Here is a 115,343-nt window from a genome sequence, read left to right on the forward strand (position 1 = left end):
CATCCTCCGAACCGACCGGCAGGTACGACACCAGCACGTCGGCCTTGGCCTCGCGCAGCGCCGCCGCCATGTCGACCGGCTGCTCGTCGGACTCGTCGATGGTCTCGCGGTAGAACCGGCCGAGCCCGTCGTAGGTGTGCCCGCGCTGCACCGTGACACCGAGCGGCGGCACGTCGGCGATCTTGATCGTGTTGTTCTCACTCGCGACGATGGCTTCCGAGAGGTCGCGGCCGACCTTCTTGGCGTCCACGTCGAACGCGGCGACGAACTCGATGTCCCGGACGTGGTACTCACCGAACTGCACGTGCATCAGTCCGGGCACGCGCGCCGTGGGGTCGGCGTCTTGGTAGTACTGGACGCCCTGCACCAGCGACGCCGCGCAGTTGCCAACGCCCACGATGGCCACCCGCACCTTGCGGCGGTTCTCGCCCATGCCGGTTCTCCTTTAACTCGTGTTCTGTGTTGTAGGTCTTTCCGAGCCGTCCGGTCAGGTCTGCTGCCCGCGTTGCTCGGCCTGTTCATGCGCGATCAGCTCGTTGAGCCAACGCACCTCCCGCTCACTGGTCTCCAGCCCGAGCCGGTGCAGTTCACGGGTGTAGCGGTCGATCTTCTCCTCGGCCCTGGCCATGGCGGCGCGCAAACCTTCACGACGTTCCTCGACGCGTCGGCGCCTGCCCTCCAAAATCCGCATCCTGACATCGGCCGGCGTCCGCGAGAAAAACGTCAGATGGACACCGAAACCCTCGTCGTCCCAGGTCTGCGGCCCAGCGTCGCCGAGCAGTTCGGCGAACCGCTCCTTGCCTTCCGCCGTGAGCTTGTAGACCCGCTTGGCGCGGCGGCCCCAGCCACTTCGGTTCTGCTGTCGGCCAGCCGCCCTTGCCTGACCTGGTGTCGCCGGCGCGGCTGCCGCGGGCTCCGCGGCCCCAGCCGTACCGACCTCGGCCGGTTCTTCCACGATCCATCCGGCTCGCTGGAGCCGACGCAGGGTCGGATACAGCGAACCGTAGGAGAACGTGCGGAACGGTCCGAGCGTTTCGTGTAGCCGTTTGCGCAGCACATAGCCGTGCATGGGCGCCTCGTGGAGCAGACCCAATACGGCGAACTCCAGCACAGCGCACCCCCTTTCGGGAACAAACGGCGCCACCAGCGGATTGAGGTAGTACCCGGCGATGACGTACTGAAACCTACCGCGCAACTATATCGCACCGATACATCGAAGTGGTGTAGCTAACGACCTTGATCCACGATCGGATCAGGCGATGTTTACCGGAAAGTTATCCGGAGTTGGGCGTGTCGGCGCGGTCGCGCACGTCACTCCGCGGATCGGCTCATGGCGTTCACACCGGCAGCACGTACTCTGATGTGGTGCGAAACCAGCGGCAGGTCGTCGACTACGCGTTACAGCGCAGAGCGCTGCTCGCGGAGGTCTACTCCGGTCGAGTCGGCACCATGGACGTGTGTGATGCCAGCCCGTATCTGCTTCGGGCGGCGAAGTTCCACGGCCAGTCCACCGACTCGAGTTGCCCTGTCTGCCGCCGGGAGGCACTGGCACAGGTCAGCTGGGTGTACGGAGACGAACTCAAGCACGTCGCCGGATCGGCACGGGCGCCTGACGAACTGGACCGGATGGCCGGCCTGTTCGGCGAGTTCACTGTCTATGTGGTCGAGGTGTGCCGGTCGTGCAGCTGGAACCATCTGGTGCAGTCATACGTCCTGGGAACCGGAGAGACACAACCTCGCTCGCGGAGGACCGCGGGGCAGTGACGATCCTGACCATGCTGGACACCACAGCTCATGAACACAGGACGGCGACCAAGTCCGCGCCGGTCTGGGAGGCTCATCCGTGAACGACGACCACAACCGCCGCTGGCCGGAGCAGGAACCGGGCCGTGGCAGGCACGAACAGTGGCCGGCAAACGAGGGCGGCGCACCACAGTGGCCGTCCGGTGACGAGCCACCCCCCGCGCCCCGGGCACAGCGTCCGGTGCCGCCGAGGCGCCCGGCACAACCGCCACAGGGTCCGCCGCCGCAACCGCCCCGGCAGCCACCCCAGCAGCCGCGGTGGCCAGGCGCGGAGGATGCCGCCCCCCGGTGGCCAGGCGGCGGCGACCCCGAAGCCGCTGGTCGCGCGGTCCCGCCCCGTCGGCCCGGCCCACAGCATCAGGGCCCGCCGCAGGGGCGGCAGCACCCACCGACGCCACCCGGTGGCGTGCCCGGCAGGCACCAGGCCCCGCCGCCCGGCGCCCGCCCACCCGGCGGGCCCGGCCCGAATGGTCCCGGTGGTCCCCCGCGGGGCGGTCAGCGCCCGCCCGGCGCGGTGCCCACGCCGCCACCACCGCCGCCGCGCCGTCCCCAGGTGGAGCAGCCGACCGGCATGGTCGGCCAGCGCATCGGTCCCGAGGACCGGGAGCCGGAGCTGCTGACCCACCACACCCACAACGGCACGGGCGTCGACGACGACGGCTATGACGCCCACTGGTCGAACGACGAGGAACACAGCCTGCACGAGTCGGGCTACGACGACGACTACTACGACGAGGACCAGGACGGGCAGGAGTACGACGAGAACGGCAAGCCGATCCTGACTCCCGAGCAGCGCAAGAAGCGCCGGTGGCGCCGGGTCCGGCGCACGCTCTACGTGATGACCGGGCTGTTCATCGTGCTGCCCGCGCTGGCGTTCACCATCGCCTACTTCCTGGTGGACGTGCCGACCCCGGAGGAGGTCGCGGCGGGTCAGGACAAGGTGGTCACCTACTACTTCAACAACGGTGATGTGCTGGGCAAGGACATCCCGGCGGGCGGCAATCGGCAGTTGCTCAAGCCGGAGGACATTCCCGACGTCGTCAAGCACGCCGTCTACGCCGCCGAGGACGCGACCTTCGAGACCAACCCCGGGTTCGACGTCACCGGCATCATGCGCGCGGTGTGGAACCAGCTGAACGATCGCGCGGGCGGTGGTTCCACGATCAGTCAGCAGTACATCAAGAAGGCGACCGAGAACGAGGACCAGACCTACACCAGGAAGTTCTTCGAACTCGTCAAGTCGTTCAAGATGAACAACGAGCAGGACAAACGCGACATCATCACCGCGTATCTGAACACGATCTACTTCGGCCGGGGTGCCTACGGGATCTCCACGGCCTCGCAGGCCTACTTCGGCAAGACTGTCGACAAGCTGACGCCACCGGAAGCAGCCGTGCTGGCGGGGGTCATCCAGACGCCGGGCCGATCGGACGAGCCGGGTTATGTCGAGAAGCGGTGGAACTACGTGATGGACCAGATGGTGGCCAACAACTGGCTGCCCCAGGCCGATCGGGACGCCGCAAAGATCCCGGAGATGATCCCGGAGGACGAGGGCAAGCCCGAACGGATCACCGGACCCAACCGGCACATCCAGGCACGGGTGGAGCAGGAGCTGGCGGCCAGGGGCTATCCCGAGGAGAAGGTCAGGGCCGGCGGCTTCAAGATCTACACCACCATCGACCCGGACGCGCAGGCCAAGGCCGTCGCCGCCGTGAACGAGGTGATGGAGGGCGAGCCTGCCGAGCTGCGCAAGGCGCTCGTCGCGGTGGACCCGAAGACCGGCGCAGTGCTGGCCTACTACGGCGGGCCCGCGGATCCCGAACTGGACGCCGTGGACTGGGCCAACACCCAACGAAACCCGGGGTCGGCGTTCAAGGCGTTCGACCTGGTGGCACTACTGCAACGGGGCAAGGGACTCGGCGAGACCTATGACGGCCGCTCCGGCCGGATGTTCCCCGGCAGGCAGGCTCCGGTGAACAACGCGGGCCCTGGCAGCAGTTGCGGGCCAAACTGCACCGTGGCCGAGGCGATGGAACGTTCGGCGAACACCGTGTTCTACGACCTGGTGCTCAACGACACCGGGGTGCAGGGTGTGAAGGACGCGGCACTGGCGGCCGGCATCCCGGAGAAGCACGGGGACAAGGAGACCATGCCGAAGCCCGACGGCAACATCGCCATCGGCGGTGGCGATGTCATGGTCACTCCCGAGGACATGGCCTCCGCCTACGGCACCTTCGCCGCCGACGGCGTGCACCGGGAATCGCATCTCGTCACCCGCGTCGAAGAGTCGGACGGTTCGGTGGTGTTCGACACTCCGGTCGAGGAGAAGGTGGCGTTCGCGGACGACCCGGGCAAGAGCAAGCAGATCGCGGGCAATGTGACGAAGTCCCTCGAGCCCGTGCTGCCGTTCTCCGACCTGACCTGCGCCGACGGTCGCGAGTGCGCGGGCAAGACCGGAACGCACCAGTATGTGGCCGAAGGTGGTGCGCCCACCGACGAGAACGCGCAGGCCTGGATGGTCGGCTACACGCCACAGATCTCCACCGCGACCTGGGTCGGAACCGGCGTGAACGAGCCGATCCAGACCTCGACCGGCAAGAAGATCTACGGCAGTGGGCTGCCCGGGGAGATCTGGCAGAAGTTCATGAACTCCTACCTCGAGGGCAAACCCAAGCTCGAGTTCCCCGAGGTCGATCTGATCGGCAAGCAGATCCAGAAGGAGCCACCGCCCCCACCGGAAACCAGGACTCAGGTGCGCACGACCGAGTCGAGCAAGACCACCGAATCGTCGAAGACCAAGGAGAAGCCGAGCAAGACCAGCGAGTCGGACGAGTCGTCCGACTCCACGAGCAGTCCCCAGGACAGCACGGGCAACCCGGAGGACACTGACGACGGCGGTCTCTTCCCGCCACGACGTCCAGGCGGCGACGAATAGCGGGACGTCACCGGTCGCGGTCAGCAATACCGCCGCTAGGTGGGGCAGATCCTTCCCGGCACGCGGTAAGGGTGGGGGCGGAAATCGCGACGCCGACCTGGACGTGCTAGTCATACCGCGATGAATCACGTCTCGTTCTGCGCGCCACCGGGAGCCGGCCGTATCGGGCCGACTCTCGGTATCGCAGCTGAACTCGTGCGACGTGGGCACCGGGTGAGCTACGCGGCCACCCGGAAGGCCGCCACCCCGGCAGCCAACGCGGGCGCGACGCTGATCGAGTACGACACCAGCCTGGACGAGGACGACGACAGTGTGCCCAGGTTCAGTGCGTTGTTGCGCGAGGCCAGACTCGTGCTGCCCGCGCTGACCCAGCGCTACGCGGCCTACGTGCCGGATCTCGTGGTGTACGACGCTTCGATGGCCTGGTGGGGCCGGCTGCTGGCCGCCCGATGGGGCGTGCCCGCGGTACCGGTGTGGCCCGGCTTCGTACCGCGCGACCACGCCGCGATCCACGCGGGGCCGCTGGCACGCAGGCGGGGTATCGCGAAACTGGCGGCGGAGTTGCGGCTGACCCCTGACGAAGTGCTGCTGGGCAGCGGCACTCCCGCGCAGCTGGTGCTGCTGCCGAAGGACTTCCAGGAGGGGGCCGAGTCCTTCGACAACACCTATCAGTTCGTCGGACACGTCCCGCCGCTGTCGGCCCGCAACCCAGCGGCGCGAACGCCGGCCTCGGGCATGCCCTCCACCGGGCTTCCACTGGTGATCGCATCGACGGGACTGCAGCGACGGTGTACCGAAGCCTTCGCCGACCGGAAGTCGCACGCGGTGGCGCCGGTCGGGAACCGGGCTTCGCAGGAGGCGCTGCAGGCGGCCGTCGCGCTCGTGAGCGACGGCGACCTGGGTCCCGTTCTCTCGGCCCTGCGAGCCGGCGTGCCGCTCGTGGTCGTTCCGCGCAGCCCGGAGCAGCAACACGTGGCCGCTCGCGTCGTCGACCTTGGTCTCGGCACCCGGCTGGACGCGCGCGAGGCCACCGGCGACCGGCTCCGCGAGACGGTGGTCGGTGTGTGCGCCGACGAGGACATAGCGGCCAACGTGCGTGGCATGCGACACCGGATCGAGCGCTCCGGCGGGGTCACGGCAGCGGCCACCGTGCTCGAAGGAGTGCTCGCGACGCACCGTGGTTTGCCCGTCAACCGCCTCGGTTCAACAGGCAGGCGCGGCTGACCGCGGACCGCGCGGTGTCACGGCAGCGGTTTGCCGCTGCCGTCGTATGACCTTCTGGCTTGGGTGACGTCGACGAGGTGCCGGTTGGACCAGGTGACAAGGGCCGCGAAGACGGGTGCGAGGCTGCGGCCGAGGTCGGTGATTTCGTATTCGACGCGCGGCGGTATCTCGGCGTGCATGGTGCGGGAAACAAGGCCGTCGCGTTCCAGTTGCCGCAGCCGCTGGGTCAGCACTTTCGCGGTGATGCCATCGACGAGGTCGCGAAGATCGTTGAAACGCTGCCGCCCGTGGGCGTTGAGCTGCCAGAGGATAGGTGTGGTCCATCTGCTGAAGACGATGTCCACCACCGGCGCGATGGGACACCCTGTGCGGATCAGGTCGACGTCCGATGACGTGATGTGGGTCATGCTCTCCTCAGTTTCTTCTAGGTACCTACGATAAAGAGGTAACTAGCGTCGCCTTCGTCCTGGTTCCACAATCACGCAGGAGACGGCACGTGTCACAAGTCGATCCGCCGGTGTCCGTCGGCGCATCCCCACCGCGAGAACAGACCGCGCAAGGGCGTCCCGGCATCGCCCCGGGGGTACAGCGCACCGGGCTGGTGCTGACGTTCTTGTGTGTTGCCCAGTTCATGGTGTTCCTCGACGTCAGCATCGTGAACGTCGCCTTGCCCTCGATCGAAAAGGGCCTGGGAATCCGGGAGGAGAACCTGCCGTACGTCGTCACGCTGTACGGCACCGCCCTGGGCGGGTTCCTGCTGTTCGGATCGCGCTTGGCCGACACGTTCGGGCGACGGCTGGTCCTGCGAATCGGCCTAACGCTGTTCGGTTTGGCCTCCCTTGCCGGAGGTCTCGCGCAGGACCAGCTCTTGTTGTTCGCCGCACGCGGGGGTCAGGGCCTTGGCGCGGCTCTGATCGCCCCGGCCGCGCTGTCGATCGTCACCACCACATTCGTCGGTGCCGCCGAGCGCGCGAAGGCGTTGGGCATCTGGGGCGCGCTGACGGGAATCGCATCGGTGGCAGGCGTGATCCTTGGCGGAGTTCTCTCCGACGGTCCGGGGTGGCGTTGGATCTTCTTCATCAACGTCCCGATCGCGGTGATCGCGGTCGCCACCGCCACGCGGGTCCTGCCCGAGAGCCGCGGCCCCCGACGACCGTTCGACATCGCCGGCGCCGTACTGCTGACCGCGGGGCTGCTCGCGCTGATCTACGGACTGGACGAGGCGATCAGCCACGGCTGGACCAGCGCTCTGGTGATCACGAGCCTCACCGGCGCGGTGCTGCTGTTGGGCGCGTTCGCCATCGTCGAACGAAAAGCGGAAGCACCGCTGGTGCCGTTCGACGTGTTCGGGTCCAGGACCCTGCGCTATGCCAACATCGCCACGCTGTTCCTCCTTGGCTCCGTCGTCACGACCTTCTTCTTCGCCAGCCTGTTTCTGCAGCAGGTTCTCGACTACAGCCCGATGAACACCGGGTTGGCCTACGTGCCGCTGGCCGTGGTGGTCGCCGTCGGAGCCGGTATCGCGTCCAACGCGGTCGCCAAAGCCCCCGCCAAGGCGATCCTGGCGTTCGGTCTCGTACTGGTGGGCGGTGGTCTGGCGCTTATGGCGCGGATGCCCTCGGACGCCAGCTATCCGACCCAGATCCTGCCGGTGTTCGTGATGATCGGTCTGGGTATGGGGTTGTCGTTCGTTCCATTGCAGATCGCCGCACAGGCCGACGTCATCGAGGAGCGCGCCGGCCTGGCAGCTGGACTGATCAACACCAGCCAGGAAGTCGGTGGCGCACTCGGCATCGCGACCGCAGCGACATTCGCGTTCGGCCAGGTCGCCCAACTGACCGCCGAAGCCGGCGGCGACCCGCGCCTGATCGAGGCTGCCCGCACCACGGTGTTCCACGACGGCTTCGCCGCAGGCGCCGTCTTTGCGGTGATCGCCCTACTGATCGCCGTCGTTCTCCTGCCCCGCATTCGGAAGGACCGACCCCAACTGGCCGCCTGAACCTGCCTGCCCCAGCGAATGACCTTCGAAAGAGAGCTATGACCGACAACACCACTGTGCTCGCGCAAGCCATCGACCAAACGAATTCGCTCGTCAGGGCCGTACCGGACGACAACAAGCACGCGGCGACACCGTGCACCGACTTCAACGTCGCCCAGCTCGTCGAACACCTGGCGGTGATCGCCGATCGAGTGGGCACCGCGATCGCGCCGGAATCCACACCGACCGGTTCGACCTGGGACGACGCGTTCACTCGGCTCCGGCCGTTGCTGGGCGGCGTCGATCCGGACCGAGTCGTCGACCTGCCGTTCGGGCGGCTGCCGTTGGGTGCGGCGCTCGGCGTGTTCGTCGGTGAGTTCGTGACGCACGGGTGGGATCTCGCGGTCGCCATCGGCCGCACTGATCTCCTGGACGACGGGCTCGGCCAGCACGCCCTGGCATTGGTCACCGCCCGTATCCCGCGAGACCCGCGAACGCACACGCCGTTCGGCGAGGTCGTGTCCGTTCCGGCCGACGCACCCGTCTACGACCGGCTGGCCGGGTGGATGGGCCGCGATCCGGTATGGCGATCCGAGTAGCCAGCGAGGCGGGCCGTTTCTAACGATCATTCACACATGGAACGCGAACACCATCCGTCTCCGGTTAGGCTGCCGCCCGTGTCCAGCTCGCCCGACGACGAAGCATCGCCCACGGTGCCGGAGACCGTGTCCCTCACGGCCGATGAGCGCGTTCTCCCCACGAGAAGCGAACCGTTGGCCGCCGCGGCGAGCAGACCCGTCGGCGGGCCGATCGGTGAGCACGCCGCGGTCGGCAGGCACTGGTTCTGGTCGCCGCTGCGTGTCGGACTGCTGCTCGCTGTGCTGGCACTGACGCTGAGCTGGTTCGGCAAGGCCGCGTGTATCCAGCAGTTCATTAACGACAACGGCGATGCCGAGCTCGACTGGCGATCCGGCAGGCCGTACGTCGCGATGTGCTACTCCGACATCGTCCCGCTCTACGGCGCCGAGCGGCTGAACGATCCGAACACGTTCCCGTACGCGACCCAGTGGATCGAGAACCAGGGCCAGCCGGAGGAGCAGGCCCGCTACATGGAGTACCCGGTGCTCACCGGGCTGTTCCAGTGGGTCAACGCCAAGCTCACCCACGCCTGGACCGAAGTCGCGGCGACCGGCTGGTTACCCGGTGCGCTACCGGTGGTCATCTACTTCGACATCACCGCGTTGTTCCTCGCACTGGCCTGGCTCACCACGGTGTGGGCCGTGGCCAGATCGGCGCGCGGCAGACCGTGGGACGCGGTGCTCGTCGCGATCTCCCCACTCGTGCTGGTGCACGCCTTCACCAACTTCGACACGCTCTCCACCATGCTGGCCGCTACCGGCCTGCTGGCCTGGTCCCGGCGCAGACCCGCCGTCGCGGGGTTGCTGCTCGGCCTGGGTGCGGCCGTGAAGATGTACCCCCTCTTCCTGCTCGGCCCCCTGCTGATGCTGTGCCTGCGCGCGGGCAAAATGCGCACGTGGACCGTCGCGGCCGTGACGACCGCGGGCACGTGGGCAGTGGTCAACCTGCCGTTCATGCTGTACATGCGCGAGGGCTGGGAGGAGTTCTTCCGGCTCAACACCGAGCGGGGGATGGACCCGGACTCGCTCTACAACGTGGTCTCCTACTTCACCGGCTGGAGCGGGTTCGACGGCGAACTGATCCGGGGCGAGGCACCGACCCTGCTGAACACCGTGAGCGGCGCCCTGTTCCTCGCCTGCTGTGCGGGGATCGCCTACATCGGGCTGGCCGCGCCGGTCCGGCCGCGAGTCGCGCAGCTCTGCTTCCTCGTGGTGGCGGCGTTCCTGCTGACGAACAAGGTGTGGAGCCCGCAGTACTCCCTGTGGCTGGTACCGCTCGCGGTACTGGCGCTACCGCGCTGGCGGTTGCTGCTCGGCTGGATGCTGATCGACGCCCTCGTCTGGGCGCCACGGATGTTCTACTACCTCGGCGTCGACAACCGGGGGCTGCCCGAGGGCTGGTTCCTCGGCACCGTGGTGGTTCGCGATCTCGCCGTCATCGCCCTCTGCGTGGTCATCGTCAGGGAGATCTACCGACCGGCAACCGACATCGTCCGCGGTGCGGGCGTGGACGACCCGCTCGGCGGGGTGCTGGACCGGGCGCGAGACGTGCGGAAGCTGCCAGGGCGTTCCGCGCGTGCCCGAAAGACTCCACGGCACGCGCGGAACGCCCTGCCGGAACAATCCCCCGCTCATTCGAACCGGTAGTCGCCCTCCGAGACACGGAGTACCGGAACGCCGCTGGTACACGGCAACACGTCGGCGTCGAACCCGCCGTACGCCCAGCTCCAGCCGATCTCGTCGCGGTGCCTCCCGTGGTCGCGGACGGTGAGACCGACCCGCTTGCCGACGAGGTCGAGGCTCGGCATCCCCGGTACTTCGGCCCGTTCGATCACCCCGGTGAGAATGGCGAGCCTGCCGTCCACCGCGAGACAGTCCACCTTGGCCTCGAAGTCGGCGAAAGCGGTGCCGTCCGGCAGCCGATGATTCACGTGGAACCGGCCGCTCGCGCCGGTGGCGGTGCCGTGCGCGTCGATGTCGAACCGCACCGGATGTCCCTCCCAGCCGGGGAACCGCAGCTCACCGCCCGCCGAGCCACGCACCGACTCCGTTTCCTGGCGTGGCGGTGTGCCGCGGTCGGCCGCACTCGCCGACGTGCCCCACGCGGCCACTGCTGCCGCCGCCGACACCGCGGCCCCGAATGCCACCCAACGCCTGACGATCCCTTTGTTCATCGCTGTCCTCCCCACACACCGGACGCGGGTCGTCCGGTCTGCGGAAAGCCTCGCGTGCCGCGACCCCGTCGCGACTCCCCTGTGGGAGGGAGCGGACTCCCTCCCACAGGCGAGTTCAGCCCAGTCGCAGCCGGTCGGGGCCGGGGGAGTGCAGCGTCAGCATGGCGCCGAAGTCGGGTGAGCCGAAGTCGGCGATCGAGACCCGCACCCAGTCGGGCCCGGTCTCGCGAATCTGACACGCGAACCAGTCCTCGTCCTCCGGCAGGTAGACGGACCAGCGATCGGCGAGACAGGCGAGCCCGCGGGCCTCGAGTTCGGCGCGCGAGTCCGCCTCATCAGCGGGGTCCGCCAGCGGGTAGCCGAACACCGTCAACGGCTGCCAACCCTCGCCTGCCGGGCGAAGGTAGCCCAGCAGTTCGCCGTCCTCGTCGCGGTACACCGACCGCGCGCCCTCGATCATCGTCCTCTCCTGCCTGCTCCTTGTCGGACCTCGACAGGATGGGCCCTCACCCCACCTCGGAGACAACCGGTTTTCGTCGCTCACGCGGTCGGCAGCGGCGCGAAGCGCCTCCGTCTGGGTGGTGGCGGGAGACGGGCGGGCAGCGAGGTATCGGAGTTGAGGAACGCGACGAAGAGCCCGGCCAGCAGGGCTGCCCTGCCCCAGACCCCGATCATCACGGCCTGTGCCGCGAAACCCTGGTAGATCGCACCACCGTCACCGATTTCGCCGTACCAGCGGAAGATTCCGATGCCCATCGCCAGGTCCGCCACGAAATAGGCGAGGATCCAGCCCCACCGCACGCGCAGCAGCACGAACATCGGCAGCAGCCAGAGCGTGTACTGCGGGGAGTGCACCTTGTGCAGCAGCAGAAACCCGCACAACATCGCGGCCGACACCGCGAGCATCGGGTATGTGCCCGTCAACCGGTAACGCCGCCAGCCGTACCAGGCCGCCACCGCGAACGAGGCCAGCACCAGCACCGGGGACAGCACGCCGACCAGCGACTGGAAGGCTTCGGTGTCCGACTCCGGCCGGAATCCCCAGTACCAGATCGAGTTCGTGGTGGCGTCGACGTTGCGGTCCGCCTGGAAGAGGTACGAGGCGAGCCAGCCGTCCCAGCCGGCCACCATGAACGGCAGGTTCACCGCGAGCGCCGTGCCGATCGCGGCCCCGCACACCCGGAGAGCTCCCCACGGATCGCGCCGGTGTCTGCCGTCCGCGCCGCCGGTGAGGACGTAGAGGGCAAGCGGGAGCACGAACATCGCCGGATAGATCTTCAGCGCGAACCCGAGGCCGAGCAGCACGGCTGCCCATTGCGCCCTGCGGCGCAACGTCCCCTTGCCGAGGTGGACCACCGCGAACGCGGCAACGGTGGCGGCCACGACGGGGAGTTCCCAGTTGTGGAACCCATAGAGCACCAGCGGCGGTCCGAGTGCCCAGAGCAGCGCCCGCCACCCCGCCATCCGACCCAGCAACCAGGCTGTGAGCAGGCCGAACGGCGTCAGCAGCAGGGCCGAACCGAGCAGGAAGCCAGCATCCGTTTCGGCGAAGTAGGCACCGGCCCACACGAGCACGCCGGTGAGCACCGGGTACTCCAGCGCACCTCCGACCAGCCGGTCCTCCTCGAGATCACCGTGCACATAGGGAAACGTGTGCTGATCGATGTCCCTGCCGAGCCAGAGGAACTGGATGTCGGAGTAGCAGGCGTCGGAGTAATTGCGTTCGGCGTACCCGGGAGTGCTGCGCCCCTGCTCGTCGAACTCGGGGCCGGTGCAGCGGTACTTGTTCGCGAAACCGAGCACGAGGGTCAGCCCGCACAACAGCACCAGCCCGGCCAGCGCCGCACTACCCAGCTGCTTCTTCGATACTCGGTCGATGCACGGTCGCAGGTTCGACCACCGTCCGCGTCTCACCTGCATGCGTCCGCCCCGAGCCGACCTCCGGCCGGCCCCCGTCGTCCGCATCGTGCATGAATGCTCACCGCGCGGTTGCCTCCCGGAGAAACGCGATGTCGTCGGCCTGGCCCTCGGCCGCGGTCTCCACGACGACGGGTGCCCCCGCCTGTGCGGCCACCTCGGCGAGCAGGTCGGGGTCAATGGTTCCGCCGCCGTGTACGACGTTGGCATGCCGGTCCCGTGCCGAACCGAACTCGTCACGCGAGTTGTTGAGGTGCAGCAGATCGATCCGGCCGGTGATCGCCTTGACCTTGTCCACGACGCTGTCCAGTTCCCAGCCGGCCGCGAAGGCGTGGCAGGTGTCGAGACAGAATCCGGCGCCGAACTCGCCGACCTCGTCCCACAGCCGGGCGATCGTGTCCAGTTCCCTGGCCATCGCGTTGTCCCCGCCCGCGGTGTTCTCGATCAACACCGGGACCTCGAACCCGCCCTCGGCCGCCTTGCGCTCGAACATCTTGCGCCAGTTGGCCAGACCCTCGGCCATGTCCTCACCCTGGCGGACATGGCCGCCGTGCACCACGACACCCTTCGCGCCGAGCGCGGCCGCGCCGGTGACCTGCTGCGCGACGGCCTTACGCGACGGGATGCGGACCCGGTTGTTCAGCGAGGCGACGTTGATCATGTACGGCGAGTGCACGAACAACTCGAGATCGGATTCCCGCAGTTCGTCGGCCCACGTGTACGGGGGAGGAACCTTCCAGCTCTGCGGATCACCGAGGAAGATCTGCACCACCTCGGAGCCGGTTTCGCGGGCAGCCGCGAGCGGGTTTTCGTGACGGACGTGGGCGCCGATCAGCATTCGGCGAGGGTACCCGCGACCAGTGACGATCATCGAGTACGGTGACCACGTTCCGTGCACTTAACTGGGGTCACACAGGGCAGTCATGCAGGACAAAGGGGAGTTCATGGGAACGGCACCGCGACACCGCACCCGACGGCCCGGTATTCGCCGCGCGGGTACTGCCGGATTCGTGCTCGCACTGTCGGCCGCGCTCGTCTTCCCCGGGATGGCCACCGCCGCACCAGGTCCCGACCCGCTGATCGTGAACGACTGCGACGCCACCGTGAAGGGCGAGCCCGGCAAGCCGGCCACCCTGGACGTCGGCGCGATCCTCGAGGCGCCCGGCATTCTCACCATCGGCCTCGGCAACGAATCCGAGGGCACCAACGGCAACGAGCAGCCACTGGTCGTGCTCCCGGTGAAGGAGGGGGTCGACACCCTCGGCCTCAGCGGCGCACCGGTGGTTCGCGACGTCACCGGAGAGACCTGCGGAGTCGTCAAGGACGCGGGCAACGCCACGGCAGCGGTGGTCCAGGAGATCAACCCGGTCGACGACCTGGTCACCGGCCCCGATGAGCAGGAGCCGGAAGAGCCCGGTCCTGCGCCCGAGCCCACGCCGCCCGCACCGGGCATTCCCGGTAATCCGGAGGACCCCGCACCTGGTGAGGGAGGAAACGCCCCCGGCCTGACCGACCCCGGTTCGATCGGCGCAGGACTCGGCGCCACGAACGACCCGTTCGTCCCGGCGGGCCGGTTCCAGGCCCTCGGGCCGATCACGGTGCCGCCGCTGGCCGGTCTCCCGCCGGTGCAGGCACCGCCGCAGGCTCCCGACCTGAACGCGCCCAACGCAGAGCAGCAGCCCGACGCGCTCGCCGAGAACTCCGGGACCGCGGAGGCCATTCCGGAGTCGGATCCGCCCGAGCGGCTGCCGTTGCTGCTCGCCGTACTTGCCGTGGTGATCGTCGCCGCACTGCTGGCCCGCACCTGGATCAGGGCACGCAAGACAGCCTGACCCGGTTTAAGAAGCACTCTCCGTCACCACGAAACCACCCGATCGCGAGAGCATTCGGGCGAGCGAAGCGTCACCGTCCTCCGTTAGCGTCGTTGTTCCCGGTGAGTAACCCGGAGCACAACCGCTGGAGGGCGAGTGATGCAAGGGCGAACACAGCGGGCGGCAGCCGTCGGCGCCGCGGCCTTCGTACTGGCCGGTTCGGCGGCACTGGCACTACCCGGCACCGCCACCGCCGAGACCAAGAGCGTGCCGTGCGGCGGCTCGGTCACCGCCAAGCCGGGCGACAAGATCCTCGGCACCACCCCGCTGCTCGGTATCCCACTCGACCTCGGCATCGTCACCGAGGGCACCAAGGTCCTCACCGGCACGATCAACGCCGTGCTCGGCACCGTCTGCAAGGTCACGGTCACCGTGGTCGACACCGTGGTCGCACCGGTGCCGGTGGTGGGCGAGCCTGCGGCGGGAGCCATCAACAACGGAGTCGCGGGCACCACCAACGCGCTGAGCGACGCGGCCGGCGGTACGGCGAACGCGCTCACCGGCGGAGGCAGCGAGCCCGCACCGCAGAACCCACCCGAACAGGGCAAACCCGCTCCGCAGGGCCCGTCCGCTTCCGACGGCAAACCCGGCCGGAGCAGCGGGCCTGCCGCACGGGGCGTGCCCGCGCCGAACAGTCCCGTGCTCGGTGGAGCAGGCGGTCTTCCCGGCTACGCCGGACTGCCGATCAGCTATGGCACCGGCTACGCGGCGATGCGTGACTACAGCGGTATCCCGATGGCCACCGCAGGCCTGTTCGCCCCTTCCCCCGGTGTGCGGTACGGCGGACAGATCCCCGGATACTCGCCGGAGTTCGGCATTCTGGGCGAGAGCGAACCACCGGCCCCGGACGACGGCGTGCGCAACGCGGGTCAGGCGCAGGCACTCCCCGGCTCGCAAGGCGACGACAACGGCGCCACCCTGCCGCTGCTGCTCGCCGTGCTCGCACTCTCCGGTGTCTCGGCCGCACTGGTCCGCACCTGGGTACTGCGCAAGGCCGTTGGCTGAGGCGTGCACCGGAAGGAACTCGGCAAAGCCGAAACGTGAAAGGTCGCGTATCTTTCGCATAGGCGGCTCGTTGTTTGTGCGAGGCTCCCTTCCCCTGTCAGCGAATTGCGGAGGAACACCCCCGTGCGGATTCACCGGACTGCCCTCGCCAGAACATCACGCAAGGTGCTCACCGCGACGGCGATCGCCGCGGCGGTGACCGGATTCTCCTTCGCCGGTGCCGGAACCGCGAGCGCGACGACGCTTGCCGCACAGAGCTGTACCTCCAGCGTGACCGGGCAGATCGGCGATCAGGTCGCGGTCACCGGCCCCTCGATGAAGGGCCTGGTGAAGACCGCGGCGCGGGAGGCGGTCACGATGTGGAACTTCCTTACCGTGCACCCGGACAGCATCGCGCGGGAAGTGGAGAAGAAGGCGACGATCAACGTCGGCAAGATCCCCGACGCGTCAAGCGGCAAGATCGCGGGCGAGGCGGTCGGCACGGCCGTGGCACAGGCGCTGAAGGACTCGCCGGGGCTCGGCTTGCTCGACTCCACCAAGCAGCAGACCCTCGACCACATCAAGAAGAAGGTCTCCGGTTCGTGTGGCCTGACGGTCTTCGCCGCGAACCACCAGAAGCCGACCTCGCAGCAGCCCGCCCCGCGTGGCAGCCAGGCACCCACGACCGGCAACGCCGAGAACAACACCGGCGGTACGGGCGGCAACGGCGCCAACAGCGGCACGGGCTCCCTGCCGTACACCGGCACCGGCGACGCCCGCGCACCCCAGCGCGACTACAGCGGCATCCCCACCGCGACCGCGGGCATCGCCGTCCCGCCCGACCTGCGCTACCCGCCGTCGAACGGGGTTCCCGGACAGACCTCGCCGGAGTTCGGCATCCTCGGCGCGGAAGGCTCCGAAGGCCTCGGGGAGACCGGGCAGCCCGACGTCCGCAACGCCGGTAACGCCGACGCGCTCGCGGCTCCCGCGACACCGGACAACGTCCAGCTGCCGATGCTGCTGGCCGTGGTCGCGCTCGCCGGAGTCACCGCCGCACTGGTCCGCACCTGGGTGCTGCGCAGGGCCTAGAACCTCCCTGGTTACACTGACTCGTTGACAACCCTCCTGCCACGGACAGACCGTGGCCGCGAGCCCATAGGAGGTGAGTGGTTGTGTCACGCCATTACGAGGTAATGATCATCCTCGACCCCACCCTCGACGAGCGTACGGTCGCCCCGACGCTGGACACGTTCCTCAACGTGATCCGCACGTCCGGTGGCAGTGTCGAGAAGGTCGACGTGTGGGGCCGCAGGCGGCTCTCGTACGAGATCAGGAAGAACTCCGAGGGCATCTACGCCCTGCTGGACCTGAACTCCACGCCCGAAGCGGTGAAGGAGCTCGACCGCCAGCTGTCGCTGCAGGAGACCGTGCTGCGGACCAAGGTCGTGCGTCGCGAGGCGCCGCGTCCGGGTTCCCGCGTGGCCCGCACCTCCAAGCCGTCCGCGAAAGCCTGAGGCCGAAGCGATGGCTGGAGACACCATCATCACGGTGGTCGGCAACCTCACCGCGGACCCCGAGTTGCGTTTCACCCCGTCCGGTGCCGCTGTCGCGAACTTCACGGTCGCGTCGACCCCGCGGATGTTCGACAAGCAGTCCGGGGAGTGGAAGGACGGCGAGGCGCTGTTCCTCCGCTGCAACGTCTGGCGTCAGGCCGCGGAGAACGTCGCCGAGTCGCTGACCAGGGGCGCCCGCGTCGTCGTGCAGGGCCGTCTGAAGCAGCGTTCTTTCGAGACCAAAGAGGGCGAGAAGCGCACCGTCGTCGAGCTCGAGGTGGACGAGATCGGTCCTTCCCTGCGCTACGCGACCGCCAAGGTGAACAAGGTGAGCCGTGGCAGTGGCGGCGGAGGCGGCGGCTTCGGTGGCGGCGGTGGCGGTAGCGCCCCCGCCGACGACCCGTGGGGTTCGGCCCCGCCCGCAGGCAGCAATGCCGGCGGTGGCGGCGGTTTCTCGGACGAGCCTCCCTTCTGATCTTTTAGCAACCACACGAATTTCCCCAGGAGTACACAGTGGCCAAGCCACCCATTCGTAAGCCCAAGAAGAAGGTCTGCGTGTTCTGCAAGGACGCGAAGAAGGGCCGCGCGGAAGTCATCGATTACAAGGACACCAACCTGCTGCGGAAGTACATCTCCGACCGCGGCAAGATCCGTGCCCGCCGGGTGACCGGAAACTGCAGCCAGCACCAGCGCGACGTCGCCATCGCGGTCAAGAACTCCCGCGAGATGGCGCTGCTGCCCTACACCTCGACAGCGCGCTAGGAGAACCAGGTCATGGCGAAGATCATTCTCACCACCGACGTGGCGAACCTCGGCGCACCTGGCGACATCGTCGAGGTCAAGGACGGTTACGCGCGCAACTACCTGCTGCCGCGGGGCTACGCGATCCCTTCCAGCAAGGGCGCCGAGAAGAACGTGCGGACCATCCGTCGTGCCCAGGAGTCCCGGCGCATCCGGGACCTGGACCACGCCAAGGAGGTCAAGACCGCACTTGAGGGTCTTGGCGCGGTCACACTGCAGGGCAAGGCCGCAGAGGGCTCGAAGAAGCTGTTCGGCTCGGTCACCACGGGCGACATCGTGGACGCCATCAAGGCGGCCGGTGGCCCGCTGCTCGACAAGCGGACCATCCAGCTGAACGACCACATCAAGACGGTCGGCAAGCACCAGGTCACCGCACGCCTGCACCCGGACGTGCGCGCCGAGGTGCGCCTCGAGGTCGTTCCGAAGTAAGTACACAGCACTGACGGCGGGGCCGTTCCTGATCCGGTTTTCCGGCAGGGACGGCCCTTCGTCATGTTTCGCACTTTCCCGGGAAAGTGCGAAACCCGGCGCGCGCAACTACCGCACTCTTACGGGAAAGTGCGAGCTTGAAGGTGTGGGAACCGTGATCGGCGACCGCACGTCGGAGTGGTTGACTACGGCTCTCGAGCGGCGGGAAGATCTGTTCACCGAGCGTGGCGGCGCCGCTCGGCGACCTGGGGATTTCGGAGGGGACTGGCGAGCATGGTCGAGGCATCGATGGCGGGCGGCGGCAAGCGCATGGTCAGCATGCGGGCGCCGGTGGCCAAGGGCACCGGCGCACCCATGCCGGCAGAAGGCGGCGGCTACAAGTTCGATCCCGAGCAGCTCGACGAGGTCATCCGCAAGTGGAAGGCGCTGCGTGACGATCTGAAGAACGATGCCACCGATGCCGAGTTGATGGCCAGCGTGCAGGCACCCGGCAGGGAATTCGCCAGTGGCGACTTCGAGAAGACCGCCAACCCATCAGGGCAGGCTTTCCTCGAACAGAACCTCCGCATGCAGCAGTACGTTCAGGACTACATCGAGGCGCTCGAGAACGCCAAGAAGGGCACCGAGAACACCGAGGACGACATGCGGGAACAAATCAACAAGGCAGGGGCGGACCAGGCATGAGGATTTCCCGCATCGGTGTCGCCGCCATCGCCTCGCTCGGGCTCCTGCTGGGCGCCTGCTCCAGCGTCGAGCCCGGCTCCGCCGGCTCCATCCCGAGCAAGTCGGTTCCCGCCGGCGACAGCCGCGCGCCTACCGGCTCCACGAACTCCGATGTTCCGGCCAACGGGTCCGCGCCGCCGGTGCACGACCCGGTGGACGCCTCGGCGGCCACCGCCGACGCCTGCGGCGTACTCACCCCGGCCCAGCTCGACGCCCTCGGTCTCACGGAGGGGACGCCACGGCAGTCCGCGGCGGGTCCGAGCTGCTACTGGGATTTTGCTGCCGAGGACGCCAACCGGATCGACTTCGCGATCGTGGAAGGGAACTCGAACGGGCTGAGCGACATCTACGACCAGCGCGCCGAGTACGCCTACTTCGAGGAGACCGAGGTCGGCGGGCATCCAGCGGTCTACGCGTCCGAGGCGGATCACCGGGACAGTGGCGTCTGCTGGATGTATGTCGGCCTGAATGACAGTGTCGCGATGGCGGTCGGCAGCCAGTTCCTCGCCGGTCCCGACCAGAGCGACCCGTGCCCCGTCGTCGCCAGGGCCGCCGAATCGATGATCGAGACGTTGAAGGGCTGAGCACATGCCATTCTTCCTCATTCCCATCGTCGCCGGCGCCGCCGCGTACGGCGCGGCCACCCAGGACGAAGCGGGACAGTACGCGGCGGGTGACGGCGAGCGACGGATCGACGCGTACCAGATCTGGGAGCAGATCACCACGGGTCCCGGCGTCGGTTCGATCAGTGACGGCCAGGGGGCCGCGGGCCGGTTGAAGGGGACCTACGAGCAACGGGTCAGCACCATCGAGGACCTGTCCAAGGACATGGACGCCGCCTGGCAGGGAAAGGCCGGTGACGCGGCGAAGTCGGGCGCACATCCACTGAAGGTCTGGATGGAGGACTCCCGCGACAAGCTGCGGGACAGCGATACGTACCTCGGCGAGCAGCGCAACGCCTTCACCACCGTCCATTCCAGGGTGGAGCCGATCCCACAGCAGCCACCGGAGAGTGGCTTCCTGAACGACATCAAGCCGTGGGAGACCGACACCGACAGGGCGATCCAGGACTACAACAACAAGGCGCAGGCCAACGTCGACGCGTTCAACACGTACTTCGAGGCGAGCAACGAGAACGCCAGCGGCATACCCACCTACAGCAAGGTGGACGGCCAGTTCGGCGACATCGAGGTCGACGGCGACGGCAGTGGTGGCGACAAGGACGGTACCGACCGGGACGGCAGCGACAACGGCCGTGACGGTGGTGGTGGTTACACCCCTGGTCAGATCCCCGGTGGCGGTGGGGGCGGCTACCAACCGGGGAACATTCCCGGGGGCGGCGGCGGGGGTTACACCCCAGGACAGATCCCCGGCGGGGGAGGCTATGGCGACCTGCCCGGCGGCGGTGGCTACAAACCGGGTGACAACACGCCCGGTGGTGGTGGCGGCGGGGGCGGCTATACCCCCGGACAGATCCCCGGCTGGGACGACAGCACAAAGACGTCCGGCTACCAGCCCGGCAGCGTCCCTGCGGCCGATCTGTCCCGCGGTGGTGGCGGTGGCGGTGGCTTCACGCCCGGCTCCGCTGGCGGTATCGGCGGCGGTGGAGCGGGCGGCTTCGGGCCGGGCGGTGCGGGCAGCATCGGCGGCGTCGGTGGTTTCGGCCCCGGCGGCGCGGGCGGCTCGGCCGGCTACGGGTCCGGCACCGGATCCGTCGCACCGGGTTCCGGATCCGGCGCGGGCGGTCCTGGCGGCGGTGCCCGCGGCGGCGCCATCGGCGGTGGCGCCGGTGGTCGCGGCATGGGCATGGGGGGAATGGGCGGCATGATGGGCGGCGGCCGCGGCGGCAAGGGGGCCGAGGACGAAGAGCACCAGACGAAGTTCCTCGTCGAGGAGGACCCGAACTCCTTGTTCGGCAGCGACGAGCTCACCGCGCCGCCGGTGATCGGCGAGTAGCCGACATCAACAGCCCTCCGGGCAGCCATCTCTTCACGAACTGGAAACGGGGACCACACGGTGTTGCACAAGCAGGTGACCTTGACGACGGGCACACTGCTCACACTTCTCCGCCGGCGCGAGGTCGAGCCACACACGGTGCTCGCCAGTACGCCGACCTGGCTCGGCAACCAGGCACGCAGGGCGGAGGACGCACGAGCCGATGCCGAGCTGTCGAAGTACGGCCTGGCCGGTTCCCGCGGGATCGATCCGGGTCTGCAGGCCACGGTCGACGCCATCGCCCGGCCCGCGCTGGAGTACTACGCGTGGATCCAGGGTGGTCACGACGGACAGGCGGTGAACTACACGCTCCTGGCAGGCAGCGCGGGCGGGGAGGCCTTCGTGCTGGCCCGCAACACCGACCATGAGGGAATCGTGCTGGTGAGCGTGCGCCCGGACGAAATGCTGGACAATTTCCTGGCACAGATCCCGAAGCTCGCCCCTGGGAAGGGCCAGCCGTTGCTGGTGCCGAAGAGTGAGGCCACCGGCACCCGACGTGCGAACGTGGATCCGGACGGGGAGTTCGCGGTGATGCGCGATGCCCGGCCCGACCCGAACAGCCGCGCGGCCGAGGAACTGCGGCGTGTACTCGGCCTGCGCAGACTCGGTGGCGGCAGTCTGTACGTCGCGGCGCGAAGCCGGATGGGGACCCGGCAGCGCATCGAGCGTCCGGTGAACTACATCGACACGGTCGAGGGCAGGTGGCTGACCGAGGAACGACCGGGCAGTGGGGAGCCATTCATCAGCTTCACCCCTGGCACTCCGCAACTGCTCGCCGAACGACTACGCAGCGCACAGTCGACGCTGGCCGCCTGACCTCCGCCAGCAGCCCTTTCAGCCTAACGAGTCCGCTCTCTACGCTCCGTAGCATCTATCCACAGGCGCTGGGGATCGGGTTGCGCGGCGAGTCTCGCGACACGCCGATCAGTTCAGTTCGAGCGACACGCCGCGAGTGGCAAAACAAACTTACCCACAGCTTCCACATGCGCCTTGACCAGGTGTTTTTCGGGAATGCTCGAAGTTTGTCCACAGGTAATCAACAGGGGTCCACAGGCCTGTGACTCGTTCTGGCGTTTCATCCACAGGTTGTCCACATGATGGTCCCCAGGCAGAATTGCGCTACTCCTTCTGGGCGCTCTAGCGTGCCAGCCAGGCCGATACTCACTGTCGGCCCCGCAGGGCCGATCGGAGTCGTCGACATCACGGCCGGAGCAGTGAAACGCCGGGCGGAAATGACCTCGATGCGAGCCGGAATCCGGTATAGTCGAACTGTTGTTCGATACGTGCTGTCGGTCCCTGTTGACGCTGGTCGTCGGCCTGGCCTGGTGGGCTTGAGGACGCCGATCGGTTACGCCGTTCGATCATGGAGGTGCCAGCAGCGGTGGCGATCACCGACGACCGAGGTCCCGCTTTCGCTTCCGGGCAGAGCGAGCCACGGCAGGGCGAGTTCGACCGCCAGCCGCCTCAGGACCTCGCAGCCGAACAGTCGGTCCTCGGCGGCATGCTGCTGTCGAAGGACGCCATCGCGGACGTGGTCGAGGTGCTACGTGCCGGAGACTTCTACCGTCCCGCACACGAAGCGGTGTACGACTGCATCCTTGATCTCTACGGCCGAGGTGAACCCGCGGACCCGATCACCGTCTCCGCCGAACTGGAACGGCGTGGAGAACTGGGCCGGGTCGGCGGCGCGCCCTATCTGCACACGCTGATCGCCACGGTCCCCACCGCGGCGAACGCCGGTTACTACGCGGAGATCGTCGCCGAGAAAGCCATTTTGCGCAGGCTGGTCGAGGCGGGCACCCGGATCGTGCAGTACGGGTACGGCGCGAACTCGAACGGCGGCGACGGCAGCAACGTCTCCGAGGTGGTCGACCGGGCGCAGGCCGCCATCTACGAGGTGACCGAGCGGCGCACCAGTGAGGACTACGTCGCGCTGGAGGAACTGCTTCAGCCGACGATGGACGAGATCGACGCGATCGCCTCCCGCGGTGGTTCGGCGCAGGGTATTCCGACCGGCTTCATCGACCTGGACGAGGTGACCAACGGCCTGCACCCGGGTCAGATGGTCATCGTCGCCGCACGGCCCGGCGTCGGGAAGTCGACCCTGGGACTGGATTTCGCCAGGTCCTGCTCGATCCGGCACGGCATGAGCAGCGTCATCTTCTCGCTGGAGATGAGCCGCACGGAGATCGTGATGCGCATGCTCTCGGCGGAAGCACGGATCCGGCTGCAGGACATGCGTGGTGGCCGCATGTCCGACGACGACTGGACCCGGCTTGCCCGGCGGATGAGCGAAATCAGCGAGGCACCGCTGTTCATCGACGACTCGCCGAACATGACGATGATGGAGATCCGCGCGAAGGCCAGGAGGCTGAAGCAGCGCAACGACCTGAAGCTGGTGGTCGTCGACTACATGCAGCTGATGACCTCGGGCAAGCGGGTCGAGTCCCGGCAGCAGGAAGTCTCGGAGTTCTCCCGGCAGCTCAAACTGCTGGCCAAGGAGATCGAGGTTCCCGTGGTCGCGATCAGCCAGCTGAACCGTGGTCCGGAGCAGCGGACGGACAAGCGGCCGATGCTGTCGGACCTCCGTGAGTCCGGTTCGCTGGAGCAGGACGCGGACATCGTGCTGCTGATCAACCGGCCGGACGCCTGGGAACGCGACGACCCCCGCGCGGGCGAGGCGGACCTGATCCTGGCGAAGCACCGTGCCGGCCCGACGAGCACCGTGGTCGTCGCGCACCAGTTGCACTACAGCCGATTCGCCGACCTCGCCCAGGAGTAGCGGTCAGTGGCCGCGCCGCTTGGGAACGCGTCCACGCCGGTGAGTCCGGCCGAGAGTTCCCACAGGCGCGCCGCCGCGACGGGGTCGGTTGCCCAGGGCTTCACCCCGCCGACGAGCATGTCGTCGGTGCGCGCGGGTTCGGCGAGGTCGCAGTCCTGGCAGTAAGCCCCGCCGTGGCCGTCGAGCAGTGGTGAGGTCGCTGCCCAGACCGCGGTCGCGGCGCCCTGCCGCGGGGTCTTGAAGCCCTCCGCCGGCTGGCCTTCCGGAGTCACCCAGCCGTGCGCGAGCCACTCCTCGCGCGGTACGTGCCGCTGCAACGGCGTGAGGATGCTGCCGGGGTGAACGGCGAAGGAATGCAGCTCGAGACCGGACTCCGCGGCGAGCCGGTCGAGTTGCAGGGCGAAGAGGGCGTTCGCCGTCTTGGACTGGGCGTAGGCGAGCCAACGGTCGTACCCCGTCCGGAAGTGGAGGTCGTCCCAGCGGATATCGGACAGGAAGTGCCCGGAGGATGCCACGGTCACCACCCTGGCGCCGGGGCGGAGGGCCGGGCGAAGGCGGTTGACGAGCGCGAAGTGACCGAGGTGGTTGATCGCGAAGTGCGCTTCCCAGCCGGGACCGACCCGGGTTTCCGGGCAGGCCATCACACCCGCGCCGTTGATCATGACGGTGAGTGTGCGTCCGGTGGCCAGGAAGCCGTCGGCAAAGGTGCGGACGCTCGTCAGGTCGGCCAGGTCGAGTGGGTGGATCTCGGTACCAGGGATGTCTCGCAGGGCAACCTCGGCGACGGCGGGCTGCCTGGCCGGAACAACGACGTGCGCTCCCGCGTGGACCAGCGCACGTGTGGTTTCCAGGCCGAGACCCGAATATCCGCCGGTGACCAGGGCGGTCACACCCGTCAGGTCGATTCCGGCCAGAACGTCGTCGGTGGTGCTGTGCGCACCGAAGCCGGTGCCGATCTTTCGCTGTGTCATGTCCGGACGTTAGAAGCTAGAGTGAACGCTAGGTCAAGGTAGTGTTTTCGCCATGGGTGCGGACGTGCGGGGACTGTCCATCGGCGAGGTCGCCGAGGCGACCGGGCTGAGCGTCCATGCGCTGCGGTTCTTCGAGCGCGAGGGATTGTTCCTCCGGGAGATCCCGCGTTCCGCGGGCGGACAGCGGATCTATGCACAGGCGGACGTGGACTGGCTCGAACTGTGCGGCCGCCTGCGCGCCTCCGGCATGCCGATCGCCACCGTCCGTAAGTTCGCCGAACTCGTTCGCTCCGGTCCGGGAAACGAGCCCGAGCGGCTCGCACTGCTGCAGGAGCACGAGCGCAGCGTGCGAGCCAGGATCGATGAACTCAACGTCAGCCTCGACGTCATCCACGCCAAGGTCGTCACCTACGAACGGCACGTTCGAGAGGGAACTGCCGTCGGCCTGTGGTCACCCGGTTCCGCTACCGCGAGCCGCTCCGGCTGATCGCCTGCAGTGCGGCCAGCGCCGCCCGGATCCGGGGCAGGTCGGCCGCCACGGTGGTGTCCAGCCCGGTGCGGGCGGCGATCTTGCGCAGCCGGTAGTCGACGGTGTTCGGGTGCAGGTGCAGTTGTTTCGCGGCCCGGCGCCTGCTCAGTCCACTATGGAAATAGGTGCGCAGGGTCGTCAGCAGTTCCGGGGTCTCACCCAACGGATCCAGCAGGGCGGCCAGCTTGGCCCGCGCCGGGCCGGGCTGGGAGAGCTGGAACTCGAGTGCGACGTCGTCCAGCCGGTACAACCCTGGCTGACGACCCGAGGCGACCGCCACTTCGAGCACCTCGCGCGCCGTCTGGGCCGCGGCGGCCACCTCGCCCGGAGCCGCGAAGACGACACCAGCCGTGATCTCCGCGCCCGCCGCCCGCTCCGCCGATCCGGTCAACGCGCGCAGTCTGTGCCAGTCCTGTTCGGTTGGCTCGTCGATGGAGCAGGCAAAGGGAACGAGCGCGATTCCACCGCCGGGATGCAGCGCCGAGAGCACCGGATCGGCGATGTTGCGTTCCAGTTCGCCGCGCAGCCTGCGCAGCTTCCGCCTGGCCGCCACCGTGGGATTCACCGTGCGGCGGCATTCGTCGGCATGTCGACCTATCTCCATCCCGAGCACCGCGTACGCGGGTGCGAGCCGGATGCCGGCGCGAGCCGCGGCTTCGGTCGCCTGCTCCCCGCCGAGGAGCGCCGAGAGCAGTGCCTGCCTTGTGGCGTGCTCCTCACCGAACACCGCCTGCCGCTCCCGGAAGTACGCTCCCGCCACGGCAGCCGTGACATCGCGCAGGTAGCGGAGCTGGACCCCGGTTGATCTCGATCACGCTGGCGAGGTCTTCCGGCTCGGCGAATCCGGCCAGGTAGTCGAGACTCACCTGCACGCCGAGATGGTGCGCGTTCAGCACGGCCTCGATCGGCACACCTTCCTCCGCTCGCTGCACCACCGCCTCGCTCAACGTCGCCAGCGCTTCCGGCGCGGCGGGACCACCGGTGCGCACCATCTCCGCGAACACACGGAGATTTCGTTCGATGATGCGGGAGATGTCGCCGCCGAGTTCCTCGCGGGGCAACTGCGCGTACGCGGGAAGATCCTCGACGAGTCGGTCGAGTACCGCGGCGACGAGCTCGGGAACCGCATCGGCGAGCCGCTGATGCAGCGGCACTCCGCCGAGCGAGGCATTGTGCTCGATCACAACGATCACCCCTCAACTCTGAGAAGGATCCCAGGTCGTCCCGCCCGCAGTGAGCGCCATCATGTTACGCGGGGGAGCGTACCGGTCGGTAACTGGCGAAAGGGAAATCCATGCTCACCAAAAGCCGAGCAGCGGCCCTCCTGGCCACCCTCGCACTCACCGGTGCCGCGGTGTCCCCTGCACAGGCCGCCCCGGAAGCCGCGGCAACCCAGGAGGTGCTGTTCGTCGGCAACAACTGGGAGGGCACCGTCGATGTGCTCTCGCCGGACGAAGGTCTCGACAAGCTGGGGCGTATCAACGTCATCCCGGACATCCGCGAACGGATGTGGGAGATCCGCCTGAACCCCGTCCGGCTGCTCTACTTCCTCGGCGTGCGAGCCCTCATCGGCGAGGGCCACGACCAGTTCGTCGACGACATGTACAGCAGTCCGGACGCGGACACGCTCGTGGTCTCCCGCCCGAGTCTCGCCGACGTGGTGGGCATCGACATGCGCACCGGCGAGCTCACGTGGCGCTTCCGCGTCGACGGTCAGCGCTCCGACCACATGGCCGTCTCACCCGACGGCAGCCAGGTGGCGGTGTCCGCCTCGACCGCCAACGTGGTGCACATACTCGACATCGAGACCGGCGCGGAAGTGGGCCGGTTCGACTCCGGCGACTCCCCGCACGAGAACGTCTACTCCCGCGACGGCGAACTCATCTTCCACGCGAGCATCGGCACCGTGTACACCCCGCTCGATCGACCCTGGCTGGACACCACCAAGGGAAAGCGGTACTTCCAGGTCGTCGACCGCGACACGAACGAGGTCCTCCGCCGCATCGACATGGGCAAGAAGCTCGAGGAAGCGGGCCACCCCGGCATGAGCTCCGCGGTCCGGCCGATGACGTTCTCCTCGGACGAGCGCTTCGTCTACTTCCAGGTCTCGTTCTTCCACGGCTTCGTCGAGTACGACCTCGAAGAGGACCGTGTCACCCGGGTGGCCGAGCTGCCGATCGCCGACCACGTCAAGGACCTGCCGCGTGAGCAGTACCTGCTGGACTCCGCACATCACGGTATCGCGATGAACCCACAGGGCACGGCACTGTGCGTGGCGGGGACGATGTCGGACTACGCGACGATCGTGTCCCCGCGGACGTTCCAGCACAAGGAACTGGTCACCGCCGGAACGAAGCCGTACTGGGCGACGCCGAGCACTGATGGCCGGCACTGCTTCGTCTCATGGAGCGGCGACGACAAGGTCTCGGCGATCTCGTATACCACCGGCGAGGAGGTCGGCAGCGCCGCGGTGGGCGATCACCCGCAGCGGATGCGCCTCGGCAGCGTCCCGGCAGGTTGGACCGGATAGGCCGAACGCCGCCGGGAATATCGGCCCGCCCGGCGGCGTCCTATACTTCTGTAGTTGAAGTTTCAACTCAACACGGGAGTTGCCATGCCAGTCGTCGCCACGCGGATGCCTGTGCTCTACCTCAGCCACGGCGCACCGCCACTGGCCGATGATCCGCTGTGGACCAAACAGCTCGCGGGCTGGTCGGCCGGACTCGACCGGCCAACCGCGATTCTCGTGGTCTCCGCACACTGGGAAGAGGCGCCGTTGACGATCGGTGCCACCACCACGGTCCCTCTGGTCTACGACTTCTGGGGCTTTCCCGAGCGCTATTACCAGGTCACTTATCCCGCGCCGGGCGCTCCGGAACTCGCTGAGCGCGTGCGTGCGCTGCTCCGCGGCGACCAGCACCCCGTGCGCGATGCGCCGGATCGGGGGCTCGATCACGGCGCCTACGTGCCGTTGGTGGAGATGTTCCCCGAGGCCGACATTCCGGTCCTGCAGATCTCCATGCCCTCACTCGATCCACGGCAACTGTTCGAGATCGGCCGCAAACTCGCCCCGCTACGCGACGAGGGCGTGCTGATCACGGGCAGCGGCTTCTTCACGCACAACCTGCGCGAACTGAACATGGGCCGGCCGAGCGACTCGGCGCCACCGTCCTGGTCCGCCGAGTTCGACCTGTGGGGCGAGGAAGCCCTGAACTCCGGGGACATCGACGCGGTCCTCGATTTCCAGCACAAGGCGCCCGCGGCCAGGCTGGCGCATCCGCGTATCGAGCACTTCGCGCCGCTGTTCATCGCACTCGGCGCGGCTCAGGACGAACGCCCGAGATCAGTGATCGACGGGTACTGGTACGGGCTCGCGAAGCGCTCGTTGCAACTGGGCTGACCCGCACCCACGAAAAGCCGGGCCTGGGAGCGATCGCTCCCAGGCCCGGCCTGTTTCATTCGGGGATCACATCAGCGGCCTCAGCCCTGGATGTTCACGCCGTTGTTGCGGGACAGTCCACCGAGCAGCTTCTGGACCATGTTCAGCGGGCCGCTGTCCAGCTGTGCCATCGCGGGCACGTCGGCCTTCGGGGCCAGCCCGGCCGGGTCGACCGACGGCAGGCTGCCGAGGTCGGCCTGCGGAACGAGGTTCGCGGGCAGCAGCTCGACCGGCAGCGTGTTCACCTCGGGCAGGCTCGGCACGTCGGAACGAGCGGCCGACCCACCGAGGGGCAGGCTGTCCACGGAGGGCAGGCTGCGCAGGCTCGGCAGGGTCGGCAGCGAGTCGGCCGGCAGCTCAGCACCGTCGATCGGCAGGTTGATCTGCGGCTCCTGACCTGCGACCGAGATGTCGGTCAGGTTGGTGGCCTCGGCGGTCGCGGCACCCAGCAGGGCGAACGGCACGTCGTAGATCTGCACCAGTGCGCCGATGGGCAGCTGGCCGTCGATGCCCGAAACGGCGGGCAGGTCCTCCGGCCCCGTGGTGGTCTCGCCACCAACGGTGCCCATGGTGACGTTGTGGCCCTCGGCGTCCGCGACACCGAGCACGGCGACGGCGTTGCCGAAGACCTGGGCGACAGCCGCGGCCGGCACGTCGAGGATGTTGCCGGAGAAGCCGCCCTCGACACCCGAGGTCTCGATGTCGCCACCGGAGGTGATGTCGGTCGTGTTGGTGGCCTCGCCGGACGCCTTCGCCATCAGGGCAGCGGCGTCGCCGAAGACCTGGGCGATGGGCAGCGCCTGGGCGCTGATCACGTTGCCGGCCAGTCCGCCACCGTCACCGTTGGTCTCGGTGTCGCCACCGGCCACGGCCACGATGTCGTTGGTGCTCTCGCCACCGACGAGCCCGATCCAGCTGGCTGCCGAACCGAAGACGTTGGCCGCACCCGCGACCGGGGCCTGGATGACGTTGCCGGAAACCGCGCCTTCCTGGCCGTCGGTGCTGGCGTCGCCGCCCGCGATCGAGTCGGTCAGGTTGGTGCTGGTGCCGTGCCCGGTCCCGATGAAGGAACCGCCGAGGCCGTGCAGCTGCGCTGGCAGGGCCACGGGGACCGTGGCGATGTTGCCGGAGGCGCCTGCCTCCTTGCCGCTGGCGTTCAGGTCGCCGCCGGCCTCGGTGATGGTGTCGGACGAGGCCACACCCACACCACGACCGATGTGCGAGGCACCGATGCCGAAGAGCTGGACCGGCACCGACAGCGGCGTCGCGACCAGGTTAGAGCTACCCAGCGCGTCGTCGTCGACGGTGTTGCCCGGGCCGCCTGCCTTGATCCGCTTGGTCTCGGACGCGATGCCCTTGCCCTGGCCGATGTAGGAGCCGCCGATGCCGAAGACCTCGACGGGGATGGCCGCCGGGACCTGGACCAGGTTGCCACCGATGGTGGAGTCGTTGCCCCTGGTGCCGTTGTAGCCACCAGTGGTGACCGTCTTCTCCTCGCTCGCGGTGCCCGAGGCGTTACCGATGTGCGAGCCGCCGATGCCGAAGACCTCGGGAGCCAGCGACAGCGGCGCGTGGACGCTGTTGCCACCCAGGCCGGATCCGTCACCGTTGGTGTAGGTGCCGTCGCCAGCGGTCGCGTCGGTCACGACATCGTGCGCGGCGTGCGAGTTACCGATGTAGGTGCCACCGACGCCGAAGACCTCGGCGGGCAGACCGATCGGGGCGTCGACGATGTTGCCTGAAGCGCCGGAGTGCTGGCCGGAGGTGCTGGAGAACCCACCGGCCTCGACCTCGCTGGAGGAGGTCCCGGCAGCGCCGTCACCCAGCGCGTTGCCCGTGGTGGCGTTGCCGATCCACGAAGCGGCGTTGCCCGCGACGTTGGCGACCAGCGCGCCCTGCGGCTGCGCGATGTTCCCGCTGAGGAACGACTTGTCACCGTCGGTCTGGATGTAGCTCGGGATGCCGTTGATGCCCGGCGTGCCCTCGTTGCTGGCTTCGGCTTCGGCCGAGGAGCTGGACACCGAGTCGGCGTCCGAGCCCCATGCGCCCGCGGCGTTGCCGTTGAGCTTCACCGGCAGCGCGATCGGCGCGCCGACGACGTTGCCGCTGGCGGAGCCCCCCTCACCGTCGGTCTTGATCCAGCCGCCGGAGTCCGCCTCGGTCTCGGCGTCGTAGTCGCTGTAGGCGTTGGCCAGGATCCAGGACGCGGCGTTGCCGGTGACCTGGACCGGGGTGGCGAACTGCCCTGCGACCACGTTGCCGGACGCGCCGGAGCCGGTGCCGTCGGTGGTGATGTTGCCGGTCTCGGAGACGTCCTGGCTGGCGGTGCCGGAGGCGTATCCGCTGCCACCCGCGAGGCCACCCGCGTTACCCGCGATCTGGACGGGCAGTGCCCAGTCCAGCACGACGGCGTTTCCGGCGAGGCCGGAGTGCGCACCGTCGGTCGTGGTGTCCTCGTGGTTCTCGTAGGACTGGACACAGTCCGCGTCCTCGACAGAGGCGTCACCGATGACGCCGATCGCGTTGCCGCAGATCTGGATCGGGACCGTGAGGTCACCGTCGATCTTGTTGCCCTTGAAAGCATCCTCGGACTGCTCGAACGAGCCGCCCGAAACCCCACCCTGTGTGGTGCGCGGCTCGGAAACCGGAGCGACCTTGGCCACCTCGCCTGCGACGGAGGTCGACCTCGCGGCCTCCTTCAGCGGCTTCGTGACGGGGTCGGTGCTGATCTCACCCTCGAACCCAGGGGTGTTGATCTGCCCCAGGGGAGTTCCGACCGCGTTCTTGTCAATCTGGACCGGAACGTTGACGTTCAGGTCCAGCGGGCCAGCAGGGCTGTCCGGGTTGACGTTCTCATCGGCAGATGCGATGCCCGTACCGAGCATCAACAAACCACCCGTGACCAGCGCGGTCTGAATTCCGCGCTTCGCCCAGGTCTGCATGTGCAGGTTCTCCTTTTCCTTGGTTTCCCTTGCGGGATTGATGGGGCGCTCCGGCAGAGGTGCCGAGCACCCGGGGCGGGGAGGAGCGGACGTGTTGAACACGCGGCCGCTGGGGGAGATGGCGGGGAGCCGAAGGACGCACGAACCGGGAAGAAGTGCCGGCAGAGGTGCGTCAGCTACCCCGCGTGAGGTGAATCAGTCAGGCGTGACGCCGGGCTGTGCGCCCGGGCTGACCTGCAGATGACGGACACCGGAACGGATTTCACCGATCACGATGTCGTCGAAAGCGGCGAACGCGCCGGCAGGAACGCCGAACGTCGTGCCGTCGAGGTGGCCAGCACCATGCGTGCCACCGGGAACGGTGGGCGCAGTTATCGGTGCCAGCGGAATACGCACCGGTTGAACCGGTGTCTTGCCCTCACGGTCGTCCCCGGCACCCCGCGCGTCGTCAGCGGAGCCATCGATGGAGAGCCGGACGTCAACGGCCGAGCCGATGGCGTCCAATGCGGCCGAGGGAACTTCGACCGTGAAGATTTCGGGGGTGCCGGTTCCGGAGGAGGCCTGCGCTGGAGCAGGCTGGTCCGGTGTCGGCAGCGCGGGCTGGCCGAGGCCATCGCCCGAAAGCGTGGGGAGCTCTGGAAGCTGCCCGATCAGGTCGGTGCCCGCCCTGGGGTCGAGCAGATTCAGCACGGTCCTGCCGAGTTCCCGGACTTCGGGCGACCCGGAGATGGCGCGCTCGACAACCTGACGGGTGTTCCGCGGATCGCGGACGACCTGCTCGAATCCGCTGAACACGCGGTGGGCGGGTCGTGTTGCGGCGCGCTCGGCGATGTCGCAGATCGCGGCGTTCACGTCGGCGCTACCGCTGACGGTGCGCACCGCACGGCGCTCGTTCACGGCGTCGCGGGCCTCGCGGGGGACGATCGGACCGTGCAGGGCTTCGACGGCCGCACCAGCTCCGGCGCCGGCCATATCCGTGACACCGGTGGTGAGCTCGTTGACGCCGTCGACAGCGGCGTCGCTCACCGGGCTGACGGAAACAGCCGCATCGCTCTCGGCGTCCTTGGCGTTCTCAGTGTTTCCGGCCGCCTTCTCGACAGCCTCTTCGGTGTGGCTGCGAACCTCGGCCGCGATGGTGGTGATCGGGTCGGCTAAGCCGTTTCCGGACTCGTCCACCGCGGCCGCGCCTGCGGTGGACACTGCCCACGCGGCGGCGGTACTCGCGACAACACCGGCGAGCACCACGAAGAAACGGGAGCACCAACGGCCGGCGCGTGCTGCGCGCCACCCCTCGGTCGCTGCCACCGTCTCCACTGTGCTCCTGCCCACGCATGCGTGATCGTTTCGACCATCGCTGAGAGTTCTTGTTGGCGCGCTGTCTGTCCGCGCAACACAGACACTGGCAAATCGCAGGTCCTCCCCGCACGCTGGACACGACTTGACTGCACGATCGTGTGAAGAACACAGAGTGTGCGCACAACTAACTAAATGTGATCATGGCTGCGTGCTGCTGGTTACTCCGGAGTCGGCAGCGCCCATGAACTTCCGGCGCTGTCAAGCCGCTCTTTGGGCTATTCCGGCGCGGCTGACCGCAAAGTCGAGGACGGCCCACCCCTGAGACCGATACGGTAGGTAGGTGAGCGACCGCGATAACGCTGCCGACGGTGCCGGGTCACCGAAACGCCCCCGAATCCCCGTTATTTCCGAAGACCCCGACGTAACCGGCATGGTTCCGCGGGGGCTACGGGTGGGCGCCGCCCTCTCCTGGCGCTTCCTGATGGTGATCGCGGCGTTGTACGTGATCATCTGGATCGTCGGCTACCTCGCGGTGCTCGCCATCCCGCTGTCGATCGCGCTGCTGCTCTCCGCCCTGCTCGCACCCGCGGTCCAGCGGTTGGTGCGGGCGAGAGTGCCCCGAGGCCTTTCCACCGGCATCGTGCTGATCGGCGGCCTCGGTGTGCTGGGTGGCCTGCTCACATTCGTCATCGTGCAGTTCTCCGCGGGCCTGCCCGCGCTGACCACGCAGTTGAACGAGAGCCTCACGCAGATCCAGGACTGGTTGATCAACGGCCCGTTGCACCTGCGTCAGGAGCAGATTCAGGACGCCATCAACCAAACCATCGGTTTCCTCCAGGACAACCAGTCCGCACTCACCGACACCGCGATCACCACCGCAAGCACCATCGGCGAGGTGCTCACCGGCTTCGTGCTGACCCTGTTCATCCTGATTTTCTTCCTGTCCGGCGGAAACCAGATCTGGACGTTCCTCGTGCGCGGTGTCCCCACAGGCGTGCGCGCCAGGGTCGACGTCGCGGGACGACGGGGTTTCGCCTCGCTGGTCAGCTACGTCAGGGCCACCGCCGCTGTCGCCGTCGTCGACGCCGTCGGCATCGGTATCGGGCTCTGGATCGTCGGCGTGCCCCTCGTCGTTCCGTTGTCCACCCTGGTCTTCCTCGCCGCGTTCGTGCCGATCATCGGTGCGGTGGTCGCCGGTGCCGTGGCAGTGCTCGTCGCACTGGTGACCAACGGCTTCATCACGTCACTGGTGGTACTGGCCATCGTGATCGGCGTGATGCAGCTGGAGAGCCACGTGCTGCAGCCCGTACTGCTCGGCAGGGCCGTGAAGCTGCATCCGCTCGCGGTCGTGCTGGCGATCACCGCGGGTCTCGTCGTCGCCGGAATCGCGGGTGCACTGCTGTCCGTGCCGCTGCTGGCCGTGCTCAATGCCGGTATCCGGTCACTGCTCCACGAGCGTGATCCCGATCCGGCCGAGGTGAACGTCCTCGTACCGGAGGGGGCCAAGCCGGACACCACCGCGGCCAATGCCGAGAAGACCGGCGAGGAAGCGCCCGACTCGGACGGCGAGCCTGCCGTCGGCTCATGAGCAGGGCCGAGGTGGCGGCGCGCGATCCCGCGACACCGCTGTGGTGGGGGACGATCGCCCTCCGGATCGTCACCCTGGTCTTCGCCGTCGGCACCGTGCTGGCGCACAGCGACGACTACCAGCGGCCGTGGCTCGCCTGGGCGGTGTGCGCCGCGATGACCGGCTGGACGGCCGTGACCACCGTGGTCTACACCCGCGAACGCCTGCGCAGGCACTGGATCGTGGTCGTCGACGTCGGCCTGACAGCCGGGCTGATGCTCACCTCGCCGCTCGTGCTCTCGGACGTGCAGTACGAGAACCTGCATCCGCTGATCACCACGGTCTGGGCCGCCGTGCCGCCGATCGCGGCCGGAGCGCGCTTCGGCGCCACCGGCGGGGTGCTCGCGGGGGTGCTGATGGCCGTCGCCACCGGTTTCGCTCGCCTCGAGATCAACCTCGACGTCGCTCGCGACGGCGTGCTGCTGACCGCGAGCGGGTTGCTGATCGGCATGGCGGCCACCACCGCGCGCAGGTCACAGGCCGCACTGGCGCAGGCCATGCGCACGGAGGCGGCGACGGCCGAACGCGAGCGGCTGGCGCGGTCGATCCACGACAGCGTCCTGCAGGTGCTGGCGAGGGTGCGGCGAAGGGGAGCGGAGTTCGGCGGGGAGGCCGCGGAGCTGGCCACGCTCGCCGGTGAGCAGGAGATCGCCCTGCGTTCGCTGGTGAGCACCAAGCCGATTTCCGGGAGCGACGGTGGCAGCGCCGACCTGCGGGCCGCCCTCCAGGTTCAGGCGACACCGCGATTCCAGGTGTCCGCTCCCGCTGGGGAAGTTCGGCTGCCCGCGGCCGTCGTGGCCGAGCTTGCCGCCGTGGTCAAGGAGGCACTGATCAACGTCGACCGGCACGCGGGCCCGCAGGCCCGTGCCTGGGTACTGCTGGAGGACCTGTCCGGGGAGATTGTCATCACGGTCAGGGACGACGGCCCTGGCATTGCCGAAGGCAGGCTCGAAGTCGCGGCGGAGCAGGGCCACCTGGGTGTCGCCGAGTCGATCAAGGGACGGGTGGCGGCACTGGATGGCACCATTTCCCTGGAGACCGGACCGGGCGCGGGGACCGAATGGGAGATCCGGGTTCCGAAGCCGGCGGAGGCTGTGCGGCGACGGCAGCAGCGGCGGCAGCGGACAGGGAGGACGCAGCGATGACCACGACGGCTGACTCGATCTCGGTGATGGTCGTCGACGACCACCCGATGTGGCGGGACGGCGTTGCCCGCGACCTCACGGAAAACGGCTTCGACGTGCGGGCCACCGCGCCCGACGGGGATGCGGCCGTGCGCATCGCCCGTGCCGTGCGGCCCGCGGTGGTGCTGATGGACCTGAACCTCGGTGACACATCGGGGGTGGACGCGACCAGGTCGATCACCGGCTCCCTGCCGGGCACCCGGGTACTGGTGCTTTCCGCGAGCGGCGAGCACAACGACGTCCTGGAGGCCGTGAAGGCGGGGGCCTCCGGCTACCTGGTCAAATCGGCTTCGGCCAGCGAACTGGTCGACGCCGTGCGCCGGACCGCGGCAGGCGATCCGGTGTTCACGGCCGGGCTCGCGGGACTCGTGCTCGGCGAGTACCGGCGGATGGCGGACGCACCCGTGGGCGGCGAGCCACCCCCGCAGCTCACCGAGCGGGAGACGGACGTGCTCCGGCTGGTCGCGAAGGGGCTGACCGCGCGTCAGATCGCCGACCGGCTGGTGATCTCGCACCGCACGGTCGAGAACCACGTGCAGTCCACGCTGCGCAAGCTGCAACTGCACAACCGGGTCGAGCTGGCTCGGTACGCGATCGAACACGGGCTGGACCGCGAGGAGGACTGAGCCGGCGGCGGCAGCCCGCCCTCTCAGGGCTCGCTCAGGGGAATTCCCGGATCCGGTTGCCGCGGGACGGTCCTAGGCTTTACCTGTGGCCGAGGAACAGAGCGAAGAGCAGTCGCCGGAGACCGTGACAGCGCCGGACCCGGTGGACGACGAGCGGCAGCGGCAGCGCAACCTGCGCGTGTCCGACAGCGAGCGGGAACACGTGGTCGGCCTGCTCCAGCGGGCGATCGGCAGGGGGATGCTGGATCTTGACGAGTTCACCGAGCGGACCGACGTGGCGCTGGCCGCGCGCACCAGGGGTGAGCTGAACGCCGTGCTGGTCGACCTTCCCGGCCTGGTGCATCGCGACGCCGTGCCGGTCACGGCCGCCCCCGGCACGCCACACAACGCCGGGGCCGGGGGCGGGGCCCGCGCCCCGGAATTCCCCGGCTACCGCGGTGATCGGCTGGAACTGAAGGCACACGGATCGACCCTCAAGCGCAACGGCCGCTGGCACGTGCCCGCAGAGGTGTATGTCCGGAACAAGTACGGCGAGACAAAGCTGGACTTCACCGAGGCGGAGGTGCCGCACCCCGTCGTGCACGTGGACCTGGACACCAAGTGGGGCTCGGTCACCATGGTCATTCCGGAAACGGCTTCGGTGGACATCAACAACATCACCGAGGTGAAGTGGGGCTCGCTCGAGGACAAGACGAACTCCAACGGCAAACTCGGAACCCCCCGCTACGTGCTCACCGGCCGCGTGCACGGTGGCTCACTGACGATCAAGAATCCGCACCGGGGCCTGTTCCGCTGAGTTCGCGGTTCCTGTGGGGCAAACGACCGGCACTCTCGGCGATCACGCCGGGCTAGCGTGCTCCTCGTAAGAGCTTCTTCGAGGAAAGGTCCACCATGTCCGACACCCTTCGCGCCCGCGCGCTGACGGCTTTGTTCGCGGCCGTCGCCGTGGTCGCGACGACGTTCGTGATCTCCGTCGCGTCCGCGCCCGCCGCGAACGCCGCGAGCTGTTACAGCACCTACCTGAGCTACGGCAGCCGTGGCACATGCGTAAAGGTGCTGCAGCGGAAACTGGGTGCGCTCAGTGTGGACGGCGTCTACGGTTCGGGCACGCGCAGCCGCGTCCGGGCGTTCCAGGCTGACGCCGGCATCGGCGTGGACGGCAAGGCCGGACCCCAGACCTGGCGGAAGCTGCGGACCTACGGCAAGGCGGTGGCATGGAAGTCCGGGGTCACCGTGTACCTGTGCGAGGAGAGTTCGACGCGGTTCCGCTACGCCGTGTGGAACAACTCGGGCAAACGAGCCGCCTGGGAGCTCCGGGTGGAGGGCGGTCACGTCTTCGAGAAGTTCGTGGGGGATGACCGGATCGCCATCCAGGGCCGGATGCACGCCGGCACGTACGACAGCAAGAAGCTCACGGTCTGGCTCGGCAACTTCGACAACTACAAGATCACCACCAAGGTCCGCGATTTCTCGCGCCGCACCCTGCCCAACTGCGCCTAGGGCTCAGAGGTCGTCCACGTCAACCAGTCCGTCCTGGATGGCGCGGGCGACCAGGCTGGCCTTGGTCCGTGCGGGGCGGCCGACGTTCGCGTACTTGATCCGTACCCGGTCCAGATACGAGTTGACGGTCCGCACGGAGATGCCGAGACGCTGCCCGACCAACTCCTTCGACTCCGACTGGAACCACTCGATGAGTACGTTCTCCTCGCGCACCGAGAGTTGGGGCCGGTCGGCGCGGGCGTTCGTGCCCAGCGCGCCGGCCAGTGCGGGCGGCATGTAGGGGCGGTCGTCGGCTGCTGCCAGTGTCGCCTCGACCAGGTGGTCCTGGCCCTCGTTCTTGGTCAGAAAGGTCGCGGCCCCCAGGTCCAGGCAGTTGAGAGCGGTCTTCTCGTCGTCCCGCATCGTGTAGACGACCACCTGCCGCCCAGCGTCGACAAGTCTCCGGAGACTGCCGAAGGCGGAACCACCCTCGCCCAGTTGCAGATCCAGGATGACGACGTCGGCCGCGCTGCCCGGCTCGGTCCAGGCTTCCCGGACGGAGCCGCCTGCCGCGATCACGGTGACGGGCCGCCGCGATGCGGCGTACCAGGCCTGTACGCCCGAGAGGATGGCGGGATGATCGTCAATGATGACCACGCTGACGGGTGCGTTGCTGCTCATGTCAGGCAACTCCCGGATGCCGCCGGCTTGCTCCAGTTGGCCTCCACCCACACACTTCCGCCGCGCGTCGTTCTGACCACCGACACCATCCCGTCCGTGGCACGGCCGTGCGGGGCAGCTTCACCCGTGGCGCGGCCGTCGGCGCAGTCCACGCCGACCACGCTCACCCGTACCGCGCGGGACGTCCACACGACGGTCACCCGCGCCGTCGAGCGGGTGTGGCCCAGCGTCACCGCCACCGGGTCGATCAGCTCCCTGCGTACCCCCACGGGCACCGCACTTGGCTGGCCGCGCACAGCCAGGCTCACCGTCACCCCCTGGTGTTCGGCCACCTCGGCACAGGCCCGCAACTCGTTCAGCAGCGGGTCGGCTACGGCGTCGCTCTCCGCGAACAGGCGGCGCATCCGGGCGGCCTCCACGCCGCACCGCAGCCTGACCTCCTCGTCGTGCGGACTCAGCACACCGTGCCCAAGGCCCATGAGCAGCGGCACTGTCGTCGCCGTCAGCGCCCGGTAGCGCTCCTTGTGGTCACGCTGCATGTCCTCGCGGATACGTTCCCGCGTGCGCAGTTCCTCCTCCAACGCGGCCTCGATTCCCGCGGCGGGCGCCGTGCTGTGCAGCAGGCGCGTCAGCAGTACACCGACCGAGAGCTGTAACCCGCAGTTGGTGATCGCGGCGATCCCCATGACGGCCGACTCCGCGGCGGTCGGGGCCCCCGACAGAAACACCGCGATCGCGTTGAGCCCCAGGTGCGCACCGAGAAACCCGGCGAACACCCTGACCGGCTGGTCCGCCAGCAGGAACAGCACGTACCAACCGACCAGGCCGAACGCCCAGTCCGCCGGGCCGGCCAACCGCTCCGGGGAAAGCGTGAACGCGCACACCGCCGAAACGGTCAGCACCGAGCCGAGGCTCCATGCCCGCACCCTCGGCGGGATCTGCCCGCCACGCAGCAGACAGCCGCCTCCGATCAGCGCGACGGCGGCGAGGCAGACGAAGGCCGCGGTCTGTGCCCACGCGGGCTGGTACACGCTCTGGTGGGCGGTGATCTGCTGCAGCGAGAAGACGAACTGGGACAGCAGACAGATCAGGAGCGCGGCCAGCTGTGCGCCGTGCAGCAGCTGCCTGCGGACGAGGCGGACGACGGCGATGTGGGCACGGGCGCGGGCCGACTGCGGCACATCCGCCGCCTGAGCTTCGTGCCCGGTACTCGGCGGCGAGGCCTTGGCGTGCCAGCGCCACCGCACCCGGGTCCCGGTGCCCGGCCGGGAAATGACCGTGGCGGAGCCACCGACCGCGTGCATCCTCCCGATGACGGAACCGGAGACGCCCCGGCGCCGCGCCGGAACGGACTCCGGGTGGAAACCACATCCCGCGTCGGACAGTTCGACGACGACGCCGTCCCCTTCCGGCCATGCCCTGAGCTCCGCTTCGCGCACCCCGGCGTGGCGGGACACATTGGTGACGGCCTCGCGGACCCCGTTGAAAATCGCGAGTCCGGGGCCGGACGGAATGGCGAGCGGACCGTCGATGTGCGTCTTGAGCTGTACCGCGTCCTGTCCCTCACCCCATGGGCCGACGGGCACGCAGCGGAGAAGTTCCGCGAGGTCGACGCGCCCCATCTCGAATCCGGGCACGGCGGACAGCGCCTGCAGATCCTGTCTGGCGCGCTGCGGCAGCCACGACCAGTCCCTGGCATCGCCCTGGGAAACCATCAGCAGCGTCGCGCTCGCCGTATCGTGCAGGGTCGCCAGGTACTCACGCTCGGTCGCCCTCCGTGCGGCGGCGACCTCGGCCTCCCGGCGCGCCGCGGCCCTGAGCGCGGCCGAGCGGTCGGCGGCCCTGGCCCGCGCCCGGACGACGAGGTAGGCAGCCCTTGACAGGCCGGCCAGGACAAGTATGCGCACCAGGTCCGCCAACTCCGGGCTGTGCACTGGCGAGGAAAGGATGTCGCCCAGCGCACAGGCGGCAGTGCCCGTCACGGCCAGCGCGGCCCCGGCCACCGGACGGGTAGCCCACTCGTGCTGGAAGGTGATGACACAGTTGCCGATGATCGCCGCGACCATCACGTCCGCGCCGTGCCCGCCGAGCACCGGCTGAGACAGCCCGGTCAGCACCAGCACGGCCGCGTCCAGCGTCCACAGGATCCACAGCGTCGTCTGCGGGGTGAGCGGGAGCGGGCAGCGCAGCGCGTACAGGTGCACACCGCAGGCGAGGAACGCGGGCACCAGCAACGCCAGCGCCGACGGAATGTTCGCACCGTCCGCCGAGGCGACGACGCCCAGCGCCCCACACGAGCAGACCACGGTGGACCTGAGCCAGACTCCGTACCGCTCGAGAGTCGACGCCACCAGTCGCTCACTGGCCCCAGGACCGTCCGAGGACTCAGCAACGCCGCGAATGTTCGCCGCATACCCCCCAGGCCGCATGGCGCAAAGAGTAGCGCCGCCCGCGCGCATTTCGTTGTGTGACGCTGGTTCGGCTGAACTCAGGGGTGCACGCCGCCCGCGGCCACCCTGGCGGCCTGAGGTGTCGGCGCCGCCAACGCGGCCCGCGCGGCCGTCCTGCACTCGTCCAGTGTCGCCCCGGCAAGACTCGCCCCGACGGCCCGGACCGCGGCGGCGTTCATCGAGAGGCTGGACACGCCGAGCCCGGCCAGCACCCGTGCGAGCAGCGGGTCCGCCGCTGCCTCACCGCACACTCCGGCAGGCTTGCCGGTCTCGATGGCGGCCTCGCCGACGAACGAGATCAGTCGCAGCAGCGCGGGCTGCCACGGGTCGTTCAGCTCCGCGACGGCGCCGAGTTGCCGGTCGGCGCCGAACGCGTACTGGGCGAGGTCGTTGGTCCCGACCGAGACGAACTCCACGACGTCGAGGATCTCCCGCGCCGCGAGTGCCGCGGCCGGTATCTCGATCATCACGCCCGCTCTGGCGATACCCGCGGCGTGCACTCGCTCGGCGAACCACGCGGCCTCCGCGGCCGTGGCCACCATCGGCGCCATCACCGAAACCTCGGCCCCCGAGTCGGCCGCGGCAGCCGCGATCGCTTCGAGCTGGCGGTCGAGCAGGTCAGGCCGATCGAAGGCCACCCGGAGTCCTCGCACGCCGAGTGCCGGATTCGGTTCCTCCTCCTGCGCGAGGAACGCCAGCGGCTTGTCCGCTCCGGCATCCAGGGTGCGGACGACCACCGGCTTCCCGCGAAACGGTTCGAGCACGGCGGTGTAGGCACCGCGCTGCTGCTCCACCGTCGGCTCGCTGGCGGCGTCGAGGTAGCAGAACTCGGTGCGGAAGAGGCCGACACCTTCGGCGCCCGCCGCGACCGCTGCCTCAGCGTCGGCCTGCGAGCCGACGTTGCCCAGCACCTTCACCCGCTGGCCGTCCGCGGTCTCCCCGGTGCCGTTCCATTCCGCGGGGCCGCCATGTTCCGCGGCGAACACGGACTCGGCCGCGCCTGCCACCTCCACCGTTCCCGTGTCGCCGTCCACCAGCAGCGCCGCCGCGTCCAGATCCAGTACCCCGCGCACCGCGACGACGGCGGGTATGCCGAGTGAACGGGCAAGAATCGCCGTATGGCTGGTGGGACCGCCCTCGGCGGTGACGAGCGCCAGCACCTTCGCCGGGTCCAGCCCCGCCGTGTCGGCGGGCGCGAGGTCGCGCGCGACGAGAACGCTCGGCACGCCGAGATCGGGTACGCCGGGCGGGGTGAGGCCAAGCAGCTCCGCGACAATGCGGTCCCGCACGTCCTCGACGTCGCGTACGCGCTCGGCGAGGTAGCCACCTGCGGCCGCGAGCTGCTCGGCGAAACCGCCTGCCGCCACGTGCACCGCCCTGGCTGCGGGCAGCCGCTCGGCCGTGACCAGCTGCTCGGCGTTGCCGACAAGCGCGGGGTCTCCCGCCATCGCCGCCGTGGTCAGCAGAATCGTCGCCGCCTCGCCGGTGGCGGTCTCGGCCATGGCCTCAAGTCTCGCGACGACTGCCTGCGCGGCAGGAGCGATCCGCTTCGCCTCGGCCTGCGGGTCCTCGGGGGCTGGTCCCGCGGGCGGTGCGCCCGGAGCCTCGGCGACCCGGACGACGGGTCCCCGCGCACGACCAGGGCTGACGGCGACTCCCACCAACTGAATCTCAGACATGGTCTAGACCATATCCTGTTATGTGCCGCATCCAGGCCCCTGTCCTGCCATCGACGTGGTCTCGACTTCGAGGGTATCGGCGGGACACCACTCCGGCATTCGACGCCCGCGATCCACACTGCTGGTGGTGTTTCCGATCCGCTCCGTATGCGTATGTGAAGAACTTTGTAACTTTACCGGCCCGCGATGCGACAATCAGCGGAGTGCTCACCACGTGTCACTCGATCGTGGCGGATCCAAAACGGAAACGTCACGTCGAAGGGACAGGCGGGCTCTCCTGTCACACCGGCGCGTTCGCGTGCCGGTGTTGTTCGGCCCAAGGGTCCACCTGGACCCGTCGGGCCGGGCATCGGGTCGCCGGCATCGGTCACGTAGCCCCCCGAGTGATCGGTGCCGGCGGCGCCCGGCCTTTCGTGTCGCCCGCACCCAGGGGTTCTCCCTGGTTCGATTTCCGGGTTCAGCCCGGATCCGGAGAGTGCCGCACGGTCTTAACGTCCTGCCGCATGACGCATCACCGCTCAGTTCGACAGGCCGACCGAATACTTCCGCTGACCGGGGCCGACTGGCGACGTTCTGTGCTGGGACTGACCGCGCCGGTGCGCGCGGTCACCGGCCTGGCACGCGGCAGCGCCCGAGTGGGCGCGCTGCCCGTCGCCGTCGCGATGTTCCTGCTGTCGGCGATGATCTGGTACCTGGTGGGCCGTATCGCGACGTACGGCTTCTTCAGCGGTGACCTGCACAGTTCGTGGGGCGGGCCCACCCTCGCCGGGGCCTGGCTCGTGCACGCGCTCATCGCGCTGGGAATCGTGATCGTCTCGATGTGGGCGCTCGCGCCGTTACACCGGGTGTACCGTCGACTGACCTCATAGACTGCCGGCATTCGAGGCGAACACGGCAGTTCGGACGGGGATGGTCATGACCAAGCCCATACGCAGCGCGAACGGTGACGGCGAGCAGCCGGGTACCGGGCCGGACGAGGTGCGACAACCGCCCCGGCGAACGCGCCGGGAGGGCAGGAGCCGGGAACGTGCGGCCACCGACCACGACATCAAACGGACGGCACGCAAGCTGCTGATGGAACGCGGGCCCGACGCGGTGACGCTGCGGGCTATCGCCAGGGAGCTGGGCATCACCGCACCGGCCCTCTACCGCTACTACGGTTCCCGCGACGACCTCATCGAACACCTGCGGCTCGACGTGATATCCGATCTCGCGGGGGAACTCTCCGCCGAGGTCGCCGAACTGCAGGAGGACGGCGCGCTGCAGCTGTTCGCGATCTGCAAGGGTTTCCGCCGCTGGGCGCTCACCCACACCCGCGAGTTCACGCTGGTCTTCGCCTCGCCGACGGGCGGGGTCGGTTCGGCGGCAGGCAGCGTGGCGACCCTCAACCGGGTGGCCGAACCGTTCGGCCGAATCTTCCTGAGCGCAGCGGGCGAGGTGCTCGCGAAGCACGACCTCGCGATCCCCTCAGCCGACCTGGTTCCCCCCGAGCTGCGGGACGACCTGGCCACGTACCGGGGCGAGCTGCTGGCGGTGATCAACGAGTCCGGGCTGAACATCTCCGCCGACAAGCTGGAACTCGGCACGACCTATCTGATGATCCAGTTCTGGGCCCGCCTCTACGGCCACGTGACCCTCGAGGTGTTCGGCAACTACCCGATCCAGGTGTCCAACCCGGACGCCCTGTTCGACGCGATGCTGGCCGATCTCGCCAGGGAGATCGGCCTCGCCCTCACCTGACCAGGCTCAGCGCACGACGTTGACCAGCCGACCGGGCACCACGATGACCTTGCGGGGCTCGGCGCCAACGAGCAGGGCGGTGACCTTCTCGTCCGCCAGCGCCGCGGCCTTCACCGTGTCGTTGTCCGCATCGGCGGCCACGGTGATCCGCGAGCGGACCTTGCCGTTGACCTGGATCGGATACTCGACGGTCTCCTCGACCAGGTAGCGCTCGTCGACCGCGGGGAACGGGCCGTGGACCAACGAGTCGGGATGACCAAGGCGGTGCCACAGTTCCTCGGCGACGTGCGGACACAGCGGAGCCAGCATCAGCACCATCGGCTCGGCCAGCGCCCTCGGCGTCGCGGGCGCCGAGCCGTAGGCCTTGGTCAGGTAGTTGTTCAGCTCGATCAGCTTCGCGCCCGCGGTGTTGAACCGCATCTCCGTGTAGTCCTCACGGACACCGGCGATCGTTTTGTGCAGCTGCTTCAGGTCTTCCTCCGTCGGCTCCGCGCCGGAGTCGGTCACCCGGATCTCGCCGGTTTCCTCATCGACGATCAGTCGCCACAGGCGCTGCAGGAACCGCTGGGCACCGACGACGTCCTTGGTGGCCCACGGCCGGGACACGTCCAGCGGACCCATGGACATCTCGTAGAACCGGAAGGTGTCGGCGCCGTAGTTCTCGGACATGAAGTCGGGGGTGACGACGTTCTTCAGGCTCTTGCCCATCTTGCCGTACTCCTGCTTCACCTCCTCGTCGCCGATGAAGAACTTCCCGTCCCGCTCCTCGACGTCGTCCGCCGGGACGTAGGTGCCGCGCGAATCCTTGTAGGCGAAGGCCTGGATGTAGCCCTGGTTGTACAGCTTGCGGTAGGGCTCCTTGGACGACACGTGGCCCAGGTCGTACAACACCTTGTGCCAGAACCGCGCGTACAGCAGGTGCAGCACCGCGTGCTCGACACCGCCGACGTACAGGTCCGTGCCGCCGGGGTCGTTGACACCGTGTTCGGCGGGGCGGGGCCCGACCCAGTACTTCTCGTTCTCCGGGTCGACGAAGGCCTTGTCGTTGGTGGGGTCGATGTAGCGCAGCTGGTACCAGCAGGAACCGGCCCACTGCGGCATCACGTTGGTGTCGCGGCGGTACTTCTTCGGGCCGTCCCCCAGATCCAGGGTCACCTCGACCCAGTCGGTGGCCTTCGACAGTGGGGGCGATGGTTCCGAGTCGGCGTCCTCCGGGTCGAACGTCCGCGGCGAGTAGTCCTCCACCTCGGGCAGTTCCACCGGCAGCTGGCTGTCCGGCAGCGCGATCGGCAGACCGTCGGAGTCGTAGACGATGGGGAAGGGCTCGCCCCAGTAGCGCTGCCTCGCGAACAGCCAGTCGCGCAGCTTGTACTGCACGGTCCCGGCGCCGTGGGAGTGCTTCTCCAGCCAGGAGATCATCGCCTTCTTGGCGTCCTCGACGCCCATGCCGTTGAGGATCAGGTCCTCGTTGGCCGAGTTGATCGCGGGTCCGTCGCCGGTGAAGGCCTGGCCGCCGGACTCCTCGAAGCCCGCGCTCGGCTCGACGGTGCGGATGATCTCCAGGCCGAACTCGGTCGCGAAGTCCCAGTCGCGCTGGTCCTGCGCGGGCACCGCCATGATCGCGCCGGTGCCGTAACCCATCAGCACGTAGTCGGCGAGGAAAACCGGGATGTCGGTGCCGGTGGCCGGGTTGACCGCGTAGGAGCCGGTGAAGACGCCCGTCTTGTCCTTGTTCTCCTGCCGGTCCAGGTCCGACTTGCGGGAAGCCGCCCTGCGGTAGGCCTTGACCGCCTCGGCGGGCGTCGCGGCGCCGCCGGTCCAGCGCTCGTCGACGCCCTCGGGCCACTCGGCCGCGGTCAGCTTCTCCACCAAAGGATGTTCCGGAGCCAGCACCATGTACGTCGCGCCGAACAGCGTGTCGGGCCGGGTGGTGAAGACCTCGATGGCGTGCTCGCCGGACTTGAAGGTGACCTCCGCGCCGTGCGAGCGGCCGATCCAGTTCCGCTGCATGGCCTTGACCTTCTCGGGCCAGTCCAGCAGGTCCAGATCGTCGACCAGGCGGTCGGCGTAGGCGGTGATCCGCATCATCCACTGGCTCAGGTTCTTCCGGAAGACCGGGAAGTTGCCCCTGTCGCTGCGGCCGTCGGCGGTGACCTCCTCGTTGGCCACCACCGTGCCCAGGCCGGGGGCCCAGTTCACCGGCGCGTCGGAGATGTACACCAGCCGGTGGGAGTCGATGATCTTCCGCTGCTCGACGCGGGTCAGCTCACACCAGTTGCGCCCGTCCGGGGTGCGCCGCTTGTCCTGCGCGTACTCCTTCTCCAGCTCCACGATCGGCCGGGCCAAGCCCCGCTTCTCGTCGTAGTAGGAGTTAAAGATCTGCAGGAAGATCCACTGGGTCCAGCGGTAGTACTCGGGGTCGGTCGTGGCGATGGACCGCCGCTCGTCGTGGCCCAGCCCCAGCCTGCGCAGCTGCCTGCGCATGTTGGCGATGTTGGCCTCGGTGGTCGTGCGGGGATGGGTGCCGGTCTGCACGGCGTACTGCTCGGCGGGCAGTCCGAAGGCGTCGTAGCCCAGCGCGTGCAGGACGTTGCGCCCGATCATCCGGTTGTACCGGGCGTAGACGTCGGTGCCGATGTACCCCAGCGGGTGACCGACGTGCAGCCCCGACCCGGAGGGATAGGGGAACATGTCCTGCACGAACAGCTTGTCCGAGGGGACCTGACCTTCGGCGGCGGCAGTGCCCTTGCTCGAGAGCGGCCCTGTCGGGTTCGGTGCGTGGTAGGTGCCATGGTCGGCCCAGTAGTCCTGCCAGCGCAGCTCGATCTGCCCCGCCAGCTCAGCCGTGTAGCGGTGCTGTGGCTGATCTGGCTGCTCCGCCGCGGCCGGGGTCTCCGAGGGCTTCACTGCCGCGTCTTCGGTCGTCTTGCTCATCGCCGATCCTCCGTAGAAATGAAGCGACCCCCCAGCCGTGAGGCGTGAGGGGTCGCCGCGCTGAGCCGGTCGGGCCGGTCAGCGCGGCCAGGTAAGCAGACTGGCCGACTTCATGGAACTCATGGTAACCACCCCGACCACCGAGTTTCCGGCCAGCCCAGCTACCGCAGCGCGAGCGCGACGAACTGGGTGACCTGGCTCGGGGAGAAGTTGTCGTCGCTGACCAACAGCAGCGTCCGCTCGCCGGTGGGCAGCCGAGGCCCCCAGGTCATCCCCTCGACGTTGTCGACCGTGGTGAGTCCGAGGTCCGCGAGATCGAGCAGCAAACGTTTGCGGACCGGGCGTAGGCGGTCCACGTCGCCGAGGGAATCAGCGTGCCGGACGTTGGTTCCACCGCTGGTGTCGATCCGGTAGATCCGGATCCGGTTGCCGACTCCTTCGACGAAGGATCGCTCCATCACCAGGTACCGCGTCGGGTCCAGGGCGTTCTCGGCCAGGATCGAGGAGACGCCGGTGGTCGCGAACCCGTCAGCGGGCACCGGCTCGGCGAACACCGGCTCCATCGGGTAGGCGTACTGCGCGAGCACCGGCCCTCGGCGGCCCTGCACGGTGATCCGCGAGAGCGCGCCACGGGTCGTGTCGGCCTCCGGGCCGTCCTGCAGCAGCGGCCCCTCCATCGCACTGGTGACCAGCGCGCCGGACGCGGCGAAGGTCAGGCCCTCCGGCCCGAGGTTGCGGCGGGGTCCGGCGTCCTCGGTCATCCGCGAGTTGTCCGGGATGGGCAGGTCGCGGACGTACCGGCCGTCGCGCCGTGCCTCCCGCACCGAGGGGTCGAGCAGGACGTCCGTGGTCCGTTCGCCCTCCTGTGACCAGTAGTACCGCCCGCTGAACGGGTCCACCCGCAGTTCTTCCGGGTCCACCGACCCTGCCGGGTAGGCGGCTCCGTCCGCGCCCGTGAAGGTGTGGGTGCCGGTCAGCCGGACTTCGCCGAGTTCGTGCGTGCCCACGTCGAGGCGTGCGGTGTAGAAGCGGGCGGACTGCAGCTGCGACCGGTCATCGCTGATCAGCACGTACTCGCCGGTGCGGGGGTCGTAGTCGATGCTGGACAGCCCGCCGACCGTCGTGCCCTGAAAGTCGAGGCGGTGGGGGAGGGTTTGCTCGCCGATCAACCGGACGGATCGGAGCGCACCCGCTTCCGCTGCGCCTGCGGTGCCGTGACCGGGAGAGTGGACGAGGCCGAGCACGAAGGCGCAGGCAAGGACTGCGGCAAATGAGCGTCGTGACATGACGTGCAGCACAGCGCATCAGGGTAGCGACAGGGTTGCCTCCACATGACGCTCTACGCTGAAGGCGTGTTCTTCATCGCGCTGCTTCCGGTCCTGCTCGGCGTCCTGGTCGGCTGGGGCGGCTACCTCGGCTGGCGGGAGAAGCTGCCCCGGGACCGCGGCGCCGGAGTCCGCACCGCCGCCACGCTGCGCAGTGACGAGGCGTTTCGCGTCGCGAACAAGGTCGCCGGGATGCCGACGATGGTGGCCGGAGCAGTCGGCGTCATCGGCGGTGGCGCCGGGCTGCTGATGCCGACTACCGGAGGACTCATCGCCGCATCGGTGATCGGGCTGCTCGGGATGTTCGCCCTGCTCGCGGGTGGCGGCGTCCTCGGGCACCGAGCCGCTACGGCGGTGCCCGCGCCGCCCGCGCCGACCGGCTGCGGCGGCTGCGCCTGCGGCGGGGGCGGCTGTGGTTCCGCTCTCGCGGCGGACGCAGCTCAGTAGGGAGCGCCGCGCACCCATCGCTGTGGCCCTTTGGCGCGTCTGCAAGTACCACCATGCAAGATCCAGTTCGCCCTTTTCCGCTACCGAGCTGACGGTGACTTGGTAGCGGTTGACGATGTTGTCGATCTTGCTTGGTGGTACTTGCAGGCACACCTTCTGCTTAGTTGCGTTGGAGGTCGCCGGGGTGGGTGGCCAGGAGGGCGGTGGGCACGCCCTGCCGGCGCAGCACCTGGCCCCACAGGTCGTGCTTGGGGGTGGCCAGGACGTCGCTGGGCAGTGCGGCCACGATCAGCCAGTCCCCGCGGTCGATCTCCCCGGCCAGTTGCCCCGCGTCCCAGCCCGCGTATCCGGCGAACACCCGTAGGCCGCGCACCTTCGACATGAGCAGGTCCGGGTCGGCGTCGAGGTCGACCAGCGCCACGGGACCGCGGACCGCGATCACCCCGGGGACGCTCGCGGCCGTCTCACCGGTACGCAGCGCCGCGAGACACAGTGCGGTCTTCTTCTCCACCGGGCCGCCGACGAACACCGACTGCGGCTCGACCACATGGGTGCCCCAGTTCGGCAGCACGTCGTCGACCGGCACCTCACTCGGCCGGTTCAGCACCACGCCGAGCGTGCCTTCCTCGCGGTGGTCGATGACGAACACCACGGTTCGCCGGAAGTTCGGGTCGAACATCGTTGGGGCAGCGACCAGGAGTGTTCCCGGCTCAACCTCGGCGTCCGCTCGCACGCGTACATGATCCCATCCGTCGGGGAACACCAGTGCGCCGTGGGCCGTTAACCAGGTGGCCGGCGCACTCCGTGTCCCCCGGGCCCACTTGAGAAGGGCCGTTGTGGAATACCGTTCGGCAGGAGCCACACCGCGCCATGCCGCCGTGAGGCGACCAGGTGCGCCGGCCCACCACTTCCCGGCTCCGCGGCGAGCCGACCTCCGCTCCTGAGCCCCGTAGGCTGGACCATCGTGACCACCAGCGCGCCCTTCGACCAGGAAACCGCGGTCGCCGACGGCGCGGCCGAGCGGATCTCGCCACGCGCGCTCTTCCGGATGGCGGAGTTCCGGCACCTGCTCTGGACCCGCTTCCCAGCGCAGTGGGGTGACGGCGTCTTCCAGGCGGGGCTGGCCGGAGCCGTGTTGTTCAACCCGCAACGGGCGGCCGACGCACTGACCATCGCGGGCGGATTCGCCGTGCTGTTGCTGCCGTACTCGCTGATCGCGCCGTTCGCCGGCGCGCTGCTCGACCGATGGGACCGCAGGCGGGTACTGATCGTCGCCAACGCCCTGCGCGCGATCGCCATCCTGTGCTGCGCGGGCGGAGTGGCGCTAGGCGTGAACGGCATCGGCTTGTTCACCCTCGCGCTGCTGGTGATGGCCATCTCCAGGTTCGCCGGCGCCGGACTGTCCGCGGCACTGCCGCACGTGGTGCCCGAGCGCTCGATCGTCACGGCGAACGCACTGGCCACGACTCTCGGCGCGGTGATCGCGGTGTTCGGCGGCGGTTGCGCCATCGGGCTGCGCACCCTGCTCGGCGCCGGAGACACCGGCTCGGGAGCGACGACCGCCATCGCCGCCGTGGGCTCCGTGACTGCCGCGCTGGTCGCGCTGCGGATCCCGCGCGGTCTGCTCGGACCGACCCGCGTCGACGAACCCGCCGACGCGGTAACCGCCGTCGCGAGGGGTCTCTTCGACGGGGCACGGGCGGCGCTGCGCTGTCCCGGCGTTCGCGCGGGCTTCGTCGCGCTGCTCGCGCACCGGGCGGCCTTCGGGATCGCACTGCTGCTCACGGTGCTGCTCATGCGCTTCTCGTTCACCGACGAGGGACCGTTCAAGGCGGGCCTGGCCGGGCTCGGCCAAGTGGCGGTGCTCGGTGGCGCGGGCATCGTGCTCGCCGGTTACCTCACTCCCCGGCTGGTCGAGCGGTTCGGCAGGCGGCGCGCGATCGTCGGCTCGCTGCTGCTGGCCGCGGTCGCGCAGGCCGGCCTCGGCCTGCCGTTCCTGCTGCCGACCGTGCTGATCGCCTCGTTCGCGGTGACCTCGGCGGGCCAGGTGATCAAGTTGTGCGTGGACGCCTCCGTGCAGCGCGATATCGGGGACGAGTCCCGTGGCCGAGTGTTCGCGCTCTACGACACGCTGTTCAACGTCACCCAGGTCCTCGCGGTCACGGTGGCGGCACTGCTCGCGCCACCGGACGGGCACGCGCCCGCGTTGCTCGTCGGCGCGATCGTGCTCTACCTGCTCGGAGCCGTTGGCTTCGTCCGCGCAAGCCGACGCGCTGGCCCAGCCGGGTGACGGCCGGTGTTTCGCCGGGTACGTCACCTACTAAGTTTGATTCACGTCAAGTTCGATGGGGACTTGTGAGGGTTGTTCACAATCGGTGTGGACGGGGCCGCCCGGCGGGTGGTCGCGGACGCCCCGATGCGGGCGAGAGACCTGCACCAGGTGACGTACGGGCGTGAACAAACCTTGCCGGATTCACGCACTGCGAGGGGGAGCGGACTTTGCGTTACCGAGTCGAAGTGGCCGACCGTCCTGACGGGCTCTACGCCGTGTGGAACGACCAGGTCTACCGAGCGCAGCGATCGACCGCGGATTCGACGGTGTTGCTGGTCGCGCGGTCCGACAAGGACGCAGAGGACGCGCCGGAGGGATTCGACACGCGGTGGCGGGACCTGCCCGCCAAGGTGGTGCCCGAGACCGAGGTCGCAGCCACGTTCACCGTGCACACCCACTGCCTCTACGACGACGAGATCTACCGCATCGCGCCAGAGTCCGGCGACGCCGAACTGACCCTGCGCTGGACCGGGCAGGACGAGGCCATCGCAGGCCAGTTGGGGCTGACCGACCTCACCACGACCACGTCGGATCCCGAGAGCGTCATGGCGCTCTGGCAGGAACGGCACGACTTCACCGCCGCCGGCACCCGGCCCGAACCGGGTGCGGGCGAGCACACCGCACTGCTACGGGCGATCGGGCGGACGATGGTCCGCACGCTGCCGGACGGCTGGCAACGGGTCGCCGCGCAGTTCCGGCAGGTCGGGGACTACTCCGAACTCGAGGTACGGGCCGTGGCCGAGGACGTGGTGGTGTCGCTGTCCTCGCCACCGGAACTCGGCCACCTCTTCGCCAGGCTGCGCTCGGCGATGTACGAGCCGGGCGTGGGCACCTGGCTGCAGGGGACGTTCACGCTCGACTCCGCATCGAACTTCGACTTCGACTTCGACAAGGAGACCGAGCCGAACTGGCGCCTCGCCCCCGGCGCACGGGGCCGCACCTCCGCCCGCTCCTACGAGGCCGAGCTCGAGTACCACCCCCGTGAACGCAAGCAGGTGCCGCAGTGGCTGGCCGCCCGTGCGGGCCTGCCCCTGGACGTCGAGTTCCGGCGGGCGCTGGTGGTGGACGCGCACAACGAGGGCGAGCCGCCGGTGGTCAACCGGCAGCCGGTGGCGCAGGACGAGGCTCGGGCGGTGCTCGGCTACCTGTACCGCGCACCGGTCGCGCTGCACAAACCCGGCCTGCTGCCGGACATCTTCGCCCCGCACAACCCGCCGGACGTGCCGGACGCCTTCCACACGGACGGAACCTGGATCTGGCCCGCGTCCGTACCGCACTACCTGCGCAAATACGGGCTGCCGCCGGAACCCGACCTGCTCGCGCACATCCGCGCCGCCGGGCACCGCCCGCCGTACGTCGGAGAGCGCGTGCGGGCGACCGCCGAGGCGGACATCCTCGGCGCCCCTCGCCCCAAGCAGACCGCTGCCGACCTCGGCGACGTGGCAGCGGACGCCGAGCGCGCCCTCGAAGCGGCAATCGAGCGAGGCGCGGAACCGGATCGGGAGCTGTACGGCTCCGAGGTGCTCGCCACGCTACGGCGACGACTGGCCGAGCAGGGCATCGGCGAGGACGTCTACCGGATCGGTGAGTCCGCCGACGGCGCGTGGTGCCTGCTGCGCACCGGCGAAGGTTGGCAGGTCGCCCGGTTCGCCGACGGCGGGCCCGTGGAGCCGATGCACTTCCCGCGCATCGAACAGGCCGCGCGTGCGCTGCTCGGGTCCCTGCTGCTGTACCCGGGACGCTGCGCCCTTCCTGCCGACGTCGAGGCACGCGAACCTGCCGCGCACGCCACGGACTGGCCCGTGCTGCCCGCGCGCGGCGAACCGCCGCTGACGTTCTACCGCGGCAAGCGGATGGTGGTGCTGCCGGAGGGCACCACCATCACCCGGTACGGCACCGAAGCGGGCAATCTCGCGCATCCCGAGGGAACGCCGTTCCCCGAGACCTCGCTGACCTTCGAGCGCGAACACGACCGGCACAGCTACGTGCTGCGGCGCAGGCTGCGGGTGCTCGCCGGCGTGGCCGTGCCGTGGAACGGCCTGCCCGGCGGTGCGATCACCTATCTGCTGCCCCGCCCGGTGGCCCACCACCTGGAGACGGCCGCGCTCGAACGCCTCGGTTGAGAAGTCACTCAGAACGGAACCCAGAGGGTGACCCTGGTCCCCGCACCGGGAGCCGATTCGACCCGGGCGCTGCCACCGACCTCGGCAAGCCTGGCCTTGATCGACTCGCTGATGCCGAAGCCGGGCGGCCTGCTCTCCTGGCTGAACCCCGCGCCGTGGTCGCGGACGATCGTCGTGAGCCCGCCGTCGCGCTCCTCGACCCGGACGACCACCTTGTCCGTGTGCGCGTGTTTCCTGGTGTTGCGCAGCGCCTCCCTGACGGCATCGCGCACGGCGAGCTGCCGGACCTCGGACAACGCCTCGTCGTCGAGTTCGGCGACCACCACCTGAGCACGCAGGCCCTCCCTGGCCACCTCGGCCGCCAGCGCTCCCAGCTTCTCCCCGAGTGGTCTTCCGCTCCCGCCCTCCGCGGACTCCAGCAGTGTGCGCAACTCACCGGCCTGGGCACCGGCCATCCGCCGCAACTGTTCGGGATCGTCCTGCAACGCCATCGCCTCGAGGGTCTGCAGCACCGTGTCGTGCAGCCTGCGGTGCTGCACCGCCCGTTCCGCCTGCCGACCGGCGCGGATGCCGTGTGCCAGCGCCAGGCGGGTGCCCATCCCGAGCAGGATCAGCGCTCCGGTCGCGGTGAGCAGCACCCCGGCAAGCTGGCCGAGGCCGCCGAGGGCGGCCTCCGGGTCGAACCGGCCCACGTTCAGCCAGGCGCCCGCGAGCTGCAGTGGGAAAGCCGTGAGCGCGAGAGCTCCACCCCAGAGCACCCCGAGCAGCAGGGTGAACAGCGCGACACCGCCGAGCAGGTGCTTGCCGGGCACGGCAAATGCGGCTTCGAACGCGGCGGGCGGGACGGTCGCCGCGACGAACAGGTGCGCCGCGACGGTGAACAGCACGTCGAGACCCAGCAGCCGGGCCGCCCTGCGCTCGTTGAACACGGTCGACCTGAGCAGCCAGACCACACCGAACACGTTGAGCCCGACCGAGCACACCGCCACCAGCAGCACCGGGAGCAGGCCTTGCTCTCCGCCCGCCACGAACGCGGCGAACGCGCCGGGCACCGCGAGTACCCGGTAGAGCAGTGGCACGAGGGCGATGTAGCGGGCGGCCCGCAGCAACAGCCCGTCCCGCTCGACCCGGCCCCCGCGCCGGTTCAGGTGGCGGAACCGCGCCAGCCCCTGCGCCGCTGCGGGATCGGTCGGCTCGTCGGCGAGGTCGATCGGCGCGGTGGCCAGCATGGGAGCGCCGCGACGCAGGAGCGCCGCGAGGAAGTTGCCGCGATGGTTCCCGTCTTGGTCGGGCATCCAGGAATTATCCGTTACCCGGCAAGCCGCTCCCGGCGCGGCGCAATTCCGCTCCGGCCTTTCCGGCGGAATATTGCTCGCACCGAGTAACGGGAGGTAACCGCTGGTGGCAGGAGTTCGGCGTGGAGTCGCGCGGGGCTACGTCTCGCTGGAGGCTGCGACCTCCAGGCCTCCACCCTGTGCCACTACGAACTCGGCCACATGCCTGGACGGTTCCTTCCACGTGCTGGGTTTCGCCGAGAAGGACGAGCCGGCCACCGCCTGGTCGCACTTCCTGCCGATGGGCTTGGAAGCAGGGCGGACCCAGACGGCAAAGTCGCGTGCGCCGACGGCACCCACGTGCGCACAGTTGGCACACAGGTGTGCAGGGAAGGCAAACACGCCTGATTTGGCCCTGGGGTGATCTAGCGCGCCGCGCCGTCAGTCGCTTTCCGGCTGCTCGATGCCCTGATCGGCGGCCCACTTCCGCAGTTCGGCGACCGCGTCGTCGTACTCCAGCGGGCCACGGTCGAGCCGCACGTCCTTCAGGTGCTTCCAGGCCTTGCCGACGAGCGGGCCCGGCGGCAGGCCGAGCAGCTTCATGATCTCGTTGCCGTCCAGGTCCGGCCGCACCCTGGCCAGGTCCTCCTCCTCGGCGATCCTGGCGATCCGCTCCTCGAGGTCGTCGTAGGTGCGCTGCAACTGGGCGGCCTTGCGCTTGTTCCGCGTGGTGCAGTCCGCGCGGACCAGCTTGTGCAGCCGGGGCAGCAGGTCGCCCGCGTCGGTCACGTATCGGCGCACCGCCGAGTCCGTCCACTCGCCCTTGCCGTAGCCGTGGAACCGCAGGTGCAGGAACACCAGCTGGGACACGTCGGCGATGACGTCCTTGGGATAACGCAGCGCTCGCAAACGCTTGCGGGCCATCTTGGCCCCGACGACCTCGTGATGGTGGAAGCTCACCCCGCCACCCGACTCGAACTTGCGGGTCGCCGGTTTGCCGATGTCGTGCAACAGCGCGGCAAGGCGCAGCACCAGATCCGGTCCCGAGGTGGGCTCGTGCGTGGTCTCCAGGTCGATCGCCTGGTCGAGCACGGTCAGCGAGTGCTCGTAGACGTCCTTGTGCTGGTGGTGCTCGTCGATCGCCAGGCGCATTCCGGGCACCTCGGGCAGCACGTGATCGGCGAGACCGGTGCGCACCATCAGTTCGATCCCGGCCCTCGGCGAAGCGCCCGTCATCAGCTTGGACAGCTCCGTCTGCACCCGCTCCGCGGTGATCCGGCCGATCTCGGCCGACATCGCGGTCATCGCGTCGACCACCCGTTTCGCGGGCTCGAACCCGAGCTGCGCGACGAACCGGGCCGCACGCAACATCCGGAGCGGATCGTCGGCGAACGACTCCTCCGGGGTGGCCGGAGTGTCCAGGACCTTGCCGGTGACCGCCTCCAGCCCGCCGTGCGGGTCGACGAACGTCCTGGTCGACAGATCGATCGCCATCGCGTTGGCGGTGAAGTCCCTGCGCAGCAGATCGCTCTCGATCGAGTCGCCGAAGGCCACCTCGGGATTGCGGCTCACCCGGTCGTAGGAATCCGCGCGGAAGGTGGTGATCTCCAGCGTGACGCCCTGTTTCGTGGCACCGATCGTGCCGAACGCGATGCCCGTGTCCCACAGACCGTCGGCCCAGCCGCCGAGGATCTGCTGCACCCGATCGGGTCGGGCGTCGGTGGTGAAGTCCAGGTCCGTGGACAATCTGCCCAACAGGGCGTCGCGCACGCTGCCGCCGACCAGGTACAGCGAGTGACCCGCCTTGGTGAACCGGGCGGCGAGTTGGTCGGCGACCGGCGACAACCGCAGCAGTTCGGTCACCGCATTGCGCTTCGCGAGGAGTTCGTTCACTCAGATCCCACCAGGACTCTTATTCACTAGTCGGGCGACCGTCGAGAGGCACGGCACAGCCGCGCTTACTACACGGACAGATCAACACGGACACGAGAAGCCAGCGTACCGGCGCGAGCATTTGCTCTAGCATCGCAGCATGTCTGGATCGGCCGGTCGCTCCGGTGGTGGCAAACCGGGACGCCGGTCGCGGCGCCGCCGCGGCAGGAGGCTGACCACGGTCGACGAGACCTCCGCAGGTGGTCTCGTCGTCGATCGGGACCGCACGGAGGCGGTGCTGATCGGCAGGCTCGACCGGCAGGGCAGACTGCTCTGGTCGCTGCCGAAGGGGCACATCGAGGACGGCGAAACCACCGAAGAGACCGCGATGCGCGAGGTGAAGGAGGAGACCGGCATCTCCGCGCAGGTACTGCGGCCGCTCGGCACGATCGACTACTGGTTCGTGGCCGAGCGCAGGCGGGTGCACAAGACCGTGCATCATTTCCTGCTCGAGGCCACCGGTGGCGAACTGTCCGACGAGGACGTCGAGGTCACCGAGGTGGCCTGGGTGCCGGTGGGCGAACTCGAGGGCAAGCTCGCCTATGCCGACGAGCGCAAACTGGTACGCAAGGCCCGCCAACTGTTCGCCGCTGGTGAGATGAATGCCGAGACCGGTGCCGGAACCGATTGCGAAGGGTGAGTCGTGAGCGCGCACAGGGCGAAATCGCCCCTCGCCGTCGCACTGGTGCTGCTGTTCCTCGCGGCGTCGGGCCTGGTCGGTGGCACCGCAACGGCGCAACCGCTGCCGGACACGCCGAATCGGCTGCGGCTGGACATCAACCAGTTCTCGCCACGAGTGCTCGACACCGACTCGGAGACACTGACCGTGTCGGGCACCGTCACCAACGTCGGTGACCGGCGCATCAGCGACCTGACCGCCCGCCTGCAGCTGGGTGCGCGCCAGGACGCCGAGCGGGAGATCGCGGACTCGTTGAGTGAGCCGCCCCCCACTGACGCCTCGATGACGAGCTTCGTCGACGTCGCCGATGTCCTCGAACCGGGACAGTCGGCACCGCTGCGGCTCACCGCACCGCTGAACGCGGGCCCGGACTCGCTGACGATCGAGCAGATCGGGGTCTACCCCCTGCTGGTCAACGTCAACGGCACACCGGAGTACGGCGGTGCCGCCCGGCTGGCCTCGATGAACATGCTGGTCCCGGTGCTCGGGGTGCCCGGCGGCGCCGCCCCGGAGCCGCCGGGGACCACGACCGACGTCACCATGCTGTGGCCCATCGCGGACACCAGGCCACGGATCGTCGCCGCGCCCTACAACGGGCAGGTGGTGCTCTCCGACGACGAGCTGGCCACTGCCCTCGCCCCAGGCGGACGGCTCAACGGCCTGGTCTCGGCTGCCGAGGCCGCGCGAGACGACGGGCAGGTGTTCGACTCGCTCTGCTTCGGGCTCGATCCCGACCTGTTGGAGACGGTCGAGGCGATGGCCCGCGGCTACCAGGTCCGCACCTCGTCGGGAACGGTGGCGGGTAGCGGCACCGAGACGGCGAAACGCTGGCTGGAGTCACTGCGGAACCTGGTGCGCGGCAAGTGCATCGTGCAGCTGCCCTTCGCCGACGCCGATCTCAGCACGCTCTCCCGGGTCCGCAGGGACGGTTCGGCCGACCGGGAGCTGAGCGCCGCCGCCGTCAACGGCGCTCCCACGATCCAGCGCCTGCTCGGCATGCGGCCGCTCGGCGGCGTGCTCTGGCCGTCCGGCCCGCTCGACCGCACCGCGGCCTCGTGGCTCGGGCAGGCCGGGATCAGCGCGGTGCTGACTCCGTCCGGCGAGTTGGAGCCCACGCGGCCGGGCGACTCGGGCGTCCGGCTGACGGACACCTCGCTGCGGGCGCAACCGTTCGACTCACTCGTCGCCCGTTCGCTGTCGGGTACGCCCGCGGCAGGCGGAGCGCTGACCCCGGCAGACGAGCCCGACGTGGCTGTCCAGAACGGGCTCGCGGCCCTGGCGTTCCGCACCGGCCTCGGGGACGAGCGGAGCGGCGGCCCGCTGCTGGTGGCTCCCCCGCACGGGTGGACGGCCCCCGAAGGCGAACTGCGGACGATGCTGGACACCGTCGGCGCGCTGATGACGGCGGGGTACGCGGCTCCGGCTTCCCTGCAGCAACTGCTCGGCGAGGAGCCGTCGGGCGAGGCGACGATCGGCTACGCGGCCTCCGAGGTGTCCGTCGAGGTGTCCGCGGACGTCACGGACGCCATGTCGGAAATCGACACGACGATCGGTGACCTCGTCGACGCCATGTCGGTGGACGCCACCCTGCAGATCGAACCGGAGGAACTGACCCGGCCCCTGCGCAACGGTCTGCTGCGGGCCTCGTCCACCGCCTGGCCAGACCTCTTGAGCAGGCGCAACGCCGTGGCGGACGCCGACGCGCAGGTCGAAGCCATGCGCAAGCGGGTGACCGTGGAAACCCCGGGCCAGCCGCTGACCCTCGCCTCGGGGTCGTCCCCGCTGCCCCTCTATCTGACCAACGACCTGCCCGTGGTGATGACCGTGCGAGTCGAGCTGGCCAACGCCTCCGGCCTGCGCCCCGCACCGGTCGGGGACCTCACCATTCCGGCGGGGGCCAAGGTCACCCAGCGGATCCCCACCGAGGCGCTGCGCGCGGGCCGGTTCAGCGTCGTGGTCTCGCTCACCACTCCCGGGGGTACCGAACTGGGCACTCCCGCCCGATTCGAACTGAATTCGAACGAGTACGGCGTCATCACGCTGGTCCTCACCGCGGGCGCGGCCGGAGCGCTGCTGCTGCTCTCGGGGCGCCGGATCTACCGGCGGATCAAGGAGCGGAAGGCGGCCGCCCAGTGATCGGGATCAGGCTCACGGCGAGACTCCGCCGCACTTCTCGCGTGCGGAGATTACGCTGGGTCGACGAGATGACCGCCGACGATGGGGCACGTGTTGGACAGAGGACCCGCTTCGCGACCTGAGCGCGAGGCGCACCCTGCACGGCCTGAGCATGTGGTGCCCCCTCCGGAAGCACAGCAACCGCCCCCTTCGGCGCAGCCACCCGAGCGCAGACCGCGGCACCCGGTGGACGGTGGTGCGCCTGTACCACCGGTCGACGGCAGGCCGCCGCCCCGCAACCCCCGGCAGCAACCGCCACCGGGGCAGCAGGGCCGTCCTCCGCGACGTCAGCCCCCACCCGGAGGGCCACCGCCGCAGGGAGGGCCACCGCCGCAGGGCGGACAGCCGCCCCCACGCAGGCAGCCGCCGAGGCAACAGCCCCCACGGCAACCGCCGACACCGCCCCGCCGACAGCCACCGGTTCCGCCACCACCGGCGCGGCGCCCACCGCCGCCGGTGCGGCCGTGGCAGCAGGAGGACGCGAAGGGCCCGGAAGCCACGCAGTACATCCCGCGGGATCGTGGCGTTCCGCCCGGTGTCCGCTGGCCCGCGGCCGACCCCGACGTGCTCCGGCCGTACGACGAGCTGGCCACGCGGATGCTGCCGCGCATCCTCGACGGTCCGCGGCACTCCGAGCCGATCGGCGACCGGCTGCCTGCCGTGGGCTACGCCCCGGAGCGCAAGGTCAAGCCCGAGGCGGACGGCGACGCGAAGAAGCCCGCTTCACTGGCCAAGGCCAGCGGCCGGATGGCGATCGCCACGCTGACCAGCCGGATCACCGGCTTCGCGTGGAAGGTGATGCTGGCGTGGGTCGCCGCGATCGGCGTGGTCTACGACTCGTTCACCGTCGCCAACACACTGCCGCTGATCATCAACGAACTACTCCTCGGCGGGGTGCTGACCAGTGTGGTCGTCCCGCTGCTCGTCCGTTCACAGGACGACGAGGACGGCGGCGAGGCCTACACCCAGCGGCTGATCACGATGGCGGTGACGGTGCTGCTGGTCGGCACCGTGGTGTCGACCGTCTGCGCGCCGCTGCTCACGTCGGTGCTGATGGAGGACTCGGGCGGCGCCAACATCGAGCTGGCCACGGCGTTCGCCTATCTGCTGCTGCCCGGTCTGCTGTTCTACGGCTTGTTCGCGGTGCTCTCGGCCGTGCTCAACGCCAAGCAGATCTTCGGCCCCGCACAGTGGGCGCCGGTGGTGAACAACCTGGTCATCTTCGTGACCATCGGGCTCTACGCGCTCGTGCCAGGAGACCCGACGCTGAACGTCGAGTACATGAGCGAACCGAAGGTGCTCGTGCTCGGTCTCGGCGTGCTCACCGCGATGGTCGCGCAGGCACTGTTCCTGTTCCCCGCGTTGCGCCGGTCCGGATTCCAGTTCAAGTGGCGCTGGGGGATCGACGAGCGGCTCAAGGAGTTCGGTGGCCTGGCCGTCTGGATCCTCGGCTACGTCGTGGTGAGCCAGATCGGGATGGTCGTCAACACCCGGGTGCTCAGCGGCGGCGACGAGGGCGGCATCACCACCTACTCCAACGCCTGGCTCCTCTTCCAGCTCCCATATGGCGTCATCGGGGTGTCGCTGCTCACCGCGATCATGCCGCGAATGAGCCGCGCCGCCGCCGACGGCGACACCAAACGCCTGATCGGCGACCTCTCCTACGGTTCCCGGCTGACCACCCTGACCCTGCTGCCGATCTCGGCGGTGATGGCCGTCGCGGGCACGTCGATCGGCATCGCCCTGTTCAGCTTCGGCAAGGGGGACATCGCCGATGCGGAGCGCCTCGGTCAGACACTGGCCATCTCCGCGTTCGGCCTGCTGCCCTATGCGCTGGTCATGCTGCAGATGCGGGTCTTCTACTCGATGAAGGACTCGCGCACCCCGACCCTGATCATGGTCGTGATGACAGCGGTGAAGATCCCGCTGCTCTACCTGGCCGCGGCGACGCTCGACCCGGAGAACGTCGTGCTGGGCGTGATGATGGTCAACTCCGCCGTCTTCGTCGTCGGAGCACTCCTCGGGCAGGTGTGGTTGTGGGTTCAGCTCGGCAACCTGCGCAGCAAGCGGGTGCTGGGCGTGATTCTGTTCACCGTTGTCGCGAGCGGCCTCGGGGTGCTCGCCGCGGTGCTGGTCGGCTGGCTCGTGCCGGACTCGCTCAATCCCGTGCTGGCTGCCTGGATCAAGTTGTTCCTGCAGGGCATCGTGGGTATCGCCGTCTCGTTCGGGGTGCTCATCGCCCTGAAGGTGGACGAGCTGGCGCCGCTGACCAACAGGATCACCCGATTGGTCAAGCGGAGCTGACCCCGCGCACAGTTCGGACACCTCGAATGGACACGAGTTCACGTACCCTCGTCCTACGAGATGTGGACGCAGCGCAGGTGAACAACGAAAGGGAGCGAGCAGGTGGAGGGTCGGCCCCGTTCAGGTGTCCGCACCCGTGGTGGGTCACTTGCACCCGGGGGCGTGGTCGGTGATGGCCGCTATCGTCTGCTCGCGCAGTTCGGCATCGACGAGCGAGCAGGCGCTCACCTGTGGCGGGCCCGCGACGGCCAGCTGCGCCGGGACGTCGCGCTGACCATGCTGGTCGGCGATCCGGCCGATGCGGAGGCGGCCCGGCAGGCGCGCCGCACGCTCGACCGTGCCGCCCATGCGGCCAAGTTCACCCACGGCGGCGTCGCCAGGGTCCTCGACGTGCTCAGTCTCGGCAACGGCATCACCTCCAGCGAGGGCCTGCTCGGGATCGTGGTCGCCGAGTGGACAAAGGGCAGTGACCTGGTGGACCTGGTCACGACGAAACCGGCACCTCCCGCCATCGCGGCCCGAATGGTCCAGGCGCTGGCCGAGGCCGTGGAGACCGCCCACCAGTCGGGCCTCGTGCTGGGCATCGACCATCCCCAGCGGCTGCGACTCACCCCGGACGGCAAGCTCCGGCTCGCGTTTCCCGGCCCGCTGCCGGACGCGACCCTGCGCGATGACGTCAAGGCACTCGGCGCGGTCCTCTACCTGCTGCTCACCGGACGCTGGGCGCTCCCCGGCGGACCGCCGGCCATTCCCGCGGCGCCCCGCTCGCCGAGTGGTGCGGTGGTGCCCGCCCGCTCGCTGGAACCCCGCGTGCCCGCCGAACTCTCCGCACTGGCCGGCCGAACCATCGAGGACGGCGGCCACGGCGGTATCCGTACGGCATCGGCCATTCTGCGGGTACTGGACCAGGTCGCGGAGGCCGAGGAACGGACCCAGTTGATCCAGCAGGTCGGGTCGGAGGAACCGGACGACCGGGTCGACTCCGACGGTGGAATCTGGACCACGAAGAAGCCGGTCAAGGATGCGGCGCGGCGGCGCAAGCTCGCGCTGGGCGTCACCGTGCTCGTCGTGGCCGCCGTCGGCATCCTCGCCTGGCTGGGCATGATGGCCATCAGCTTCTTCCAGGACGATCCGGAATCCGGCGGTCCCCCGGTCAACGTCGCCGAGTCCACCACGTCCGCACCTCCCGCCGATACCTCCGAGCCCGAGCCCCAACCGCCGCCGGAGGGTGCGGTCGGTGATCCGGTCACCCCGGCGAGCGTCGAGGTCTACAACCCCGAGGGTGTCGGCGACAACGAGGGCCGGGCGGGCAACGCCGTGGACGGCGATCCCACGACCATCTGGCGAACCGACCAGTACCAGCAGCAACTGCCCGCGCTCAAGCCCGGCGTCGGCCTGATCGCCGGTTTCGAAGAGTCCATCAACCTGTCCAAGGTGCGGATCGAGGCCGACAGTCCCGGTACCAAGGTGGAGATCCTGGTCGCCGACAGCCCCGACGCCGCGCTCGACGACACCCGGAAGGTGGGCGAGGCCGAGCTGAAGGGTGGTCAGGAGGAGATCAGCCTCGAGCAGCCGGTGCAGTCGCAGTACGTGATCGTCTGGATCACCAAGCTCTCCGGACCGGAGGGGAAGTTCGTCTCGGAGTTCGGTGAGCTGGCCTTTCTGCCCGCGAAGTAAAGCCGGATCACCCCACCTCGGCCTGGGGGATCGTGACCGTCCCGGGTTAGTAGTCTCTTCCGAGTGACCGCAGCCGCACCCACGGACGCCGACCTCATCGCGGCACATGCCGCAGGCGATCCGCACGCATTCAGCGAACTGGTCCGCAGACACCGCGACCGGATGTGGGCCGTTGCCCTCCGTACGGTGCGGGATCCGGAGGAGGCCGCGGACGCACTGCAGGACGCCTTCATCTCCGCCTACCGCGCCGCGGGGAAGTTCCGTGCCGAGTCCCAGGTCACCACCTGGCTGCACCGGATCGTGGTGAACGCCTGCCTCGACCGCATCCGCAGGCGCCAGGCGCGGCCCACCGTGCCGTTGCCCGAGACCGGGCACAACGAACCCGCCGTGGTGCGCGACTCCATGGCCGAACGGGAGACGACCCTGGTGGTCCGCGCGGCACTGGACCAGCTCCCCGAGGACCAGCGTGCTCCGATCGTGCTGGTGGACGTCGAGGGATACTCGGTGGCCGAGACGGCGAAGTTGCTGGACATCGCCGAGGGAACGGTGAAGAGCCGCTGTGCACGGGGGCGCGCCAAACTCGCGAAGGTTCTCGGCCATCTGCGGAACCCGGACACCGACGGCGACGTCCCAACTCACGAAAGCAAACGGAGCGGGGAGGGACGATGACGGACGAGAGCCGGGGGATCGGTGGCACCGTCGGCCCGCCATGGTCTGTCGACCTGCTCGCCGACCTGCACGGGGGAGTGCTGGACGACGCGGAGGCGAACCGGCTGTGGCCACAGGTGAACGCCGACCCGGAGGCAAGAGCGGTACTCGACGCGCTCGACTCCACGGTCGCCGATCTCGGTGCGCTCCCGATGGAGCCGGTGGCCCCGATGCCTCCCGAGGTGGCGGCCAGGATCGACGCGGCACTGACGGCTGAGGTCTCCCGGACAGGTCAGTCGGCACAGCCGGGTGAGTCCGGCGTCGCACCGGTGGTGAGCCTCGACGCGGCTCGGCGCAAGCGCAACCGGATGCTCGGCTGGGGCGGGGGTCTGCTGACCGCTGCCGCGGCAGCCGTCGCAGCGGTCGCGATCATCGTGCCGAACGGGAGCCAGCCGGACGGCGGGCAGCCGGCCGCCGCGCCTCCTACGGACGGTGCGTCGAGTACCCCGCCGTTGTCCCTGCGCAGCGAAGGCGGCCTCGGTCCGGCCCTCGGCGAGATCAGCGGCGTCCGGGACTTCGGGCCACTGGGCGACCAGCAGCGACTCGATGTGTGCCTCGAAGCCGCTGGCATCGATCCCGACGTCAAACCCGCGGGCGTGCGACCGGTCACCCTCGACGGCCGGGAAGCGGTGCTGGTGCTCTACCCGACGGGCGAACTCGCCCAGTTCCGGATGGTCGCCTTCGCCCCGGACTGCGGGCCGGGCAACCCGGAGCTGCTGCTCGACAAGACCGTCGGCAAGGGCGCGGGCGGCTGACGGGGCAGCCGAGAAGACCAACACGAAAGGCCATCCGCGAACCCGTTTGCCGAAGGCACGCTATCTCGGCGGCATGGCGCCCATCGACATCAACGTCAACCGCTCTGGGAAAAGAGTGCTCTGGCGACGTGATCGCGTCACGGGTTCTCAAAAAGACACTGGCGGCTGACGGGGCAACTCGTCCTGCATAGTCGGGCGTTCCCCCGGTCACCCCGGGAACACAACGACCTGCGATCGTGTTGACGGTGGTAGTCACGACGAGCGGAGGTCACGGGTGGCTGCAGAGGAAGTTCGGAACCTGATCATCGTGGGGTCCGGTCCCGCCGGATACACGGCGGCCGTGTACGCCGCACGCGCACAACTCGAGCCGTTGGTGTTCGAGGGCTCGCAGTTCGGCGGCGCGCTGATGACGACGACCGAGGTGGAGAACTACCCCGGTTTCCGGGAAGGGATCCAGGGTCCCGACCTGATGGAGGAGATGCGGGCCCAGGCCAAGAACTTCGGCGCCGAGCTGCGCGCCGAGGACGTCGAGGAGCTCGACCTCACCGGCGACATCAAGTACGTGTCCGTGAACGGGCAGCGCTACATGGCCCGCGCGGTCATCCTGGCCATGGGGGCTGCCGCCCGCTATCTGAACGTGCCTGGTGAGCAGGAACACCTCGGCCGCGGTGTCTCGTCCTGCGCGACCTGCGACGGCTTCTTCTTCCGCGACCACGACATCGCGGTCGCGGGTGGCGGGGACTCCGCGATGGAGGAGGCCACCTTCCTGACCAAGTTCGCCCGCAGTGTCACCATCGTGCACCGCAGGGACGAGTTCCGGGCCTCGAAGATCATGCTGGAGCGGGCGCGGGCGAACGAGAAGATTCGCTGGCGGACGAACGCGCAGATCACCGAGGTGCGCGGCGACGGGACCGTCAAGGGCCTGACGTTGCGCGACACGAAGACCGGCGACGAGTCCACGCTCGACATCACCGGGTTCTTCGTGGCGATCGGGCACGATCCGCGCAGCCAGCTCGTGCGCGGGCAGGTGGACCTCGACGACTCGGGCTACGTGCTGACCAGGGACCGCAGCACCTACACGAACCTGGACGGCGTGTTCGCCGCGGGCGATCTGGTGGACCACACCTACCGGCAGGCCATCACGGCGGCCGGCTCCGGCTGCGCCGCCGCGATCGACGCCGAGCGCTGGCTCGCCGAGAACGCTGTGACCGAGCAGGCGCACGAGGCGCCCGAGCTGGTCGGCGGCGGATACGCCGCCAGTCCGGCGAGCTGACCCGCCTGCCCGACCAACTTCCACAGATGAGGAGACAGACAATGACCGCACCCGTGAAGGTGACCGACGCCAGCTTCGCCGATGACGTCCTGACCAGCGAAAAGCCGGTTCTGGTCGACTTCTGGGCGACCTGGTGCGGCCCCTGCAAGATGGTCGCGCCGGTCCTCGAGGAGATCGCGTCCGAGCACGGCGAGAAGCTGACCATCGCGAAGCTCGACATCGACGAGAACCCGAACACCGCCCGTGACTACCAGGTGATGTCCATCCCGACACTGATCCTGTTCCAGGGTGGCAAGCCGGTGAAGCAGATCGTCGGCGCCAAGCCGAAGGCGGCGCTGCTCTCGGATCTCTCCGACGTCATCGGCTGATTTCGCCCGGCAGGACAACCGAAACCCGGGGGCGTGCGTCTATATACGCGGCTCCCGGGTTTCGCTCGTTCGGCGTGCAGCGCCGAACCTTCGTCACCCAGCGCGTCCCAGCAGGTCACGTCCTGTGCACGGACTACCCGCCGGTGACGTGGGGTGCTGCACAGACCGGCCCTGCGCGCTCACCGAGAGTTCGCAGGGCACAATAGAACCCCGGGTTCGCCCCGGGACCAGACAGCCGCATCGCATCGAGTACGCCATCGGTGCCCAAGGAAGAGCGAGGAGTGCATGCGGGTACTCCGCCGCGGTGACGCCGGACCGGACGTCTCCGAGATCAGGTCCATGCTCGCCGCACTGGATCTGCTCCCGCCCGCGAATGGGGCCAATGGTTACGGGTCCTTCGATTCCGCCGTGGAACACGCCGTGCGCGCGTTCCAGCAGCGTCGAGGCCTGATCACCGACGGCATCGTGGGTCCGGCGACCTACCGCGCCCTGCGGGGCGCCAACTACCACCTCGGCAGCCGCCCGCTGGCGTACCTCATCTCGGCGCCGGTCAACGGTGACGACGTCTTCGCCTTGCAGGACCGGCTCACCGAACTGGGCTACGACGCGGGCCGTCCGGACGGTGTGTTCGGTCCGCAGACCGAGCACGGACTGCGGAACTTCCAGCGGGACTACGGCCTCGTGGTGGACGGGATCTGTGGCGCGGCCGTCGTCCGCGCGCTCAGCCAGCTCTCCCCGAGGGCCAGGGGTGGCAGGCCGGTCTTCCTCCGGGAACAGGAGCAGGTGCGCAGGGCAGGTCCGCGGCTGCGCGGCAAGCGCATCGTCATCGACCCCGGACACGGGGGCTCCGACGCCGGTATCGAGGTCCACGGCCTGCGTGAGGCCGACATCGTCTGGGACCTGGCGCGCAGGCTCGAAGGCAGGATGAAGGCCACCGGTATGGAGGCACTGATCTCCCGAGGGCCGTCGCACGGTCCCGCGGAAGCTGATCGAGCAGCGTTCGCCAACGAGGCCGGAGCCGACCTCTTCCTTTCCCTGCACAACGACCAGAACTCCTCGCCGGACGCGCAGGGCGTCGCGAGCTTCCACTTCGGCAATGGTTACGGCACGACGTCCACCGTCGGCGAGTTGCTGGCCGGCTTCATCCAGCGGGAACTGGCCGCCCGCACCGGCCTGCTGGACTGCCGCACACATCCGAAGACGTGGGAGATCCTGCGACTCACCCGCTGTCCGGCAGTGCGGATCGAGATCGGCTACCTGACCAACCCCGGCGACCGGCGCAGGCTGGCCGACCCGGCGTTCCGGGACGTCGTGGCCGAGGGCATCCTCATCGCGGTGAAGCGGCTGTACCTGCTCGGTGAGGGAGACCAGCCGACCGGGACGTTCACCTTCGCTGACGTGCTCGCCCACGAACTCGCCAGGGCGGAGTAGGGCCGCGGGCCCTGGTGGGAGTCCGCTCAACGCCCTCGCACACCTGACTCGCCAGCCGAGAGCTGCCTGGTCTGCTGGCGCAGCACCTCGATGGTGCGCAGCACGTAGTCCTCGATGACCCGCACTCGTCGTAGCGCCCCATCACCGCGTTCATCGCCGTGCCGAGTTCCGCGAACGCATCGGCGACCTGGCCCGTCCCGCCCGGGATCGCGGTGATCAGCACGCGCCTGCGGTCAGCGGGATCGGGTTCCCTGCGCACCAGCCGGGCCCGTTCGAGGCGGTCGACCATGCCGGTCACCGCGCCGGGGGTCAACCCGATCTCCCTGGCGACGGCGCCCGCCGCTGTTGGCCCCTCCCGCGCGATGAACGCCAGCGCCCGCTGGTCGACCGCGCTCACCCCCAGGTGTGTGCCCACAGCCTCGTGGAAGGCCACCACGCGTCCATGAAGACGTCGTGGTCCGCCGAGGGGCGCCTGGCGCTCACCGCGCCCCGCTGGGCCTTTCGGTGTTACTGGCGCCACCTTCCGCTGATCGGTGGCCTGTCACTGCTGCCCCGTCGGCGGGCTGTTGCCGGAGTCGGCGCGGCAGGGCTACCTCGCCGCACTGTTGTTCGTGAAGAACCCGACGATCATCGCGTTCACGTTCGTCTGGATGGTCGGCGTACTCAGGCAGCTGCTGCTTTCCGGCGCACGGGATCGGGCAGGGGCTTAGGCGCGGGTGATGCTCGGCTCCGCCGTGGTGACCGCCACCTGCCCCAGCAGCTTCTCCAGTGCCGCCTCGACGTCTTCCTTCCAGGAGATCGCCGAACGGAGCTCTAACCGCAGCCTCGGCCAGCGCGGGTGCGGACGCACGGTCTTGAACCCGACGCTCTGCAGGAACTGGGCGGGCAGCACGCACCTGTGCCCCTCGCCACCGTCGTCCCCGTCCGCGGTGTCGGCAGCGCTCGCGGTGCCGGCGTCGTCGGTGCTGGATTCGATCGGGGCGCCCCTCGTGTCACCGAAGGCCTCGATCGCTCGCACGCCACGCTTGGTGAGGTCCTTGGCCACCGCCTGCACGAGCACTCGGCCGATACCGCCGCCGCGGAACTCCGGCAGCACGTTGAACGAGGTCAGCAGGACCGCGTCCGGGCTGGGCGGGGACGTCGGAAATGCGCTCGCCCTCGGTACGGCGGTCGGCGGCGCGTAGAGGACGAAACCGACCGGCAGGTTGTCGCTGAAGATCATCCGGCCGCACGAGCCCCACTCGAGCAGCACCGCGGAGACCCAGGCCTCCTTCTCCACCTCGGTCTCGCCGAACTCCTCGGCCTGCGCCCGCAGATGGGGCGCGAGCTCCCAGTACACGCAGCGCCGGCAGTGCCGGGGCAACTGCTCCAGGTTGTCCAGTGTGACGCCCACGATGCGTCGCGACACCCCTGACCTCCCTGGCTGCTGTGATCCTCGCAAGCGCCGCGAGGGCGCAGGACGAGGATATGCCGATGTGACGAGCGTCGAAAGGCCGGGAGTCCTACAACACCCTCCGGTTACACTCGTCGGAACTACCTTCCGGTAGCCATCCGCCACCTGACCAGCTTGCGATGTGTCGATGACTGACTCCTCAGAGCTCGAGCCCGGGACGGCCGGCGCTGCGCCGGCCCAGTCCGGGCACCACAACCTCGATCCGCACCTCAACCGCTACGCCGCGCGTACCGCGGGGATGACGGCGTCGGAGATCCGAGCGTTGTTCGCGGTGGCGAGCAGGCCGGAGGTCGTCTCACTCGCCGGCGGCATGCCGAATCTCGCAGCCCTGCCGCTGGACACGCTGTCCACGCAGATGGCCGAACTCATCGCCGAGGACGGGCTCGTCGCCCTGCAGTACGGCTCCGCGCACGGCGTGCCCGCGCTGCGCGAGCAGATCTGCGAGGTCATGGCGATGGAGGGCATCTCGGCCCACCCCGACGACGTCGTGGTTACCGTGGGCTCGCAGATGGGCCTGGACATGGTCACCCGGCTGTTCTGCGACCCGGGCGACGTGGTCATCGCCGAGGGTCCGTCCTACGTCGGCGCGCTCGGCTCCTTCGCGGCGTACCAGGCCCAGGTCGTGCACGTCGCGATGGACGAGAACGGCCTCGACCCCGCTGGGCTGACCGAGGCGCTCACCCAGGCCGGCAGGCAGGGCAAACGGGTCAAGTTCCTCTACACGATCCCGAACTTCCACAACCCCGCCGGCGTCACGCTCGCGGTGAACCGTCGCGCCGAGATCCTGGAGATCTGCGCCCGGCACGGCGTGCTGGTGGTGGAGGACAACCCCTACGGTCTGCTCGGCTTCGACGGGCAGACCTACCCGGCGTTGCGCGCCAGCGACCCGGACAACGTGGTGTACCTCGGCTCGTTCTCCAAGACGTTCGCCTCCGGCCTGCGCGTCGGCTGGGTACTGGCACCGCACGCCGTCAAGGAGAAGTTGGTGCTCGCGGCCGAGTCGGCCACACTGTGCCCGCCGACGCTGAACCAGCTTGTCGTGTCGCGCTACCTCGCCACGCACGACTGGAAGGGACAGATCAAGACCTTCCGCGAGAACTACCGGGAGCGCAGGGACGCGATCATCGGCGCGCTGGAGCAGCACATGCCAGCCGGCTGCAGCTGGACGAAGCCGGACGGCGGCTTCTACGTCTGGGTCACGGTTCCCGAAGGTGTCGACACCAAGGCCATGTTGCCGCGAGCGGTGACCGCCCGGGTCGCGTACGCCTCGGGCACGGGCTTCTACGCCGACGGTTTCGGCAGCAGGCAGATGCGGTTGTCGTACTGCTACCCGACACCGGAGCGCATCCGGGAGGGGGTCCGGCGACTGGCCAGCGTCCTGGAGTCCGAAATGGACCTCATGCGCACGTTCGGTAACGTAACCACCCGTGCGGTGTCGGGACCACAGTCGCCGTCACCGGACACGGCGTGATTCACCTGCAGGAACCGCGAAAGCGGAGATCAGCTCTGTCCTGATCGGACAGTACGCAGCAAGATCGAAGGAGACCCACCTGTGGCCGACCGTACCGTTGCCGTACTCGCAGGCGGCCTCTCCCATGAACGTGATGTCTCGCTGCGGTCGGGCCGCAGGCTCTCCGCCGCGCTCCGTGGCGAGGGGCTGACGGTCGAGGAGTGGGACACCGACGCCGGGCTCCTGGACCGACTGCGTGACCACCGTCCCGACGCCGCCGTCGTCGCGCTGCACGGGGGAGAGGGCGAGAACGGCTCGGTTCAGACCGTGCTGGAGATGCTGCGGGTGCCGTATGTGGGCACGAGCTCACAGGGCTGCAGGCGGGCGTGGGACAAGCCGACCGCGAAGGCACTGATCGCCGAGGCCGACTTCAACACCCCGGAGTGGGTGGTGCTGCCACACAGCACGTTCCGGGAACTGGGAGCACAGGCAGTCCTCAACGCGATGGTGGATCGTCTGGGTATCCCGCTGATCCTGAAGCCGGACCAAGGGGGCTCCGCGCTCGGCACCCAGGTGGTGCGCGACGCCGCCGAGTTGCCGGCCGCCATGGTCGGCTGCTTCGCCTACGGCGACACCGTGCTCGCCGAGCGGCTCGTGGAGGGCGTTGAGGTGGCCGTGACGGTCATCGAAGGCGCCGATGGGCCTGCGGCCCTGCCCGCGGTCGAGATCGTGCCGGAGAACGGCGTCTACGACTACACGGCTCGCTACACGGCGGGCCTCACCGACTTCTTCGCCCCCGCACGCGTGTCCGACGACGCCGCGAAGGCAGTGGCCGAACTCGCCATCGCTGCCCACCGAGTGCTCGGCCTGCGCGACATCTCCCGCACCGACGCCATCATCACCACCGACGGGACCGTGCAGTTCCTCGAGGTGAACCCTTCGCCGGGACTGACCGAGACCTCCACGGTGCCCATGGCCGTCGAGGCGTCCGGCGCCTCGCTGGGCAGCGTCTTCACGGAGCTTGTGTCGCGCGCGGTGGCCAGGGCGAGCTGATGTCAGTCCCGCACTTTCCCGGGAAAGTGCCGAGCCTCGACGAGGAAGCGGGTGCTGTGTGCGACGAAGGGGCCGACCCGCTGGATGCGTTCGTGTAGTGCTTCGAGCTGCGGCCGGTACTTCTCGACGGTGAAACCGGGAACCATCCAGATCACCTTCCGCAGGAAGTAGATGACCGCGCCGATGTCGTAGAACTCGGTCCGCAGCGATTCGAACCGTAGATCGACCACCTCGAGCCCGGCCGCCTCGGCCGCGGCTTTGGCATCGTCCGGATGACGTCTACGCCTCACTTCGAGCGGCTGCGGGCCGAGAAAGTACTCGACCAACTCGAAGACACTGGCGGGGCCGACGTGTTGCGCGAAGTAGGTGCCCCCGGGACAGAGAACCCTGGCGATCTCCGTCCACCAGGTGGTGACGGGATGACGACTCACGACGAGATCGAATGCGCCGTCCGCGAAGGGGAGTGGCGGCTCGTCCTCGTCAACGACGACCGCGACGCCACGAGGGTGCAGCAGTTCGGTTGCTCGCGCGATGTTCGGCGGCCAGGACTCGGTCGCCGCGGTGAGAGTGGGCAGGGTAGCGACTCCGGCAAGGACCTCGCCGCCGCCGGTCTGGATATCGAGCGCCGCGGTCGCGTCGGCCATCCGCCTACCCATCGCCTCGGCGTAGCGCCAGGAAGGACGCTCCTCGGTCGCGCGCCCGTCCAGCCAGGAGAAGTCCCAGCCCTCGACCGGAGCGGCGACAGCCTCCGCCACCAGATCGTCGAATCCGCGCACCTGCTACTCCAGTTGCTTAAAGTGATCGAGGCTTACCGCTGCGCAATCATCACCGTGACGAAAGGCCCCTGGGTGATCACTCCTCGATATTCTCCGCCTGATTTGTCCGATTCGGGTCCATGATCGCGACAATGCGTTCGAGGTCGTCCACGGAGCCGAACTCGACCACGATTCGACCTTTGCGGCGACCGAGATCAACCTTGACCCGAGTGTCGAATGTGTCGGACAGTCGCTCGGCCAAATCCTGGAGCCCCGGCGCCTGCATCGGCTTCCTGGCGGGCGCCTTCGGCTTGGCCTTGTTCTCGCTCTTGCTGAGCGTCACCGCCTCCTCGGTGGCCCGGACCGACAGTCCCTCCGCGACGATGCGCGCAGCCAGTTCTTCCTGGCTTCCCGCATCCTCAAGGGAGAGCAGGGCCCTGGCGTGTCCGGCCGACAGCACCCCGGCCGCAACCCGCCGTTGGACGGGGAGAGGGAGCCGGAGCAGGCGGATCGTGTTGGTGATGACCGGTCGGCTACGGCCGATCCGGCCGGCCAGTTCCTCGTGAGTAACCTCGAACTCCTCAAGGAGCTGCTGATACGCGGCAGCCTCCTCGAGCGGGTTCAGCTGCACCCGGTGGATGTTCTCCAGGAGGGCATCGCGGAGCATCGCCTCGTCCGCGGTCTGCCGGACGATGGCCGGAATGACCTCGAGTTCGGCCTGCTGCGAGGCACGCAGTCGCCGCTCACCCATGACGAGCTCGTACTCGTCACCCGGAAGCTGGCGCACCACGATCGGCTGCATGAGGCCGAACTCGCGAATCGAATGCTCGAGTTCCGCCAGCGCCTCCTCGTCGAAGACCTGCCGGGGCTGCTTCGGGTTCGGCTTGATCGCGCTGACCGGCACCTCGCGGTACACCGCCCCCGCGACCTCACCGGACGCCGAGTCCATCTCACCGTTCGCCGCGAACCAGTCCTTGTCTCCTGGCCGCGACGGAGTGTCGCCGGTCCGCACCTCCGCCGTGGCGGTCCCCTCGGTGCTCACCGGCCCGGTCGGAATCAGCGCTGCCAATCCCCGACCGAGGCCACCCCTGCGTTCGTTCATGCCGTTCCCTCCTGCGCACCACGCTCCGCGACTTCACGCGCGGCATCCAGATAGCTCATCGCACCTCGAGAACCGGGGTCGTAGGCAAGAACGGTCTGTCCGTACCCCGGCGCCTCGGACACCTTCACACTGCGCGGAATCACAGTCTTCAGCACGACATCGCCGAAGTGACTGCGGACCTCCTGGGTCACCTGATCGGCCAGCTTGGTCCTGCCGTCGTACATGGTGAGCAGGATGGTGGAGACCGCCAGCTCCGGGTTCAGGTGCCGCTGCACCAGCTCGATGTTGCTCAGCAACTGGCCCAACCCCTCCAGCGCGTAGTACTCGCACTGAATGGGAATCAGGACCTCCTGTGCGGCCACCATCGCGTTCACCGTGAGCAGCCCCAGCGATGGGGGACAGTCGATGAAGATGTAGTCCACGCCCAACTGGTCCAGCGCCTCGTCGGTGAGCGCCTCCTTCAGCCGTGCTTCACGTGAAGCCATCGACACGAGCTCGATCTCGGCGCCGGCGAGATCTATGGTCGCCGGAACACAGAGCAGATTGGGAGACTGCTCGCTGACCGCGGCCGCGTCCGCCAGGGACACCTCGCCAAGCAGCGCCTCGTAGACCGAGGGCGTGCCGGACCGGTGATCCACGTTGAGCGCAGTACTCGCGTTGCCCTGTGGATCGAGGTCGATCACGAGCGTCTTGAGTCCGTGCAGTGCGAGTCCGGCGGCGAGGTTCACGGCGCTGGTCGTCTTACCGACGCCGCCCTTCTGGTTGGCCACCGTCAGCACGCGACGCCGATTCGGCCGGGGGAGTTGGTGCTCCTCGGGGTGCAGCACGCGAGCCGCACGTACTGCTTCTTCCGCGATTGGCGTCCAGGCCAATTCATGGCCGGCACCCGGAGCGTCCTGGGGGGTTCGGGGATTCACCGGGCGCTACGCCTCCTTCGTCATCAAGACGGTCGGTTCTACTGGGTTGACGGGCGCGTGGGTCGCGCACCGTTTCACGTGGAACATCACGCGTGGCCTCTGGTCGTCGTGCACGGACAATCCTTTCACCCGCAGACTCATTCGCTCAGCCGCGGAGTTGACTCCTCGGGCGTCCCCTGCCTCGCCGGTCCTTGCCTGCGGGCGGACGTGCTCGCCGGATCACGACCACGGTGCTCGCAGTCTCCAGCAAGCCGGCGCCGCACAGTCGTACCTCCGGATCGACGCCGCCGGCTTTGGCCACCTCCAGGCGGTCGCGTTCGATCTCGTCATTCGCACTGACTCCCTTGAGCGCGAGCAGTAGTCCGTCCGGCCGGACCAATGGCAGGCACCAGGCCGCCAGTCGAGCCAGGGGAGCGACGGCACGGGCCGTCACCACGTCCGCCTCGGACAACTGCCGGCGAATCTCGCGCTCCTCCGCGCGTCCTCGCACGATAGTCAGATGGAGATCCAGGCGATCGGCCACTTCATGCAACCAGTCCACCCGGCGTGCCATCGGCTCAAGTAGCACGATATCGAGGTCCGGTCGCGCGATCGCGAGCGGCACGCCCGGGAGCCCCGCGCCCGACCCAACGTCGATCACTCGCGCACCACCGGGGATGCACTCGCCGAGGACGGCGGAGTTGAGCACGTGGCGGTCCCAGAGGCGATCCACCTCACGGGGACCGATCAACCCTCGCTCTACTCCGTGCTGTTCGAGCAGGCTGACGTACGCGCTCGCGATCTCCACTCGATCACCGAAGACCCGCCCGGCGGCTTCCGGCACCGGCGTCCCCGTGTTCTCGACACTCACTGATCACTCCCTGTCGCTCGCCGTTTCACGTGAAACGGCTTCCTCGATTGTCCCCGAACCAGGCCGCCGATCGACGCGACAGTCCGCGTACGAAGACATGAGAAACCGAACAGCACCCGCACTGCTCGCGTTTCACGTGAAACTGGCAAGTCTGGAACAAAAAAAGCGGCCCGCCGAATCCGGCGGGCCGCTTGGTCAACTCTGTCCGAGAACTACGAAGCGGGGAACACCACCACGCGACGCTTCGGGTCCTCGCCCTCACTCTCGCTCTGCACGCCGTCCACCGCCGCTACCGCGTCGTGGACCACCTTGCGCTCGAACGGGCTCATCGGCTGCAGCCGCACCCGCTCGCCACTGGCGAGTACCGACTCCGCAGTGGACCGGCCGAGCTCACGGAGTTCCTCCCTGCGGTCCGCACGCCACCCGGCGATATCCAACATCAACCGGCTACGAGAACCGGTCTCCTGCTGCACCGCCAGCCGAGTCAACTCCTGCAGTGCCTCGAGGACGTTGCCGCGCGCACCTACGAGCTTCTCCAGATCCTCGCCCCCGTCGATACTCACGATGGCGCGCCCGGCTTCCACGTCCAGGTCGATGTCGCCGTCGTAGTCCAGAAGGTCGAGCAGCCGCTCCAGGTAGTCACCCGCGATGTCGCCCTCTTGGACGAGAACATCGTCATCCACACCCGAGGAGCGTGCCTCCCGCGTCCCCTTCGTGGTTTCCCGTGAAACCGCGTCGTCCTTCTCCGTGTCGATCGCCTCGACCGTCTCCGCCATGTCTGTCTCCTCTCCCGACCCCGGTCGCGTCACCGACGCTTCCGACCCGGTGCCTTCTTGCCTTGGTTGGCCGGGCGTTGCTGGGCGCCGCCGTTCTTCGCCCAGGCACCACCCTTGGCGCCGCTCCCGCCCTTTGCCTTGGACCCGTTCTTCGGGGTGCCGCCGTTCGGCTTGCCATTCGCGCCGTTGTCGTTCTTGGCTGCGCCGTCCTTCGCCGAACCATCCTTGGGTGTGCCGTTCTTCGACGTGCTGTCGGAGTCGGCGGTCGTCTGCTTCTTCTGGCCCGGCTTCTGTCCGGTTTTCGGCTTCTGCCCAACCTGCGGCTTCTGGCCCGCCTGCGGCTTCGCACCGGGCTTGGGTGCCAGCGAGGTCCGCTTCTCCAGCGCCTCGGTCTTCTTGACTTCCTCTTCCTTGTCGATCTTCGTGTAGACCAACCGCTGCTGCATCAAGGTCCAGCCGTTGTTGGCCAGCCAGTAGAGCAGCAGACCGATGGGGAAGAAGGCACCGAAGATGAGCACGCCACCGGGGAAGATCCACAGCGTCAGCTTGTTCATCATCGCTGTCTGCTGCGTGGCCGATGCCGGGTTCTGCCGAGCCACCGAGTGTCGCGCGGTGAAGTGGGTCGCGATGCTGGCGACGATCATCAGCGGAACCGCGACCGGTGCGACACTCCAGTCCCAGCCGCCACCACCCGCGGCGCTACCGCCCATCATCGAAACGTGGTTGATCGCGTCACCGAGGTTGACGCCGAAGAAGTCCGCCTTGACGTAGGACTCGACACCGCCGGCATCGAAGAAGTAGTTCTCCGACTTCCCCGGCGCGAACATCCGCAGGACGTGGTTCAGACCGATGAAGACCGGGATCTGCAGCAGCATCGGCAGGCAACTGCCGAGCGGGTTCACCCCATGCTCGCGCTGGAGCTTCTGCATCTCCTGCGCCTGGCGCTGTTTGTCGTTCGCGTACTTCTTCTGGACCTTTTTGATCTCGGGTGCGAAGTCCTGCATCTTCTTCATGGACCGCACCTGCTTCACGAACGGCTTGAACATGATGCCGCGAACCGTGAAGGTCAGGAAGATGATCGCCAGCACCCACGAGACGGCGGTGGCTTCATCGAAGATGTATCCGAAGACCTTGTGCCAACACCAGAGGATGAACGACACGGGGTAGTAGATGAAGTCGAGCACTGAGCTACTCCTCGGTAGATGTATCAGGTCTCTGGGGGCGATGCCGGAAGGAGAAGGTCTCCGGAACCGGGTCGCGGCCGGGTGGTGTCCACGGGCCGCAGCGCAGCAACCTGCGCAACGCGAGGTAGGAGCCGCGCGCCGCGCCGTGCCGGGTCAGAGATTCCGCCGCATAAGCACTGCAACTCGGGTAGAAGCGGCAACTGGGCGGAAGGAAGGGGGAGATGGCCTTGCGATAGAACCGAACAGGGAGCAGCAGTACCCACGCGGCCGGGCTCGGCCGGGGCGCTTCGGGCGCCTCCCGGCTCTCGGCCATGTCCCGGCCGTCCACCTGTGGTTCGTTCACATCGCTGGTCCGTTCTCTTCGCCGGCGAAGCCGCCGACGCTTGGCGCCGTACCCACGTCGGTCACGGTGCCGCTCGCGTGGTCTTGTCGCCACCGTCGGCGTTCCGCCGGGACTCACCAGGACCGCCGGCCTGTTTGGCCGGTAGAAGACCGAGCCTGCGCAGTGCCGCGTCCAGGTCCGCGCCGAGTTCGGCACTGCTCGCCTCGGCGGCGGCGGGAAGTGCCCGCACTACCAACGCGCTGTCCCGGTTCAAGGTTCCGAGACGGGATGCCACCAGGTGCCGCAATCGGCGAGCCACCCGATGCCGCACCACCGAGTTGCCAACGGCCTTGCTCACCACAAAGCCGACCTTCGACTCGTCGGCATCAATCGCATGCAGCACAAGGCGGCGACGCCCAGCTCGGGCGCCGCCGCGCATGACTGTGCGGAACTCGTCACTGCGCCGCACGCGAGCGCGGGCAGGAAGCACGTCGTCCCGCCGAGCGGATCAGGCGGAAAGCCGCTCGCGACCCCTGCGGCGACGAGCGGCCACAATGGCGCGACCGGCGCGAGTCCGCATGCGCAGCCGGAACCCGTGGGTGCGCGCGCGGCGGCGGTTGTTCGGCTGGAAGGTGCGCTTGCCCTTGCTCACGGCTAAGTTCTCCTGGTCTCGACTTCGGCACCCGCGGACGGGCGTGTCGTGCGGACAGCACGTCTGTCTGTGGTGTCTCCTACCAACATCGCGGTCCGAACTTGTCGGGCTCGCTGACACAGGCACGCAAAAACGGCCCGCTGTCGGCGGCAGACCCTACGAGGGTACGCACCCGGTCCGGTGACTCGGAAACCGGCCCCTCGGTCGCACAGGGCAACCGGCTACGTTCATGATCGAGGACCACGCAACAGCACCGAGTGGCAACACGCCGTATACCGTGTAACCCTTGCTCCTGCGGGCGTCTTGTGGCAGGGCGCGCAGCTTGTTAGCGTGCCCCTTCTCAGGTCGCCCGGGAGGTGCCTGCACCGCCGTCGGAAGGTGGGAGACTCCGTCTGGCGTACTTTGACCTCGGGTCGAGTAACGGTGCCGACAGCCGGGCGCCGTGTATTAGTGCACAGCTGTGGACAACTATGTGGATACCTGCTGCGCGGGTGACCATGACCGCCTGCTATGACGCTCGATCGCGTGGTCAGCGTATCTGCGGGGTGACGTGCGTGAGCGTTCGAGGGGAGGGGAGCAGAGCAGGTGTCCGAGCACCAGGTCAATCTTGGGGTCGTCTGGGAGCAGGTCGTCAGGGAGCTCTCCGACGGCACCTTGTCGCCGCAACAGCGCGCGTGGATGCGGGTTACCCGCCCGATCGGGCTGCTCGACGGCACCGCACTGCTCGCGGCCCCGAGTGACTTCGCCAAAGAGGCGATCGAGCGCGCCCTGCGAGACCCCATCACCGAGGCGCTGTCACGCAGGCTGGGCCGGGACGTGTCGCTCGCCGTGAAAGTGGACACCGCGGACGCCGCGACTCACTCGATCGGCGCACCGAACCCGGCGAACGTGAACCGGTACTCCGCGTCCCCCAGTCGGGTGGACAATGGCAACAACGTCCGTCCGCAGGCGCCGTCGGCGCCGCAGCGGCATCCGGGACATCCGGATCACCGGAGTCAGCCAGGGTCCGCGGGCAGTCAGAACTCCGTCGGACACGCCGAACCTTCGGCGCCGATGAACCCGCAGCAGGCCCCGCCGATGCCTCCGGCCGAGGGTGGCCGGGTTCCCGCCGCCAGGCACGGCAACAGAACAGAGTCGCCCGACCTGTCGAGGGCGCAGTCGAACCAGCATTCCGTCGCCCCACGGCACATGGGCACCGACCCCATCGACGGTGGCGAGGAAGAAGTCGACGAAGAGGGCGAGGCCCTCGCCGCGGTGCACGAGATCTGGCCGACGTTCTCCGGCAGGCCGCATGCCGGTCAGCCCTACACGGCACCGGCACAACCACAGACGTCGAAGACCAGGCTCAACGAGAAGTACACCTTCGACACCTTCGTCATCGGTGCTTCGAACCGGTTCGCCCACGCGGCGGCGGTCGCGGTCGCGGAAGCCCCGTCCCGTGCCTACAACCCGCTTTTCATCTGGGGTGAGTCCGGCCTCGGCAAAACCCACCTGCTGCACGCCGTGGGGCACTACGCCCAACGACTGTTCCCCGGCATGCGGGTGCGGTACGTGTCGACCGAGGAATTCACCAACGACTTCATCAACTCGCTGCGTGACGACCGCAAGGTGGCGTTCCAGCGTCGGTATCGAGATATCGACATCCTGCTGGTCGACGACATCCAGTTCCTGGAAGGCAAGGAAGGAACTCAGGAGGAGTTCTTCCACACCTTCAACACCCTGCACAACGCGAACAAGCAGATCGTCGTCTCCTCGGACCGGCCACCGAAGCGGCTGGAGACTCTCGAGGACCGGCTGCGCACCCGGTTCGAGTGGGGTCTGATCACCGACATCCAGCCGCCCGAACTGGAGACCCGCATCGCGATCCTGCGGAAGAAGGCCGCGCAGGACCGGCTCGCGGTTCCCGGGGACGTGCTTGAGTTCATCGCCGCCCGGATCGAGGCCAACATCCGGGAACTCGAAGGCGCGCTCATTCGTGTCACCGCTTTCGCGTCACTGAACCAGCAGCCGGTGGACGTCGGTCTCGCGGAGATCGTGCTGCGCGACCTGATCCCGGACTCACAGGCACCGGAGATCAGTGCTCCGACGATCATGGGCGTGACCGCCGAGTTCTTCGATGTCACGCTGGACGACCTGTGCGGCCCCGGCAAGACCAAGGCGCTGGCCACCGCACGACAGATCGCGATGTACCTCTGCCGAGAGCTGACGGACATGTCGTTGCCGCGCATCGGCCAGACGTTCGGCGGCCGCGACCACACGACGGTGATGCACGCGGACAAGAAGATCCGCAAGGAGATGGCCGAGCGCCGCAGGATCTATGACCAGGTGCAGGAGCTGACTTCGCGGATCAAGCAGCGGGCACGACAGTAATTACGTGACGCGCGGACGTCACGTAACGGTCGTGCCCGATGCACGCAACACGGAGCTTGCGGAGTGTTGCCGATTGAACACCGGGCCAGACAGTAAGAACGCAACCGCCCGGACTCGAGGTGAGGGTCTGGCCCGATGCACGCAACACGCAGCTTGCGGAGTGTTGCCGATTGAACACAGCGCGAATGGTGACCTCCGCACAAAAACCAACCCCACCCCGCGCCCTCACTCCACCCCCGCAACCTCTCCCAACACCCGCAGCCCCGCCGCGACCGCCGGCTGCTCCGCGCTACCCCGCCGCACGCACGCCACGATCCGCCGGGCCGGAATCGGACTGCCACGCAACGGAACCCGCATCACCGGATACCGCTCCGGGATCGGCACCAGCCGTGGCAGCAGGCATACCCCGAGTCCTTCGGCGACGAGCGCTGACACCGCGAACCACTCCTTCGCCGAGTGCGCGACGTCCGGGGTGAATCCCGCGGCGGCGCACGCGGCGAGCAACAGGGGAAAGGTGTCGTTGTGCCGTTGCTTGACGATCCACCTTTCGCCCGCCGCATCGGCGAGTTCCACACCGTCCTCCCGTGCCAGCCGATGCCCTCGCGGCACCAGTAGATCCTGTGGATCTTCGAGCAGTGACCGATGCTCGAACCTGGGATCGGTCATCGGCGGGGTGTCCGGAGTCGGCAGGATCACCGCGATGTCGCTCTCTTCGGTGAGCAGCAGCTGAAAACAGTCCGCGCTCTCCTCCTCACTGATGAACACGCGCAGTTCTGGATATACCGCCCGCAGCCGGGTGACCGCAGGAGCGAGCAGCGCGGCGATCGCGGAGGAAACCGCGCACATCCCCAGCCGTCCTCGGGGCACGCCTTCGGAGACGGCAATCTCCGCGCGCACCTGCTCCCACTGTTCGTACAGACGGTCCGTGTGCTCCAACAGGACTCGCGCGGCCGGGCTCAGTTGCACCCGTCTGCCGTCCGGCCGCAGTAGCTCGACCCCGAGCTCACGCGAGAGCTGGCGTAGTTGCTGCGAGACCGCGGACGGCGTCAGGTGCAGTGCCTCCGCGGTCGCCGTGACCGTTCCCCGCTCGGCCAGCACCCGGAGGACCCGCAATCGGCGCAGATCCATCATGTAGTTCAAGCTAAAGCATTTTGTGGCGAAACGTTTGATGGACCTGAACAGTTCCGCCTGCCCAGACTCGAGGCATGACCGCCATCGGCAGCAAGCTCTCCGCTCCCGCGCCGGTGCTCGTGCTGGGCAGCGTGGTGAGCGTCCAGTTCGGACAGGCATTCGGCAAGCAGCTGTTCGACCAGCTGAGCCCGTCCGGCGTGGTGAGCCTGAGACTCGGTTTCGCCGCCCTCGTCCTGCTCGCGATCCACCGTCCCGGGGCACCGTGGTCCCGGGAGCGGTTGTTGCTCGCCTGCTCGTTCGGGACCGCGATCGCCGGCATGAATCTGATCTATCCGGCGCTGCGTCATCTCCCGCTCGGGGTCGCCACCACACTGCAGTTACTGGGACCGCTTGTGCTCGCACTCGTGAGTTCGCGCCGTCCGGTCGACGTGGGGTTCGCCGCGATCGCGGCGGCAGGGGTGTGGTTGTTCCACGCGCAGGACGCGGCCGGGCTGCCAGTGGAAGGTGCGCTGCTCGCACTCGGCTCCGGCGCGGCCATGGCCGGTTACCTCTTGTTGAGCACGCACGCGGGGAAGCACTCCGCCGACGGAAGCCTGCTCGCGATCGCCGTGGCGTGGGCAGCGGTACTGACGATTCCGTTCGGTGTCGCGGAAAACGGTGCCACCCTCCTGAATCCGCCGGTGCTCGCGGCGGGCGCGGGCGTCGCGGTTCTTTCCGCCGTACTGCCGTACTCGCTCGATCTCGCCGCCCTGCGCCGGCTGCCGCCACGAGTGGTCGGAGTGCTCGAAAGCCTGGAACCCGCGGTGGCCGGACTGGCCGGACTGTTACTGCTGCAGGAGTTTCTGGGTCCGCGTCAGTGGATCGGCGTCACCTGCGTGGTGCTCGCCGCAGGCGGGACGTCCTGGCGCGCGACCAGACCACGGGGAACGTGAGCGAGCTTTTGCCGCTGTGCCAACGGATTTCGCCGGTCCGGAACGAGATCCACGACACATCAGAGGCTGTGGAGGAACTTCCTTTCACTCGCCTGAGGGGTTCGTGTTGTGGGCAAGCCGGTGCACTGCCTGGGTACAGGTCGACCCACACCTGGGGATGGTTGTGTGGACAACTGTGGATGAATGTGGACGGTTTGCCCGCCGCGCGAAACTGTCCACCGACGGCCGAATCTGTCCACCGGATGACCACCCCCTGCTCCACAGGCCGCCGCGCCTACGGAGCAGGGAAAGAAGCGGCTGTCCACACAATCCACAGCCCTTATTACTGTCACTGAAAAAACTCCTCTCTAGAAGAACTAAAGAAAAACAGGCGGCGACGAAGTTGGGGACAGTTCGCGATCGGTGTCGATGTGTCGACAAAATTCAGGCCGGGCCCAGATGACGGCCACTGCCGTCACGCTCTACCGTGGAAGTCCACACCAGGGCCGCCAGACGCCGGTGCCGTCGCAAGCTGGGCTTCAACCGCCCCGGATGTCCACCGGCCGTCCCCGCCATCGGGGCGTCCTCGGCGGTGTATGTCGATCTTTCGAGCCGAACCGGCTCGGCTGTCGAAAGGATGGGCGCATGAAGATCCGCGTCGAGCGGGACGGGCTGGCAGACGCCGTGGCCTGGGTGGCACGCAGCCTGCCGTCCCGGCCACCGGTGCCCGTCCTGGGCGGAGTACTGCTCGATGCCGGCTCCGACCCGGACTCCGCAGGTGGTGACGCACTGACCGTGTCGGGTTTCGACTACGAGGTCTCCGCCACGGTCGGCGTGCCGGCGACGATCGCGGACGGGGGACGAACCCTCGTCTCGGGCCGGTTGCTCGCCGACATCACGAAGGCGCTGCCTGCCCAACCCGTCGAGATCTCGGTCGACGGCTCACGCGCCTCCATCACCTGCGGCAGCGCTCGCTTCAGCCTGCCGACGATGCCGGTCGAGGACTATCCCCAGTTGCCTGCGCAGCCCGCACTCGCGGGTGAACTGGCAGGCGAGGCGTTCGGTCAGGCGGTCACCCAGGTCGCCGTCGCCGCGGGCAAGGACGACACGCTGCCGATGCTCACCGGTATGCGTCTGGAGATCGCGGGGGACACCCTCACCCTGGTCGCGACCGACCGGTTCCGGCTCGCCATGCGCGAGGTCACCTGGCAACCAGCCGAAGGACTTGCCGACGCCGCGGTGCTGGTGCCTGCGCGGACACTCGCCGAGGCCGCCAAGTCACTGGGTGCGAGCGGAGCCACCGTCAAGCTCGCGCTCGCCAGCGGTGAAGGACTGCTCGGCCTGTCCGGCTCCGGCCGGTACGCCACCACCCGCCTGCTCGACGCGGAGTTCCCGCCCTACCGCCAGCTGCTCCCCGCACAGCACACGTCGAGGGCCGTGCTCGAGGTCTCGGCACTCGCCGAATCGATCAAACGTGTTTCGCTGGTGGCCGAGCGTGGTACCCAGGTTCGGCTCGAGTTCGCCGAAGGATCGCTGCGGTTGTCCGCGGGCGGTGACGACGAGGGCAGCGCCGAGGAGGAGTTGCCGGTCGAATACGAGGGCGAGCCGGTGACCATCGCCTTCAACCCCGGCTACCTCGTCGACGGACTCGGTGCCCTGCACACCGATCGCGCGGAACTGACGTTCACGACTCCGAACCGTCCCGCGCTGATCAAGCCCGCGGATGAGCAGGGACAGGTGGTTCCCGGTTACCTCTACCTGTTGATGCCCGTTCGCCTGCCCGGCTGAGCAAGGCCCGCGGGCGTTTCGAGACACACACCTTCGCCAACAGAGGGGATCTTCATGGTTCAGCTCGGACTCGTCGGCCTCGGCAAGATGGGGTTCAACATGCGCGAGCGGCTCCGAGCCGCCGGGCACGAGGTCGTCGGTTACGACCGCAACCCCGAGGTGACCGACACCGGATCGCTCGAGGAGCTGGTGTCCGCTTTGGACGCTCCGCGGATCGTCTGGGTCATGGTGCCTTCCGGTGAGCCGACGCGGCAGATCGTCGCCGAGTTCAGCAACCTGCTCAGCGAGGGCGACCTGCTGATCGACGGCGGCAACTCCCGGTTCACCGACGACAAGATCAACGCGGAGTTGCTGGCGAGCAAGGGGGTCGGCTACCTCGACGTCGGGGTGTCCGGTGGCGTCTGGGGCAAGGACAACGGTTACGGCCTGATGGCCGGGGGGTCGGACGCCGACATCGCCAAGGCGATGCCGATCTTCGACGCGTTGCGCCCGGAGGGCCCGAGGGAAGAGGGTTTCTCCCACGCTGGGCCGGTCGGGGCAGGCCACTACGCGAAGATGGTCCACAACGGCATCGAGTACGGCCTGATGCAGGCCTACGCCGAAGGCTTCGAACTGCTCGAGGCATCGGACATCGTGGCCAACGTGCCTGAGGTGATCAAGGGCTGGCAGCGTGGGACCGTCGTGCGTTCCTGGCTGCTGGAACTTCTGGTCCACGCGTTGGACGAGGACCCGGAACTGGACGACCTCGAGGGTTACGTCGAGGACTCCGGCGAGGGCAGGTGGACGCTGGAGGAAGCGATCAACAACGCGGTGCCCGCACCGGTCATCTCCGCCGCGCTGTTCGCCAGGTTCGCCTCCCGTCAGCAGCAGTCCTCGGCCATGCGGGCCGTTGCCGCGCTGCGGCACCAGTTCGGTGGACACGCCGTGAAGAAGGCCGGGGAGTAGCCGGCGCGGCCGAAGGCACCGCCATGTACCTCCGTCATCTACAGGTCACCGACTTCCGCTCCTGGGAGTTGCTCGATCTGCCACTCGAACCTGGCGCCACCGTGCTGGTCGGACCCAACGGTCGTGGGAAGACCAACCTTCTCGAAGCCATCGGGTACACCGCGACACTCAGTTCGCACCGCGTCGCCACCGACACACCGCTGGTGCGGCACGGATGTGAACGCGCGCTCGTGCGTACCGCCGTGGTCAACGAGGGGCGCGAACTGACGATCGAGCTCGAGATCACCCCGGGCAAGGCCAACCGCGCACGGGTGAACCGGGGAGCGGTCGGGCGTCCGCGGGACGTGCTCGGCATCCTGCGCACGGTGTTGTTCTCACCGGAGGATCTCGCGCTGGTGCGTGGCGATCCTGGCGAGCGGCGCCGGTTCCTGGACGAGCTACTGGTGCTGCGCGCCCCGCGCTATGCGGGTGTGCGCAGCGACTACGAGAAGGTGTTGCGACAGCGCAACGCACTCCTCAAAACCGCGGGCAAGCGCCGCGGTGGCAAGGAGGATCCGTACGCGCTGTCCACCCTGGACGTCTGGGACAACCATCTTGCCGCAGCGGGCGCACAGCTTCTGGCTGGACGACTCGACCTGGTGGCCGCACTCGCCCCGTACACCTCCGCCGCCTATGCGGGGGTCGCACCGGATTCGCGGCCTGCGGAGATCGGCTACCGGTCGAGTCTCGGCGACGCGCTTCCCGAGGGGTACGGCGTCGCGGGCGGTTCCGCCGCGAGTGTGCAGGAGTTGACCGAGGTGCTCCTGCACGCGCTCGGCGAGTCCCGCTCGGCGGAGCTGGAACGGGGGGTGAGCCTGGTCGGTCCGCACCGTGACGAACTCGACCTGATTCTCGGCGAGGCTCCGGCCAAGGGATACGCGAGTCACGGCGAGTCGTGGTCGTACGCGCTCGCACTCCGGCTCGGCTCGTACGAACTGCTGCGGGGAGAGGCGGGCGAGCCGGTGCTGCTGCTCGACGACGTCTTCGCCGAACTGGACCGCAAGCGCAGGGCCCGCCTGGCTGAGGTCGCCGCGAGCGCCGAACAGGTGTTGGTGACGGCAGCGGTGGACGAGGATGTGCCCACGGAACTGGACGGGATCCGGTTCGCGGTGTCGGAAAGTGGGGTGGCCCGTGCCTGACAGGACCGCTGGGAACGGCAGCGCGCGTGGTCAGGGTGATCCGTGGAACTCGGGCGACGAAGTCCCGTTGTCGAGGCGGCAGGGCGTCAACCGGCAGAGCCGCAAGGGCCCTGGGAGTCAGAGCCCTGGCGACTCGACAGCGGACCCGAGTTTCCAGACACGCACTGACAGGACCGCTGGGAACGGCGGATCGCGTGGTCGTGGCCCCCGAACCGGGACACGCGGGGTGACCGGCGACACATTTGATTCACCCCTATCTGGGGACAAACCTGTGGATAGTGTGGATAACACCGTGAACGGGTTATCGCCCGGAGTAACTAAACGGCCGAACGGGGGGTCCACTCCTCCGTCCGAGCAGGATCGACCGGGAGAGGGCCCGCGGTCGGCCACGAAGAGTGAGAGCGCCGCTGGGCCGATCGAGGGTAGTGGCCGGGATCTCGCCAGAGCTGCCCTCGAGGCGGCACGGCAGAAGGCCAGCACCCGAGGTCACGAACCCGGGGTCCGGCGGGCGAACTTCACCGCCCGAGGCGGCGGCGCCGCAGGCGGGCAACGGCAGAACCCGCGCAGGCGCCGGTGGTCCGGGGCAGGCGCCGACCAGCGCGATCCTCAGCCGTTCGGCAGAATCGTCTCGAGGCTCGCGGTCGAACGCGGGTGGAATTCCCGGCTGGCCACCGGGCAGGTCTTCGGGCAGTGGGCCCGGCTGGTGGGCGAGGAGGTCGCCGAGCACGCGCAGCCGATCGCGCTGCGCGACGGCGAGTTGACCGTGCAGGCCACTTCGACGGCCTGGGCGACGCAGCTCAGGTTGCTGCAGGGGCAGTTGCTGGTGAAGATCGCAGGTGTGGTCGGCAACGGCGTGGTCAAGCGCATGCGGATCCAGGGACCCGCGGCGCCGAGTTGGCGAAAGGGGCCACGGCATGTGTCCGGCCGTGGCCCACGAGACACGTACGGGTGAGGACCTGCCGGAGGACGAGATTGGCGACGCGTAGTTCGACCGGCTGATGTTCTCGGCGTGTCGACGGTAATCCGCCTGCCGTTGTCTGGACGCCGGAGCGCTTCGAGGCGGGCTCCGGGTACCATCGAACACATCCGACTTCACGTTCGTGGCTCTGTGAGCAAATCAGGGGTGTCCTTGGCGCATGTGAGCGAACCTGGCCAAGTAGACTGTTGGGGGAGTGGGCGAACGTCCGCGTTCACGCGTGGGCGAGACGAGGAGATGGCAGCCGGTGGCAGCTAACAGTAACGACTACAACGCGTCCTCCATCACCGTGCTCGAGGGCCTCGAGGCGGTCCGCAAGCGGCCTGGGATGTACATCGGTTCCACCGGCGAGCGTGGTCTGCACCACCTGATCTGGGAGGTCGTGGACAACTCCGTCGACGAGGCGATGGCGGGGTACGCGACGAAGGTCGAGGTCACGCTGCTGGCCGACGGCGGGGTCAGGGTGGTCGACGACGGCCGTGGCATCCCGGTGGGCATGCACCCGAAGGAGAAGCGGCCGACGCTGGAGATCGTGCTCACCGTGCTGCACGCGGGCGGCAAGTTCGACAGCGACTCCTACGCGGTCTCCGGTGGTCTGCACGGCGTCGGCGTCTCCGTCGTGAACGCGCTCTCGCGCAGGCTCGACGTCGAGGTGCACACCGACGGCAGGATCTGGCGGCAGCAGTACGACCACTCCAAGCCGGGTGAGTTGATCGACGCGGGCCCGGCGAGCCGGACCGGTACCTCGCTCACCTTCTGGGCCGACCCGGAAATTTTCGAGACCACGCACTACAGCGTGGAGACCGTCTCGCGGCGGTTGCAGGAGATGGCGTTCCTGAACAAGGGCCTGACCATCGTGCTGCGCGACGAGCGTCCCGAGGCGGAGCCCACCGAGGACGCCGTCGACGCGGCGGGCAAGCCGGCGAACATCACCGAGCGCACCTACCACTACCCCGGCGGGCTCGAGGACTTCGTCAAGCACATCAACGGCAGCAAGGACCCGATCCACAAGAGCGTGATCGGCTTCGAGTCCCAGGGCGACGGCGTCCAGGTCGAGGTCGCCATGCAGTGGAACACCCAGTACACACCGTCGGTGTACACGTTTGCCAACACGATCAACACGCCCGAGGGCGGCACGCACGAAGAGGGCTTCCGCGCCGCGCTGACCAGGGTGGTCAACAGCTACGCGCGCGAAAAGAAGCTGCTCAAGGAAAAGGACACGAACCTCACCGGCGACGACGTGCGCGAGGGTCTCGCCGCGATCATCTCGGTGAAGCTGGCGGAGCCGCAGTTCGAGGGCCAGACCAAGCAGAAACTGGGCAACAGCGAGGCGAAGTCCTTCGTGCAGACCACGACGAACGAGTGGCTGTCCGACTGGTTCGAGCGCAACCCGTCCGAAGCGCGGACGATCATCAACAAGGCGGTCTCCAGCGCGCAGGCGCGGATGGCCGCGCGTAAGGCACGGGACCTGGTGCGCCGCAAGGGTGCGCTGGACATCGGCGGCCTGCCTGGCAAGCTCAAGGACTGCCGATCCACCAAGCCGGAAGAGTGCGAGCTCTACATCGTCGAGGGTGACTCCGCGGGTGGTTCGGCGAAAGAGGGCCGGGACTCGATGTACCAGGCGATCCTGCCGATCCGCGGAAAGATCATCAACGTGGAGAAGGCCCGGATCGACAAGGTCCTGAAGAACAACGAGGTCCAGTCGTTGATCACGGCGCTGGGAACCGGCATCCACGACGAGTTCGATCTGGAGAAGCTTCGGTACCACAAGATCGTGCTGATGGCCGACGCCGACGTCGACGGCCAGCACATCTGTACCCTGCTGCTCACCCTGCTGTTCCGCTTCATGCGTCCGCTGGTGGAGCACGGTCACGTCTTCCTCGCGCGCCCGCCGCTGTACAAGATCAAGTGGCCGCGGGCGGAGCCGGAGTACGTCTACTCCGACAAGGAGCGCGACGCTCTGCTCACGGCCGGTGCCGAGGCGGGCCGGAAGCTGCCGAAGGAAGACGGTATCCAGCGGTACAAGGGTCTCGGCGAGATGAACGCCCAGGAACTGTGGGACACCACCATGGATCCGGCGCACCGGCTGCTCGGCCAGGTGACGCTGGACGACGCCGCCACCGCGGACGAACTGTTCTCCGTGCTGATGGGCGAGGACGTCGAGGCGCGGCGTTCGTTCATCACCCGCAACGCCAAGGACGTGCGTTTCCTGGACGTGTGATCGACCACGTGCCATTGCTGTCCGTATAGGACTGCCCCCCTGAGAAGGACGAAATGACGGAAACCTTGCCGCCGGACCACGACCGCATCGAGCCGGTCGACATCCAGCAGGAGATGCAGCGCTCCTACATCGACTACGCCATGAGCGTGATCGTGGCCCGGGCACTGCCGGACGTGCGTGACGGCCTCAAGCCGGTGCACCGCCGGGTGCTCTACTCGATGTTCGACAACAACTTCCGGCCGGACCGCGGGTACAACAAGTGCTCCCGCGTCGTCGGTGACGTGATGGGCAACTACCACCCACACGGTGACTCGGCGATCTACGACGCGCTGGTGCGCCTCGCGCAGCCGTGGGCGATGCGTTACCCGCTGATCGACGGGCAGGGCAACTTCGGCTCGCCGGGTAACGACCCAGCAGCCGCGATGCGGTACTGCGTCGCGGCCGACACGCGGGTGAAGTTGGCGGATGGCTCGACGACCAGGATCGCCGACATCGTGCCAGATGCGAAGCCCAACAGCGACAATCCCGTCGATCTGAAGGTGATGGGCCGGCACGGCGATCCTGTACGTGCCGATGCCCTCTTCCACTCCGGCGAGCATCCGACGCTGCAGCTCAACACGCGTGAGGGTTTCCAGCTCACCGGCACCCACAACCACCCGGTGCTGTGCCTGGTCAACGTGCTCGGCGTGCCGACGTTGCTGTGGAAGCTGCTGGAGGAGATCCGGCCTGGCGACAAGGTCGCCATGCAGCGCACCGAAGCGCCGCTGGAACCGGTCACCGAGGTCCGGTCGTGGGTGGAAGCGCTCCTGGCTGGAGCGTTCGTTGCCGAGGGCTTCTTCTCGGACAACCGGGCCGGCTTCAACAACATCGACGAAGACTTCTTCAAATACGTGCTCGACTGCTACGACCACGTGGTTGGCGGTCGTCGCTACGTCTCCCAACGCCGTATCGCATCAGGCTCCATGCTGCACGAGTTCGACGTGCACGACCTTTCGGCTCTTCGGGCGAGCGTGTTGGCGGAACTCGAGGGGCAGCGCAGTGCGCAGAAGCGGGTACCGGGCTTCGTCTGGTCCTCGGGCTCGACGATCAAGCGCGCGTTCCTGATCGGCCTGTTCACCGGCGACGGATCAGCTTCGGCGCTTCCCCGCAGCACCGTGCAGGTGAGCTACTCCTCTTACAGTGACCGACTGGCTCGCGAAGTACAGCAGCTACTGCTGGAGTTCGGCGTCGTCGGCAAGCTGGTGCATTACGAAGACGGCGAGCACAAGGTCGTCATCAGCAACCGACGTGATGCTCGGCTTTTCTCGACCCGAATCGGTTTCCATGGCGCGAAGCAGGTCACGCTGGAGAGCATCCTGTCCGCCCTGCCTGCCGACTCACGCTCGATGTCCTCCGACCACGTGCCGTTCGTCGGTGAGTACATCCGGGCGCAGGGTGCGGATCGATGGACCGAGCGGGACTGGCTGCGCAGGCACAACGTGGACCGCATCGCACGGTGGGAGCTGCGCCGCGAAGAGATTACCGAGCGGATAACCAACCGGGAAGTCCTCGACGTTGTCGAACCCCTGGTCGACGGGCGCTTCTACTTCGCCGAAGTCCGCGATGTCACCGACGCGGGACCGCAGGCCGTGTACAGCCTGCGCGTCGACACCGAAGACCACGCTTTTGTCACCGACGGCTTTGTCAGCCACAACACCGAGGCCCGCCTCGACCCGCTGGCCATGCAGATGCTGGCCGACATCGAAGAAGACACCGTCGACTTCTCCGACAACTACGACGGCCGCACGCAGGAACCGGACGTACTGCCGAGCCGCATCCCGAACCTGCTGGTCAACGGTGGTTCCGGGATCGCGGTCGGAATGGCGACCAACATCCCGCCGCACAACCTGCGTGAGGTGTCGTCCGGCGTCGTCTGGGCACTGGAGAACTGGGAAGCCACCGACGACGAGCTGCTAGCCGCGCTGCTGCAGCGGATCAAGGGCCCGGACTTCCCGACCAGGGGGCAGATTCTCGGCACCCAGGGCCTGGAGGACGCCTACCGCACCGGTCGCGGCTCCGTGCGCATGCGTGCGGTCGTGGAGGTGGAGGAGGACGCGAAGGGTCGTGCGGTCCTCGTTATCAGCGAACTTCCGTACCAGGTGAACCCGGACAACCTGGTGGAGAACATCGCCTCGCTGGTGCGCGACGGGAAGCTCACGGGCATCGCCGACATCGCGGACGAATCCAACAGCAGGCGCGGTATGCGCATCGTCGTCACGCTGAAGCGCGACGCGGTGGCGAAGGTCGTGCTGAACAACCTCTACAAGCACACCCAGCTGCAGTACAACTTCGGCGTCAACTTCCTGGCGCTGGTGGACGGCGTGCCGAGGACGTTGCGTCTGGACCAGATGGTCCGGCACTACGTCAAGCACCAGGTCGAGGTCATCGTTCGCCGCACCCGGTTCCGGCTGCGGAAGAAGGAAGACCGCGCGCACATCCTGCGTGGTTTCGTCAAGGCACTCGACATGCTGGACGAGGTCATCGCGCTGATCCGTCGGTCACCGACCGTGGATCAGGCCAGGACCGGCCTGATCGAGCTGCTCGATGTCGACGAGATCCAGGCCACCGCGATCCTGGACATGCAGCTGCGCAGGCTCGCGGCCCTCGAACAGCAGAAGATCATCGACGAACTCGCCGAGATCGAGCGCGAGATCGCCGATCTCAAGGACATTCTCGACAAACCGGAACGGCAGCGCGCGATCATCCGGGACGAGTTGACCGCGATCGTCGATAAGCACGGCGACGACCGGCGTACGACGATCATCCCCTACGACGGCGATGTGTCGGTCGAGGACCTGATCGCGGTCGAGGACGTCGTCGTCACCATCAGCCGCACCGGCTACGCGAAGCGCACCAAGACCGATCTGTACCGCTCGCAGAAGCGGGGCGGCAAGGGAGTGCAGGGCGCGACGCTCAAGCAGGACGACATCATCCAGCACTTCTTCGTGTGCTCCACGCACGACTGGATCCTGTTCTTCACGAACAAGGGCCGGGTGTACCGGGCAAAGGCGTACGACCTGCCGGAGGCCAACCGCAACGCCCGCGGCCAGCACGTGGCGAACCTGCTGGCCTTCCAGCCGGACGAGCAGATCGCCGGTGTCATCCAGATCAAGAACTACGAGGTTGCGCCGTATCTGGTGCTGGCGACTCGGAAAGGCCTGGTCAAGAAGACCAAGCTCACCGACTTCGACTCCAACCGTTCCGGTGGGCTGATCGCGGTCAACCTCCGTGAGGGCGACGAGCTGGTCGGTGCGGTCCTGGTGTCCGCCGAGGACGATCTGCTGCTGGTGTCGTCGGAGGGGCAGTCGATCCGCTTCCACGCGACGGACGAGGCGTTGCGGCCGATGGGCCGGGCGACGTCCGGTGTGCTCGGCATGCGGTTCAACGAAGGTGACGAACTGCTGGGCATCGGTGTGGTCAAGGAGGACAAGTTCCTCCTGGTCGCCACCGACGGCGGCTATGCCAAGCGCACACCCATCGAGGACTACCCGGTGCAGGGGCGCGGCGGCAAGGGCGTGCTCACCATTCAGTACGACAAGAAACGTGGCAGGCTGGTGGGCGCGCTCATCGTCGATGCCGACGACGAGCTGTACGCGATCACCTCCAGCGGCGGTGTCATTCGTACCGCGGCGGGTCAGGTGCGCAAGGCCGGAAGGCAGACGAAGGGAGTTCGGTTGATGAACCTCGGTGAGGGAACAACCCTGCTCGCCGTCGCACGCAACGCGGACGAGCCCTCGGACGTCGTGGTAAATGACGACACCTCGTCGGATCCGTTGAACCAGTCGGAAGAGCCGGAGCAGCAGTAGCGCTCGCTGGGTAAGGAATGACACTTCGTGACACCACCTGAGAACTCCGAACAGCGCGGTAGCGGCGGCGGGGACACCCCGCCATGGCAGCGGGTCGCGCAGGACGGCGGCGGATCGCCCGCCGTCGGCCAGGAGCGCGAGACGTCCGTCGACGAGTACGGCGAGCGGTGGGCCGCGGGGCAGTTGCCCGCGGACGAATCCACCAACGGCGGGTACGAGCACCAGGCGGCCGCCGACCAGACGATGGTCACCGGCACCGCCGCCAACCGTCTGTTCGGCGGCGGGGACTCAGGTCTGCCCGACCAGGAACCGACGGCCCGTGAGCGGGTCGGCATGGGCACCACGGGCTCCCGTGGCCGCGCGACGCCGACGGCATTGCGCCGTCCGGGGCGGGGTCCGCGGCGGGCCAGCCTGCAGATCAAGCGGTTCGACCCGTGGTCGGTGCTGAAGTTGTCACTCGTGCTCGGGCTGGCCTTGTTCTTCGTCTGGCTCGTGGCGGTGGGCGTGCTGTACACCGTGCTCGACGGCATGGGTGTGTGGGACAAGCTGAACGGCACATACACCTCACTGGTGCAGGGCGACGGCGAGGGGGCTGGTGAGCCCCTGATCAGCGTCGGTCCCGTTTTCGGTGTCGCGGCCGTGGTCGGGGCGATCAACATCGTGCTGATCTCGGCCCTGGCCACCGTGAGTGCCTTCATCTACAACGTCTCGGCCGACCTGGCCGGCGGCCTGGAGGTCACGCTGTCCGAGCGTGAGTAACCCGGTGTCATAGGCTGCCGCGCCATCCTGTAATCTTTCCAGGCGTTGCGGGCCCATAGCTCAGGCGGTTAGAGCGCTTCGCTGATAACGAAGAGGTCGGAGGTTCAAGTCCTCCTGGGCCCACAACAGTCAGGCCCCGTTTCCCAGACCAGGGAAACGGGGCCTGACTGCATTCACGGGCAGATCGCCGGCCGGGGCCGGAAATTGCCTTACTCCGTGACCTCGAAGGTCAGCGACTCGGTGAACTCCCGGCCGTGCACGTCGGTCGCGGTGACTTCGGCGGTGTGCTCGCCGACCGCCAGGTCGGACGGCAACCGCAGACGCCAGAGGTGCATGGAGCGGTCGGCCAGGCTGCCGCCGTGGACCAGCTGTTCCTGGACGGCGACCGGGTCGGACCATTCGGCCCCCACGTGCGGGGCTTCGCCGTTCATCTGCTGGGTCCGCTCGGCCGTGCCCGCGGCGGCGCCGTCGATGGCCACCTTGACCTCGGCGCCGGTGGAGCCCATCCAGAAGTTGGTGGTCAGCCAGGTCCCGGAGAGCTCGCCCTTGGTGACCGTCAGCGGATCACCGAACTCCGGCGCGGAGCCCTTGTTGCCGACGTTGTCGGCGTACCAGTCGCGGTAGCGCGGGCTGTTCAGCCCCAGGGCCAACTGCTCGCTGTTGTCCTTGCCACGGACGGTGAATCGCTCGGTGACCTCGGTGTTGCGGATGTCGAGGGTGAGCACGCCGGGGACGCCGCCGTCGCGCTGGATCGCGGTCGGGTAGCCCTGCTCCAGCATTCGGCCGGAGTACCAGTCACCCGAGATCGCACCGGCGGTGATGTGGGTGAACGGGAGACCGTTGACACCGAAGACGTCCTGCCAACCTTTCAGGCTGTCGCCCGCCCGCATGTTCTCGATGCTGTGCGTGTGCCCGCCAAGGGTGATGGCCTCGCGGCCCTCGAGGATCTGGTAGATCTCCTTGACCTGATCGATCTGGTGGGTCGTGCTGCCCTGGTCCGCGAAGTCGAGCAGCGGGATGTGCCCGGCGAGCACGATCAGCTTGCCCTCGGGAACGGCGGCGATGTCCTGGCGCAGCCACTCGAGCTGCCGCTCGTCCAGCGCGCCGTTGTAGCCGTTGCGGGACAGGGGGTACTCGACGTTGCTCAGTGCGACGACATGTGCCTTGCCCGCGTCGTAGGAGTAGTACTCCGGACCGAACTGCGCGCGGAACGAGTCAAACGCGTGCTCGCTGTTCGGGGCGTCGAAGTCCAGGTCATGGTTGCCGGGCAGGAACCGCGCAGGGCCGTTGAGCATGCCCGCGAGTTCCCGGGTCTGCTCGTACAGGTCCAGGTCGTCCCCGACGACGTCGCCGATGAACAGCGCGCCGCAGCCCATGTAGTCGTCACGGTTGGCGAGGTCGGCGAAGGCGCCGGCGCGGGCGTACTCGACCTGCCGCTGGTCGTAGGTCTGGACGTCACCGCCGATCAGGCAGTGTTGCTCCGGGGACTGGGTGAGTTTGCTCTGCGCCAGCGGGAAGTTCACGGCGTCCGGCAGCGCGCCGGTCGGGGCGATGCCACGGAACTTCAGCTCGGGCGAGCCCTGCGGCAGGTGGTGGTAGTAGAACTGGGCGACGTTGTCCTGGTCGACCGGCACCTGGTACCCGCGCGGCTGGGTGACGAAAACGGTCATGTTCTCGAAGGCGGGCAGCTGGTAGCGGCCCTTTTCGTCGGTGGTGACGACATCGCGGCCGTTGGACACGGTCACGCCGGTGATGCCGGGCTCGTTGGTGTCCTGCTTCGAGTTCCGGTTCTTGTCATTGAAGACAGTGCCGTCGAGGAGGTCGGGGTTCTCGTCGGTGCCCTTCACGATGTCGACGGAACCGCGGTAGGCGGAGGTCTCCCAGTCGGCGTCGACCGGCGTGCCGCCGGGGGCCGCGCTCGCGGCTGGGGTGAGGAGCGCGCCGACAGTGGCGAGGGCCACGGTGCCCGCGATGATGCGGGCCGGTCTCAGGGTGGGGGGATGGTGGTTCGGGTTCACTGGCGTCCCTCCGGCTTGACTGCTGGATGACGGCCGACAAAGCGCTCGGCCAGGCGAAACCCTTTCACCCGTTCGTGACCCGCTGCCTACGGTGATCTTTCGTGGATGAAGCGGGACAGTGACGACATGAGACTGCCTGGACCGACGTCGGAGGCCGGTCGACGTTGTCGCCGACCGGCCTCCGAGTGTCCTGTCAGTTGACCTAGTGCCTGTCGAACAGGTTCAGGCCGAGGTTCAGCCCGAGGCCGCGGTCGGCGCCTGCGCCGACGAGCACGGTCTGGTTCCCGCAGGCAGCGGGTGCGGTGGCTTCCAGCGGCAGCGCGGGGTTCAGCTCGCTGGGCGCGTCACCGTCGTAGGTGCCACTGTTGTTGGCGTCGATGCCGTGCAGCACGATCACGGCGTTGCCCGCACGCAGGTTCTGCGCCGACTCGTCGTTGACCGTGATGGTGCGGTCGTATCGCACGAAGCCGTTCGGCGCGGTCGGGAAGCGGTCGACTGCCAAGCCGCTGGCCGGGCTGGTGTCACCGCTGGTGGTGAGCGAGGTGCCGATGGATCCGTAGTCGGGCTGGCCCTCGACCGTGCTGACGATCCCGTCTCCGTTGGTGTCGCGCTCACTGGTCGGACACTGACCAGCACCACCGATGTGGAAGTGCTGGGCGTGTGGATGGTCGGCCAGCAGGCCGGATGCGAAGATCCGGACATCGGCCTGGTTGCCGTTCAGTTTGACGACACCGATACCGCGAGCGCCGCTGTCGTTCAGTTCGTCGAGCTTGAACACGGTGACCGTGCGGTCCTGGTTGCCGTGCCGGCCATCGGACTGGTCGGCCGAGGCGGTGGCAGAGCCGGCCAGAACAAGTCCGGCAGCGGCCGCCAGTCCGAGCCCGGTTCGTAGTGCCTTTCCATGCATGATCGAAAATCCTCCTGGTTCGTGTTCTGCGAAGGCGCAGCAACACCGCCCCGTGTGGACGATCACTGCGCAGGCGCGCATGACGGGTGGTCACACACTTCTGATTCGCTGCGGCGGCGCTCGCGGATTGGGCAGCCGGCCCGGAAAGACAGAACATGGCAGGCAGGTTCGAGGAGTTGATGCGCGGGCTTCGTGACGCGACGGCCGACCGGCGGAGCCTGCGTACGGAGTTGGCCGCATTGCTGGTTGCGCACGCCGAGGCGGAGGAGCAGGAGGTGTACCCCGGGTTACGTCGGTTCGCGTCGTCAAGCGACGAGGAGGTCGAACACGGGGAGGAGGAACACGCCCAGATCAACCAGGCGCTACTGGCATTCCTCGAACTCAACGACGTCGAGGGCGAGACCTACGACGAGAAGCTGGAGGAGTTGGTGGAGGTGGTGAACCATCACACCAACGAGGAGGAACAGACTCTGCTCAACGACGCGCGGACGAAGCTCTCGCCGGAGGAACGCAAGCGATTGGGTTTGGCGTTTCTGAAGGCGCGAGCGGCGGCGGTCGACGCGGGCAGCGGCCGGGTGGAAAGACTGCGGCAGCTGGTGGCGGAAGTAGAAGGCAGTCTCCGCTGAGCGTGTTCCACGTGGAACCGCGAGAACGCCAGCAGGGGTCGCCCGATGGCGCACTCGCGGTGGTTGGGATTACTGCTCGGAGCGTTCGCGGCTCTCGGCGGCGGCGGCCTCTCGCTTGGCCTGCTCCGCCTGGGTCTCCTTCTCCGCTGCGGTCTGTTGGGCGTCGGCCTTCTGCTGCTGGGCCTCGCCTTCCCGCTCCATGTTGTCGTTGCCCAAGAAGGTGCCGGCCGTTTCCTTGACGCGGCCCTTGATGTCCTCGACCGCTCCCTTGATGCCTTCCTGCTGCTGATCCTTGTCAGCCACGGCGTCTCCAATCGTCGAAAGGACGTCGTCGGTGATCGCGTACCCGTGACCCCCACCGGATAAACAGCGCACCGGAAGCGTGCAGTAGCATCACGGGAGCACACTCACAAGTTGTTGAGGGAGGGGCTTCACGTGAAGAAGCTGCTGGCGCTCGCGGCCGTAGCGGGCGGCGTACTGTTCGCCATCAAGCGCAACAAGGACGCCAAGGCCGAGGCCGACCTGTGGCGTGAAGCCACGGCACCAACCAGCACACCGCTGGGGGGAGCCTCCACCAACGGCAGCGCACCGGCGAAGGCAAACTCGTCGGACGCCTCCAGCAACAACTGATCGTCCCGCGGGCAGCCGCCCGCGTCCGGGGCTGTAGCTCAATTGGTAGAGCACCGCCTTTGCAAGGCGGGGGTCAGGGGTTCGATTCCCCTCAGCTCCACAGCGTTTGACCAATGGTTTTTAGGGCCATATCCCACCCGTAAATTTTGTGATGGGACCCACGATGGGTGCGAGTATCCTCGTGTTGTGGTCAAGCGGACGAACGGGAAACCCCGCGCGTAGGGAATGATCGAGCGCCGAGGCAACTCGCTGCGCGTCAAGGTGTATGCCGGGACCGACCCGCTGACCGGCAGGCGGTTATACCTTCGGGAGTCGACGACCGACGAGGCCGAGGCGAAGCGGATCATGAACCGGTTCCGCTCGGAGGTCGACGAAAACCGCAACGCCCGCTGGAGGACAGCACGCACGAGTGTCGAGTCGTGAAAAACAAGCGTCGTCCAGGACGACCGCCGGCGGACGGCTACCCGGACCACGACTGCACGAAGGCCGGCTGCACGGTTACCAAATGCCCGTCGCACCAGTGCCGCCCGCTGTCCAACGCGACGATCTCCAAGTTGCACTTCATCATGCGCGGCGCACTGTCGGCCGCGGACGCGCTGGCCGACGAGCGTGACGGACATGCCTACTACGCAATCAACGCCCTAGGGCGCGACACGAGCGAAGACAAGCTGTTTGAGATTCGTTTCTGCGACGGCGAGTGGATGCTGGCTGTCGAGGCGGACCTCACGCCCTTCGATGAGCACGCGTCGTAGGCGTGTCGCACGTGCGTTCGATCCAAGACCGCGGTACAGTCACCACGTGACTACGCAGCCAGCCCTCTTTCCCGACGCCACTCCTTCCCGCGAGGTGGGCACCAGCATCGAGCTCTTCACAGGGGGTGGTGGGCTGGCGTTGGCCATGCATAACGCGGGCTTCCGTCACTTGTTGGCTGTCGAGTTGGAGAAGCGGGCGTGCGCGACATTGCGCGCGAACCGGGCGGAGGAGTGGGACGAATTCGCCGCACAAGGTCGAGAACTGAACTCGCCGTGGCCGCTGATCGAGGGTGACATCCGTGAAGCGGACCTGTCGCGGTATCTCGGCGAGGTCGACGTAATCGCTGGTGGCGTCCCGTGTCAACCCTGGTCACTGGGTGGCGTGCACAAGGGCTACGACGATCACCGGAACCTATGGCCGGAATTGTTCCGGACCGTCCGGGAGACTCGGCCGCGGGCGGTGATCGCGGAGAACGTCAAGGGGCTGTTGCGGCCATCGTTCAAGCCGTACTACGAGTACATCCTTAACGAGCTGCGAGCACCTTTCGAGCGGCGCGTGGATGGTGAGGACTGGCGCGACCATGACAAGCGCCTCCGCAAGGTATTAGCTAAGGACACCGGGGACGCCAGCGAGCGCTATGACGTCAAGTACTTGACGGTCAACGCCGCTGACTATGGAGTGCCCCAGGTCCGGTGGCGAGTGTTCGTGGTTGCTTTCCGTCGTGACCTCGGCCTGAAAGATTGGGAGTTCCCGCAGCCAACCCACTCTGAGAGCGCGCTGCTACGCGCGCAGGCAGACGGTAGTTATTGGGATGAGCACAAGGTGCCTAAACGCTACCGCCAAACACCGACGTTAGCTGGCGGCGTCGACGATGGCGATGGCACCGCGCGATGGCTCACCCTGCGCGACGCCATCAAAGGACTCGGCGAACCGCTCGGAGACAAGATCGAGCACCCGAAGCACTTGCACCACTATGGCTGGCCAGGCGCGCGGCAATACGCCGGGCACACTCCGAACCTGCTGGACCGCCCGGCGAAGACCGTCAAGGCCGGAGTACATGGCGTTCCCGGGGGGGAGACTGTGCTCAAGCGCGACGACGGGTCGATCCGCTATATGACCGTGCGGGAGGTAGCGCGGGCGATGACCTTTCCAGACGACTGGTTCCTGGTCGGCCCGCGCGGTGAGCAGATGCGGCAGCTCGGAAATGCCGTGCCGGTCAAACTCGGCGAAGCTATCGCCAGTTCTGTCGCTGAGGCTCTGTATCCACATCTGACGTCCCGGCGAGGCTCGTGACACCTCACCCACTCTGGAACGACCAAACGCCGGACCCAGCGGCGTGGAAACCGGCGCCCGGACTTGGTCGACGCGAGCGAGCGGAAGAACAGGATCGCGCCGCGGGTGACCGCGCCGCCCGCGAGATTCACCTGCCGGACGGGCGGACCGGTCACGCCTCTGTCGCACTGCGGGTGTTTCCCAGCGGACGGCGCGTTTACGCCTATCTCCGCTGGTCCATTCGCGGTAAGACGCGAGAGTGCTACCTCGGCGAAGTCCATGCCAGTACTCGCACCGAGAATCTCACCCAAGCCTGGCGGCAGATTCACGCCACGGGATTACTAAACCAACGTCACGCTTCTCCGCAACCGGGCCGCCAGGACTCCTCTGAGTCGGGCTCCTGGGCATCCAGTCCCGCGTCTCGTGCGGTAATGCGCGCCAACCGAGGACGGGATACCCGACCCGAAAGAGCACTACGCTCCGCCGTCCACGCGCTCGGCCTCCGTTACCGGGTAGCCGCACGCCCCATCAAGAACGTCCGACGCACCGCCGACCTCGTGTTCCCCCGCGCGAAGGTCGCGGTATTCCTCGACGGATGCTTCTGGCACGGCTGTCACGAACACCACCGGCCCGCGACCGGGGCAACCTCAGAGTTCTGGAAAACGAAGATCGAAGACAACAAGCGCCGCGACGCCGACACCGACCAACGCCTGCGGGCCGCCGGTTGGGACGTCATCCGGGTCTGGGAACACGAGGCCACCGACCTCGCCGCGCACCGTGTGGCCGAAGCGGTAAAGGCTCGCCAACGATAACGATCAAGGCACTACATACAGCACAGCCTTCCCTGTACGCTCGCCGCGACAGTAAACGATCTTCGGGAGTGTCAGGGATGCCGTCTAGTGGCCAGTTCCGGCTGAGTATTACGCGTGCGCTTGGCGATCAGCTCGCAGACGGGCTAGCGAATCTTGAACCAGACCCACTCCACCTTGGGTACGTCACCGCACTTGAGAAGCGTCCCGGCGTCTACCAACTGTACGAAGACGATGTGCTCGTCTACATCGGCAAAGCCGAGAAGTCACTGCAGGACCGTCTCCGTAAGCACCACGACAAGATCGCGGGACGACTAAACATCGGCATCATAACGTTCACCTGCCTCTACGTCGATGAAGATCTGCATGCTGTCGCCCCAGAAACCCTCCTCATCAAACGTTATAAAAAGGAAGGACTCGCGTCCTGGAATTTCAACGGCTTCGGCAGCAATGATCCTGGTAAGGCTCGCGACGAGACCGTGTTCGAAGACAAACACTTTGACACGCAGCATCCGGCTAATTTGAATTTACATTGTGAGGGAATTTCAGCAGGAACTTATAAAGCTGATAGGCTCTTGAAGGAACTCAAAGCTAGTCTCCCGTATGTATTCCGGTATGAAGCGTCACCGCTACATCACGAGTTAGAGATCGATGTCGCCGAAGATGATCCGATAGCGGATCATCTATTCGAGGACATCGCACGTGCGATCGCCAGTGCAGATCCCTCTTGGCAGATTACTGCGCTGCCTGGGTATGTCACCATGTACCGGAAGCAGGGCCGGTACCCAAGCGCCAGGAAGACGTATCCTTCTACCCGCTAGATGGCCGTATGGCTCGGATGCGCGCCGCGAACGTTGCCATTCCCTTGAGCCGTAGCTAATCGGGGCCGATCTCACATATGGTCACTCTTCATTCTTAAATAGCTCTCCAAGAGCAACCATGGGATCTCGCCCTTTCTCGCGTTCCGAGAACCAAGTATCAAGGATTTTCAGACGAAAAGTTAGGGCGCTGCCATCGTTCGGGCTCTGCGACAACCGCGCAAATTCAAGCATCTCGTATTCGCCCGGGTGAAGCTCGTCATCATTTTGGGCGCGCCTGATTCGCCGTGCCGATTCGAATGCTCTAAGTTCGGATCTACTTGGGAATTGCTCACCACGCATACTTCTTGCCTCAGCAAGAAGGTAATAAACCGAGACCATGCCGATGCTGGACAGAAGCGAATCGCTGTCGACGAACACTTCCGATAGTATGTCGAGGATTTTCTTGCAATCCTCCACGTCTTTTTCTGTCCTTCTTTCTCCTGCTAATCCCAGCTTCTTTATTTCCTTGAAGAAGGCATCCAGGCGGACCTTTTTGGTGTCACGGATGTGTGGAATCGTGTCCGCCGCACCGACCGTCTGAATTGGGTCTTTGTGACGATCTGTCCAGTATAAAAACTTCGCCGCCAGATCGAAGTGACGGTATCGCCTATTCGTAAACGGAAGTTTTTCTTCGAAGAACTGGTGCTCTACCAGCGAACGAACTGCCCGGGGGAGTGGTCCTCCCAAAGCGTTCCGCTTCTCGGCAGCGTTTAGTGGCATAGCCTCGTTTAGACGCGAAAACATTTCCTCGATCAACTCAAGGTCGCTTGTTCTGATTACGACAATATCGAGATTTGCGGCATTGAGGTTGCTTATAAGAAAAGGGTGTGACGTTGTGAGTTCACTGTATGTCTTCCCTGCAGCGTCGGTGCTCTCGTCGGCAAGATATACAAACTCAGAGCCAAGTGGAAATCGGTTCTCTAGGAACCCGAATATAGCTTCAAGTCGCTGTCTACCGTCGATGAGTGCCCAACGCTTGAGTTCTCCGTGTATGCGCCGAGGAGATGGAAACTGGTGGAAATATATTTTGGGCACATCGAAGTCATTGATCAGCGAGTCGATTAGGAGTTGTTGTTTCTCCACGGACCATATCTCGCCCTGCCTCTGGTAGTCAGGGTCCATTTCGATCTCGCCGCTTCGGTTGTGAATGTACTGCACAGAGCTGTTTTTTAATGTCGAAATATCAAGGGAGTATCCCTTATTAGTCATCGTACTCCTCCCGAATGAGCATGGCGAAAGAATCCAAGTCGAGGTAAACGGAGGCTCGGTTAATATTAAGCGCATCCAGTTCGTTTCTAATTCGCTCTTTAGCGGTTACTGGGATAATCCAACTAGACAGGGATACGCCAAGGGATTTCTCGAGAGGCTCGGGGTCCCTATGGTGGCTTAGCGTAAATACGCCGCTTTGTGCAACGATTCTGGCAAACGACTGCTGGGCAATCACGGCTACCGGGCCCTTCGTCTGTTTCGAATTTGACGATAGCAGATAGTCGTCCAAGTCTTGGTCCATGCCTAAGAGGAGTAGGTTCCGGCTACCGAAGTTCTTTCGGTTTAGTTCGTAAGGGTCGAGGCAGAACAGTCGGCCATCGGCGTCCCCCTCTTCGCCTCCGTCCGATTCGACCGCGAAGTAGAGTCCTATCAGTGGGTTGCTCGTCCAGTCTAATAGGCGAGTCGGCAGTCGATGGTGCTGTGCCAGGCAAATCCATTCCCAGTCGTTTACAGGGTTGACGGGTGCCCGGCCTGCGACTTGCTGGCGAAATTGCTTCAGCATGTCGTCCTCGTGGTCCACCCAGCCGGACTTGCGTCTTGCAGAGGGTATGCGGAGCCAACTTTTGTCGATCTGCCCGCGGAACCAGGTTCGTGAATCAACGTGTGATGGGCTAAGCAGCGCAACGAGGTCGCTTACCGAGGAGATCGTCGGTTCCTGATGTGTGGGTTCTTCGCCCGTGGGTGAACCATCAGTTCGCCGGGTACCGTCCACGGCGCCGCCTCCAGTCCCGTCGATTGATCTGCCCTGGCTCCACTCGATCTTAGCCAGATGAACCGGGCTCTCGGGACGGTGGCGCGTATCGGGTGCGCTCGCAGAGTCGTTGGAACAATGCGCGCGCTTGACGACGCCCGACGCGACTCCCGTTGAACAGCCGTGACAACCTGCGCCCCCGTCTGGGTCACTGGCAGCATCGCTGCCGAATTGCCTTCTCCCACGTCAAGGGCGGCGCTAGCGGGGCGTCGCCGGGCACACTGCGGCCTCCTGCTGACGCCCGGGGTCGCGCCGGCCCGCGAAACGCTGCCATGGAGTACACCAGAGGCAACCGCGCCGTACGCCTGCCCAGCGACAGGCAACCGAGAGGGCTTTGACGTGCGCCTTTACAAGGCAGAGTCAGAGGTTTGTTCCTTCAGCTCCCGCATAGTCAACGATCCGGTGGGTTGCGGCGGCCACCGAGCTCGTTAGGTACAACTCGCACCAGGTCCTCACCGCGCCGTCACGAGTCGGCTGCTGACCTATACTCCACGAGGCCATCGAGCGCCGGCAGGCCGAGGAACAGGCCCATGCCGCCGGACTCGCCCGGCACAGCGAGGATCTCGCCGAAGAACAGGCCAACGAGGACACCTCGACCGCGATGCGTGGCTGGGAGGAGTAATCAGTGGTACGCGCGCTCGGCCAACGGGAGCGGTGCGGACCGGAAGCCAGCTGTGATCACCGCTTGAATCCCCCAGTGTGCAAGGTCGGATACTAAGTCGCATGGTTCCACCGCTGTCGGATGACGAGTTGCTGCGCGCTCAGCGCTGTCGGGACTATGCGCGGGCAACGGCTGTACTCATGGAAGACCACGACGTGCCTGGAGCGGCGGGTCTGTTCGAGCAGGCATTATGCAACGGGCTCGCAGTGATCGTGGAGGCCCGATGGCCTGGCTCTGAGGTCGACAGCAAGGGAAGGGTGAAGTCCGCGAAGGTGCTTCTTGAGGTGATCGCGGCTGAGGAGGCTCGGGCAGGTCGTATCGGACCAGTACTCGCGCTTGAGGAGCCTGGGGCTGCTCCGCCAGTGGTGGGCGAGTGCATCCCGTACTGGGATGAGTCCGAATCTGAGCCTGCGGTTCATGTTGAGATTGCGGTGTTACGCGAGGCCCTACGGGCCACCGCGCCCCGTAGGCACGGAAAGCTGAGCGAGAAGCCACTAGAAGTCAAGCACATCGACTCGCTCGCCAAGCTCGACACCCATCCTGCACTCAACTCGTTACACGGCGAGTATGGCGAGTTGAGTGTCGCGAAGGAACAGGTTCGGGACCTGTGGCGACGACACCAGGCAGAGAACTACCTAGGCATGCTCAGCGAGGCGGAAATCGGGCGGCGGGTGCTGGCTGCCCAGGACTTGTTACCGTTCGACCCGAAAGACCGCTTGATCAGCCTTGGTCTGCAGGAGTGTCCGATCTGCGATCAAGAATCGCTCCTGGTGGAGCATTTAGATGACTTCGGGATAGGGATCGGCGCAGGCACCTGCTTTGTGTGCGGTTACTACCGTAGTGAGGCGGTTGTGGACGAGGCGGCCTGGCAGTTCACGTGGTTGAACAGGTGGAAGTACGAGTAGCCCGTCAAGGCCAGCGGTTGTCGATGCGTCTGATAACTCGTGGCGAGTGTGTCGCGTTCGGCACTCAAGGTTGCATGCGCTCAGAGCTACTTGGATGGGACCCACGATGGGTGCGAAAGTCCAGCAACGCCGTCCAAGACAGCCAGTGCAGACAAGCGCTAGGGCAGCTTGACCAGCGGCAGGCGCCCCAGAGGGGCTCACCAGCACGTTTACCAGGCGGGGGTCAGGGGTTCGATTCCCCTCAGCTCCACAGTGCGCACAACATGACTGTCGAGCCGGATCACGGCACAAATACCGGTTGGTCCACGGTCCATAGCCATGACCCGTCCGATTGACGACGGGCGATCTCGACCGTCACTTCTCCGGTGGTCAGCGTGGACGCTGTCAGCGCCAGATCGTCGCTCACCAGCGCTGGATGCTGCCTTCCCGGCGAGAGCACCGGCGCGGCCGCGACGAACTGCTCGTACACTTCGCGGATTTCCGCATGTCCGGTCGCCAGGTTGCCCGGCGGAAACGCCAGTACGGCGTTCGGTTCGTACAACGCCACCAATCCGTCGACGTCGCCCGCGTTGGCGCGCTCGATGAAGTACCTGCCCAAGTCGTTCGGCTCACTGGCCACTGTCTTGCTTGTCATGCGGATAAGACTTCCAACAAATCACGACATCCTGTGTCGCGTATTCCGTTAACGTTTTCGTGTGCGCGCCGACCGGTTGGTCTCATTGGTTCTGCTGCTGCGACAGCGCGGTCGGCTGTCCGCGACCGCGCTGGCTCGCGAGCTGGAGGTGTCCACCCGAACCGTGCTGCGCGATATCGAAGCGCTGTCCGCAGCCGGCATTCCGGTCTACGCCGAACGCGGCAGGCACGGCGGTTTCGCGTTGCTGCCCGGATTCCGAACCGAGCTCACGGGGCTGAACCACAATGAGGCCCTTGCTCTGCTGGTCGCCGGATCACGGCGGGGAGCGCAGGCATTCGGCCTCGGCTCGGCGCTCGCTTCGGCCATGCTCAAAGTGGTCGACGCGCTACCCGAAAGCTATCGGGACACCGCGGCCGGCGTGGCTGAGCGATTGCTGATCGACCCCGAGGCCGACCTCCTCTCGCGTCGGCTGGTCGCTGAGGACGTACCCGACTCCATAGCGGGCGAGGTCCGCGGCGCGGTGCTCGCCGGACACAAATTGCGCATCCACTACGCGGTGGTGGACCAGAGCCCGAAGTGGCGCACTGTGGACCCGATCGGCCTGGTCACCGTCCGCGACCAGGGCTACTTGCTGGCCGTGAGGTCCGGCGCGGACCGCACCTACCGGTTGTCCCGGATCTTGGCCGCCGAGGAACTCGCCGAACCCGCACAACGGCCAGACCGGGTTGATCTGGATCGGGCCTGGCAGGACCGCAGCACGCGGTTTCGAACCGGCGGCGACCAGGTCACCGCGCTGGTGCGAGTGGACCCCGTGCGGCGGGAGGACCTGGTGGGCACCGCAGTGGCCGTCCTCGCCGAAGCAGCCGACGCAGACGGCTGGCTGCGGCTGGAGGTGGCCTTCCAGGATTCGAGGCACGCCGAATGGGCGCTGTGGCAACTCGCCACGAACGCGGAAGCCCTGGCCCCGCAATGGCTGCGCACCGTCCTGCGCGATCGCGCCGCCGCGGTCGGCGCCCGCTACGGAATGCCATCCTGACCGATCAGCTAGTGAAGCTCGGGTCGGCGGGATGCGCGTCCCGCAATCGGCCCTTCGGCTCCTCCCATTCCTCATGGCGCCCCAGCGCGGTGATGTCGAGCAGCCGGTAGGCGTGCATCATCACGTCGACGCCACGGCCATAGGCGGCGTAGGTGTGGAAGACGTCGTCGCCGTCGCGCAGGAAGGCGCTGACCCCGGGTTGCTCGCCGACGTAGTCGATCAGCCAGGCCTGCCCGGCGGCGGTCAGCTCGTCGCCGTTGCGGAAGTTGTAGTTGTTCGGCGTGACCGCCGGGTCCAGCGTGACGTGGAAGTCGTAGTTGAAGTCGCCGCCGTACGAGGAGTACCAGGGAAAAGCCCAGCCTCGCTGCTGTTGGTACGCGGCCAGCTTCGGATACGGCGCGCGCGAGACGGCGGCGAACGCGGTGTCGCGCGCGGCCAGGTGGGCACGGGCCCCCTCGCTGAGGTCGTCGGCCATCGCGCTGCAGCTGCCACAACCCTGGTCCCAGGACGGATCGAACATGAAGTGTTGCAGCACCAGCTGGCGTCGCCCCTCGAAGAGATCCGACAAGCCGACCTCGCCGTCCGGGCCGGTGAACCGGTAGTCCTTCTCGACCCGCACCATCGGCAGCCTTCGCCGGTCGGCGTTGAGTCCGTCGAGGGCCCGGGTCAGCTCCTTCTCCCTCGCCAGCAACTCTCGGCGGGCGGTCAGCCATTCGTTCCTGGTGACAACCTGCGGTAGGTCCATGGTGCCCTCCAGATTGCGCTAACTTTTGTGATGCAAGTACTCTAGACGAGGTAACTTGCATCACACAAGTGAAAGGCGGAACATCGGCCTTGTGCTTGGTCGAACGTACGAAAACGAGAACTGCTCAGCGGCCCGTGCGCTGGAACTGGTCGGCGAACGCTGGAGCCTGTTGATCATCCGCAACGCGGTCTTCGCGGGCATGACGCGCTTTTCCGACTTCGAGCGCAGGCTCGGAATCGCGCCGAACATCCTGGCTAAGCGCCTGGACGGGTTCGTGGCCGACGGGCTGATGGAGCGACGAGAAGGCCGGGAGTACGTGCTCACGGAGAAGGGCCGTGAGCTCGGCACGGTCATCGTCGCGCTGACCGAATGGGGAGATCGCTGGGCCGCACCGCAGGGGCCGCCGATCCTGTACGAACACGAGGGCTGTGGCGGGCCGGTTCATGTGCGTGTCTGCTGCGAGGACTGCGGGCTGCAGCCCGCGGCGGCCGACGTGGTCGCCGTCTACGGCCCCGGATCTGACCCCCAGCGCCGCCCGCCCCGCGCACCGAGCCGCCCGCGCACCGCTTGAGCTATGGGCATCGTGCCCACTCGGGGACCGGCGTGCTGCACCACCCGTGCAGAGCAAGTCGGCACGGGGACCGTTGGGGGCGAACGTTTGCAAGGCGGGGCGGGGGGTTCGATTCCCTCAGCTCCACAATCTGGTGATCGCACGATCACATCCCGCCCGGCCGCGTCGCCACAGCAGAGCATTCACGACGCCAGAAGTCCGGCTTGGTAGGCGAGGATGGCGAGTTGAACCCGGTTGCTCACGTCGAGTTTGGCGAAGGTTCGGGTGATGTGGGTTTTGACGGTGGCCTCGCTCATGTAGAGCTCTTTTGCGATGGTCGAGTTCTGCTTGCCCTCGGCGATAGCGGTGGCGACCTCACGTTCGCGATCAGTGAGCGAAGTGAGTTTGGCCAGAGCTTTGCGGTGGTGCGGGTTGCGCCGTTCGGCGACGAAATGGCTGACGAGTGTCCGAGTGGCCCTCGGGGACAACATTGCCTCACCGGAGGCCGCGACACGGACACCGGCGATGATGTCCTGCGGGGATTCTTCTTTGAGCAGGAAGCCACTGGCACCCGCGGTGAGCGCGTCAAACACGTACTCGTCGAGGTTGAAGCTGGTCAGCACCAGAACTCTCGGTGCGTTCGGTAGTGCGCATACGGCCGCGGTGGCAGCCAGTCCGTCCATGCGCGCCATCCGGATGTCCATCAGCACGACATCCGGTGCATGCTTGATCACCATCGTGACCGCCTGGTCACCGTCGTCAGCGTGTCCGACGACCGCAATGTCTTCGGCACTGTCCAGGATCATGGCCAGTCCGGTACGCACCAACGGGTCGTCGTCGACAAGCAGAACCCGCAATTGGCGCGGGTGGTCGATCGTGGAGCCGGCGGTCACGCGCTTATGTTAGGGCCAGGCATCAAGATTGCTTCGGCCACGGAAGCCAAGCGGACACGACAAATGTGTCATCATCGGTCGGTCCGACGCTGACGTTGCCGTCCAGCGCCGACACCCGCTCGGCGATCCCTGTCAAACCACAGCCCGAATCCGCATCAGCCATGGTGCCGTCAGCATGGGGGAGGGGGTTGCGAACGTCGATCGTGATTCCAACACCCGGGCCGCCGCGAACCGTGACCTCGGCCGTCGTGCCTGCCGCGTGACGGAGCACGTTGGTCAGCGACTCTTGAACGATTCTGTAGCTGGCCACACCGAGTGGTTCGGGAGCGGAGGCCGCGTCGTCGAGCAGCATCGTGACGTTGAGGTTCAGGCCGGCGCGGCGGGAGTTGCTGATGAGGTCGGGAAGGTCAACCAAATTCGGCTGAGCAGGCTCGGCGCGATGGCCGGGCGGATTTCCGCTGGCGAGGCCCCCGCCCTCGCGCAGGACACCGATTACCTTGCGTAGATCATCGAGGGCCTCCCGCGCCGAACCACGCACCGTGCGGGCCACTTCGGCGAGCCGTTCCGGGCCGTTGTGGCTGTTGACCTCCAGTGCCCCCGCCTGCAGCGAAAGCAAGGAAAGCCGATGCCCGAGCACGTCGTGCATCTCGCGTGCGATCCTGGATCGCTCATCCCGTCGTGTCACTTCTGCGAGCAGTTCCTCTTCTTTGCGCTCGCTATGGGAAAGCTCTCTGCGAGTGCCGCGTAGCAGCCCGATTCCGAGCGGAATCGCGGTCATCATTACGGCAATCACGAGCACGGCAGGCACCGGCACATCGACGACCTCGAAATGGCCCTGTGTGCGGTCCGCGGTAGTACTGGCGCCGAAAAGCCACTGCAATGGCGAGACCTCGGGGTCGCGGCCGGCATCGTGCGCCAACGCCACCGCGGTTGCGGCGTAGACGGCGGCTGTGCCCAGCCAGAGGACGTGGTCGCGGCGGCTGGCCGCCAGCGCGGCCAGCGCGATCAGCGCGGCCAGTGCGTCGGCGACGAACACCAGTGGCGGCACCACGGCGATCCCCGTGACAAGAACCGGGTTGTGGTGCCGCCAGCACAATGCGATGGCCGCGCCGATCGCCACGAGCAGCCCGATCCCCGCCCGCCACCCTGGTTCGAGGTCCACTTGGCCCGGCACGAAACTCTCGGCGCCGAACACCCAGAAGCTGCTCAGCACGCTTGCGCTGACGGCCAGCACCGTGACCGCTGTCGCCAGGACGCGCCGTGCACGTGGGCGCACCGCGGGCGCGCGGCCGGTGATGTCGGTCATGGCGACTTAGCGTACGGACAGCTGCGGTCAGCCAGAATCGTCGAGGCGTATTGTTTCCCGTCACTCCGCTACGACCTTTGTCGTAGCCGTCTCGATCTCTTCGAGCGACGCGAGTCGGTTGCCGCCAGTGGTTCTCTCAAGGCCCCGGTTCGACACCGACTTTCCAGGAGTGAATCTCTCATGCGGCACCTGAACCACCTGCTCGCCTGCACCGCAGCACTGGTCCTGCTCACCGGCTGCGACACCGGTCCCGCTTCTGGTACTGGGGCGACTGTCGTCAACGACCAGTCAACTGGCAGCGGTTCGCAGGCCGCCAACGCCGACGCCGCTCTCGGTAGTCGGGAAAGCCCACTGGACCTGGGCACCACGATCGAGATGGGTGATTGGACACTGGCTGTCGTTGACATCACGCGCGATGCCACCGATGTCGTGCTTCAGGAGAACGAATTCAACGAGCCACCCGCCGACGGCCGCCAGTTTGTCTTGTTCTCGGTCGAGGCCACCTACGCGGGGGCGGATTCCGGCACCGCTTGGACCGACTTCAGCTGGGCCATCGTCGGCAATGACGGCAACACCTTCGGTGGCGGGTCGATGAATGACTACTGTGGAGTGATCCCCACTCCGCTTGACGAGACCGGTGAGACTTTTGCCGGTGGCAACGTCAAGGGCAACGTGTGCATCTCGGCGGCATCCGACCAGCTCGACGGTGCGACCATCCGCGTCGAAGAGACCCTCAGCTTCGAGGACACACGTGCCTTCTATGGGCTCCAGTGACCAACGGCCAAGCTGCCTAGCGCTGCTGGGTAGATTGCCTCAATGCGATTTACTTAACCCAAACAGTCCAGATCGGAGCTCGAATTCATGACCCAGCAGGATCCGTATCCATCAACTGACCGGCCGCAGCCCGAACCGATGCCGGACACCATCCTCCCCACGGCAGCGGCGGCTGGACTGGCCATGAAGCGACGGCACCCGGTCACGGTCTGGTTGCTGTGGCCCCTGATCACAATCGGCATCTACCACCTGGTGTGGTACTACAAGATCCACAAGGAGATGGCCGAGTTCGATCGCCGCCGCACGGTGCCGGTAGCAGGCCCGATGCTGGTCCTTCTACTGCTGAGCTGGACGATTATCGCGCCGCTGATCTCCTACTACAACACCGGAAACCGGATTCGTGCCGCGCAACGCGCCGCCGGGCTCACACCCAGTTGCAGCCCGGTCGTTGGACTCTTGCTGACGTTCGTCTTCGGCGCCAACATCATTTACTACCAGGTCGAACTCAACAAGATCGTGGACCACTACGGCGTCCCCGAAGGCACTCAGATCCAACTGGCCGTGTGAGCTGAACTGCGCGCGTATTCAGCGGAGTACAAACGGGAAGCGCCGCGAAGATCGGGAGTACGTGCTCACGGAGAAGGGCCGTGAGCACGGCACGGTCATCGTCGCACTGACCGAATGGGGTGATCGCGGTGTCGCGAATCCGTCCGCTCAGTCCGCGGGGCTGCCAATTTCCACACCGACCGGTTCCGGGCTGACCCGCTTGCCGGACCACGTGGTCACCAGCGTCAGCGCCACGAACAAACCGGTGATCATCAGCGACATCACTGCCACGTGGCCGTAACCGCCGGGCTCGTTCGGATTGAGGAACGGGTAGGGATACCAGTCGGCGAACAGGCCACGGGTCAGCGTGTACGTGACATACGCCAGCGGGAACAGCAGCCACACCAGCGTCCGGCGCAGCGCGAGCCGCGAACGAGGCGGCATCAGCAGCCAGTCCAGTGCGATGACCAGCGGCATGATCCGGTGCAGCACCCAGTTGCTGAACGGCACCGCCTGAACGTTCGCGTTGGTTAGCAGCATCGCGTAAACCAGGCCCGTGGTGACCATGTAGACCACCGCCGCGCCGCGCAGCGTCTCGACGAGCTGCGACTCGACCGGCGTCCGGGCGGCCAGCAACAGCACCACGGCCGCGAAAAGATTGCTCAGCACGGTGAAGAAGCTGAAGAAGTTCGTCAGCTGAAATCCGGGCTCGTTCCATTTGACCGCGATGTTGTGGACCAGCGCCGCGATGATCAGCAGCGCACCGACCACGCGGTAGCCACCGACAAACCCTGCTCTGCTCATGACGTCGACCGTTCGTCCTTCGGGCCAGCGACCCGATCAGCGCTTGTACCTACGGCGGATGGCTTTCATGCCCAGCGCGATCACCGTCGCCCCCGCCGCCACTCCTACCGTCACCAGTGCCGCGCCGACGGCCCACAGTCCGCTTGCGTCGCTTGTCGCGGCATTGACGGACCAGGCCGCCCCGAAGGCCACGGTCATCGTCACCACCACCGGCACCACCGGGAGCAGCCAACCCGCGGCCGCAGCCAGCACGATCAGGCTCACCACGCACCCGATCACCTGCGGCGCCTCGTAGGGACCACTGGTCGTCTGCGTCGCCTGATCGAACTTGTACCCGTTGTCCAGTCCCAGCCACACCCACCACACCGCGACGGTGAGCGCGGCCAGCGCCACCAACAGGGCCACCATGCGCGTCACCGAACGCTGCTGCTGCATACAACGACTCTCTCAGGACGCAACCCGCTCGGCCACATGACAACGCCCGGACGCACAGGGAACGCCCGACCGTGTCGTTACTGCCAGTCAGCCCGCCGCCCGCAGCAACGTGTCCACCGCCGCGTCGTTGCGCGCGGTCTCCCTGGGGATGACCTCGTCCGGCGGGTAGAAGCCGCTGAGCCCGCCACCGCTGCGTGGATACATCTCGAACGTGTAGCTGAGGATCTTGTGCTGCGCCCACATCCAGTCGTTCACCGATCCGTCCGTCACGTACAGATCACTCGACTGCTGTGGCGTGTACCCGTTGCTCCGCGCGATCTGCCGCCCGACGTCCTGGAAGCGCCGCGCCTCGGTCTGCGTCATACCCGGAGCCGTGTCGTTGTAGGTGTAGCCGTAGGGCCACAACACGAGCTCCGAGTACGTGTGGAAGTCGATATGCGCCGTGATCTGCTGCCGGCCACCGACCACCCGCGAGTTGACGTAGTTGGACACCGCCCTGGTCTCCGGTGCGGAGAACGCCGACGGCCCACGGTAGGTCTCACTGCTCGGGCTTCCGCTCGAACCGCCGCAGCAGCCCCACTTGTAGCCCCAGTTGCGGTTCGGGTCGGTGCCCTGTCCCTGCCGGTTCTTCCGCCAGCCCTTGTACCGCCCGCCCGAGATGTCGTACTCCGACCCGTCCGGATTGACGCTCGGCAGCACCAGGATTTCCCTGGTGTCCACCAGTTGCTTGATCGCGGGGTCGGTGTCGTAGCCATCGGTGAACCGTTGCACGATCCGCAGGCACATCTCCGTGGTGAGGTGCTCCCGCGCGTGCTGGTTACAGGTGAACAGCACCTCCGGCTCGTTCTCGTCGGTCGCCACGTTGTCACTGATCTTGATCAGGCGCAGTTCCCTGCCCTCGTACGATCTGCCCACACTGGACACTCTGGCGAGGCTGGCGTGGTCACGCGCGGTGGCCTGCAACTCGGCAGTCATTTCCGCGTAGGTGTGGTATTTCTCGTCCCCGGCCGGAAATTCGTCGATCGCGGCCGAACGCGGCTGTCCGCCACTGCGTTCCGCCAGCATCGCGTCGAAATCGCCGATCTGGTCCAGGGAGAAACCGATCGCACGGAGGCTGCTGGCCTGCGCGGGCGAGGCGACGACGGTCATCGCGCCGTCCCTTGTGCCGAGTACGTCGACGCCGGAGCCGGCGACCGCCGTCCGTTCCGCGGTGTCGTCGGCTCCGAGCACCGTGTAGACACCTCGATCCGGCGCGGTCTCGGTCTGCGGTTGGGCGGTGACCGGCGATGCGGTCGTCGCCAGCAGAGCGCCCCCTGCCATCGCCGCCACGGCGA

The 115,343-nt window shown here is 67.6% G+C and carries 108 protein-coding genes and 2 tRNA genes (2 of these 110 running past the window's edge); 66 read left to right on the forward strand and 44 right to left on the reverse strand.

Annotation, left to right across the window (positions count from 1 at the left end; all coding sequences use genetic code 11):
• Together BM199_RS02515 and BM199_RS02520 are read right to left on the reverse strand one after the other, a co-directional pair.
• Positions 1 to 433, reverse strand: the beginning of a protein-coding gene (locus BM199_RS02515) for an inositol-3-phosphate synthase (RefSeq protein ID WP_091668757.1). The gene continues 659 nt to the left of window position 1, outside the view; only the first 433 of its 1,092 coding nucleotides appear in the window; it begins with the start codon at positions 431 to 433; the stop codon falls past the left edge of the window.
• A gap of 54 nt (positions 434 to 487) precedes the next feature.
• A complete protein-coding gene (locus tag BM199_RS02520) occupies positions 488 to 1,111 on the reverse strand; it encodes a PadR family transcriptional regulator (protein ID WP_091668760.1) in 624 nt (207 codons plus the stop codon).
• A gap of 254 nt (positions 1,112 to 1,365) precedes the next feature.
• On the opposite strand from BM199_RS02520, the gene BM199_RS02525 reads away from it, so the two are divergent.
• The 3 genes from BM199_RS02525 to BM199_RS02535 all read left to right on the forward strand — a co-directional run bounded on the left by BM199_RS02525 (position 1,366) and on the right by BM199_RS02535 (position 5,962).
• Positions 1,366 to 1,764, forward strand: a complete 399-nt coding sequence (locus tag BM199_RS02525; protein ID WP_091669703.1) for a DUF5318 domain-containing protein — start codon at positions 1,366 to 1,368, stop codon at positions 1,762 to 1,764.
• A gap of 79 nt (positions 1,765 to 1,843) precedes the next feature.
• Positions 1,844 to 4,738 carry a transglycosylase domain-containing protein gene (locus BM199_RS02530; RefSeq protein ID WP_091668763.1) on the forward strand — a complete coding sequence of 965 codons (2,895 nt, stop codon included), beginning with the start codon at positions 1,844 to 1,846 and terminating at the stop codon, positions 4,736 to 4,738.
• Positions 4,739 to 4,858: 120 nt separating this feature from the next.
• The gene (locus tag BM199_RS02535) at positions 4,859 to 5,962 is read left to right on the forward strand and encodes a nucleotide disphospho-sugar-binding domain-containing protein (RefSeq protein WP_091668765.1); all 1,104 of its coding nucleotides are present in this window, start codon (positions 4,859 to 4,861) and stop codon (positions 5,960 to 5,962) included.
• A gap of 17 nt (positions 5,963 to 5,979) precedes the next feature.
• Here BM199_RS02535 and BM199_RS02540 read toward each other — a convergent pair whose 3' ends face one another.
• Positions 5,980 to 6,369 (reverse strand): winged helix-turn-helix transcriptional regulator, encoded by a 390-nt coding sequence (locus BM199_RS02540; protein WP_091668768.1) that lies wholly within the window; start codon positions 6,367 to 6,369, stop codon positions 5,980 to 5,982.
• An 89-nt stretch (positions 6,370 to 6,458) separates the two neighbouring features.
• Between BM199_RS02540 and BM199_RS02545 the strand changes: the two genes are divergently transcribed.
• The 3 genes from BM199_RS02545 to BM199_RS02555 all read left to right on the forward strand — a co-directional run bounded on the left by BM199_RS02545 (position 6,459) and on the right by BM199_RS02555 (position 10,225).
• Positions 6,459 to 7,961 (forward strand): MFS transporter, encoded by a 1,503-nt coding sequence (locus BM199_RS02545; protein ID WP_218160277.1) that lies wholly within the window; start codon positions 6,459 to 6,461, stop codon positions 7,959 to 7,961.
• A gap of 38 nt (positions 7,962 to 7,999) precedes the next feature.
• Positions 8,000 to 8,539: a maleylpyruvate isomerase family mycothiol-dependent enzyme gene (locus BM199_RS02550; protein ID WP_091668771.1), complete on the forward strand. Its 540-nt coding sequence runs from the start codon at positions 8,000 to 8,002 to the stop codon at positions 8,537 to 8,539.
• 78 nt (positions 8,540 to 8,617) lie between these two features.
• Positions 8,618 to 10,225 (forward strand): glycosyltransferase family 87 protein, encoded by a 1,608-nt coding sequence (locus BM199_RS02555; protein WP_245788085.1) that lies wholly within the window; start codon positions 8,618 to 8,620, stop codon positions 10,223 to 10,225.
• Here the strand turns inward: BM199_RS02555 and BM199_RS02560 are convergent.
• From BM199_RS02560 to BM199_RS02575, 4 genes are all read right to left on the reverse strand, one after another.
• Positions 10,210 to 10,752, reverse strand: a complete 543-nt coding sequence (locus tag BM199_RS02560) for a hypothetical protein (protein WP_245788086.1) — start codon at positions 10,750 to 10,752, stop codon at positions 10,210 to 10,212. The genes BM199_RS02555 and BM199_RS02560 overlap by 16 nt on opposite strands.
• Positions 10,753 to 10,867: 115 nt before the next feature.
• The gene (locus tag BM199_RS02565; RefSeq protein WP_091668777.1) at positions 10,868 to 11,212 is read right to left on the reverse strand and encodes a hypothetical protein; all 345 of its coding nucleotides are present in this window, start codon (positions 11,210 to 11,212) and stop codon (positions 10,868 to 10,870) included.
• 80 nt (positions 11,213 to 11,292) lie between these two features.
• Complete coding sequence (locus BM199_RS02570; protein WP_177242441.1) at positions 11,293 to 12,672, reverse strand: glycosyltransferase family 87 protein; 1,380 nt, start codon at positions 12,670 to 12,672, stop codon at positions 11,293 to 11,295.
• A gap of 58 nt (positions 12,673 to 12,730) precedes the next feature.
• The gene (locus BM199_RS02575; RefSeq protein ID WP_091668780.1) at positions 12,731 to 13,507 is read right to left on the reverse strand and encodes a deoxyribonuclease IV; all 777 of its coding nucleotides are present in this window, start codon (positions 13,505 to 13,507) and stop codon (positions 12,731 to 12,733) included.
• Between the two features lie 106 nt (positions 13,508 to 13,613).
• Between BM199_RS02575 and BM199_RS02580 the strand changes: the two genes are divergently transcribed.
• The 12 genes from BM199_RS02580 to dnaB all read left to right on the forward strand — a co-directional run bounded on the left by BM199_RS02580 (position 13,614) and on the right by dnaB (position 23,807).
• Positions 13,614 to 14,501, forward strand: a complete 888-nt coding sequence (locus tag BM199_RS02580; protein WP_143101749.1) for a hypothetical protein — start codon at positions 13,614 to 13,616, stop codon at positions 14,499 to 14,501.
• A 138-nt stretch (positions 14,502 to 14,639) separates the two neighbouring features.
• Positions 14,640 to 15,545 carry a hypothetical protein gene (locus tag BM199_RS02585; RefSeq protein ID WP_091669714.1) on the forward strand — a complete coding sequence of 302 codons (906 nt, stop codon included), beginning with the start codon at positions 14,640 to 14,642 and terminating at the stop codon, positions 15,543 to 15,545.
• 123 nt (positions 15,546 to 15,668) lie between these two features.
• Positions 15,669 to 16,613: a hypothetical protein gene (locus BM199_RS02590; RefSeq protein ID WP_342741688.1), complete on the forward strand. Its 945-nt coding sequence runs from the start codon at positions 15,669 to 15,671 to the stop codon at positions 16,611 to 16,613.
• Between the two features lie 83 nt (positions 16,614 to 16,696).
• Complete coding sequence (gene rpsF / locus BM199_RS02595) at positions 16,697 to 17,038, forward strand: 30S ribosomal protein S6 (protein WP_091668785.1); 342 nt, start codon at positions 16,697 to 16,699, stop codon at positions 17,036 to 17,038.
• Between the two features lie 10 nt (positions 17,039 to 17,048).
• Positions 17,049 to 17,552 (forward strand): single-stranded DNA-binding protein, encoded by a 504-nt coding sequence (locus BM199_RS02600; RefSeq protein ID WP_091668788.1) that lies wholly within the window; start codon positions 17,049 to 17,051, stop codon positions 17,550 to 17,552.
• A gap of 38 nt (positions 17,553 to 17,590) precedes the next feature.
• On the forward strand, positions 17,591 to 17,839 hold the full coding sequence (gene rpsR / locus BM199_RS02605; protein WP_091668791.1) for a 30S ribosomal protein S18: 249 nt from the start codon (positions 17,591 to 17,593) through the stop codon (positions 17,837 to 17,839).
• Between the two features lie 12 nt (positions 17,840 to 17,851).
• On the forward strand, positions 17,852 to 18,307 hold the full coding sequence (rplI, locus tag BM199_RS02610) for a 50S ribosomal protein L9 (protein ID WP_091668793.1): 456 nt from the start codon (positions 17,852 to 17,854) through the stop codon (positions 18,305 to 18,307).
• Positions 18,308 to 18,580: 273 nt separating this feature from the next.
• Positions 18,581 to 18,991, forward strand: a complete 411-nt coding sequence (locus BM199_RS02615) for a sister chromatid cohesion protein PDS5 (protein ID WP_245788087.1) — start codon at positions 18,581 to 18,583, stop codon at positions 18,989 to 18,991.
• The gene (locus BM199_RS02620) at positions 18,988 to 19,614 is read left to right on the forward strand and encodes a DUF3558 domain-containing protein (protein WP_091668796.1); all 627 of its coding nucleotides are present in this window, start codon (positions 18,988 to 18,990) and stop codon (positions 19,612 to 19,614) included. The genes BM199_RS02615 and BM199_RS02620 overlap by 4 nt, the downstream gene beginning before the upstream one ends.
• A 4-nt stretch (positions 19,615 to 19,618) precedes the next feature.
• Positions 19,619 to 20,986 (forward strand): hypothetical protein, encoded by a 1,368-nt coding sequence (locus BM199_RS02625; protein ID WP_091668798.1) that lies wholly within the window; start codon positions 19,619 to 19,621, stop codon positions 20,984 to 20,986.
• Positions 20,987 to 21,046: 60 nt separating this feature from the next.
• Positions 21,047 to 21,841: an ESX secretion-associated protein EspG gene (locus BM199_RS02630; RefSeq protein WP_091668801.1), complete on the forward strand. Its 795-nt coding sequence runs from the start codon at positions 21,047 to 21,049 to the stop codon at positions 21,839 to 21,841.
• Positions 21,842 to 22,406: 565 nt separating this feature from the next.
• Positions 22,407 to 23,807 (forward strand): replicative DNA helicase, encoded by a 1,401-nt coding sequence (dnaB, locus tag BM199_RS02635; RefSeq protein WP_091669722.1) that lies wholly within the window; start codon positions 22,407 to 22,409, stop codon positions 23,805 to 23,807.
• Here the strand turns inward: dnaB and BM199_RS02640 are convergent.
• On the reverse strand, positions 23,774 to 24,778 hold the full coding sequence (locus BM199_RS02640) for an SDR family NAD(P)-dependent oxidoreductase (RefSeq protein ID WP_091668804.1): 1,005 nt from the start codon (positions 24,776 to 24,778) through the stop codon (positions 23,774 to 23,776). The two genes, dnaB and BM199_RS02640, sit on opposite strands and share 34 nt — an antisense overlap.
• Before the next feature lie 52 nt (positions 24,779 to 24,830).
• Between BM199_RS02640 and BM199_RS02645 the strand changes: the two genes are divergently transcribed.
• Entirely contained in the window at positions 24,831 to 25,265 is a 435-nt protein-coding gene (locus BM199_RS02645) for a MerR family transcriptional regulator (RefSeq protein ID WP_091668807.1), read from the forward strand.
• Here BM199_RS02645 and BM199_RS02650 read toward each other — a convergent pair.
• Positions 25,243 to 26,067, reverse strand: a complete 825-nt coding sequence (locus BM199_RS02650; protein ID WP_245788088.1) for a PucR family transcriptional regulator — start codon at positions 26,065 to 26,067, stop codon at positions 25,243 to 25,245. The genes BM199_RS02645 and BM199_RS02650 overlap by 23 nt on opposite strands.
• The gene (locus tag BM199_RS34390; protein ID WP_245788089.1) at positions 26,024 to 26,500 is read right to left on the reverse strand and encodes an RsbRD N-terminal domain-containing protein; all 477 of its coding nucleotides are present in this window, start codon (positions 26,498 to 26,500) and stop codon (positions 26,024 to 26,026) included. Before BM199_RS34390 ends, BM199_RS02650 begins: the two co-directional genes overlap by 44 nt.
• Positions 26,501 to 26,601: 101 nt before the next feature.
• Between BM199_RS34390 and BM199_RS02655 the strand changes: the two genes are divergently transcribed.
• Both BM199_RS02655 and BM199_RS02660 read left to right on the forward strand, forming a co-directional pair.
• On the forward strand, positions 26,602 to 27,837 hold the full coding sequence (locus tag BM199_RS02655) for a YncE family protein (RefSeq protein WP_091668810.1): 1,236 nt from the start codon (positions 26,602 to 26,604) through the stop codon (positions 27,835 to 27,837).
• Between the two features lie 84 nt (positions 27,838 to 27,921).
• The gene (locus BM199_RS02660) at positions 27,922 to 28,707 is read left to right on the forward strand and encodes a dioxygenase family protein (protein ID WP_091668813.1); all 786 of its coding nucleotides are present in this window, start codon (positions 27,922 to 27,924) and stop codon (positions 28,705 to 28,707) included.
• Positions 28,708 to 28,787: 80 nt separating this feature from the next.
• On the opposite strand, the gene BM199_RS02665 is transcribed toward BM199_RS02660, so the two are convergent.
• Both BM199_RS02665 and BM199_RS02670 read right to left on the reverse strand, forming a co-directional pair.
• Positions 28,788 to 31,688: a beta strand repeat-containing protein gene (locus BM199_RS02665; RefSeq protein ID WP_091668815.1), complete on the reverse strand. Its 2,901-nt coding sequence runs from the start codon at positions 31,686 to 31,688 to the stop codon at positions 28,788 to 28,790.
• A gap of 195 nt (positions 31,689 to 31,883) precedes the next feature.
• Positions 31,884 to 32,993, reverse strand: a complete 1,110-nt coding sequence (locus BM199_RS02670; protein ID WP_143101750.1) for a hypothetical protein — start codon at positions 32,991 to 32,993, stop codon at positions 31,884 to 31,886.
• 421 nt (positions 32,994 to 33,414) lie between these two features.
• Here BM199_RS02670 and BM199_RS02675 point away from each other — a divergent pair, with 421 nt between their 5' ends.
• The 5 genes from BM199_RS02675 (at position 33,415) to BM199_RS02695 (ending at position 37,921) form a co-directional block, all read left to right on the forward strand.
• Positions 33,415 to 34,572, forward strand: a complete 1,158-nt coding sequence (locus BM199_RS02675; protein WP_091668820.1) for an AI-2E family transporter — start codon at positions 33,415 to 33,417, stop codon at positions 34,570 to 34,572.
• Positions 34,569 to 35,756 (forward strand): MacS family sensor histidine kinase, encoded by a 1,188-nt coding sequence (gene macS, locus BM199_RS02680; RefSeq protein WP_091668823.1) that lies wholly within the window; start codon positions 34,569 to 34,571, stop codon positions 35,754 to 35,756. The genes BM199_RS02675 and macS overlap by 4 nt, the downstream gene beginning before the upstream one ends.
• Positions 35,753 to 36,421 (forward strand): response regulator, encoded by a 669-nt coding sequence (locus BM199_RS02685; protein WP_091668825.1) that lies wholly within the window; start codon positions 35,753 to 35,755, stop codon positions 36,419 to 36,421. Before macS ends, BM199_RS02685 begins: the two co-directional genes overlap by 4 nt.
• An 85-nt stretch (positions 36,422 to 36,506) precedes the next feature.
• A complete protein-coding gene (locus BM199_RS02690) occupies positions 36,507 to 37,217 on the forward strand; it encodes a DUF1707 SHOCT-like domain-containing protein (protein WP_425425484.1) in 711 nt (236 codons plus the stop codon).
• Positions 37,218 to 37,312: 95 nt separating this feature from the next.
• Positions 37,313 to 37,921, forward strand: coding sequence for a peptidoglycan-binding domain-containing protein (locus BM199_RS02695; protein ID WP_091668828.1), 609 nt, complete (start codon positions 37,313 to 37,315; stop codon positions 37,919 to 37,921).
• Between the two features lie 3 nt (positions 37,922 to 37,924).
• Here the strand turns inward: BM199_RS02695 and BM199_RS02700 are convergent, their stop codons facing one another.
• The 3 genes from BM199_RS02700 to ptsP all read right to left on the reverse strand — a co-directional run bounded on the left by BM199_RS02700 (position 37,925) and on the right by ptsP (position 42,710).
• Positions 37,925 to 38,581 carry a response regulator transcription factor gene (locus tag BM199_RS02700; RefSeq protein WP_177242442.1) on the reverse strand — a complete coding sequence of 219 codons (657 nt, stop codon included), beginning with the start codon at positions 38,579 to 38,581 and terminating at the stop codon, positions 37,925 to 37,927.
• Positions 38,578 to 40,932 (reverse strand): sensor histidine kinase, encoded by a 2,355-nt coding sequence (locus BM199_RS02705; protein ID WP_091668831.1) that lies wholly within the window; start codon positions 40,930 to 40,932, stop codon positions 38,578 to 38,580. Before BM199_RS02705 ends, BM199_RS02700 begins: the two co-directional genes overlap by 4 nt.
• A 137-nt stretch (positions 40,933 to 41,069) precedes the next feature.
• Complete coding sequence (gene ptsP / locus BM199_RS02710) at positions 41,070 to 42,710, reverse strand: phosphoenolpyruvate--protein phosphotransferase (RefSeq protein ID WP_091668833.1); 1,641 nt, start codon at positions 42,708 to 42,710, stop codon at positions 41,070 to 41,072.
• Positions 42,711 to 43,213: 503 nt separating this feature from the next.
• Between ptsP and BM199_RS02715 the strand changes: the two genes are divergently transcribed.
• Together BM199_RS02715 and BM199_RS02720 are read left to right on the forward strand one after the other, a co-directional pair.
• Entirely contained in the window at positions 43,214 to 43,579 is a 366-nt protein-coding gene (locus BM199_RS02715) for a hypothetical protein (RefSeq protein WP_091668836.1), read from the forward strand.
• Between the two features lie 46 nt (positions 43,580 to 43,625).
• A complete protein-coding gene (locus tag BM199_RS02720) occupies positions 43,626 to 44,450 on the forward strand; it encodes a TetR/AcrR family transcriptional regulator (protein ID WP_091668838.1) in 825 nt (274 codons plus the stop codon).
• Between the two features lie 6 nt (positions 44,451 to 44,456).
• On the opposite strand, the gene leuS is transcribed toward BM199_RS02720, so the two are convergent.
• Together leuS and BM199_RS02730 are read right to left on the reverse strand one after the other, a co-directional pair.
• Positions 44,457 to 47,384, reverse strand: a complete 2,928-nt coding sequence (gene leuS, locus BM199_RS02725; protein WP_091668841.1) for a leucine--tRNA ligase — start codon at positions 47,382 to 47,384, stop codon at positions 44,457 to 44,459.
• Positions 47,385 to 47,545: 161 nt separating this feature from the next.
• Positions 47,546 to 48,670, reverse strand: a complete 1,125-nt coding sequence (locus tag BM199_RS02730) for an esterase-like activity of phytase family protein (protein WP_091669730.1) — start codon at positions 48,668 to 48,670, stop codon at positions 47,546 to 47,548.
• A 66-nt stretch (positions 48,671 to 48,736) separates the two neighbouring features.
• Here BM199_RS02730 and BM199_RS02735 point away from each other — a divergent pair, with 66 nt between their 5' ends.
• Entirely contained in the window at positions 48,737 to 49,156 is a 420-nt protein-coding gene (locus tag BM199_RS02735; protein WP_091669732.1) for an SdpI family protein, read from the forward strand.
• Positions 49,157 to 49,316: 160 nt separating this feature from the next.
• On the opposite strand, the gene BM199_RS02740 is transcribed toward BM199_RS02735, so the two are convergent.
• Positions 49,317 to 49,919 carry a YqgE/AlgH family protein gene (locus BM199_RS02740; RefSeq protein WP_281245649.1) on the reverse strand — a complete coding sequence of 201 codons (603 nt, stop codon included), beginning with the start codon at positions 49,917 to 49,919 and terminating at the stop codon, positions 49,317 to 49,319.
• A gap of 285 nt (positions 49,920 to 50,204) precedes the next feature.
• On the opposite strand from BM199_RS02740, the gene BM199_RS02745 reads away from it, so the two are divergent.
• Positions 50,205 to 51,446 (forward strand): MFS transporter, encoded by a 1,242-nt coding sequence (locus BM199_RS02745; RefSeq protein WP_091669735.1) that lies wholly within the window; start codon positions 50,205 to 50,207, stop codon positions 51,444 to 51,446.
• 209 nt (positions 51,447 to 51,655) lie between these two features.
• The gene (locus BM199_RS02750; RefSeq protein ID WP_091668846.1) at positions 51,656 to 53,611 is read left to right on the forward strand and encodes a TNT domain-containing protein; all 1,956 of its coding nucleotides are present in this window, start codon (positions 51,656 to 51,658) and stop codon (positions 53,609 to 53,611) included.
• 8 nt (positions 53,612 to 53,619) lie between these two features.
• Here BM199_RS02750 and BM199_RS02755 read toward each other — a convergent pair whose 3' ends face one another.
• Positions 53,620 to 54,906: a sensor histidine kinase gene (locus tag BM199_RS02755; RefSeq protein ID WP_091668849.1), complete on the reverse strand. Its 1,287-nt coding sequence runs from the start codon at positions 54,904 to 54,906 to the stop codon at positions 53,620 to 53,622.
• 420 nt (positions 54,907 to 55,326) lie between these two features.
• Positions 55,327 to 56,778, reverse strand: a complete 1,452-nt coding sequence (locus tag BM199_RS02765; protein ID WP_091668854.1) for a CCA tRNA nucleotidyltransferase — start codon at positions 56,776 to 56,778, stop codon at positions 55,327 to 55,329.
• A gap of 139 nt (positions 56,779 to 56,917) precedes the next feature.
• Here BM199_RS02765 and BM199_RS02770 point away from each other — a divergent pair, with 139 nt between their 5' ends.
• The 9 genes from BM199_RS02770 to BM199_RS02810 all read left to right on the forward strand — a co-directional run bounded on the left by BM199_RS02770 (position 56,918) and on the right by BM199_RS02810 (position 68,187).
• Positions 56,918 to 57,457, forward strand: coding sequence for an NUDIX hydrolase (locus BM199_RS02770; RefSeq protein WP_091668857.1), 540 nt, complete (start codon positions 56,918 to 56,920; stop codon positions 57,455 to 57,457).
• A 3-nt stretch (positions 57,458 to 57,460) separates the two neighbouring features.
• On the forward strand, positions 57,461 to 59,632 hold the full coding sequence (locus BM199_RS02775) for a DUF6049 family protein (RefSeq protein WP_245788091.1): 2,172 nt from the start codon (positions 57,461 to 57,463) through the stop codon (positions 59,630 to 59,632).
• Positions 59,633 to 60,127: 495 nt separating this feature from the next.
• On the forward strand, positions 60,128 to 61,975 hold the full coding sequence (gene murJ, locus BM199_RS02780; RefSeq protein WP_091668859.1) for a murein biosynthesis integral membrane protein MurJ: 1,848 nt from the start codon (positions 60,128 to 60,130) through the stop codon (positions 61,973 to 61,975).
• Positions 61,976 to 62,077: 102 nt separating this feature from the next.
• Positions 62,078 to 63,652 (forward strand): protein kinase family protein, encoded by a 1,575-nt coding sequence (locus BM199_RS02785; protein ID WP_091668861.1) that lies wholly within the window; start codon positions 62,078 to 62,080, stop codon positions 63,650 to 63,652.
• 63 nt (positions 63,653 to 63,715) lie between these two features.
• Positions 63,716 to 64,321, forward strand: a complete 606-nt coding sequence (gene sigM / locus BM199_RS02790) for an RNA polymerase sigma factor SigM (RefSeq protein ID WP_091668864.1) — start codon at positions 63,716 to 63,718, stop codon at positions 64,319 to 64,321.
• Complete coding sequence (locus BM199_RS02795; RefSeq protein WP_091668866.1) at positions 64,318 to 65,115, forward strand: hypothetical protein; 798 nt, start codon at positions 64,318 to 64,320, stop codon at positions 65,113 to 65,115. The genes sigM and BM199_RS02795 overlap by 4 nt, the downstream gene beginning before the upstream one ends.
• Before the next feature lie 274 nt (positions 65,116 to 65,389).
• A complete protein-coding gene (gene trxB, locus BM199_RS02800) occupies positions 65,390 to 66,388 on the forward strand; it encodes a thioredoxin-disulfide reductase (protein ID WP_091668869.1) in 999 nt (332 codons plus the stop codon).
• Between the two features lie 41 nt (positions 66,389 to 66,429).
• The gene (gene trxA, locus BM199_RS02805) at positions 66,430 to 66,756 is read left to right on the forward strand and encodes a thioredoxin (protein WP_091668872.1); all 327 of its coding nucleotides are present in this window, start codon (positions 66,430 to 66,432) and stop codon (positions 66,754 to 66,756) included.
• Positions 66,757 to 67,041: 285 nt separating this feature from the next.
• On the forward strand, positions 67,042 to 68,187 hold the full coding sequence (locus tag BM199_RS02810; protein ID WP_091668874.1) for an N-acetylmuramoyl-L-alanine amidase: 1,146 nt from the start codon (positions 67,042 to 67,044) through the stop codon (positions 68,185 to 68,187).
• Here the strand turns inward: BM199_RS02810 and BM199_RS02815 are convergent.
• Positions 68,141 to 68,620 (reverse strand): MarR family winged helix-turn-helix transcriptional regulator, encoded by a 480-nt coding sequence (locus tag BM199_RS02815; protein ID WP_245788093.1) that lies wholly within the window; start codon positions 68,618 to 68,620, stop codon positions 68,141 to 68,143. The two genes, BM199_RS02810 and BM199_RS02815, sit on opposite strands and share 47 nt — an antisense overlap.
• A gap of 100 nt (positions 68,621 to 68,720) precedes the next feature.
• Here BM199_RS02815 and BM199_RS02820 point away from each other — a divergent pair, with 100 nt between their 5' ends.
• Complete coding sequence (locus BM199_RS02820) at positions 68,721 to 68,897, forward strand: hypothetical protein (RefSeq protein ID WP_245788094.1); 177 nt, start codon at positions 68,721 to 68,723, stop codon at positions 68,895 to 68,897.
• On the opposite strand, the gene BM199_RS02825 is transcribed toward BM199_RS02820, so the two are convergent.
• Positions 68,894 to 69,595 carry a GNAT family N-acetyltransferase gene (locus BM199_RS02825; RefSeq protein ID WP_091668877.1) on the reverse strand — a complete coding sequence of 234 codons (702 nt, stop codon included), beginning with the start codon at positions 69,593 to 69,595 and terminating at the stop codon, positions 68,894 to 68,896. The two genes, BM199_RS02820 and BM199_RS02825, sit on opposite strands and share 4 nt — an antisense overlap.
• A gap of 172 nt (positions 69,596 to 69,767) precedes the next feature.
• On the opposite strand from BM199_RS02825, the gene BM199_RS02830 reads away from it, so the two are divergent.
• A complete protein-coding gene (locus BM199_RS02830) occupies positions 69,768 to 71,111 on the forward strand; it encodes an aminotransferase-like domain-containing protein (RefSeq protein WP_091668879.1) in 1,344 nt (447 codons plus the stop codon).
• A gap of 81 nt (positions 71,112 to 71,192) precedes the next feature.
• Complete coding sequence (locus BM199_RS02835; protein ID WP_091668881.1) at positions 71,193 to 72,143, forward strand: D-alanine--D-alanine ligase family protein; 951 nt, start codon at positions 71,193 to 71,195, stop codon at positions 72,141 to 72,143.
• 2 nt (positions 72,144 to 72,145) lie between these two features.
• On the opposite strand, the gene BM199_RS02840 is transcribed toward BM199_RS02835, so the two are convergent.
• The 9 genes from BM199_RS02840 to rpmH all read right to left on the reverse strand — a co-directional run bounded on the left by BM199_RS02840 (position 72,146) and on the right by rpmH (position 78,701).
• Positions 72,146 to 72,919 (reverse strand): class I SAM-dependent methyltransferase, encoded by a 774-nt coding sequence (locus BM199_RS02840; protein ID WP_091668884.1) that lies wholly within the window; start codon positions 72,917 to 72,919, stop codon positions 72,146 to 72,148.
• A 76-nt stretch (positions 72,920 to 72,995) separates the two neighbouring features.
• Entirely contained in the window at positions 72,996 to 74,000 is a 1,005-nt protein-coding gene (locus tag BM199_RS02845) for a ParB/RepB/Spo0J family partition protein (RefSeq protein WP_091668887.1), read from the reverse strand.
• Positions 73,997 to 74,917: a ParA family protein gene (locus tag BM199_RS02850; protein WP_091668889.1), complete on the reverse strand. Its 921-nt coding sequence runs from the start codon at positions 74,915 to 74,917 to the stop codon at positions 73,997 to 73,999. The genes BM199_RS02845 and BM199_RS02850 overlap by 4 nt, the downstream gene beginning before the upstream one ends.
• Positions 74,918 to 75,062: 145 nt before the next feature.
• Positions 75,063 to 75,767, reverse strand: coding sequence for a 16S rRNA (guanine(527)-N(7))-methyltransferase RsmG (gene rsmG / locus BM199_RS02855; protein WP_091668892.1), 705 nt, complete (start codon positions 75,765 to 75,767; stop codon positions 75,063 to 75,065).
• Between the two features lie 212 nt (positions 75,768 to 75,979).
• Complete coding sequence (locus BM199_RS02860) at positions 75,980 to 76,543, reverse strand: Jag family protein (RefSeq protein ID WP_091668894.1); 564 nt, start codon at positions 76,541 to 76,543, stop codon at positions 75,980 to 75,982.
• Between the two features lie 29 nt (positions 76,544 to 76,572).
• The gene (yidC, locus tag BM199_RS02865) at positions 76,573 to 77,727 is read right to left on the reverse strand and encodes a membrane protein insertase YidC (RefSeq protein ID WP_091668897.1); all 1,155 of its coding nucleotides are present in this window, start codon (positions 77,725 to 77,727) and stop codon (positions 76,573 to 76,575) included.
• Between the two features lie 4 nt (positions 77,728 to 77,731).
• Positions 77,732 to 78,040: a membrane protein insertion efficiency factor YidD gene (gene yidD, locus BM199_RS02870; protein WP_091669741.1), complete on the reverse strand. Its 309-nt coding sequence runs from the start codon at positions 78,038 to 78,040 to the stop codon at positions 77,732 to 77,734.
• A gap of 91 nt (positions 78,041 to 78,131) precedes the next feature.
• Positions 78,132 to 78,539, reverse strand: coding sequence for a ribonuclease P protein component (gene rnpA, locus BM199_RS02875; protein WP_091668898.1), 408 nt, complete (start codon positions 78,537 to 78,539; stop codon positions 78,132 to 78,134).
• Positions 78,540 to 78,557: 18 nt separating this feature from the next.
• The gene (gene rpmH / locus BM199_RS02880; protein WP_091668901.1) at positions 78,558 to 78,701 is read right to left on the reverse strand and encodes a 50S ribosomal protein L34; all 144 of its coding nucleotides are present in this window, start codon (positions 78,699 to 78,701) and stop codon (positions 78,558 to 78,560) included.
• Positions 78,702 to 79,286: 585 nt separating this feature from the next.
• Between rpmH and dnaA the strand changes: the two genes are divergently transcribed.
• Entirely contained in the window at positions 79,287 to 81,071 is a 1,785-nt protein-coding gene (gene dnaA / locus BM199_RS02885) for a chromosomal replication initiator protein DnaA (protein WP_091668904.1), read from the forward strand.
• A gap of 225 nt (positions 81,072 to 81,296) precedes the next feature.
• Here dnaA and BM199_RS02890 read toward each other — a convergent pair whose 3' ends face one another.
• The gene (locus BM199_RS02890) at positions 81,297 to 82,202 is read right to left on the reverse strand and encodes a LysR family transcriptional regulator (RefSeq protein WP_091668907.1); all 906 of its coding nucleotides are present in this window, start codon (positions 82,200 to 82,202) and stop codon (positions 81,297 to 81,299) included.
• Between the two features lie 74 nt (positions 82,203 to 82,276).
• On the opposite strand from BM199_RS02890, the gene BM199_RS02895 reads away from it, so the two are divergent.
• The 9 genes from BM199_RS02895 to BM199_RS02935 all read left to right on the forward strand — a co-directional run bounded on the left by BM199_RS02895 (position 82,277) and on the right by BM199_RS02935 (position 94,948).
• Positions 82,277 to 83,134: an EamA family transporter gene (locus BM199_RS02895; RefSeq protein WP_091668909.1), complete on the forward strand. Its 858-nt coding sequence runs from the start codon at positions 82,277 to 82,279 to the stop codon at positions 83,132 to 83,134.
• 624 nt (positions 83,135 to 83,758) lie between these two features.
• Positions 83,759 to 84,901 (forward strand): DNA polymerase III subunit beta, encoded by a 1,143-nt coding sequence (dnaN, locus tag BM199_RS02900; protein ID WP_091668912.1) that lies wholly within the window; start codon positions 83,759 to 83,761, stop codon positions 84,899 to 84,901.
• 54 nt (positions 84,902 to 84,955) lie between these two features.
• Entirely contained in the window at positions 84,956 to 85,846 is an 891-nt protein-coding gene (gnd, locus tag BM199_RS02905; RefSeq protein WP_091668914.1) for a phosphogluconate dehydrogenase (NAD(+)-dependent, decarboxylating), read from the forward strand.
• A gap of 23 nt (positions 85,847 to 85,869) precedes the next feature.
• Complete coding sequence (recF, locus tag BM199_RS02910) at positions 85,870 to 87,024, forward strand: DNA replication/repair protein RecF (protein WP_091668917.1); 1,155 nt, start codon at positions 85,870 to 85,872, stop codon at positions 87,022 to 87,024.
• 415 nt (positions 87,025 to 87,439) lie between these two features.
• The gene (locus BM199_RS34395) at positions 87,440 to 87,976 is read left to right on the forward strand and encodes a DciA family protein (RefSeq protein ID WP_245788142.1); all 537 of its coding nucleotides are present in this window, start codon (positions 87,440 to 87,442) and stop codon (positions 87,974 to 87,976) included.
• Between the two features lie 271 nt (positions 87,977 to 88,247).
• Positions 88,248 to 90,221, forward strand: a complete 1,974-nt coding sequence (gene gyrB, locus BM199_RS02920; RefSeq protein WP_091668922.1) for a DNA topoisomerase (ATP-hydrolyzing) subunit B — start codon at positions 88,248 to 88,250, stop codon at positions 90,219 to 90,221.
• Between the two features lie 53 nt (positions 90,222 to 90,274).
• Entirely contained in the window at positions 90,275 to 94,066 is a 3,792-nt protein-coding gene (gene gyrA / locus BM199_RS34400) for an intein-containing DNA gyrase subunit A (protein ID WP_091668925.1), read from the forward strand.
• A gap of 27 nt (positions 94,067 to 94,093) precedes the next feature.
• Positions 94,094 to 94,825, forward strand: a complete 732-nt coding sequence (locus tag BM199_RS02930) for a DUF3566 domain-containing protein (protein ID WP_091668928.1) — start codon at positions 94,094 to 94,096, stop codon at positions 94,823 to 94,825.
• A gap of 49 nt (positions 94,826 to 94,874) precedes the next feature.
• Positions 94,875 to 94,948 (forward strand) — tRNA-Ile (locus tag BM199_RS02935).
• An 86-nt stretch (positions 94,949 to 95,034) separates the two neighbouring features.
• Here the strand turns inward: BM199_RS02935 and BM199_RS02940 are convergent.
• Both BM199_RS02940 and BM199_RS02945 read right to left on the reverse strand, forming a co-directional pair.
• The gene (locus BM199_RS02940; protein ID WP_245788095.1) at positions 95,035 to 96,843 is read right to left on the reverse strand and encodes a calcineurin-like phosphoesterase C-terminal domain-containing protein; all 1,809 of its coding nucleotides are present in this window, start codon (positions 96,841 to 96,843) and stop codon (positions 95,035 to 95,037) included.
• Between the two features lie 202 nt (positions 96,844 to 97,045).
• Positions 97,046 to 97,750 (reverse strand): hypothetical protein, encoded by a 705-nt coding sequence (locus tag BM199_RS02945; RefSeq protein WP_091668931.1) that lies wholly within the window; start codon positions 97,748 to 97,750, stop codon positions 97,046 to 97,048.
• Between the two features lie 155 nt (positions 97,751 to 97,905).
• Here BM199_RS02945 and BM199_RS02950 point away from each other — a divergent pair, with 155 nt between their 5' ends.
• A complete protein-coding gene (locus BM199_RS02950) occupies positions 97,906 to 98,376 on the forward strand; it encodes a hemerythrin domain-containing protein (RefSeq protein WP_091668933.1) in 471 nt (156 codons plus the stop codon).
• 69 nt (positions 98,377 to 98,445) lie between these two features.
• Here BM199_RS02950 and mbp1 read toward each other — a convergent pair whose 3' ends face one another.
• On the reverse strand, positions 98,446 to 98,679 hold the full coding sequence (gene mbp1 / locus BM199_RS02955; RefSeq protein WP_091668936.1) for a microaggregate-binding protein 1: 234 nt from the start codon (positions 98,677 to 98,679) through the stop codon (positions 98,446 to 98,448).
• Between the two features lie 132 nt (positions 98,680 to 98,811).
• Between mbp1 and BM199_RS02960 the strand changes: the two genes are divergently transcribed.
• From BM199_RS02960 to BM199_RS02990, 7 genes are all read left to right on the forward strand, one after another.
• Positions 98,812 to 99,006, forward strand: coding sequence for a DLW-39 family protein (locus tag BM199_RS02960; protein ID WP_091668939.1), 195 nt, complete (start codon positions 98,812 to 98,814; stop codon positions 99,004 to 99,006).
• A 27-nt stretch (positions 99,007 to 99,033) separates the two neighbouring features.
• Positions 99,034 to 99,106: transfer RNA gene (locus BM199_RS02965), tRNA-Ala, on the forward strand.
• Between the two features lie 125 nt (positions 99,107 to 99,231).
• Positions 99,232 to 99,429, forward strand: coding sequence for a hypothetical protein (locus BM199_RS02970; RefSeq protein ID WP_091668941.1), 198 nt, complete (start codon positions 99,232 to 99,234; stop codon positions 99,427 to 99,429).
• On the forward strand, positions 99,426 to 99,758 hold the full coding sequence (locus BM199_RS02975; RefSeq protein WP_091668944.1) for a hypothetical protein: 333 nt from the start codon (positions 99,426 to 99,428) through the stop codon (positions 99,756 to 99,758). Before BM199_RS02970 ends, BM199_RS02975 begins: the two co-directional genes overlap by 4 nt.
• A gap of 46 nt (positions 99,759 to 99,804) precedes the next feature.
• Entirely contained in the window at positions 99,805 to 101,052 is a 1,248-nt protein-coding gene (locus tag BM199_RS02980) for a DNA cytosine methyltransferase (RefSeq protein WP_245788096.1), read from the forward strand.
• A 173-nt stretch (positions 101,053 to 101,225) separates the two neighbouring features.
• Positions 101,226 to 101,843, forward strand: coding sequence for a very short patch repair endonuclease (locus BM199_RS34895; protein WP_281245651.1), 618 nt, complete (start codon positions 101,226 to 101,228; stop codon positions 101,841 to 101,843).
• Between the two features lie 77 nt (positions 101,844 to 101,920).
• The gene (locus tag BM199_RS02990; RefSeq protein ID WP_091668952.1) at positions 101,921 to 102,661 is read left to right on the forward strand and encodes an Eco29kI family restriction endonuclease; all 741 of its coding nucleotides are present in this window, start codon (positions 101,921 to 101,923) and stop codon (positions 102,659 to 102,661) included.
• Positions 102,662 to 102,742: 81 nt separating this feature from the next.
• On the opposite strand, the gene BM199_RS02995 is transcribed toward BM199_RS02990, so the two are convergent.
• Together BM199_RS02995 and BM199_RS35140 are read right to left on the reverse strand one after the other, a co-directional pair.
• Positions 102,743 to 103,909, reverse strand: a complete 1,167-nt coding sequence (locus BM199_RS02995) for a DUF262 domain-containing protein (RefSeq protein WP_177242443.1) — start codon at positions 103,907 to 103,909, stop codon at positions 102,743 to 102,745.
• A complete protein-coding gene (locus BM199_RS35140; RefSeq protein WP_177242444.1) occupies positions 103,902 to 104,681 on the reverse strand; it encodes an FRG domain-containing protein in 780 nt (259 codons plus the stop codon). The genes BM199_RS02995 and BM199_RS35140 overlap by 8 nt, the downstream gene beginning before the upstream one ends.
• A 762-nt stretch (positions 104,682 to 105,443) precedes the next feature.
• On the opposite strand from BM199_RS35140, the gene BM199_RS03005 reads away from it, so the two are divergent.
• Positions 105,444 to 106,286: a hypothetical protein gene (locus BM199_RS03005; protein WP_091668960.1), complete on the forward strand. Its 843-nt coding sequence runs from the start codon at positions 105,444 to 105,446 to the stop codon at positions 106,284 to 106,286.
• A gap of 280 nt (positions 106,287 to 106,566) precedes the next feature.
• Here BM199_RS03005 and BM199_RS03010 read toward each other — a convergent pair whose 3' ends face one another.
• Positions 106,567 to 106,905, reverse strand: coding sequence for a nuclear transport factor 2 family protein (locus BM199_RS03010; protein WP_091669746.1), 339 nt, complete (start codon positions 106,903 to 106,905; stop codon positions 106,567 to 106,569).
• Positions 106,906 to 106,981: 76 nt separating this feature from the next.
• Between BM199_RS03010 and BM199_RS03015 the strand changes: the two genes are divergently transcribed.
• Entirely contained in the window at positions 106,982 to 107,956 is a 975-nt protein-coding gene (locus BM199_RS03015; RefSeq protein WP_091668963.1) for a helix-turn-helix transcriptional regulator, read from the forward strand.
• Between the two features lie 4 nt (positions 107,957 to 107,960).
• Here the strand turns inward: BM199_RS03015 and BM199_RS03020 are convergent, their stop codons facing one another.
• Entirely contained in the window at positions 107,961 to 108,701 is a 741-nt protein-coding gene (locus BM199_RS03020; protein WP_091668965.1) for a DUF899 domain-containing protein, read from the reverse strand.
• 91 nt (positions 108,702 to 108,792) lie between these two features.
• Between BM199_RS03020 and BM199_RS03025 the strand changes: the two genes are divergently transcribed.
• Positions 108,793 to 109,272: a winged helix-turn-helix transcriptional regulator gene (locus tag BM199_RS03025; protein WP_091668968.1), complete on the forward strand. Its 480-nt coding sequence runs from the start codon at positions 108,793 to 108,795 to the stop codon at positions 109,270 to 109,272.
• A gap of 182 nt (positions 109,273 to 109,454) precedes the next feature.
• On the opposite strand, the gene BM199_RS03030 is transcribed toward BM199_RS03025, so the two are convergent.
• A complete protein-coding gene (locus tag BM199_RS03030; protein ID WP_281245652.1) occupies positions 109,455 to 110,144 on the reverse strand; it encodes a response regulator in 690 nt (229 codons plus the stop codon).
• 22 nt (positions 110,145 to 110,166) lie between these two features.
• Positions 110,167 to 111,450, reverse strand: coding sequence for a sensor histidine kinase (locus tag BM199_RS03035; protein ID WP_091668970.1), 1,284 nt, complete (start codon positions 111,448 to 111,450; stop codon positions 110,167 to 110,169).
• 180 nt (positions 111,451 to 111,630) lie between these two features.
• Here BM199_RS03035 and BM199_RS03040 point away from each other — a divergent pair, with 180 nt between their 5' ends.
• Positions 111,631 to 112,224 carry a hypothetical protein gene (locus BM199_RS03040; RefSeq protein WP_091668973.1) on the forward strand — a complete coding sequence of 198 codons (594 nt, stop codon included), beginning with the start codon at positions 111,631 to 111,633 and terminating at the stop codon, positions 112,222 to 112,224.
• Between the two features lie 87 nt (positions 112,225 to 112,311).
• Positions 112,312 to 112,791: a DUF4234 domain-containing protein gene (locus tag BM199_RS03045; protein WP_177242445.1), complete on the forward strand. Its 480-nt coding sequence runs from the start codon at positions 112,312 to 112,314 to the stop codon at positions 112,789 to 112,791.
• Positions 112,792 to 112,938: 147 nt separating this feature from the next.
• Here the strand turns inward: BM199_RS03045 and BM199_RS03050 are convergent, their stop codons facing one another.
• From BM199_RS03050 to BM199_RS03060, 3 genes are all read right to left on the reverse strand, one after another.
• Complete coding sequence (locus BM199_RS03050; protein ID WP_091668976.1) at positions 112,939 to 113,574, reverse strand: Pr6Pr family membrane protein; 636 nt, start codon at positions 113,572 to 113,574, stop codon at positions 112,939 to 112,941.
• 36 nt (positions 113,575 to 113,610) lie between these two features.
• Positions 113,611 to 114,009, reverse strand: coding sequence for a hypothetical protein (locus BM199_RS03055; protein ID WP_091668979.1), 399 nt, complete (start codon positions 114,007 to 114,009; stop codon positions 113,611 to 113,613).
• Positions 114,010 to 114,096: 87 nt separating this feature from the next.
• Positions 114,097 to 115,343 carry the 3' portion of a M14 family metallopeptidase gene (locus tag BM199_RS03060; RefSeq protein WP_245788099.1) on the reverse strand. The gene runs 22 nt beyond the window's last position, so 1,247 of the gene's 1,269 nt are visible here — the last part of the coding sequence; its start codon lies off the right edge, out of view — the gene reads right to left on this strand; its stop codon occupies positions 114,097 to 114,099.

The organism is Amycolatopsis marina (genome assembly GCF_900111885.1).
Taxonomy (GTDB): Bacteria; Actinomycetota; Actinomycetes; order Mycobacteriales; family Pseudonocardiaceae; genus Amycolatopsis; species Amycolatopsis marina.

Bases quoted from the DNA above. Each gene is read 5' to 3' on its own strand.
- BM199_RS02535 (WP_091668765.1), top strand. From the start codon at position 4,859: ATGAATCACGTCTCGTTCTGCGCGCCACCGGGAGCCGGCCGTATCGGG.
- BM199_RS02540 (WP_091668768.1), bottom strand. From the start codon at position 6,369: ATGACCCACATCACGTCATCGGACGTCGACCTGATCCGCACAGGGTGT.
- BM199_RS02550 (WP_091668771.1), top strand. From the start codon at position 8,000: ATGACCGACAACACCACTGTGCTCGCGCAAGCCATCGACCAAACGAAT.
- BM199_RS02560 (WP_245788086.1), bottom strand. From the start codon at position 10,752: ATGAACAAAGGGATCGTCAGGCGTTGGGTGGCATTCGGGGCCGCGGTG.
- BM199_RS02565 (WP_091668777.1), bottom strand. From the start codon at position 11,212: ATGATCGAGGGCGCGCGGTCGGTGTACCGCGACGAGGACGGCGAACTG.
- BM199_RS02570 (WP_177242441.1), bottom strand. From the start codon at position 12,672: ATGCAGGTGAGACGCGGACGGTGGTCGAACCTGCGACCGTGCATCGAC.
- BM199_RS02575 (WP_091668780.1), bottom strand. From the start codon at position 13,507: ATGCTGATCGGCGCCCACGTCCGTCACGAAAACCCGCTCGCGGCTGCC.
- BM199_RS02580 (WP_143101749.1), top strand. From the start codon at position 13,614: ATGGGAACGGCACCGCGACACCGCACCCGACGGCCCGGTATTCGCCGC.
- BM199_RS02585 (WP_091669714.1), top strand. From the start codon at position 14,640: ATGCAAGGGCGAACACAGCGGGCGGCAGCCGTCGGCGCCGCGGCCTTC.
- BM199_RS02600 (WP_091668788.1), top strand. From the start codon at position 17,049: ATGGCTGGAGACACCATCATCACGGTGGTCGGCAACCTCACCGCGGAC.
- rplI (WP_091668793.1), top strand. From the start codon at position 17,852: ATGGCGAAGATCATTCTCACCACCGACGTGGCGAACCTCGGCGCACCT.
- BM199_RS02615 (WP_245788087.1), top strand. From the start codon at position 18,581: ATGGTCGAGGCATCGATGGCGGGCGGCGGCAAGCGCATGGTCAGCATG.
- BM199_RS02620 (WP_091668796.1), top strand. From the start codon at position 18,988: ATGAGGATTTCCCGCATCGGTGTCGCCGCCATCGCCTCGCTCGGGCTC.
- BM199_RS02625 (WP_091668798.1), top strand. From the start codon at position 19,619: ATGCCATTCTTCCTCATTCCCATCGTCGCCGGCGCCGCCGCGTACGGC.
- BM199_RS02640 (WP_091668804.1), bottom strand. From the start codon at position 24,778: ATGACACAGCGAAAGATCGGCACCGGCTTCGGTGCGCACAGCACCACC.
- BM199_RS02645 (WP_091668807.1), top strand. From the start codon at position 24,831: ATGGGTGCGGACGTGCGGGGACTGTCCATCGGCGAGGTCGCCGAGGCG.
- BM199_RS02655 (WP_091668810.1), top strand. From the start codon at position 26,602: ATGCTCACCAAAAGCCGAGCAGCGGCCCTCCTGGCCACCCTCGCACTC.
- BM199_RS02660 (WP_091668813.1), top strand. From the start codon at position 27,922: ATGCCAGTCGTCGCCACGCGGATGCCTGTGCTCTACCTCAGCCACGGC.
- BM199_RS02665 (WP_091668815.1), bottom strand. From the start codon at position 31,688: ATGCAGACCTGGGCGAAGCGCGGAATTCAGACCGCGCTGGTCACGGGT.
- BM199_RS02675 (WP_091668820.1), top strand. From the start codon at position 33,415: ATGGTTCCGCGGGGGCTACGGGTGGGCGCCGCCCTCTCCTGGCGCTTC.
- macS (WP_091668823.1), top strand. From the start codon at position 34,569: ATGAGCAGGGCCGAGGTGGCGGCGCGCGATCCCGCGACACCGCTGTGG.
- BM199_RS02685 (WP_091668825.1), top strand. From the start codon at position 35,753: ATGACCACGACGGCTGACTCGATCTCGGTGATGGTCGTCGACGACCAC.
- BM199_RS02695 (WP_091668828.1), top strand. From the start codon at position 37,313: ATGTCCGACACCCTTCGCGCCCGCGCGCTGACGGCTTTGTTCGCGGCC.
- BM199_RS02700 (WP_177242442.1), bottom strand. From the start codon at position 38,581: ATGAGCAGCAACGCACCCGTCAGCGTGGTCATCATTGACGATCATCCC.
- ptsP (WP_091668833.1), bottom strand. From the start codon at position 42,710: ATGTCTGAGATTCAGTTGGTGGGAGTCGCCGTCAGCCCTGGTCGTGCG.
- BM199_RS02715 (WP_091668836.1), top strand. From the start codon at position 43,214: ATGACGCATCACCGCTCAGTTCGACAGGCCGACCGAATACTTCCGCTG.
- BM199_RS02720 (WP_091668838.1), top strand. From the start codon at position 43,626: ATGACCAAGCCCATACGCAGCGCGAACGGTGACGGCGAGCAGCCGGGT.
- leuS (WP_091668841.1), bottom strand. From the start codon at position 47,384: ATGAGCAAGACGACCGAAGACGCGGCAGTGAAGCCCTCGGAGACCCCG.
- BM199_RS02730 (WP_091669730.1), bottom strand. From the start codon at position 48,670: ATGTCACGACGCTCATTTGCCGCAGTCCTTGCCTGCGCCTTCGTGCTC.
- BM199_RS02745 (WP_091669735.1), top strand. From the start codon at position 50,205: ATGGCGGAGTTCCGGCACCTGCTCTGGACCCGCTTCCCAGCGCAGTGG.
- BM199_RS02755 (WP_091668849.1), bottom strand. From the start codon at position 54,906: ATGCCCGACCAAGACGGGAACCATCGCGGCAACTTCCTCGCGGCGCTC.
- BM199_RS02770 (WP_091668857.1), top strand. From the start codon at position 56,918: ATGTCTGGATCGGCCGGTCGCTCCGGTGGTGGCAAACCGGGACGCCGG.
- BM199_RS02795 (WP_091668866.1), top strand. From the start codon at position 64,318: ATGACGGACGAGAGCCGGGGGATCGGTGGCACCGTCGGCCCGCCATGG.
- trxA (WP_091668872.1), top strand. From the start codon at position 66,430: ATGACCGCACCCGTGAAGGTGACCGACGCCAGCTTCGCCGATGACGTC.
- BM199_RS02810 (WP_091668874.1), top strand. From the start codon at position 67,042: ATGCGGGTACTCCGCCGCGGTGACGCCGGACCGGACGTCTCCGAGATC.
- BM199_RS02830 (WP_091668879.1), top strand. From the start codon at position 69,768: ATGACTGACTCCTCAGAGCTCGAGCCCGGGACGGCCGGCGCTGCGCCG.
- BM199_RS02845 (WP_091668887.1), bottom strand. From the start codon at position 74,000: ATGAACGAACGCAGGGGTGGCCTCGGTCGGGGATTGGCAGCGCTGATT.
- BM199_RS02860 (WP_091668894.1), bottom strand. From the start codon at position 76,543: ATGGCGGAGACGGTCGAGGCGATCGACACGGAGAAGGACGACGCGGTT.
- yidD (WP_091669741.1), bottom strand. From the start codon at position 78,040: ATGGCCGAGAGCCGGGAGGCGCCCGAAGCGCCCCGGCCGAGCCCGGCC.
- BM199_RS02890 (WP_091668907.1), bottom strand. From the start codon at position 82,202: ATGATGGATCTGCGCCGATTGCGGGTCCTCCGGGTGCTGGCCGAGCGG.
- BM199_RS02895 (WP_091668909.1), top strand. From the start codon at position 82,277: ATGACCGCCATCGGCAGCAAGCTCTCCGCTCCCGCGCCGGTGCTCGTG.
- dnaN (WP_091668912.1), top strand. From the start codon at position 83,759: ATGAAGATCCGCGTCGAGCGGGACGGGCTGGCAGACGCCGTGGCCTGG.
- gnd (WP_091668914.1), top strand. From the start codon at position 84,956: ATGGTTCAGCTCGGACTCGTCGGCCTCGGCAAGATGGGGTTCAACATG.
- recF (WP_091668917.1), top strand. From the start codon at position 85,870: ATGTACCTCCGTCATCTACAGGTCACCGACTTCCGCTCCTGGGAGTTG.
- gyrA (WP_091668925.1), top strand. From the start codon at position 90,275: ATGACGGAAACCTTGCCGCCGGACCACGACCGCATCGAGCCGGTCGAC.
- BM199_RS02945 (WP_091668931.1), bottom strand. From the start codon at position 97,750: ATGCATGGAAAGGCACTACGAACCGGGCTCGGACTGGCGGCCGCTGCC.
- BM199_RS02950 (WP_091668933.1), top strand. From the start codon at position 97,906: ATGGCAGGCAGGTTCGAGGAGTTGATGCGCGGGCTTCGTGACGCGACG.
- BM199_RS02970 (WP_091668941.1), top strand. From the start codon at position 99,232: ATGATCGAGCGCCGAGGCAACTCGCTGCGCGTCAAGGTGTATGCCGGG.
- BM199_RS02990 (WP_091668952.1), top strand. From the start codon at position 101,921: ATGCCGTCTAGTGGCCAGTTCCGGCTGAGTATTACGCGTGCGCTTGGC.
- BM199_RS02995 (WP_177242443.1), bottom strand. From the start codon at position 103,909: ATGACTAATAAGGGATACTCCCTTGATATTTCGACATTAAAAAACAGC.
- BM199_RS03005 (WP_091668960.1), top strand. From the start codon at position 105,444: ATGGTTCCACCGCTGTCGGATGACGAGTTGCTGCGCGCTCAGCGCTGT.
- BM199_RS03020 (WP_091668965.1), bottom strand. From the start codon at position 108,701: ATGGACCTACCGCAGGTTGTCACCAGGAACGAATGGCTGACCGCCCGC.
- BM199_RS03035 (WP_091668970.1), bottom strand. From the start codon at position 111,450: ATGACCGACATCACCGGCCGCGCGCCCGCGGTGCGCCCACGTGCACGG.
- BM199_RS03040 (WP_091668973.1), top strand. From the start codon at position 111,631: ATGCGGCACCTGAACCACCTGCTCGCCTGCACCGCAGCACTGGTCCTG.
- BM199_RS03045 (WP_177242445.1), top strand. From the start codon at position 112,312: ATGACCCAGCAGGATCCGTATCCATCAACTGACCGGCCGCAGCCCGAA.
- BM199_RS03050 (WP_091668976.1), bottom strand. From the start codon at position 113,574: ATGAGCAGAGCAGGGTTTGTCGGTGGCTACCGCGTGGTCGGTGCGCTG.
- BM199_RS03055 (WP_091668979.1), bottom strand. From the start codon at position 114,009: ATGCAGCAGCAGCGTTCGGTGACGCGCATGGTGGCCCTGTTGGTGGCG.